The organism is Streptomyces sp. NPDC006208 (assembly GCF_040613775.1).
GTDB lineage: Bacteria > Actinomycetota > Actinomycetes > Streptomycetales > Streptomycetaceae > Streptomyces.
On the sequence record NZ_JBEXSW010000030.1, the window covers coordinates 1 to 114647 of the forward strand.

The 114647-nt window shown below is 70.1% G+C and carries 90 protein-coding genes, 1 tRNA gene and 1 pseudogene; 59 read left to right on the top strand and 33 right to left on the bottom strand.

The window, feature by feature from the left end:
• From ABZ208_RS23870 to ABZ208_RS23880, 3 genes are all read right to left on the bottom strand, one after another.
• The coding region (locus tag ABZ208_RS23870) for a hypothetical protein (RefSeq protein WP_356911488.1) at window positions 1-254 on the bottom strand (254 nt) is incomplete at its 3' end.
• 61 nt (window positions 255-315) lie between these two features.
• Window positions 316-1710 (bottom strand): MFS transporter, encoded by a 1395-nt coding sequence (locus tag ABZ208_RS23875; protein WP_356911489.1) that lies wholly within the window; start codon window positions 1708-1710, stop codon window positions 316-318.
• 498 nt (window positions 1711-2208) lie between these two features.
• Window positions 2209-2856: a GAP family protein gene (locus ABZ208_RS23880; RefSeq protein WP_356911490.1), complete on the bottom strand. Its 648-nt coding sequence runs from the start codon at window positions 2854-2856 to the stop codon at window positions 2209-2211.
• A gap of 468 nt (window positions 2857-3324) precedes the next feature.
• Here ABZ208_RS23880 and ABZ208_RS23885 point away from each other — a divergent pair, with 468 nt between their 5' ends.
• The 9 genes from ABZ208_RS23885 to ABZ208_RS23925 all read left to right on the top strand — a co-directional run bounded on the left by ABZ208_RS23885 (window position 3325) and on the right by ABZ208_RS23925 (window position 23579).
• Complete coding sequence (locus ABZ208_RS23885) at window positions 3325-4158, top strand: maleylpyruvate isomerase family mycothiol-dependent enzyme (protein WP_356911491.1); 834 nt, start codon at window positions 3325-3327, stop codon at window positions 4156-4158.
• 179 nt (window positions 4159-4337) lie between these two features.
• Window positions 4338-4814, top strand: coding sequence for a hypothetical protein (locus ABZ208_RS23890; RefSeq protein WP_356911492.1), 477 nt, complete (start codon window positions 4338-4340; stop codon window positions 4812-4814).
• A 164-nt stretch (window positions 4815-4978) separates the two neighbouring features.
• Window positions 4979-5485: a hypothetical protein gene (locus ABZ208_RS23895; RefSeq protein WP_356911493.1), complete on the top strand. Its 507-nt coding sequence runs from the start codon at window positions 4979-4981 to the stop codon at window positions 5483-5485.
• Between the two features lie 118 nt (window positions 5486-5603).
• Window positions 5604-6095 (top strand): cupin domain-containing protein, encoded by a 492-nt coding sequence (locus tag ABZ208_RS23900; protein WP_356911494.1) that lies wholly within the window; start codon window positions 5604-5606, stop codon window positions 6093-6095.
• A 437-nt stretch (window positions 6096-6532) separates the two neighbouring features.
• Window positions 6533-8410 (top strand): cellulase family glycosylhydrolase, encoded by a 1878-nt coding sequence (locus tag ABZ208_RS23905; protein ID WP_356911495.1) that lies wholly within the window; start codon window positions 6533-6535, stop codon window positions 8408-8410.
• Between the two features lie 585 nt (window positions 8411-8995).
• Window positions 8996-15280, top strand: a complete 6285-nt coding sequence (locus ABZ208_RS23910; RefSeq protein WP_356911496.1) for a protein kinase — start codon at window positions 8996-8998, stop codon at window positions 15278-15280.
• A gap of 43 nt (window positions 15281-15323) precedes the next feature.
• Window positions 15324-18254 carry a helicase-related protein gene (locus ABZ208_RS23915; protein WP_356911497.1) on the top strand — a complete coding sequence of 977 codons (2931 nt, stop codon included), beginning with the start codon at window positions 15324-15326 and terminating at the stop codon, window positions 18252-18254.
• Window positions 18254-22369: a DNA methyltransferase gene (locus ABZ208_RS23920; RefSeq protein WP_356911498.1), complete on the top strand. Its 4116-nt coding sequence runs from the start codon at window positions 18254-18256 to the stop codon at window positions 22367-22369. Before ABZ208_RS23915 ends, ABZ208_RS23920 begins: the two co-directional genes overlap by 1 nt.
• 67 nt (window positions 22370-22436) lie before the next feature.
• Complete coding sequence (locus ABZ208_RS23925) at window positions 22437-23579, top strand: EcsC family protein (protein WP_356911499.1); 1143 nt, start codon at window positions 22437-22439, stop codon at window positions 23577-23579.
• A gap of 52 nt (window positions 23580-23631) precedes the next feature.
• Here the strand turns inward: ABZ208_RS23925 and ABZ208_RS23930 are convergent, their stop codons facing one another.
• Window positions 23632-23817, bottom strand: coding sequence for a DUF397 domain-containing protein (locus ABZ208_RS23930; RefSeq protein ID WP_356911500.1), 186 nt, complete (start codon window positions 23815-23817; stop codon window positions 23632-23634).
• On the bottom strand, window positions 23814-24716 hold the full coding sequence (locus tag ABZ208_RS23935; RefSeq protein WP_356911501.1) for a helix-turn-helix transcriptional regulator: 903 nt from the start codon (window positions 24714-24716) through the stop codon (window positions 23814-23816). Before ABZ208_RS23935 ends, ABZ208_RS23930 begins: the two co-directional genes overlap by 4 nt.
• A gap of 169 nt (window positions 24717-24885) precedes the next feature.
• Between ABZ208_RS23935 and ABZ208_RS23940 the strand changes: the two genes are divergently transcribed.
• From ABZ208_RS23940 to ABZ208_RS23950, 3 genes are all read left to right on the top strand, one after another.
• Window positions 24886-25350, top strand: coding sequence for an ATP-binding protein (locus tag ABZ208_RS23940; RefSeq protein ID WP_356911502.1), 465 nt, complete (start codon window positions 24886-24888; stop codon window positions 25348-25350).
• 40 nt (window positions 25351-25390) lie between these two features.
• Entirely contained in the window at window positions 25391-26764 is a 1374-nt protein-coding gene (locus tag ABZ208_RS23945) for a hypothetical protein (protein WP_356911503.1), read from the top strand.
• A gap of 88 nt (window positions 26765-26852) precedes the next feature.
• A tRNA-Gln gene (locus tag ABZ208_RS23950) sits at window positions 26853-26925 on the top strand.
• 32 nt (window positions 26926-26957) lie between these two features.
• On the opposite strand, the gene ABZ208_RS23955 is transcribed toward ABZ208_RS23950, so the two are convergent.
• The 3 genes from ABZ208_RS23955 to ABZ208_RS23965 all read right to left on the bottom strand — a co-directional run bounded on the left by ABZ208_RS23955 (window position 26958) and on the right by ABZ208_RS23965 (window position 28214).
• Window positions 26958-27188 (bottom strand): hypothetical protein, encoded by a 231-nt coding sequence (locus ABZ208_RS23955; protein ID WP_356911504.1) that lies wholly within the window; start codon window positions 27186-27188, stop codon window positions 26958-26960.
• A 14-nt stretch (window positions 27189-27202) separates the two neighbouring features.
• Window positions 27203-27496: a hypothetical protein gene (locus ABZ208_RS23960; RefSeq protein WP_356911505.1), complete on the bottom strand. Its 294-nt coding sequence runs from the start codon at window positions 27494-27496 to the stop codon at window positions 27203-27205.
• A 112-nt stretch (window positions 27497-27608) separates the two neighbouring features.
• Window positions 27609-28214: a hypothetical protein gene (locus tag ABZ208_RS23965; protein WP_356911506.1), complete on the bottom strand. Its 606-nt coding sequence runs from the start codon at window positions 28212-28214 to the stop codon at window positions 27609-27611.
• Between the two features lie 199 nt (window positions 28215-28413).
• On the opposite strand from ABZ208_RS23965, the gene ABZ208_RS23970 reads away from it, so the two are divergent.
• The 4 genes from ABZ208_RS23970 to ABZ208_RS23985 are packed head-to-tail and all read left to right on the top strand — an operon-like array spanning window position 28414 to window position 33393.
• Window positions 28414-29208, top strand: coding sequence for a class I SAM-dependent methyltransferase (locus ABZ208_RS23970; protein WP_356911507.1), 795 nt, complete (start codon window positions 28414-28416; stop codon window positions 29206-29208).
• Window positions 29205-31856, top strand: a complete 2652-nt coding sequence (locus ABZ208_RS23975; RefSeq protein ID WP_356911508.1) for an SUMF1/EgtB/PvdO family nonheme iron enzyme — start codon at window positions 29205-29207, stop codon at window positions 31854-31856. The genes ABZ208_RS23970 and ABZ208_RS23975 overlap by 4 nt, the downstream gene beginning before the upstream one ends.
• A complete protein-coding gene (locus tag ABZ208_RS23980) occupies window positions 31853-32116 on the top strand; it encodes a hypothetical protein (RefSeq protein ID WP_356911509.1) in 264 nt (87 codons plus the stop codon). The genes ABZ208_RS23975 and ABZ208_RS23980 overlap by 4 nt, the downstream gene beginning before the upstream one ends.
• A complete protein-coding gene (locus ABZ208_RS23985) occupies window positions 32113-33393 on the top strand; it encodes a hypothetical protein (RefSeq protein WP_356911510.1) in 1281 nt (426 codons plus the stop codon). The genes ABZ208_RS23980 and ABZ208_RS23985 overlap by 4 nt, the downstream gene beginning before the upstream one ends.
• Window positions 33394-33483: 90 nt before the next feature.
• On the opposite strand, the gene ABZ208_RS23990 is transcribed toward ABZ208_RS23985, so the two are convergent.
• Window positions 33484-34059, bottom strand: coding sequence for a DUF4240 domain-containing protein (locus ABZ208_RS23990; RefSeq protein ID WP_356911511.1), 576 nt, complete (start codon window positions 34057-34059; stop codon window positions 33484-33486).
• Window positions 34060-34367: 308 nt separating this feature from the next.
• Here ABZ208_RS23990 and ABZ208_RS23995 point away from each other — a divergent pair, with 308 nt between their 5' ends.
• The 5 genes from ABZ208_RS23995 to ABZ208_RS24015 all read left to right on the top strand — a co-directional run bounded on the left by ABZ208_RS23995 (window position 34368) and on the right by ABZ208_RS24015 (window position 42597).
• A complete protein-coding gene (locus ABZ208_RS23995) occupies window positions 34368-36755 on the top strand; it encodes an AAA family ATPase (RefSeq protein ID WP_356911512.1) in 2388 nt (795 codons plus the stop codon).
• On the top strand, window positions 36752-37129 hold the full coding sequence (locus ABZ208_RS24000) for a hypothetical protein (protein WP_356911513.1): 378 nt from the start codon (window positions 36752-36754) through the stop codon (window positions 37127-37129). The genes ABZ208_RS23995 and ABZ208_RS24000 overlap by 4 nt, the downstream gene beginning before the upstream one ends.
• A 166-nt stretch (window positions 37130-37295) precedes the next feature.
• Window positions 37296-39212 carry a DUF4357 domain-containing protein gene (locus ABZ208_RS24005; protein WP_356911514.1) on the top strand — a complete coding sequence of 639 codons (1917 nt, stop codon included), beginning with the start codon at window positions 37296-37298 and terminating at the stop codon, window positions 39210-39212.
• Window positions 39209-40444 (top strand): restriction endonuclease, encoded by a 1236-nt coding sequence (locus ABZ208_RS24010; protein WP_356911515.1) that lies wholly within the window; start codon window positions 39209-39211, stop codon window positions 40442-40444. Before ABZ208_RS24005 ends, ABZ208_RS24010 begins: the two co-directional genes overlap by 4 nt.
• Before the next feature lie 11 nt (window positions 40445-40455).
• Entirely contained in the window at window positions 40456-42597 is a 2142-nt protein-coding gene (locus tag ABZ208_RS24015) for a UvrD-helicase domain-containing protein (protein WP_356911516.1), read from the top strand.
• A gap of 24 nt (window positions 42598-42621) precedes the next feature.
• Here the strand turns inward: ABZ208_RS24015 and ABZ208_RS24020 are convergent, their stop codons facing one another.
• Window positions 42622-44277, bottom strand: a complete 1656-nt coding sequence (locus tag ABZ208_RS24020) for an N-6 DNA methylase (protein ID WP_356911517.1) — start codon at window positions 44275-44277, stop codon at window positions 42622-42624.
• Between the two features lie 204 nt (window positions 44278-44481).
• On the opposite strand from ABZ208_RS24020, the gene ABZ208_RS24025 reads away from it, so the two are divergent.
• The 7 genes from ABZ208_RS24025 to ABZ208_RS24055 all read left to right on the top strand — a co-directional run bounded on the left by ABZ208_RS24025 (window position 44482) and on the right by ABZ208_RS24055 (window position 49641).
• Window positions 44482-44934 (top strand): hypothetical protein, encoded by a 453-nt coding sequence (locus tag ABZ208_RS24025; protein WP_356911518.1) that lies wholly within the window; start codon window positions 44482-44484, stop codon window positions 44932-44934.
• 519 nt (window positions 44935-45453) lie between these two features.
• A complete protein-coding gene (locus tag ABZ208_RS24030) occupies window positions 45454-45849 on the top strand; it encodes a WXG100 family type VII secretion target (RefSeq protein ID WP_356911519.1) in 396 nt (131 codons plus the stop codon).
• Between the two features lie 15 nt (window positions 45850-45864).
• The gene (locus ABZ208_RS24035; RefSeq protein WP_356911520.1) at window positions 45865-46170 is read left to right on the top strand and encodes a WXG100 family type VII secretion target; all 306 of its coding nucleotides are present in this window, start codon (window positions 45865-45867) and stop codon (window positions 46168-46170) included.
• Entirely contained in the window at window positions 46170-47876 is a 1707-nt protein-coding gene (locus ABZ208_RS24040; protein ID WP_356911521.1) for an RNase A-like domain-containing protein, read from the top strand. Before ABZ208_RS24035 ends, ABZ208_RS24040 begins: the two co-directional genes overlap by 1 nt.
• A gap of 11 nt (window positions 47877-47887) precedes the next feature.
• Window positions 47888-48460, top strand: coding sequence for a hypothetical protein (locus tag ABZ208_RS24045; protein WP_356911522.1), 573 nt, complete (start codon window positions 47888-47890; stop codon window positions 48458-48460).
• A gap of 178 nt (window positions 48461-48638) precedes the next feature.
• A complete protein-coding gene (locus ABZ208_RS24050; protein ID WP_356911523.1) occupies window positions 48639-48938 on the top strand; it encodes an RNase A-like domain-containing protein in 300 nt (99 codons plus the stop codon).
• Window positions 48939-48948: 10 nt separating this feature from the next.
• The gene (locus ABZ208_RS24055) at window positions 48949-49641 is read left to right on the top strand and encodes a contact-dependent growth inhibition system immunity protein (protein ID WP_356911524.1); all 693 of its coding nucleotides are present in this window, start codon (window positions 48949-48951) and stop codon (window positions 49639-49641) included.
• A 138-nt stretch (window positions 49642-49779) separates the two neighbouring features.
• On the opposite strand, the gene ABZ208_RS24060 is transcribed toward ABZ208_RS24055, so the two are convergent.
• Window positions 49780-50778 (bottom strand): hypothetical protein, encoded by a 999-nt coding sequence (locus tag ABZ208_RS24060; protein WP_356911525.1) that lies wholly within the window; start codon window positions 50776-50778, stop codon window positions 49780-49782.
• Between the two features lie 348 nt (window positions 50779-51126).
• Here ABZ208_RS24060 and ABZ208_RS24065 point away from each other — a divergent pair, with 348 nt between their 5' ends.
• Window positions 51127-51672 (top strand): hypothetical protein, encoded by a 546-nt coding sequence (locus ABZ208_RS24065; RefSeq protein ID WP_356911526.1) that lies wholly within the window; start codon window positions 51127-51129, stop codon window positions 51670-51672.
• 323 nt (window positions 51673-51995) lie between these two features.
• Window positions 51996-52679 carry a CPBP family intramembrane glutamic endopeptidase gene (locus ABZ208_RS24070; RefSeq protein WP_356911527.1) on the top strand — a complete coding sequence of 228 codons (684 nt, stop codon included), beginning with the start codon at window positions 51996-51998 and terminating at the stop codon, window positions 52677-52679.
• Between the two features lie 93 nt (window positions 52680-52772).
• Here ABZ208_RS24070 and ABZ208_RS24075 read toward each other — a convergent pair.
• Window positions 52773-52904: pseudogene (locus tag ABZ208_RS24075) on the bottom strand (IS5/IS1182 family transposase); the annotation flags it as partial.
• A gap of 246 nt (window positions 52905-53150) precedes the next feature.
• Here ABZ208_RS24075 and ABZ208_RS24080 point away from each other — a divergent pair.
• Together ABZ208_RS24080 and ABZ208_RS24085 are read left to right on the top strand one after the other, a co-directional pair.
• On the top strand, window positions 53151-56720 hold the full coding sequence (locus ABZ208_RS24080) for a SpoIIE family protein phosphatase (protein ID WP_356911528.1): 3570 nt from the start codon (window positions 53151-53153) through the stop codon (window positions 56718-56720).
• A gap of 256 nt (window positions 56721-56976) precedes the next feature.
• Window positions 56977-57798: a lipase family protein gene (locus ABZ208_RS24085; RefSeq protein ID WP_356911529.1), complete on the top strand. Its 822-nt coding sequence runs from the start codon at window positions 56977-56979 to the stop codon at window positions 57796-57798.
• Between the two features lie 5 nt (window positions 57799-57803).
• Here ABZ208_RS24085 and ABZ208_RS24090 read toward each other — a convergent pair whose 3' ends face one another.
• The 4 genes from ABZ208_RS24090 to ABZ208_RS24105 form a co-directional block, all read right to left on the bottom strand.
• The gene (locus ABZ208_RS24090) at window positions 57804-58349 is read right to left on the bottom strand and encodes a hypothetical protein (protein ID WP_328393897.1); all 546 of its coding nucleotides are present in this window, start codon (window positions 58347-58349) and stop codon (window positions 57804-57806) included.
• Between the two features lie 264 nt (window positions 58350-58613).
• A complete protein-coding gene (locus tag ABZ208_RS24095) occupies window positions 58614-59096 on the bottom strand; it encodes an NUDIX domain-containing protein (protein WP_356911530.1) in 483 nt (160 codons plus the stop codon).
• Between the two features lie 41 nt (window positions 59097-59137).
• Window positions 59138-59944 carry an N-formylglutamate amidohydrolase gene (locus ABZ208_RS24100; protein WP_356911531.1) on the bottom strand — a complete coding sequence of 269 codons (807 nt, stop codon included), beginning with the start codon at window positions 59942-59944 and terminating at the stop codon, window positions 59138-59140.
• 370 nt (window positions 59945-60314) lie between these two features.
• Window positions 60315-61217 carry a hypothetical protein gene (locus ABZ208_RS24105; protein ID WP_356911532.1) on the bottom strand — a complete coding sequence of 301 codons (903 nt, stop codon included), beginning with the start codon at window positions 61215-61217 and terminating at the stop codon, window positions 60315-60317.
• A gap of 309 nt (window positions 61218-61526) precedes the next feature.
• Here ABZ208_RS24105 and ABZ208_RS24110 point away from each other — a divergent pair, with 309 nt between their 5' ends.
• Window positions 61527-63071 carry a hypothetical protein gene (locus ABZ208_RS24110; protein ID WP_356911533.1) on the top strand — a complete coding sequence of 515 codons (1545 nt, stop codon included), beginning with the start codon at window positions 61527-61529 and terminating at the stop codon, window positions 63069-63071.
• Window positions 63072-63160: 89 nt separating this feature from the next.
• Here ABZ208_RS24110 and ABZ208_RS24115 read toward each other — a convergent pair whose 3' ends face one another.
• Complete coding sequence (locus ABZ208_RS24115; protein ID WP_356911534.1) at window positions 63161-64309, bottom strand: serine hydrolase domain-containing protein; 1149 nt, start codon at window positions 64307-64309, stop codon at window positions 63161-63163.
• Between the two features lie 213 nt (window positions 64310-64522).
• Between ABZ208_RS24115 and ABZ208_RS24120 the strand changes: the two genes are divergently transcribed.
• On the top strand, window positions 64523-64978 hold the full coding sequence (locus tag ABZ208_RS24120; protein WP_356911535.1) for a pyridoxamine 5'-phosphate oxidase family protein: 456 nt from the start codon (window positions 64523-64525) through the stop codon (window positions 64976-64978).
• Window positions 64979-65004: 26 nt separating this feature from the next.
• Here ABZ208_RS24120 and ABZ208_RS24125 read toward each other — a convergent pair whose 3' ends face one another.
• The gene (locus ABZ208_RS24125; protein ID WP_356911536.1) at window positions 65005-65841 is read right to left on the bottom strand and encodes a hypothetical protein; all 837 of its coding nucleotides are present in this window, start codon (window positions 65839-65841) and stop codon (window positions 65005-65007) included.
• Between the two features lie 524 nt (window positions 65842-66365).
• Here ABZ208_RS24125 and ABZ208_RS24130 point away from each other — a divergent pair.
• Window positions 66366-70295, top strand: coding sequence for a Pls/PosA family non-ribosomal peptide synthetase (locus ABZ208_RS24130; protein WP_356911537.1), 3930 nt, complete (start codon window positions 66366-66368; stop codon window positions 70293-70295).
• 77 nt (window positions 70296-70372) lie between these two features.
• Entirely contained in the window at window positions 70373-71803 is a 1431-nt protein-coding gene (locus ABZ208_RS24135) for a M1 family metallopeptidase (protein WP_356911538.1), read from the top strand.
• Window positions 71804-72009: 206 nt separating this feature from the next.
• Here the strand turns inward: ABZ208_RS24135 and ABZ208_RS24140 are convergent, their stop codons facing one another.
• Both ABZ208_RS24140 and ABZ208_RS24145 read right to left on the bottom strand, forming a co-directional pair.
• The gene (locus tag ABZ208_RS24140; RefSeq protein ID WP_356911539.1) at window positions 72010-73248 is read right to left on the bottom strand and encodes a cation:proton antiporter; all 1239 of its coding nucleotides are present in this window, start codon (window positions 73246-73248) and stop codon (window positions 72010-72012) included.
• A 3-nt stretch (window positions 73249-73251) separates the two neighbouring features.
• Window positions 73252-73722, bottom strand: coding sequence for a TrkA C-terminal domain-containing protein (locus ABZ208_RS24145; protein WP_356911541.1), 471 nt, complete (start codon window positions 73720-73722; stop codon window positions 73252-73254).
• Window positions 73723-74161: 439 nt separating this feature from the next.
• Between ABZ208_RS24145 and ABZ208_RS24150 the strand changes: the two genes are divergently transcribed.
• Complete coding sequence (locus tag ABZ208_RS24150) at window positions 74162-74974, top strand: SAM-dependent methyltransferase (RefSeq protein WP_356911542.1); 813 nt, start codon at window positions 74162-74164, stop codon at window positions 74972-74974.
• A gap of 57 nt (window positions 74975-75031) precedes the next feature.
• Here the strand turns inward: ABZ208_RS24150 and ABZ208_RS24155 are convergent, their stop codons facing one another.
• Both ABZ208_RS24155 and ABZ208_RS24160 read right to left on the bottom strand, forming a co-directional pair.
• Window positions 75032-75184: a hypothetical protein gene (locus ABZ208_RS24155; RefSeq protein WP_356911543.1), complete on the bottom strand. Its 153-nt coding sequence runs from the start codon at window positions 75182-75184 to the stop codon at window positions 75032-75034.
• A gap of 108 nt (window positions 75185-75292) precedes the next feature.
• Window positions 75293-75730, bottom strand: a complete 438-nt coding sequence (locus ABZ208_RS24160; protein WP_356911544.1) for an alpha/beta fold hydrolase — start codon at window positions 75728-75730, stop codon at window positions 75293-75295.
• A gap of 207 nt (window positions 75731-75937) precedes the next feature.
• Here ABZ208_RS24160 and ABZ208_RS24165 point away from each other — a divergent pair, with 207 nt between their 5' ends.
• From ABZ208_RS24165 to ABZ208_RS24180, 4 genes are all read left to right on the top strand, one after another.
• The gene (locus ABZ208_RS24165) at window positions 75938-76474 is read left to right on the top strand and encodes a hypothetical protein (RefSeq protein WP_356911545.1); all 537 of its coding nucleotides are present in this window, start codon (window positions 75938-75940) and stop codon (window positions 76472-76474) included.
• A 117-nt stretch (window positions 76475-76591) separates the two neighbouring features.
• The gene (locus tag ABZ208_RS24170; RefSeq protein ID WP_356911546.1) at window positions 76592-77497 is read left to right on the top strand and encodes a LysR family transcriptional regulator; all 906 of its coding nucleotides are present in this window, start codon (window positions 76592-76594) and stop codon (window positions 77495-77497) included.
• 87 nt (window positions 77498-77584) lie between these two features.
• Window positions 77585-78145: a cysteine dioxygenase family protein gene (locus ABZ208_RS24175; protein ID WP_356911547.1), complete on the top strand. Its 561-nt coding sequence runs from the start codon at window positions 77585-77587 to the stop codon at window positions 78143-78145.
• Complete coding sequence (locus ABZ208_RS24180) at window positions 78145-79191, top strand: putative sulfate exporter family transporter (protein WP_356911548.1); 1047 nt, start codon at window positions 78145-78147, stop codon at window positions 79189-79191. The genes ABZ208_RS24175 and ABZ208_RS24180 overlap by 1 nt, the downstream gene beginning before the upstream one ends.
• Before the next feature lie 7 nt (window positions 79192-79198).
• Here ABZ208_RS24180 and ABZ208_RS24185 read toward each other — a convergent pair whose 3' ends face one another.
• Complete coding sequence (locus ABZ208_RS24185) at window positions 79199-82096, bottom strand: LuxR C-terminal-related transcriptional regulator (RefSeq protein ID WP_356911549.1); 2898 nt, start codon at window positions 82094-82096, stop codon at window positions 79199-79201.
• A 282-nt stretch (window positions 82097-82378) separates the two neighbouring features.
• Between ABZ208_RS24185 and ABZ208_RS24190 the strand changes: the two genes are divergently transcribed.
• The gene (locus ABZ208_RS24190; protein ID WP_356911550.1) at window positions 82379-82915 is read left to right on the top strand and encodes an ATP-binding protein; all 537 of its coding nucleotides are present in this window, start codon (window positions 82379-82381) and stop codon (window positions 82913-82915) included.
• Window positions 82916-82966: 51 nt separating this feature from the next.
• Here ABZ208_RS24190 and xylB read toward each other — a convergent pair whose 3' ends face one another.
• A complete protein-coding gene (gene xylB, locus ABZ208_RS24195; protein WP_356911551.1) occupies window positions 82967-84445 on the bottom strand; it encodes a xylulokinase in 1479 nt (492 codons plus the stop codon).
• Window positions 84446-84613: 168 nt separating this feature from the next.
• On the opposite strand from xylB, the gene xylA reads away from it, so the two are divergent.
• Complete coding sequence (gene xylA, locus ABZ208_RS24200; RefSeq protein ID WP_356911552.1) at window positions 84614-85783, top strand: xylose isomerase; 1170 nt, start codon at window positions 84614-84616, stop codon at window positions 85781-85783.
• Window positions 85784-86228: 445 nt separating this feature from the next.
• Here the strand turns inward: xylA and ABZ208_RS24205 are convergent, their stop codons facing one another.
• From ABZ208_RS24205 to ABZ208_RS24215, 3 genes are all read right to left on the bottom strand, one after another.
• Window positions 86229-87485 carry an ROK family transcriptional regulator gene (locus ABZ208_RS24205; protein ID WP_356911553.1) on the bottom strand — a complete coding sequence of 419 codons (1257 nt, stop codon included), beginning with the start codon at window positions 87483-87485 and terminating at the stop codon, window positions 86229-86231.
• Between the two features lie 349 nt (window positions 87486-87834).
• Complete coding sequence (locus ABZ208_RS24210) at window positions 87835-88365, bottom strand: toxin-antitoxin system, toxin component (RefSeq protein ID WP_328405401.1); 531 nt, start codon at window positions 88363-88365, stop codon at window positions 87835-87837.
• A 79-nt stretch (window positions 88366-88444) separates the two neighbouring features.
• Complete coding sequence (locus ABZ208_RS24215; RefSeq protein ID WP_356911554.1) at window positions 88445-89083, bottom strand: helix-turn-helix transcriptional regulator; 639 nt, start codon at window positions 89081-89083, stop codon at window positions 88445-88447.
• Window positions 89084-89329: 246 nt separating this feature from the next.
• Here ABZ208_RS24215 and ABZ208_RS24220 point away from each other — a divergent pair, with 246 nt between their 5' ends.
• The gene (locus ABZ208_RS24220; RefSeq protein WP_356911555.1) at window positions 89330-90394 is read left to right on the top strand and encodes a helix-turn-helix domain-containing protein; all 1065 of its coding nucleotides are present in this window, start codon (window positions 89330-89332) and stop codon (window positions 90392-90394) included.
• Between the two features lie 240 nt (window positions 90395-90634).
• On the opposite strand, the gene ABZ208_RS24225 is transcribed toward ABZ208_RS24220, so the two are convergent.
• The 6 genes from ABZ208_RS24225 to ABZ208_RS24250 all read right to left on the bottom strand — a co-directional run bounded on the left by ABZ208_RS24225 (window position 90635) and on the right by ABZ208_RS24250 (window position 95764).
• The gene (locus tag ABZ208_RS24225) at window positions 90635-90892 is read right to left on the bottom strand and encodes a hypothetical protein (RefSeq protein ID WP_356911556.1); all 258 of its coding nucleotides are present in this window, start codon (window positions 90890-90892) and stop codon (window positions 90635-90637) included.
• Window positions 90892-91101: a hypothetical protein gene (locus ABZ208_RS24230; RefSeq protein ID WP_356911557.1), complete on the bottom strand. Its 210-nt coding sequence runs from the start codon at window positions 91099-91101 to the stop codon at window positions 90892-90894. The genes ABZ208_RS24225 and ABZ208_RS24230 overlap by 1 nt, the downstream gene beginning before the upstream one ends.
• 141 nt (window positions 91102-91242) lie before the next feature.
• Window positions 91243-92439, bottom strand: a complete 1197-nt coding sequence (locus ABZ208_RS24235; RefSeq protein WP_356911558.1) for an MAB_1171c family putative transporter — start codon at window positions 92437-92439, stop codon at window positions 91243-91245.
• Between the two features lie 18 nt (window positions 92440-92457).
• Window positions 92458-93912, bottom strand: a complete 1455-nt coding sequence (locus ABZ208_RS24240) for an FAD-dependent monooxygenase (RefSeq protein WP_356911559.1) — start codon at window positions 93910-93912, stop codon at window positions 92458-92460.
• Window positions 93909-95099 (bottom strand): MAB_1171c family putative transporter, encoded by a 1191-nt coding sequence (locus tag ABZ208_RS24245; RefSeq protein WP_356911560.1) that lies wholly within the window; start codon window positions 95097-95099, stop codon window positions 93909-93911. Before ABZ208_RS24245 ends, ABZ208_RS24240 begins: the two co-directional genes overlap by 4 nt.
• Before the next feature lie 65 nt (window positions 95100-95164).
• Window positions 95165-95764 (bottom strand): transcriptional regulator, encoded by a 600-nt coding sequence (locus ABZ208_RS24250; protein WP_356911561.1) that lies wholly within the window; start codon window positions 95762-95764, stop codon window positions 95165-95167.
• 289 nt (window positions 95765-96053) lie between these two features.
• Between ABZ208_RS24250 and ABZ208_RS24255 the strand changes: the two genes are divergently transcribed.
• The 15 genes from ABZ208_RS24255 to ABZ208_RS24325 all read left to right on the top strand — a co-directional run bounded on the left by ABZ208_RS24255 (window position 96054) and on the right by ABZ208_RS24325 (window position 114541).
• Window positions 96054-97874, top strand: coding sequence for a glycoside hydrolase family 15 protein (locus ABZ208_RS24255; RefSeq protein WP_356911562.1), 1821 nt, complete (start codon window positions 96054-96056; stop codon window positions 97872-97874).
• Window positions 97875-97974: 100 nt separating this feature from the next.
• Window positions 97975-98127 (top strand): hypothetical protein, encoded by a 153-nt coding sequence (locus ABZ208_RS24260; RefSeq protein ID WP_328393821.1) that lies wholly within the window; start codon window positions 97975-97977, stop codon window positions 98125-98127.
• A gap of 99 nt (window positions 98128-98226) precedes the next feature.
• Complete coding sequence (locus ABZ208_RS24265; protein ID WP_356911563.1) at window positions 98227-100080, top strand: fatty acyl-AMP ligase; 1854 nt, start codon at window positions 98227-98229, stop codon at window positions 100078-100080.
• A complete protein-coding gene (locus ABZ208_RS24270; protein ID WP_356911564.1) occupies window positions 100077-101906 on the top strand; it encodes an acyl-CoA dehydrogenase family protein in 1830 nt (609 codons plus the stop codon). Before ABZ208_RS24265 ends, ABZ208_RS24270 begins: the two co-directional genes overlap by 4 nt.
• Entirely contained in the window at window positions 101900-103636 is a 1737-nt protein-coding gene (locus tag ABZ208_RS24275; RefSeq protein ID WP_356911565.1) for an acyl-CoA dehydrogenase, read from the top strand. Before ABZ208_RS24270 ends, ABZ208_RS24275 begins: the two co-directional genes overlap by 7 nt.
• A gap of 28 nt (window positions 103637-103664) precedes the next feature.
• Window positions 103665-103988, top strand: a complete 324-nt coding sequence (locus tag ABZ208_RS24280) for an acyl carrier protein (RefSeq protein ID WP_356911566.1) — start codon at window positions 103665-103667, stop codon at window positions 103986-103988.
• A 2-nt stretch (window positions 103989-103990) separates the two neighbouring features.
• Window positions 103991-106954, top strand: coding sequence for a beta-ketoacyl synthase N-terminal-like domain-containing protein (locus tag ABZ208_RS24285; protein WP_356911567.1), 2964 nt, complete (start codon window positions 103991-103993; stop codon window positions 106952-106954).
• On the top strand, window positions 106951-108000 hold the full coding sequence (locus tag ABZ208_RS24290; protein ID WP_356911568.1) for a 3-oxoacyl-ACP synthase: 1050 nt from the start codon (window positions 106951-106953) through the stop codon (window positions 107998-108000). The genes ABZ208_RS24285 and ABZ208_RS24290 overlap by 4 nt, the downstream gene beginning before the upstream one ends.
• Window positions 107997-109940, top strand: coding sequence for an HAD-IIIC family phosphatase (locus ABZ208_RS24295; RefSeq protein WP_356911569.1), 1944 nt, complete (start codon window positions 107997-107999; stop codon window positions 109938-109940). Before ABZ208_RS24290 ends, ABZ208_RS24295 begins: the two co-directional genes overlap by 4 nt.
• Complete coding sequence (locus tag ABZ208_RS24300; protein WP_356911570.1) at window positions 109919-110146, top strand: acyl carrier protein; 228 nt, start codon at window positions 109919-109921, stop codon at window positions 110144-110146. Before ABZ208_RS24295 ends, ABZ208_RS24300 begins: the two co-directional genes overlap by 22 nt.
• Entirely contained in the window at window positions 110143-111033 is an 891-nt protein-coding gene (locus ABZ208_RS24305; protein ID WP_356911571.1) for a 2-oxo acid dehydrogenase subunit E2, read from the top strand. Before ABZ208_RS24300 ends, ABZ208_RS24305 begins: the two co-directional genes overlap by 4 nt.
• Complete coding sequence (locus ABZ208_RS24310; RefSeq protein WP_328393801.1) at window positions 110951-111796, top strand: 4'-phosphopantetheinyl transferase superfamily protein; 846 nt, start codon at window positions 110951-110953, stop codon at window positions 111794-111796. The genes ABZ208_RS24305 and ABZ208_RS24310 overlap by 83 nt, the downstream gene beginning before the upstream one ends.
• Window positions 111793-113043 carry an FAD-dependent monooxygenase gene (locus tag ABZ208_RS24315; protein WP_356911572.1) on the top strand — a complete coding sequence of 417 codons (1251 nt, stop codon included), beginning with the start codon at window positions 111793-111795 and terminating at the stop codon, window positions 113041-113043. Before ABZ208_RS24310 ends, ABZ208_RS24315 begins: the two co-directional genes overlap by 4 nt.
• Entirely contained in the window at window positions 113040-114173 is a 1134-nt protein-coding gene (locus ABZ208_RS24320) for an alpha/beta hydrolase (RefSeq protein ID WP_356911573.1), read from the top strand. Before ABZ208_RS24315 ends, ABZ208_RS24320 begins: the two co-directional genes overlap by 4 nt.
• A complete protein-coding gene (locus tag ABZ208_RS24325) occupies window positions 114170-114541 on the top strand; it encodes a DUF4260 family protein (protein WP_356911574.1) in 372 nt (123 codons plus the stop codon). The genes ABZ208_RS24320 and ABZ208_RS24325 overlap by 4 nt, the downstream gene beginning before the upstream one ends.
• The last annotated feature ends 106 nt before the right edge of the window (window positions 114542-114647 follow it).

Sequence of the window (114647 nt, forward strand, 5' to 3'; positions counted from 1 at the left end):
GTGCTTACGCCCGCCCGCGCATGGCTGCGTACGACGTCGAGCACATCAGGCTCGGCGATCAGCACGTCGGCGGCCCCGTGCAGCGCCTGCTGCTCCGAGGCCGAGCTCCGCTTCCCCCGCGCCGGCCCACGGCTTCCGTCGCCGTCCGTCCGTTGCCGCCGCGTCCGGGCCGGCGCCCGCTTCGGAACCGTCCGCTCGGGGATGCGTCCCGTGGCCCGCTGTGTCTGCGTTGTGAGGGTGCATACCAGGGTCACGTCCGCATCAGCCTCGGTTGCGCATTCGACCGGTGAGGCGCCCGACGTCAACCTGGTCATCTCACGGCGGGGTTACGCGCGGTGAGAGTGCTGTCGCTGCCTCACCGGTGAGGTCGTCGATGGAGCGGCCGGCCGGTTCGACGCGGAAGATGAGGGTGACGACGAAGGCCAGCGCACTGGTTCCTGCGATGCCGTACAGCAGCGCGCTCTCGCCGACGTCCGCCAGCAGCACGGGGAAGAAGAAGGTGCCCAGTGCGGCGCCGAGCTTGCCGCAGCCGGCCGCGAAGCCGTGGCCCGCGGCGCGCACGTCGGCGGGGAAGACTTCTGCGGGCAGGGCGAACGTCGTCGCGTTGGGGCCCATGTTCATGAGGACGTTGAACAGGGCAAAGCCGACGAAGACCAGGGCAAGGTGGGACGAGGCGCCACCGGAGAGCTGGTCGGACACGGCCAGCAGGCACAGTGCACCGGCCATCCCCGCAAACCCGGCGAGCTGGAGCGGGACGCGCCCCACACGGTCCACCAGCAGGATCGCCAGCAGGAACCCGATCACGAGGAAGACGTCCAGCGCGGCCGTGCCCTCGGTGGAGACGATGTCGTCGGCGATGAACGTGGCGTTCGTGCCGCCCAGCGCGAGACCGGCGAGCAGCGTGGGGGTGAAGATGCCCACGCCGTAGGTCGCGATGTCCATAAGGAACCAGGGGACGGCCGTGAAGACCGTACGCCGCACCAGCGGGCGCGAGAACAGTTGCGGCTGGATGAAGGCCCGAAGCCCCTCCGGCGGCGGTACATGGCGCTCACGGTCCGTCCGTGTCAGGCGAATCGGCTGCCCGGTCATCGCCTGCCCCACCTCGCATGCCTCCTGTTCATGGCCGTTGCGGGCGAGCCAGCGCGGACTCTCGGGCATCTTCCGCCGTAGCACGATGATCAGCAGGGCGGGCAGGGCACCGAATCCGAGCATGATGCGCCACGAATCGATGTCCGGCAGGAGGAGCAGGATCACCACGCCCACGGCCGCTCCCAGCAGAATGCCGGCCGCCTGCAGACTGAACGCACCGACCAGCCAGCGCCCGCGGTTGCGGGCGGGCAGAATCTCCGCCAGGTAGCTGGCCGCGATGGGATAGTCCAGCCCCACGGCCACACCGAGCAGCAGTCGGAACACGATCAGGGACCAGATGTCCCAGGCGCCTGCGCATGCCAGCGAGAAGATGACGAACAGCCACAGGTCGACCCGGAAGATCCGGCCGCGTCCGATCCGGTCGCCGAGGGGGCCCAGGAGGGCGGCGCCGAGGGCGGCTCCGATGATCGCCGCGGCCGAGAGCAGCCCCTGCGCGGCCGAACCTGCGCCGAATTCCTTGGCGATCAGCGGATTTGCCACACCGATGATGAAGAAGTCGAACCCGTCGAGCAGAATGCCGAGTCCGGCCAGCAGCCAGAACCTCACATGCAGACGTGACATCGACGCGTGGTCGAGCGCGGCACCGAGAGAATGTGGGCTGCCGGACGTTCCGTTGATGACAAAGGGCACTGTGAACGACCCCCAAGCCGGTCCGTGCGTTCGGCGCAGCAGGACGGCGACGCTGGGCCGGCACCGAGTCAAGGCCACGGGCTGGAGTGGATCAACATGCCACGCGGGGCGTCACCGTGCCTCCATCTCGTCGTACCGGAGGCGGCGGAGGCGACTGACACCAGGACCCGCATCGCCTACCGTCGCCCGCTGTCGGACGGTAGGCGATGCGTTCGGGCGCAGGCCGGCTCGTGGAGGGGCCGGGGCGGGAGCGGATCGGCCTCAGGTCGCAGCGTCGGCCTGCCGGATCCATCAACCCAGCAGGTGACCGTCCTGGGGTGTACCGCGGCTGCCTGCTCCTCGGATTCGCACCGGTGGTGGACGCAGTCGCGGACGGGCCGGAGGCGGACCGTGCGGGCAGGGACGACCGAGGGACGGGAGCACTGTCGCTCAGAGCCTGACGACTCCTTCGCAGAGCACGAGAACTCCGATGGCGGCGATCACCACGGCCATCACTCCGGCGGCCCGCTTCTCCAACCAGCGTCTGACCCTGCCCAGGGGGGCGAGGACCCGTTCGCCCAGCAGCACATGGAGCACGACGGGCAGGGCTACGGTGCTGGCGGCGCAGACGGTGAACACCGCGAAGGCCACCACGGCGTTCGTGGTCGGGGGCTCGGCCGCCCCGACCGCAAGGCCGGCGGCAGCGGAGAGAAGGAGAATCTTCGGGTTCGCCACCGACAGCAGCAGCCCGAGCCGGAACGCCCTGGACGGGCTCGCATCGGCGAGAAGCCGCATCCAGCCCGGCGCCGCCCTGCCGTGTCTGGTCAGCCATTGCCGGAGCCCGAAGAGGATCAGAAGCGACCCCAGCACGACTCTGGCCCAGGCGACCCAAGCGGGCCCCTCCGCGGGACGCTGGACGACGGAAGCCAGCACGGCGCACGCGCCCGCGGGCACGACGATCCCGATGACCCAGCCGGCCAGGAAGGCACTGCTGGCCGCTCGGGGGCGGGGGGTGAACTGCATGAAGAGAGCGGGGATAAGGGTGAACGGCGACACGGCGATCACCGCCGCGAAGAACACGACCTCACCGGACGCCACGGGTACCGCCTTCTGCCGCCTTTGTCATACGTGTGTGCACGAACCAGCCGCCTTGTCGTGCGTGTACCAGCCTGTGCCGGGTCGGGGGCTCCGGGCAGGGGCCCGGGCGATTCCCCCGAGGATGCCACACGGCTCGGTGGATCCGGCGGCGTCGACCGCCGTGGATTTCCTCGGGCTCCCCGGCGTGCGGAAAGCATTGGCACTGTGTCCGGTGACAACGTCACGATCACCGACGTCGCACACTTGTCGTGCCCCCTGACCTGGGGTCTTTTGCGTCTCGGGGTCACTGTGCGGAGCGGTTGCTTCCTTGCACGGCCACGCCTCGCCCCGTCGGTGGATGCTCCGCTCCGCCTGCCGGGATTTCGTCGCTGACACTCTTGTCACCAGCCCCGTGACCTGGTCTTGTGTACGCGGCAGCCGACGAAGGTCCGGCCGACGAGTTGCACGCGTTCCGCGTGGCCGAGGGTGATGGGGAGCAGCGTGGAATCAGTGACCGGCCAGGACGTACGAGGCACCCTGCCCGACGGACTCGCGGACGCGATACGCAACACCGCCGAGGACATCGCCGCGCTGCTGCGCGGGGTCGCCGACACAGGGGCGCCGGTACCCCGGTCGGAGTGGACCATCGGGGAGGCGGCGGCGCATCTGGCGCAGGCCAACGAGCTGATGGCCGACATCGCGGCCGGCAGCGAGCGCAGCCACGGCGACGGCACGCCGCAGAGCCTGGCCGAGGCCAATGAGCGCGCCCTCGCCGAGTTCGCGGAGCGCGGGGCCGAACCGCTGGCCGAGATGATCGTGGCGCAGGCGGAGGCGTACCTCACCGCGATGGACCAGCGCGCGGCAGACGGAACCGTGCACACCCCGCTGGGTGCGATGAGCCGGGTGGAGCTGGGCTCGTACCTGCTGACGCACATGCTCGGTCACGGCTACGACCTCGCACGCGCGGCGGGCCGCCCGCACATGATCGACGCCGCCCGCGTGGAGCTCACCCTGCCCTTCATGATCACGGCCATGCCCCGGGTGACGAACCCCGCCGCCACGGCCGGCCTGAACGCCCGCTACCGGGTCCGCATGCGGGGCGGCACCGGCTTCGGCGCCACGTTCACGGACGGTGCCGTCGTCGTGAGCAGCGAGGCCCCGAGCCGCCCCGACTGCACGATCCTGATCGAACCGGTCACGTTCCTGCTGATGGCACTGGGCCGCTGCGAGCAGTGGGGCGCGATCGCCCGGGGTCGGGTGCTGGCATGGGGGCGCAAGCCCTGGCTGGCTCCCCGGTTCCCGACGCTGTTCACGGCGCCGTGAACTGAACGGGTACGCAGCCGCCGGCGCTGGTCTGCACGTTCCTGGCCGCTGTGCCGAGCCAGGGCGCAGGCTGTCGACGGCATGCCCGAGCACGACCTCCCCCTTGTGCACGCCGTGCCCTTGGTTCCCGGCCGGACAGGGCAATCCCACTGCTTCGGATTCCTTGGCATGGTCGGCGCATGGATGGAACGCATGCGCACGGCGACGAGACGACCCTGACTCCGGCGGAGTACGAGGCAGTCCGCGCCGCTGTCGCCGACGGCGCGCGCGACTGGGCCGACGGCGAACCACCCACGCTCAACGCGCTGCTCAGGCAGTGGAGGGCCGTGGTGGAGGAGGTGGAAGAGGGCTACTCGTGGTGCGCGCCCGAGCTCAGCAACGACATCTGGTGTCGCAGCGCACTGGCCCGGGTCTGGACGCTCCTCCCTCCGCGCGTGCGGGAGATCCGGCGGCCGGAGCTCAGTGGCCTGGACGACCGGTTCCGCGCGGCCACCATTCCCTGGCCCGGCCGCGACGATGAGTCAGGCCGGTGGTGGACCTGGCGCGTTCCCCGGATCCTCGAAGCCGAGTACGACGACCGATGTGAAGGCGGCTGGCCACTCGGCTGGGACATGATGCCGTTCCCCAAGCCGGATTCCGTCACGGTCGTCGTCTGACCCCCGGCCCGCGGGGCCCGGAAGAGCTCTCAGCGACCGCGAGCCTGCCCGGTCGGCTCTCAACTGACGACGAGAGACCGGAAAACGCCGATGTCGGACGGTGACCGCCGACGCTGTGCACGGCGCCGTGAGTTCATCCGGGCTGCACTTGGCAGAATCCACCCATGTTCGATTTCGGCATCGCCGACTTCCGTCCGCAGTGGCTGAGCGGCCACAAGGCCGTCACGGCTGCCCACGCCGACCGGCTGCGTGGCCTCGTCGGCCGCACACTCACCCGCACCTGGCTGGTGTGGGACCTCACGGACGACGAGTGGTTCTGCGACTGTCCCGTGCTGCTGGACTTCGCCGGTGAACAGATCGAGATCAACCACTGGAAGTTCGATGATGTCTCGATCACCTGGAACGCGATCGATCCCCACGCGGCCGTCCGCCGGCCCGACTTCGAGCTGCAGTGGCGCGAGAACCCGCTCACCGAGCTGAGGCACTTGCAAGGGCAGACACTCGAGAGCGTCGAACTCCTCGAGCGGACCGGGAATGACATGGCTCAAGGAGCGGTCGATGTCAGCTTCGTCTTCCCCCAGGGGCGGGTCACTGTGTACAACGCCCTCGACGAGAACGGCCTGACGTTCGAGCCACCGGACGTGAGGCTACGGCGACACCCCCTCCGATGAGGCGCGGTCCTGCGGCGAGGTCACCGGCCACCTCAAGTGCTGTGACCCGGAAGGCTCACCGGCCTGGTGCGGGGGAATTACCCGCGTCGGCCGAGGACGGCTGGGCCACAATGCATCCATGACTGATCAGGTCCGAACCCATGTACGCCCGCTCCTTCGCCGCCCCCAGGACGGGGAACTCATCGACGTCGCCGGTGTCGAGCATTTTTTCCGGCTCACCGCCGAGCACACAGACGGGCACTTCGCCTTCGAGGAGTTCAGCCTCGCCCCCGGCACCATCGGTGCCAGGCCGCATGTGCACGAAGGTCACGACGAGTACTTCTACGTCCTCGAGGGCGAACTGACACTCCACACCGGAGACGGCGAGGTGACGGTCGGCCCCGGGCATCTGCTCGCCGCCACCCGCGGCACCCCGCACGGCTTCCGCAACGCGGGCGCGGTCCCCACACGCGCCCTGTGCCTCTACACTCCCGCCGGCTACGAAAACTACTTCCGCGACGTCCACGACGCCGTGAGCGCCGGTGCCAAGGCGACCGACGAGCTCCTGGCCGAATTCCGCAGCCGTTACCGCACCAGCTCCTATCAAACTGCCTCGGACATACCGCAGTAGCCTGTCGGCCGGGCTGTGAGCTCAGACATGCACCGGGCTCGCCGTGAGGCCGACCGACCGGCGGGCCGTGAGCGCCACCGGCGCGCTCACCGCCTGACGGCGCCCGTCGCGCACTCTTCGCCACCGTGATGGGGGATGCCCTCGTCACCGCCACCCAGAAAGGCGGACTCCGGGTACCGACGTCCAGCCCTGACAGCGGAATTCGACCGTCAGGCCGGGCTCGGCGCCGGTGACACCACGACCATGGCCGCTTTCCGCACCGCCAACTGCTGCGTGGTCTGCGGTCTTCCCTGTCCCCACCCCTCCGGTACCAATACCGCCACCCCTTCCCAGAGGCGGCGCGCGGGAGGCTGACCGCAGGCACACTGGCTTGATCACGTCAGGTGGTACCGAAGCGCACATTGACACCTGACGGTCAGTCAGTGAACGTGAGGCGCATGGCAAAGCTGCCCGTGCGACTGCTCGGTGTCCTCATCCTCGTGACCGCGTCGCTGGCTGCGTCTGCGGCGGGCGGGGGCTTGTCGTCCGCCGCCGAACCGCCGCCCGGCCGACTCTGGTTCGACGACCGGGCCGCGGCCTCGTTCACCGTCGAGGACGGCCGCTTCGTCGACGGTCTCGGCCGCGAAGTCGTCCTGCGCGGCTACAACGTCTCCGGCGAGACCAAACTCGAGGAGAACGGCGGCCTGCCCTTCGCATCCGTCGCCGACGCCGAGAAATCCGCGGCTGCGCTGCGCTCCCTCGGCGGCGGAAACGCCGCTCGCTTCCTTCTCTCCTGGGCCCATGCCGAACCCGAACGCGGCCAGACCGACCACGCCTACCTCGCCGCCGTCACGGCGCAGATGCGTGCCTTCCTTCGCGTGGGCATCCGCGTGTACCCCGACTTCCACCAGGACCTCTTCTCCCGGCACCTCTTCCACGAGGGAAGCTGGTACACGGGCGACGGGGCGCCCAAGTGGGTCGTCGAGGCGGGCGGTTACCCGCGGGAGTCGTGCGGGATCTGCTTCTTCTGGGGCCAGAACATCACCCAGAACCAGGCCGTGACGCGGGCGACACACGACTTCTGGCACAACAGGGGCGGCATCCAGGACGCCTTCCTGGCCACGGCCCAGACCACGATGGCGTATCTGGCCGAACACCTCACGCCCACAGAGTTCGCGGGGGTCGTCGGCTTCGACCCGTACAACGAACCGCACGCGGGGACGTACGACTCCGGCCAGAGCAGCCGCGCCTGGGAACGGGACCTGCTCTGGCCGTTCTACGAGAGGTTCCGCGCCCGGATGGACGCGGCCGGGTGGCACGACAAGCCCGCCTTCGTCGAGCCGAACCTCTTCTGGAACGCCAACCTCGACTTCCAGAAGCAGGAGGGCGGCCTCCTCGACGCCGGATCGGCCCTCGGCCCGCGCTATGTCTTCAACACCCACTTCTACGATCAGAAGGCCATCTCCGGCATCTTCATGTGGGGCAAGGCGAAGGACGGCCAGTACGCCCGTGACTTCGGTACGGTCCGCGACCGCGCGGCGGGCGCCGGGACGGCGGCGATCGTCAGCGAGTTCGGCCACCCCCTCACCGGCACGGTCTCCGACAAGGCGCCCACGGTCATGAAGGCCATGTACCAGGCCCTCGACTCCCGCCTTCCGGGCGCGAGTTGGTGGTCAAGCCCCCAGGACTCGGGACCCGTCCTGTCCGGCACCCAGTGGCAGTGGGACATCTACAACGGCCGCCACCACGAACTCATGAACGGCAACCCGGACAAGGTCCTTGAGGCAGGCGACGCCTGGAACGACGAGGATCTGTCCGCGGTCCGCCTCGACGACACGGGCACCCCGGCCCTCCGCCAGGACGCCCGCCTCCTGGACCGCCTCTACCCGAGCGCGACCGCGGGCCGCGTGCTGGCCTTCACCTACGAGGACCGCTCCCGCGACGGCTCGACCACCCTGACGTGGAACCCGGTCCCGGCCTCACTGCCGCACGTCCGCGAGCTGGTGGGTTCGGGTCAGTACGGGCTGCTGCTGTGGCGCTCGGACGGCTCGGCGGCCCCGACGGAACTGCACCTGCCGGCATCCTTCGCGCCGGAGCGGACGACGGTCGTCTCGGACCTGGGGGCGCTGCACGGGCTGCCGCAATATGAGCGCGGTACGCCTGTATCTGCCGCCACTGAGCGGGGCGGTACGGCGAGCCGCCGCCTGCTGCTCACTTCGTCCGCCTCGAGTGGCCTTCACTTCGCTCTGGTAACCAACGGCGCTACGGACCCCTCGTCGGACGCGCTTCAGTCGGCGCGTGCCGAACTGGCTGCGTGGGTCGCGAACGACGGCTGAGTCTTCCGGGCGCTCGCCCATGGATCGGGCTACAAGCCGCCGCAGATACCAGGCGACTGCATCGGCGGGGATTGTTCCGCTTGTGTGTCTCCCGTGTGTAGCCGTGCAACCTTGTTCACGTCTAGGGTGTCTTCTGTGGTTGAGGGATGAACAAGTGATGGTTCCAGCCGTGGTCCCAGCCGAGACAGCTCCGAGATCAGTCGCGCTCTTGCGCCGTCATCCAGTCCAAATTGCGCCGCTTCCGGTTCGAAGGCGACGCGCGGCACGACACCGTGGCTCGCGGCCCGTGGGAGGTTCCGGTACAGGACTGCGAGCGAGGCCCTGGTGCTCTTGTCCGTCCAACTTTCGTGCGGCGAGACGGTGGTGTGTGATGCCGGAGCACTATGGCCCGCCTGATAGGCGAATCCACGCCCAGTCCGTTGACGATGTAAACAGTCAACTCCATTGGCTAGAGGTGACCCTTCGTGTACGCTTCCGAAAGTCGAGTTGGCCTCCATGGCGACATGGGGAGGAGACTCAACTCGGCGGTGGGGACCGTGCGTTGCCTTGGTGGGGCTGCGCAGGAAGTGCGCAGGAGGGGTTCAAGTGCAACTGGGGACGGTCGCGGGGCGGTTTCGGCTTCAAGGGCCGATCGATTCCGGGAACATGGGAGAGGCTCACCGGGCCGAGGACCTTCAGGCTCCTGACGGCACCACCGACCGCCGGGTCGCGGTCAAGCTGATCCTGCGTCACCGGTCCGGCGCCATCGTCGATACACGCGCCGATGCCAAGGCCGTGGAGCGCTTTGCCCGCGAGGTGCGGATCATGCGCCGACTTGAGCACGCGAACCTCACGCGCATAGTCGACGGCGGAGTGGACGCCACCCAGGACGGCGGTCTGCCCTACCTGGCGATGGAGCTCCTCGACGGCGACACCCTCGGCGACCTCATTGACGAGGAGTCACAGCTCCCCATCTCCTGGGCTGCCGCCATCGTCGCCCAGATCGCGGACGGCTTGTCCCACGCGCACAGCGCCGGCGTCATCCACCGCGACCTCAAGCCGCGCAACGTCATGCTCACCCGCGGCGGCGTCGTCAAGGTCCTCGACTTCGGCATGGGCCGCATCGCCGACGACCCGGAGGACGCCCGCCTGACCAGCACCGGTGTGGCCGTCGGCACGGCCCGCTACATGGCACCGGAGCAGTTCAAGGCCGGCCAAGTCACACAGGCAGCGGACCTCTACGCGCTGGGCTGCGTGCTGTACGAGATGCTCACCGGCGTCCCGCCCTTCACCGGCGAAGGGGCTTACGAGCTCGCCGAGAAGCACGTCAATGAGGCGCCGACCCCCCTCCGGCTCATCCGTCAGGAAGTGCCGAAGGATCTGGCCCGGCTCGTCGACCGGCTCCTGGCCAAGGACCCGGCGAACCGCCCGGCCGACGCAGTCGCCGTCCGTGACGCCCTTCTGCCGCTGGCCGAGGCCGGCGGCGATGACGCAGCTCTCCCGACCTGGGCCGCCTTCGACCCCGTACGAGGCCTGGCGCAACTGCGCACCGCGCAGTCGGCCACACCTCAGGTCGCAGAGCCCAACTCCGTGAAGTCCACCGACGAGAGCCACCGCACGGCCGCGCCCGGCATGGACGTCTTCGGTGTCCACGGCACTCTCATCAAGGACTACCGCTCCTTCACCGAGGGTGGCACCGTCATCCGCGACGAGCGCATCAGGGCGTTCGTGGAGAACGACCTCGACAACAAGTCGCAGTGGCCGGACCCCTGGCTGTCGCTCAACCCCTTCTTCGCGGGCGGCGGTACGGTCCTGGAGCTCGCCGGCCAGAAGGTCCTGCACGACGAGTGCGCCCGGATCTTCCAGGCGAAGAAGACAGAGGGCGGCACGGTCCCCGACGGCCGCCCGCTGACCCTTCACCAGCACCAGCGCGAGGCGATCGAGGCAGCCCAGGCCGGTGCCTCCTACGTCCTGACCACCGGCACCGGCTCCGGCAAGTCGCTCTCGTACATCGTCCCGATCGTCGACAAGGTCCTCAAGGAACGTGACGCGGAGGGCCCCAAGGCCGCCAAGCGTGTGCGCGCCATCATCGTCTATCCGATGAACGCGCTGGCCAACAGCCAGCTCAAGGAGCTGGAGAAGTACCTTCGCGACGGCTACGGAGCCGGTCGCGAGCCCGTCACCTTCGCTCGCTACACCGGCCAGGAGAACGACGAGGCCCGTAAGGAGATCCGCGACAACCCGCCGGACATCCTCCTCACCAACTACGTGATGCTCGAACTGATGCTGACGCGTCCCGCGGACCGCGCCAGCCTCATCAAGATGGCTCGCGGCCTCGAATTCCTCGTCTTCGACGAGCTCCACACCTACCGCGGCCGTCAGGGCGCCGACGTCGCCCTGCTCATCCGCCGGGTCCGGGAGGCCTGTCATGCAGCCGACCTCCAGTGCATCGGCACCTCGGCCACCATGTCCACCGAGGGCGCTCTTGACGATCAGAAGAAGGTCGTCGCCGACGTCGCCACCACTCTCTTCGGCACCAAGGTCCATCCCCAGCACGTCATCGGGGAGACCCTGGTCCGCGCCACGGACGCGGCCCCGGACACCGTCTCCGCCGATCGCCTCAAGTCCGCCGCCGCCCCGCGCGCGTACGCGGACCTGGTCCGCGACCCACTCGCCCGATGGATCGAGACCCGCTTCGGCCTCGCCACCGACGAGGTGACGGGCCGCCTCATCCGCCAGCGGCCCGCGCAGATCGAGGTCGCCGCCCAGGAGCTCGCCGAGCAGTCGGGTGTCGACGTGGAGATCTGCGTCGCCGCGATACGCACCACTCTGGAAGCGGGCTCCGAGGCCCGGCACCCGGTCACCGAGCGCCCCCTGTTCGCCTTCCGCCTTCACCAGTTCCTGTCCAAGGGCGACACCGTGTACGTCACCCTGGAGGACAAGCCGGCCCGTCACCACACCCGCTCCTACCAGCTCGAACAGCCCGGCAGCGGCGGCAAGCTGCTGATGCCGCTCGCCTTCTGCCGCGAGTGCGGACAGGAGTACGTGACGGCCTGGCGCAACGAGAAGGACGGTGAGGTGCGCTACGAGGCGCGCCGTGACACCGCCGCCACCGGCGGCCGCCAGGGCGACGGCTACCTGTACATCGACCACGACCGGCCGTGGCCGTCCAACCCGCAGTACGCCGTCGACGACCGCCGCCTTCCCGAGTCCTGGCTGGAGCTGGACGACAAGGGGCAGGAGGTCGTCAAGAAGTCCTTCCGCGACCGGGTGCCCCGCCATGTCATCGTCGACCCGTTGGGCTACGAGGGGCGCGGCGCGCTGGAGGCGGCGTTCATTCCGTCACCGTTCCTGTTCTGCCTGCACTGCGCTGTGGCGTACGAGCAGACCCGCGGCAAGGACTTCGCGAAGCTGGCCACGCTCGACCAGGAGGGACGCTCCTCGGCGACCTCCCTCATATCCGCCTCCGTGGTCCGCTCGCTGAAGTCGGTGCCCGAGGAAGCCCTGGACAAGGAAGCGCGCAAGCTCCTCACCTTCGTCGACAACCGTCAGGACGCCTCGCTCCAGGCCGGTCACTTCAACGACTTCGTGCAGATCACACAGCTGCGCGGGGCCCTCTACCGAGCGGCCCTGGACGCCGGTGAGGACGGCCTCCACCACGAGGAACTCGCCTCCGCCGTCACGAACGCGATCGCCCTCGAACCCCTCGACTACACCGGCGAGAGCGACTTGCCGCCCTCGCTCGCCCGCAATGCGGCCAAGACCTTCCGCGACGTCATCGCCTTCCGGCTTTACCTGGACCTGGAACGCGGCTGGCGCATCACCATGCCCAACCTGGAGCAGACCGGACTCCTGGAGATCGACTACGAGGACCTGACCTGGCTCGCGGGCAAGGAGGACCGCTGGGCTGCCACCCACGAGAAGCTGCGCAACGCCGACCCCGCCCTGCGTGCCGAGGTCATGAAGGCCCTGCTCAACGAGATGCGGCGCGCCCTTGCCATCGACGTCTCCTACTTCCGGGACGACTTCGACTCGCTCCAGCGCGCGAGCGAGGAACGCCTCATCGACCCGTGGGTGCTGTCCGCATCCGACAAGCCGAGTGTCGGCACCGCGTACCCGCACCCCTCCCGCCCCGGCCTGGACCGCGCGAGCCTGTTCCTGTCGGCGCGCGGCAAGTTCGGCAAATATCTGCGTCGCACGGACAAGACGGCGTTCAACGAGCTCGACAACGACGACCTGCAGCTTGTCATCGAGGATCTGCTGAAGGTCCTCACCAAGGCCGGCCTGGTGAAGGAGGTCTCCGAGGCCCCGCAGCGTGCAGGCCGCTACCGCAGGCCGACGGGCCCTGCTGTGACCGGCTACCGGGTCGCCGCCCAATCCCTGATCTGGCGTGCGGGCAAGGGCGAGACGGGAGCCCACGACCCGCTGACGCGTACCTACCCGAGCGGCGACGGCCCGCGCGTCAACGACTTCTTCCGCAATCTGTACCAGGACGCGGCCGGAGAGCTGGCCGGAATGTTCGCCCGGGAGCACACCGCGCAGGTGGCCCCGGAGGAGCGCGAGAAGCGTGAGGACGCCTTCCGCAAGGCCGAGCTGAAGCTGCTCTACTGCTCGCCGACGATGGAGCTGGGCGTCGACATCTCCTCGCTCAACGCGGTGATGATGCGCAACGTCCCGCCCACGCCCGCCAACTACGCCCAGCGCAGCGGACGCGCGGGCCGTAGCGGCCAGCCCGCCCTGGTGACCACGTACTGCGCCACCGGTAACAGCCACGACCAGTACTACTTCCGCCGCTCCGAGCGCATGGTCGCCGGTGCCGTCGCACCCCCGCGCCTGGACCTCGCCAACGAGGACCTGGTCCTCTCCCACCTCCAGGGCATCTGGATCGCGGAGGCCGGCCTGAAGCTGGGCCGCGCGATACCCGAGGTTCTCGACGTCTCCCACCCGGAGACCGGCGAGCGGCCCCAGCCCGAGCTGAAGCTCCTGCCGGAGATCCTCGCCGCCTCCCTCGACGCCGAGGCGCAGCGCCGCACGGTCGACTCCGCGCTGCGGGTTCTCGCCCCGCTGCTGCCGAGGTTCGCCGAGACGACGTGGTGGTACGACGACTGGATCCAGGACCGGGTGAAGACCGTGCCCGAGCGGTTCGACCGGGCCTTCGACCGCTGGCGCGACCTGTTCACGGCCGCCCTCGACGACCAGTACATCCAGAACAAGCGCCGCCTCGACTACAGCCTGACCGAAGGCGACCGCAACCGCGCCAACGCGCGCCGCCGCGAGGCCGAGACCCAGCTGAACCTGCTGATGAACGAGAGCGCCGACAGCAAGTCGGTCCTCTCCGACTTCAACCCCTACCGCTACCTCGCCTCCGAAGGCTTCCTGCCCGGCTACTCGTTCCCCCGCCTGCCGCTCGCCGCGTACATCCCGACCGTCGGCCGCCGCCGCGGCGAGGGCGACTACCTCCAGCGCCCCCGCTTCCTCGCCATCCGCGAGTTCGGCCCCGGCGCGCTCATCTACCACGAGGGCGCCCGCTACCAGGTCACCCGCATCCAGCTCCCACCGGACGCCTCCGGCGATCTCGCCACCACCGAGGCCCGCCGCTGTGCCCACTGCGGCTACCACCACGACCCGAAGCAGCGCGCCGACCGCTGCGAGATGTGCAACGAGCCGCTGGGTTCGGCCACGTACGGGCTACTGCACCTGCACACCGTGTACACCACGCGCCGTGAGCGGATCTCCTCGGACGAGGAAGAACGCCGCCGTGCCGGCTACCGCCTGGAGACCTCGTACCGCTTCCAGGACCACGGCACCCGCAAGGGCCGTCAGGACGCCAAGGTGTCCAACGCGGCCGGCGAGCAGATCGCCGTGGTGGCCTACGGCGACTCGGCCACGGTCCGCATCACCAACACCGGCCGCGTACGGGCCAAGAAGGACGAGCCCGCCGGTTACTGGCTCGACCTCGCCGACGGCCGCTGGATGAACGACCGCGACGCCGCCGAAGCCTCCGGCGACTCCAGCGAGATGCCGGTCATCGACGCCGACGGCAACGAGCGTCGGCGCAAGAAGCGCGTTATCCCGTACGTCGAGGACCGCCGCAACATCCTCGTCGTCACGCTCGACGAGCCGCTGCCCGAGCCGATCGCCCTCTCGCTGATGTACGCGCTGGAACGCGGCATCGAGGCCGAGTTCGAGCTGGAGGACTCCGAGCTCAGCAGCGAACTCCTCCCGCCGGACGACGGCCCTCGGGACCGCATCCTGTTCACCGAGGCCGCCGAAGGCGGCGCGGGCGTGCTGCGCCGCCTCCAGTCGGAGAAGGACGCACTGGCGAAGGCGGCGCGCAAGGCACTCGAGATCTGCCACTTCGGCCCGGCCGGCGAGGACTGGGGCGGCGAAGAGCACCGGCCCGGCCGGGCCTGCGCCCGCGGCTGCTACGAGTGCCTGCTCACGTACGGCAACCAGCTCAACCACGCCCACATCGACCGGCACACCGTGCGGGAGCTCCTGCTGCGGATCGCCTCGGCGACGGCCGAACGGGAAGGGCGCGGCGAGTCCCGGACGGAGCAGTTCAAGCGGCTGCTCGTCGCGACGGACACGACCGAGCTCGAAGGCACCCTCATCACCTGGCTCAAGGAGCGCGGTCTGCGACTCCCCGACGAGGCGGGCACGTTCCTCACCGAGGCGAACGCCCTTCCCGACTACATCTACCGGCAGCCCGGCGTGAAGGTCGCCGTCTTCGTCGACGGCCCTGACACCGACCTCGACGCCACCCGCGACGAGGACGCCGAGGAACGGCTGCTCGACGCGGGCTGGCAACTCGTGCGCTTCCCGCACGGCGCCGACTGGGACGCGATCGCCACCGCCCACACCCACTACTTCGGCAACGCCGCGCTCTGACCTCCTACACCTCACTCCCTTACACGAGGACTTGACGACGTTCATGGCACTCACGTACTCCGCGGGATCCCTGGTGACGGCACGCGGCCGCGAATGGGTGGTGCTCCCCGAGAGCGCCCCCGACATGCTGGTGCTCCGCCCCCTCGGCGGCTCCGACGACGACATCGCCGCCGTCTTCCCCGCCTTCGAGGAGGTGCAGGGCGCCGAGTTCGCCGCGCCCGAACCCTCCGACCTCGGCGACCAGCGTGCGGCCGGTCTGCTGCGCACCGCCCTGCGCATCGGCTTCCGGTCGGGCGCCGGCCCCTTCCGCTCCCTCGCCGGCATCGCGGTCGAACCCCGCGCGTACCAGCTCGTCCCGCTGCTCATGGCACTGCGCCAGCAGACCGTACGCATCCTCATCTCCGACGACGTCGGCATCGGCAAGACCGTCGAAGCGGGCCTCATAGCCAGCGAACTGCTCGCCCAGGGCGAGGCCACCGGCCTCGCCGTCCTCTGCTCGCCCGCCCTCGCCGAACAGTGGCAGGCCGAGCTGCGCACCAAGTTCGGCATCGACGCCGAACTCGTCCTCGCCTCCACGGTGTCACGGCTCGAGCGCGGACTGGACCTGGGCCAGTCCCTCTTCGACAAGTACCCGCACGTCATCGTCTCCACGGACTTCATCAAGTCCACCCGTCACCGAGACGACTTCGTGCGCCACTGCCCCGACCTGGTGATCGTCGACGAAGCGCACTCCTGCGTCGCGGCCGACGACACCTCCGCGAACGCCCAGAATCAGCTGCGCTACGAGCTCCTCAAGCGCGTCTCGGCGGACATGTACCGCCACCTGATCCTCGTCACGGCAACGCCCCACTCCGGCAAGGAGTCCGCGTTCCGCAACCTGCTCGGCCTGGTCAAGCCGGAGCTGGCGAAGGTGAACCTCGACTCGGACGCCGGCCGTAAGCTCCTCGCGCAGCACTTCGTGGCGCGCAAGCGGGCCGACGTACGCCAGTACCTCACCAAGAGCGACGGGCTCAGCGATGACAGTCTCGCCGAGAAGACCGCGTTCCCCTCGGACCGCTACTTCAAGGACGAGACGTACAAGCTCGCCCCCGCCTACCGAGCCCTCCTCGACGATGCCATCGCCTACGCCAGCGAGCGCGTCCAGGCCGCCGACTCGCAGGGCAAGCGCGAAGCCCGCATCGCCTGGTGGTCCGCGATCGCGCTGCTGCGCTCCCTGGTCTCCTCGCCCCGCGCCGCAGCGCAGACCCTGCGCACCCGCTCTGCCGCCGCGGTCGCCGCGTCCGCGGAGGAGGCCGACCGGCTGGGCGCCCCGCTGACCAGTGACTCGGCGGACAGCGACGCGCTCGAGGGCATGGACGTGGCTCCCGGCGCCGAGACCGAGGAGCACGCGGGCACGCGGCTCGCCGAACTCGCGGAGCGCGCAGCCCAGCTCGAAGGACCCGAGCAGGATCTGAAGCTGAAGGCCGTCATCAAGCACCTCAAGGCGCTGCTCGCCGACGGCCACAACCCCATCGTGTTCTGCCGCTACATCCCGACCGCCGAATACCTCGCCGACCAGCTGGCGAACGACCCGGAGACGAAAAGGCGCGGCCCGCTCGGCGCGAAGACCGTCGTCAAGGCCGTCACCGGCACCCTCTCCCCGCAGCAGCGCATCCAGCGGATCGAGGAGCTGGCGACCGAGGCGGGCGAGGACGCCGCCGCCCGCCGCGTCCTCATCGCCACCGACTGCCTCTCCGAAGGCGTCAACCTCCAGCACCACTTCGACGCCGTCCTCCACTACGACCTCGCCTGGAACCCGACCCGTCACGACCAGCGCGAAGGCCGCGTCGACCGGTACGGACAGAAGAAGGACCAGGTCCGCGTCATCACCCTCTACGGCGACGACAACGGCATCGACGGTAAGGTCCTCGAAGTCCTCATCAAGAAGCACCGCCAGATCAAGAAGGACCTGGGCATCTCCGTCTCCGTACCCGACGAGATGTCCACGGGCGTCACGGACGCCATCGTCGAATGGCTGCTCCTGCGCGGCCGTGAGGGCGAGCAGCAGGCACTGTTCGGCTCGGACTCCTTCCAGCAGAGCTTCGCGGACCTTGAGAAGGACTGGAACTCGGCCGCCGAGCGGGAGAAGACGTCCCGCTCGCGGTTCGCCCAGCGCTCCATCCACCCCGAGGACGTCGCCCGCGAGGTCGCCTCCGTGCGCGAAGCGCTCGGCAGCGCGGGGGAGATCGCCACGTTCGTACGCGAGTCCCTGGCAGCGCTCGGAGGCGTGCTGCGCGAGTCGGGAGCGGACTTCACCGCGCAGGTGAGCGGCACGCCCGCCGGCCTGCGCGACGCGCTCGCCCCGGTCGTCGGCGCGGAGGTCATCGAGAAGGACCGCCCGATCCCGTTCCGCGCCGACCCGGCCGTTGCCCGCGGCGAAGCCGCCCTGGTCCGCACCGACCCGGTCGTCGGCGCCCTGGCCGGCCACGTCCTGAATGCGGCGCTGGACATCCAGTCCGACGGCGTACGCCCGGCCCGGCGCTGCGGCGTGATCACGACGGACGCGGTCGTCAAGCGCACGACGCTGCTGCTGGTGCGCTACCGCTTCCACCTGACGCTGCCGTCGCGGAGCGGCGAGAAGCAGCTCGTGGCGGAGGACGCCCGACTGCTGGCGTTCCGCGGTTCCCCGAAGAGCGCTGAGTGGCTGGCTCAGGAGGAGGCCGTCGCGCTGCTTGACGCGACCGCCACCGCCAACACCCACCCGCTTGCCGGGGAACAGACGATGACCCGCATTCTCGGCCAACTGCCCGCGATCACTGGCTACCTGGAGTCGTACGGCGACGAGCTCGCCGCCGGCCTCGACGAGTCCCACCGCCGCGTGCGCAAGGCCGCCGACGAGATCGTCCGAGGACTTCGCGTCACCGCCCAGAAGCCCGCCGACATCCTCGGCGCCTACGTCTACCTGCCCGCCGACGCGTCCGGAGAGGCTGCCTGATGTCTGCCACCACCCGCAACCAGGTCTTCTCCGCCGCCCACACGGTCGGCGCGCTGCTGCCCGTCGACATGCTCGTCCGCATCAGCGAGGGCAAGGACGTCCCCGGCTCCAAGCCCGCCGACTACGGCCTGCCCTCGTCCCTCTCGGTCCGGGACGAGGCCGAACGCAGCTGGGAGTACCTCAAGCCGCTCTGGCGCGACGTGCGCAAGCGCCTGCCGGAGGACGTGGGGAGCGGTGCGCCCGCGAGCGATCCGACCGGCATCGCAGGCAGCGACTGGCTCGCCCCGCTATGGCGCGAACTCGGCTTCGGCCGGCTCACGCCCATGGGGACGTCCGGCATCGCGGCCGACTCCGACCCCGACAAGACCTTCTCGGTCACCCACCGCTGGCGGCACGTGCTCATCCATCAGACCGCCTGGAACGCCGACCTCGACCGCCGGCCGGGCGGCGCGGGCACGGTCCCGCCGCAGTCCATGCTCCAGGAGTGCCTGAACCGCACGGAAGCCCACCTGTGGGGCGTCCTCACCAACGGCCGCCAGGTGCGGCTGCTCCGGGACTCCAGCGCCCTGGCGACCGCCTCGTACGTCGAGTTCGACCTCGAGGCGATCTTCGACGGCGAACTGTTCAGCGAGTTCGTGCTGCTGTACCGGCTGCTGCACGTCTCCCGCTTCGAGGTGGGGGAGGAGGCCCCGCCGTCCGGGTGCTGGCTGGAGAAGTGGCGCACCGAGGCCATCGCCTCTGGCACCCGTGCGCTGGACCAGCTCCGCAAGGGCGTCCAGACCGCGATCACGACGCTCGGCACGGGGTTCTTGAAGCACCCCGACAACCGCGAGCTGCGCGAGGCGCTGGACGTCAAGACCTTCCACTACGCGCTGCTGCGCATGGTCTACCGGCTGCTCTTCCTCTTCGTCGCTGAAGACCGGGACGTGCTACTGGCGCCGAACGCGGATGCTGCAGCCAAGGAGCGCTACGCCACGTACTTCTCGTCGACCCGGCTGCGCCGCCATGCCCAGCGGCGCCGGGGCACCGCGCACGGTGACCTGTACCAGGCGCTGCGCTTCGTCCTCTCGGGTCTTGGGAACGACGACGGCCGCCCGGAGCTTGGCCTGCCCGCCCTCGGCGGCATCTTCGACGAAACCGAAGCCGACAAGCTCCTGCACGGCCTCGCCCTGTCCAACGAGCCCCTGCTCCACGCCGTCCGCGCGCTCTCGAGTGTCCGCGACACCCACTCCCGGCGGAACCGCGTGGTCGACTACCGACACCTGGACGCCGAGGAACTCGGCTCTATCTATGAGTCCCTGCTGGAGCTCGTCCCCAAGCACAATGCCACCGAGCGCTCCTTCGAACTCGTTGAGTTGGCAGGCAATGCCCGCAAGACGACGGGTTCGTACTACACACCTTCCTCTCTGATCGACTGCCTGCTCGACTCCGCGCTTGACCCGGTGATTGATGATGCGGTGAAGCGCGGCGAGGTCCGGGCCACGCGGTCTGGCCAGCCGGACGCGCGTGAAGCCATCGTGGAGGAACTGCTCGGTCTAACGGTCTGCGACCCGGCCTGTGGGTCTGGCCACTTCCTGGTTGCGGCGGCACGTCGCATCGCTAAGCGGGTCGCCGCGGTGCGGGAGCAGAACCCCGAGCCGACGATCGACGCGGTACGGCATGCCCTGCACGAGGTGGTCGCGAAGTGCATCTACGGCGTGGACCTCAACCCGATGGCGGTCGAGCTCGCCAAGGTGTCGTTGTGGCTGGAGGCGCTGGAGCCGGGCAAGCCGCTGGGCTTCCTCGACGCGCACATCAAGCATGGGAACGCACTGCTGGGTGCGACGCCGGCGCTGCTGGCCGGGGGTATCCCCGACGATGCGTTTAGGCCGATCGAGGGCGACGACAACAAGATCGCGTCGGCTGTGAGGAGGCGGAACGCCCAGGAGCGCGGCGGGCAGCTCAGCTTCACCACTGAGGAGCGCATCTGGTTCTCCAACTCCTCGTTCGCAGCGAGCCTCCGTGACATCACAGCCGCCCCCTCCGACACCCTGAGCGACGTCCGCCTCCAGTCCAGCCGCTTCCGCGAACTGGAACAGTCGGCGGACTACCTCCACGCTCGCAACGTCGCCGACGCCTGGTGCGCCGCTTTCGTCTGGCCCAAGGGGCACGGCGTGGCGACCCCCGTCACACACGGCGTCTTCCGCGACCTCCAGAGCCCGAGCGGCGGGATACCAGCCTCCACGCAGGATGAGATCGTCCAGCTCGCCCACCAGTACACGTTCTTCCACTGGCACCTGGAGTTCCCCGAGGTCTTCTCCGTGTCCGAGTCGCGTGACGGCGTCCAGCCGAAGATGGGCTGGGCAGGAGGCTTCGACGCGGTAGTGGGAAACCCGCCGTGGGAGCGGGTCAAGCTCCAGGAACAGGAGTTCTTCGCCGAGCGCAGCCCGGAGATCGCCAACGCGAAGAACGCGGCCGCTCGCAAGCGTATGATCGCCGACCTAAGGGAGGATCCCGACGGACAGCCCATTTACAAGGAGTTCGAAGCAGCCAAGCGCCGCTCCGAAGGCGAAAGCCACCTCCTCCGCGTCAGCGGCCGCTACCCGCTCACCGGCCGCGGCGACATCAATACCTATGCCGTCTTCGCGGAGACCGACCGCGCCCTGACCGGCCCACGTGGATGCACGGGGGTCATCGTCCCGACGGGTATCGCGACGGATGCGACGACGCAGCACTTCTTCAAGGAATTGGTCACCGAGGGACAGCTGACTGCCCTCTACGACTTCGAGAACGAGGACAAGGTCTTTCCTGGCGTCCACAACCAGATGCGATTCTGCCTGCTTACGCTACGGGGAACCGGCGAACTGAGCGAGCCGGCACAGATGGTGTTCAAGGTGCGCCAAGCCGACCAGATTCCGGAGCGGCGGTACCGGCTGACAGCGGACGACATCCTCCGGATGAATCCCAACACGGGTACGTGTCCGGTCTTCAGCACCCGCCGCGATGCCGAGATCACGCTGGGCATCTACCGCCGGGTTCCAGTGCTCATTGACGAGTCACGCAAGGACGGCAACCCGTGGGGGGTGTCGTTCATGACCATGTTCCACATGGCGAACGACTCCCACCTGTTCCGCCCCGACGCGCAGAACGGGGAGACCTTCGAGGACCTCCTCAAGGACGGCTGGGGCCTGGAGGGCAACGTTCTGGTACGGGGGAACGAGCGCCTGCTGCCCCTGTATGAGGCCAAGATGCTCCACCACTACGACCATCGCTTCTCCACATACGAGGGCGCCACCGAGAAACAGCTCAACAAGGGCACGTTGCCGCGACTCACCGTGGAGCAGCATCAGGATGCCGCGGCTGTGCCGATGCCACGCTACTGGGTACCTGAGCAGGACGTGCCCACGGGCGAGTTCGACAAGGACGGCCAGGAGATCAAGCTGGCGGGTGTCCGGTCGCGGCTTGCTGCCAAGGGCTGGGATCAGGGCTGGCTCCTGGGGTGGCGGGACATTTGCCGGGCGGCCGACGTGCGCACCTCGATACCCGCGCTGCTTCCGCGCGCCGGTGTTGGTGACAAGTTCCTCATCATGCTGCCAGAGCGGGGCGGCCTCAGCGCTGCCGCTTTGGTAGCCATGCAATCCTCCGTGATCTTCGACTATGCGAGTCGTCAGAAGCTAGGCGGCACGAGCATGAAGTACTTCACCTGGAGGCAGCTTCCGACCCTGACCCCGGTTTCCCTTGAAGGACACATCAGCTTCATCGTTGAGCGAGTGCTTGAGCTGGTATACACCGCACAGGACATGAAGGGCTTCGCCCACAACCTCGGTGACACCGGCGCCCCCTTCCACTGGGCTCCAGACCGCCGAGCGACGATCCGAGCCGAGCTGGATGCCTTCTTCTTCCACCTGTACGGCGTGTCCCGCGACGACACGTCGTACATCCTCGACACGTTCAACGTCGTTCGCGACAACGACATGAAGGTGTACGGCGCCTACCGCACCAAAGACCTGATCCTCGCCGAGTACGACCGCATGACCGGCGCCGGCCTCACCCTCGACCACCCCCTCGTGGACGGCGAGAACTACACCTCCACCCTCACCCCGCCCCCGGGCCACGGCCCCCGCCACCCCGCCTGACAGCTCTCAACGACCCGACCTGACGAGTCACACACTCGTAAATCACCACCACACCCCAGGGGGGACCATGAGCAACCCGCAGTACCCGCAGCAGCCCAATCCTCTCCCCTCTGACTACGAGCTCGCGGCATGGCAGGCCATCCAGCAGTTCAAGGGCCGCCCACTGTCACGAGCCATGAGAAACGCTGGCGAGCAAGTGGCCAACGGCGTCGCAGAACTCGGCAAGCGTGCCACGAAGCAACTGGAGAACCACCCAAGGGCCAAGTCGGCGCTGTCCCGTGGACAGGAAATCGTCGCCAAGGGCGCTCACAAGGTCGGCGCCGGGGCGCGCGGAGCCGCCGACGCCCTGCCGGACTGGAGCGGCACTGCCGTTCAGTCCATACGGCAGACGGTTGGGCGGGCCTCGCGAGCGGGCCTCTCCTCCAAACGCGTGGTGGCGCTCCACAAGAAGCGCGGGCACGACGTCGCGTCGCTGCTCGACCTGCGCCGCCTCGACCTCGAGCAGATCGACGCTGTCCGTGGACGAGCGGCGAGCTGGTACTACCCGGCCGCCGCGGCGCTCTCGGGAGCGGGTGCGGGACTTGTGATCTCCGGAGGGCAGCTCGCCATCGCCGCCTCCGCCGGCGCCGCGGCAGCGCCTTCGGGAGGTGCGATCGCCGGCGCCTTTGTTGCCGATTCCGCAGCGGTCCTCGGACTCGCGTCCCGCGCCGTCGGGCAGGTCTCGCTGTTCTACGGCTACGACCCCGAAGAGCCTGCCGAGAAGCTCTTCGTGATGTCGGTCGTAAACGCCGGGACGGCGAGTTCGGCCACCGCGAAGAACGCCGCGATGGCCGACATCTCGCGGCTCACCCAGGCACTCTTCCGCGGCAAGACGTGGGAGGTCCTGAACGAGCGCGTTGTCGCCAAGGTCTCCCAGCAGTTCGCGAAGGCGTTCGGCTTTCGCCTCACCAAGAAGGGACTCGGCAAGGCCGTACCCGCATTCGGGATCGTCGTCGGAGGCACCCTCAACTGGACCACTCTGGAGGGGATCGTCGACGCTGCTGAGATGGCGTACCGGCGGCGGTTCCTCCTGGAGAAGTACCCGCATCTCGCTGACGATGAGTCATCCGGACCGTTTCCCGATGCCGACCCGGACGTCCCGGACGACGCCGACGAGGAGATCAGTCTGCTCGACGAGATAGTCGAGGCGGGTGGACCCGACCTCCACTGACCCGGTGTCCTGGCGGTGAACGTGATCACGCGACCGCCGGGACCCGTGCCCCTCAGGCCTCCGTCACGAACCCTACGAACCGCGACCAGCCCTGACGCCCGACGGCGAAGTGAGTCAGCGTCACGTCCTTGGAGTCCCGTACGCAGACGGCCTGTTCGGTGACGGCGACCTCGACGCAGTCGTCACCCTGGCTGCCGCTGTAGCTGGACTTGAACCAGGCCAGTTCCGTCGCACTCATAGTTCTCCTCGGAGTCGCTCCAACAGACCCCGCGAGTCCTTGGCGTTCAGGGCCTGCGAGCGCAGTGTGTCATAGCGCTGGTAAAGGAGGCTCACCTCTTTCGGGTCGGAGATCAGGCGGCCGTTCTGCTGCCCTTCGGAGTACGCGAGCCGCTGCCCCTTCGGGGTCTCCAGGAGCCGTACGGGGCCATCCAGGCAGGCGTGCAGGCCGGCCTCCAACGGCACGATCTGAAGCGTCACGTTGCGCGGCGCGCTCAGCTCCAGCACGTGGTCGAACATCTCCCGCATCTGCTCCACATCCCCGAACCGGCGCCGGAAGACGTGCTCCTCAACGATGAAGCTGAACGGCGTGGTCGGCCGCTCGGACAGCATCCGCTGCCGCTCCATCCGCCTGGCCATGAAGCTCTCCATCTGGTCGTCCGGCGCCACCGGAACGGTCCCCTCGAACACCGACCGCGCGTAGGCCTCCGACTGCAACAAGCCGGGGACCAGCCGGCACTCGTACGTACACAGACTCACCGCGACCCGCTCCAGCCGAGCCCACTGCCGGAACCAGACCGCCAGCCCCACGTCACCGCGCCCCCGCGTCACGAACTGAGACGACCTCCGCAACGCCCCGGTATTCCCCAGCAGCTCGTCCGCCCGCGCCACGAACGACTCGTCGGGCATCCGCCGCCCCAGCTCCACCGACTCCACGGTGTGCTTGGAGAAGCGCACCAGGTCTGCGAACTCGGCCCTGCTGTACCCCGCGTGCTCGCGCAGCGCCTGTGTGACGGCCCCGAAGGTCCGCAGGCTGTCTGAGGGGCCGGGCTCGCGATCGGACTCGCCCGCCGCCGCGCCGTCGTCGTCCTCACGGCCGTAGCCCTCGTCGCCGCTCTCGATGTCGATGCCGCTCGTCATCCGCGGCCACCTCCGGTTCTGTACACGCGCTGCCCATCGCCGCCACACTCGACGGCATCCAGGGTGACGAACAGGGACGCGTACTGTCCACGATATGTGCTCGTACGCTGACGTACCGTACGGGCCGCACTGCTGGAACCTGCCCACGCGCGCCCGCCACGGTGGACCCATGGACACGATCACACCCCAACCTTCGGCCACCGTGAGCACGTTCGCGCAGCGCCTGTCCTCCACTCGCCGCGGGGCACGCCTGGCCCGGCTCCTCGCCGTGGAACGCCTCACCGCCTGGCAGGTGTCACCCGGCGTAGCCGATCGCGCCGAGCAGATCGTCGCCGAACTCGCCGCCAAGGCCGCGCTACACGGCCGCGTTCGAGGACGTGACTTCCGGCTCACCCTCACCCTGGATGCCACGACCGGCGCCGGCGCCCTCCGCATCGCCGTCACCGACGCCCGTGGCGACCACCTGCCTCAGCTCTCGACGAACTTCGAGACAGCGGCGGACGGCGAGTCGGGCCGTGGCTTGGTGATTGTCGCCGCTCTTGCCGACCGCTGGGGCGTGGACCAGCGGTCGGAGCCGCCTTCGACAAAGACCGTGTGGGCGGAGCTGGATCTGCAACCCGGTGTGAGCGAATAACCAGTGGAGGTCTTCTGGGAGTGATGAAAGCCTGCGACGCATGCCGTCGCCCGCGGTCGAACGACTGCTTCGTGAATTGCACGCCTCTCTCAGCCTGCGCAAGCGTCCCGAGGATGTGGCTCACCTCATCCGCGACCTGTACGCCGCCGAGCACATCGACCTCGACCCTGCCACCGACTCAGCCCTCGCGAAGGCCGGCGAGCACTCGCTGCGCAATCAGTGGCACGGCTACACGTCCATGCTGGAGGACTTCGCGCGCCCCGTCGGCGCGCAGCGCCAGCTGGCACGAGCGGCAAGCCTGTTCACGAGCGTGCCCGAGATCCTGAACGACGCCGGTGATGATCCCGCTCAGATCGAGGCGGTCATCCGTCGGGTGGGTGAAGAGATCTACCGTGCTCTCGGGCAGAACGACTTCGGCATGGATCGGCTCGACCGAGCCGGGCGCGCCGACGCAGGGTTGGGCGACATGTCCAAGCGCCAGTACAACAAGCGCTTCCGACTGCTGCGCCGGATGGAGGCCAAGCTGTCGAGACTGGTCCACGAGCAGCGCCGTCGCGAGGTCACCATCACCGGCAAAGGAGCGTTCGCCCACGCCTTGCCGTACGAGGAGTTCGCCGCCGACACGGATACCGCCGCGTTCATCGCTTACGTCACCGCACGTGGCTACATGCGGAGCATCTTCACCAACGGCCGGCAGAGGCAGGTGTACGACGAGGTCGCCGACGCCCTGTTTCAGCGGCTGCGGGTGAACCCCGAACGGACGCGCTGGTATGCGATCGCGCATGCGCACCCCACGGCCGAGGTGCTCGAGAGGGTGTCCGACGAGGAGCTCACCCGGCTGCTGGTGCGTTGGAACCGCTTCCTGCGCGAGGTGGCCGAGCTGCTTGAGGACGCCTGGAATCGGCGTCCTCTGGAGCGCGACACGATGATCGTGCGCCGTGGCAACGACTCGTCCACGTGGAACCAGGCCGCACAGGCGTGGAACACGGCGCGGGTGCACTGGTTCGCGCTCCTGACCGAGCTCGGCGAGGAGGACGTCCTCGACCGGATCTGCCTCGGGAAGGTGCCCCGCCTGATGGCGGCTGACGTGGCGTACTGGCATCGCATGAGTGGTGGCGGGCTGCACCCGGACACCTACATCTGGGCGGAACTGCCGCTGCCTTGGGAAGTCCTCAGAGGCGAGAAGGGGTGCCCCCGCTCGCTGGTCGAGGCGGTCTGCGCCCGCCACGGCGTGGACGCCGCGGCCGATGGATGGACCCGACCGAGACGGGCCGCGGAGGCCGTCGCCTTCCGTCGCACGCCCGAGCTCGTGCACGGGGTCGCCGTCGCTGATCCCCTCATGGCCAGCGCACTCCGCTCGGCAGGGGTCTTCTCGGGGAAAGGCAAACACGCTGCCGCCCAGGAGTGGCTGTGAGTGCGCCGTGGCCACTCACCATTCCGCTCCGCGCGCCCTCACAAACCAGTTGACCAGGCGCGACGGCACCGGCCAGGATCAAGGTGGCGACGAGGAAGCTCTGCGGAGGAGCGCCCGGCTCTGATCCCGGGTGGACGCAGGTTCGAATCCTGCCCTCGTCGCCCTTGCGTTTGCCGGAGCCCCTCGTAGCCGGTTACCGGCCTGGTTCAACGACCTCGGCGCGGTACAGGACGGGCCGGTCCTGCACCTTAACCAGGAGCCCGGCGCTCGCGAGATCACGGAGTATCTGCCGGGTGTACTTCTCCTCGGGATCGTGCCCCGCATCGCGAAGTGCGGTCAGGGCACGCTGGGTGTCCCAGAGCCCGCGATACGTGCGGACTGCCGTCTGCAAGCTGGTGTGCTGGCTGGGGCGGGGTTCGCTCACGGGTGACGTCCTCACTACTCGGCGCTGTGCGCCTTCTTGCGGTGGTTGCGGATGCTCGCGGGCGCCCCGACGTAGTCGCACGACGGGCAGCGCTCCCAGACGCCGGCGGTAACCGCTCTCGCGGTGACGGAGTGGCCGGGACCGTAGCCGTGGTTGTGCAGCAACTGCGGCACGGAGGCACCGTACTCGGCCGCGAGCAGCGCTGCTTCGGCGATCTTGTCGTGTCCCGGCGCGAAGAAGCAGCCGGTTCCTGTGCCGCAGCCGCACCAGCACGTACCGGTTGCCGTCAGGTGGGGAAGGTTCGTCATACTCGTCCGTTCGGTCAGGGGCGCCGCGAGCGGCGCTCATGATGTCGACACGTCATCTGCGGCCGAGGAATGGGCTGCGTTTGCTGATCCGGCGTGGAGACGGATCCGGCTCTCAGGCGGTCTGTCGGGGCATCCACCCCACGTGGCGCAAGACCGGAAGTACCTTGAGATGGACGAACGCTTCGACGGGCGTCACGTGATCCTCGGCGGGGAAGAACACAGCGTGCTCGAAGGAGAGCTCATCCTGCGGATCGTCGAGGTCCACGACGGGCAGATCGGGGCGGTCGTCCCGTGGCTCCAGTGACACTCCTTCACGAGCGATGAGCTCCCGCAGCCTGTCGATGTCGTACTTCGCCGCGAGATCCGCCGTGGTGAATGTCTTCTTGATACGGGGACGCTCGCGATCCACCCAGGTCACCCAAGCCATGATGCGCAGCCGTCCCGCTCGGCCACCGGCGGTGATCCCGCTGCGCAGCCGGTTGTGCAGGTTGGACAACGCGGCGGGGATTTCGGGGACCACCACGGGCTTGTACAGGACGAGGTCCCGCTCGCCGTTGTGCCAACGGGTGTCGTGGACGGTGAGCGACGGGCGGCCCGGCAGGCGCAGTTCCCACTCCGTCGCGGTCCCGGTCGCAGGTATTCCACCGCAGGTGGTGCCCGACTTCGAGTGACGGGCCGTCCCGCGGCGCTCGAGCGTGAGTTCGTCCAGGAGCTGCATGATCTGGGCTCCACCTCCGTATCTGCTGGGGTATGCCCGTTGATGTGCGCCGGGCGGACAGAACGTACCGCTTGCGGTGTTCGCGCGACGGGCAAACGGTCAAAGCAACGGGCAGCGCCTTACGCGCTGTTGTCGGTCCGGCGCCCCGCGATAGCCTGTCCTGAACGGCACAACCGACCAGTGACGTGCGAGGGGGATCGTGGAGCGGCGCGATGTGCGGGGGCACTACGAGGAGCTCGCTGCCGAGTACGACGAGCATTGGGTGTACGGGCCGGACTACATCCCCTGGATGTCCGCCCGTATCGCCGAAGCGCTTCGGCTCACCGCCACCGACCGCATCGCCGACATTGGCTCCGGCACCGGCCTGTTCGCGCGTGAAGTCGCGGCCTCGCTCAAGCTCCGGCAGCCGATCCTGTGCGTCGACCCGTCCGAGGCCATGCTGCGCCAGATCGGTACGCCACCTCCTCCGGCGCTGCATCCGATCGTCGCTTCTGCCGAGGACATCGCCGAGGAGCGTATCTCGCTCCCGTACGAACAGCTCGACGCGATGTGGCTGAAAGAGTCGGTGCACCATCTGCCCGACCAGGCCCGCACGCTCCACGGGCTGGCCGCACGGCTGGCTCCCGGAGGCAGGCTGCTGGTGGTGATGCTGCCGGCCGCGATCCAGTACCCGCTGTTCGAAGCCGCCCTCGCCCGCTTCGAGGAGCTCCAGCCCGACCCGGCCGACATCGTGAGTCACCTGCGCGCGGCAGGGCTGGAGGCCGGCCTCACCCATGTCGAGCACGAGCTCCGTATCGACCGGGACAAGTACCTCGCCATGGTGCAGGCCCGGTACATGTCACTGCTGTCCACGTTCAGCGACAGCGAGATCGAGAAGGGGATCGAGGAGATGCGCGCCGCGCATCCGGAGCCGGTTCTCGTATTTCCTGACCGCTTCGCCTTCATCCTCGGAGAGCGCACAGCGGTCGGCGATCGGCAAGGTGGGGACGCGTGAGCACCGTGGTCGACGAACGGCTGCGGCGCCTGCGGACCGAGCTCGACGATCACTCGCGTATCGCCGACCACTTGGGTCTCGACCTTGAGCGCCCGTTACGTTCCCTCAATGACGGCTATCCTGAGAACGCCGTCGCCCTCGTCGGCAAGCTGACCGAGAAGCTGCTCAAGGAGCTATGGCGCCACCACAACATCGAGGGCGATCCGGCGACCAAGGCCCTGAACGATCTCGTGAAACGCTGCCGCCCGCACATCCGCAGCAGCACGGTGATGGATGCCCTCGAAGACATCCGCCGCCTCCGTAACCGGTCCGCGCACGACGGCTACGACATCAGCGACGAGGACGGTCTGCTGGTGGTACGCCGACTTGTCGACGTGCTGGTCTGGTTCACGAACACCGGGAGCGCCGCTCTCCTCGGTGGCGAGCCGGACATGGCGCCCGAGGTCGCCCGTCGCTGCGAGTTCCTGGCAGGCCTGTACGTCACTCTCGGCTACCGGCAGGCCAAGCGCTTCGTCCTCAGCCCCGACACCGTGTATCAGCTGTTCTGCCGCGAGTCGGGTATGCGGCTGGAATACGTCGAACTGATGCTCTCCCAGGACGCCGACGACCTGAGCACCGTGCTCGCCTCCAGCGGCGGTGAGTTGCTGCGCACCCGTCTGCCCAAGCTCACTCGGTTCGTCGTCCTGGAGGACGACAACGACAGCGCGTCGTCCAGCGCTCTCCACCAGCTGCTCGGGCAGGACCTCCGCATCGTCCCCTACGACGGCTTCGTCGACACGCTCGTCAATTTCGACGCCCACCTCGCTGCTGTCGCATCCGCTGCCGTACCGGCCGAACCTCGTGCGGCGATCAGCGCCGCCGCGCTGTCCACGGATCCACGCACCGGCGAGCCGGGGATGGCAGAGTTCGAGGACGCCGCGGGGTTGCTGACCCGCCTCGTCGGCGGTAGCGCGAACGTACTGGTCACCGGTCGTCCAGGAAGCGGCAAGAGCACGCTTCTCCGCTCACTGGCCGTCAGTGCAGAGACGCGCCGGTTCCGCTTCTACTTCGACCTCGGCCTCAAGCCCAAGGACGAACCCTTCTCCGAGTACGCCGCCCGGCTCCTTGCGCCGTCCATGGCATCGGACCGCTCACGCGCCTACGACCTCTTCCTCTATCTGATCCGCTCCGGCACCGCCCTGTGCGTGCTCGATGCTGTGGACGAAGGAGTCCCTGAGCCCAGTCCCTCGGGATTCCTCCACCTGTTCACAGACCTCGCGGCCGTGCTGTCAGCCGAGTCCGCGGTGGTCATGAGCTCCCGGGTGTCCTTCCTTGCCGACTCGCCCCAGGTCCGCCAACTCCTGGACAGCGGTGCCGGCCGCTCCGAACAGCTGGTCGAGCAGATGTACGCCAACGGAGTCGACCCGGCCAAGGTCCCGCACTTCCACCTCGTACGCCTCGCCGAACCGGACGCCACACCGCTTGAGAAGCGACTCACTGCGGAGCTCGAACTGCCACCCGGGCGGCCTTTCGCCGCCATCCTCGGCACCCACATCACGCGCACGGTCACCGCCCGTGGGCCGGCGGACATCGAGCAGCGGCTGCCTTCTGCCTTCGGACAGGCATTCCTCGCTGATCGGACCGTGTTCTCCGTCCTCGACCTCCACCGGGAGCTCGGCTCCGGCGCGTTCACAGACGGTCGTCTCGATGTCGAAGCCTGTGTACTCGCCTCTCTGTTGCGCCCCGCCGGGCCCGATCGCGTCGCCTTCGTGCACACGGCGTACCAGGAACTCCTGGCAGCGCGTTATCTGGCAGAGCCCGGAAACCGGGACCGGGCAGCGGGGACAGCTGGAGAAGCCTTCCTCACCGAGCAGGTTCGGGCCTTCCTTGCAGGTGTTCCCAGCGCTTCCGCAACCGACGACTGTGTGCTGCCCGCAGACACGTACCTGGTCGGGCCGGCGGAACGGCTGCTGCTCCGGCGCGTCCCCGGCCCCGTACGCTTCGACCGGCACGCAGTCACCGTCGCCCGCTACCGCCGCTTCCTCGAAGCGCTCAACTCTGACGGCACCTCGCCCTGGGACCACCTCGAGCAGCCGGCGAACGTGACTCACCAGCCGTGGACCGACCGGCTGCGGAAGCCCGACTACTATGCCGATCCCCGCTACGACTCGTACCCGGCGGTCTGTGTCAGCTGGTGGAGCGCGTACGCTTTCGCCGCCTTCGAAGGCAAGCGGCTGCCCACCTCTCTGGAGTGGGAAGCTGCGGCGCGCGGCACGGACGGCCGACTGTTCCCTTGGGGCGACGAGCCCGACGAGGCGCTCGTGAACTGTGCCGACGCGTGGGTCGGGCGTCCGGTCGTGACCTACCAGGCGTGGTATCGGGACTTCGCAGAAGACGCCATACGCAGGGCATGGGTGACGCCCGTCGACGAACGACCCGGCAACCGCTCCCCGTTCGGGATGGTCGACATGGTCGGCAACTGCTGGGAGTGGACGTCCACCAGCCTTGGCGACCCGGGTGAGGCCGTCATCTGTGGCGGCAGTTACGACAACCCGATGCGCGCGGTACAGGCGAGCAGCAAGGGCCTCTACCGGAAGCGAGGTGGAAGCAACGTCGTCGGCTTCCGTTGCGTGGAGGACATCGCGGGCACAGAGGAGACGGCGGCATGAGCGGCGAGCCACGCCACGGAACCATCGTCGACAGGCGACCGAGCGGCGGGGGAGTGAACGGTGCTGTCGGTTCCTACATCGTCCAGGACGACGAGGACCAGCGTTACTACGGCTTCGACTACCGACAGATCGTGACCGAAGGGTTTCGGACCATCCGCACCGGTGAACGGGTTCGCTTCCATGTGTCGGTGGAACGACCGGATCGGGCGGAGTTCGTCATCCGCCTCGACCAGCCCGACCCGTCCGAGTACTACCGATGACCAATGCCTCCCCCTCACTCGAAGTCGTCGCCGGCGCGCGCCAGGAACTGACCGTTGTCCTGCCCGTGCGGCTGCTGCGCACGCCCGACTGGGCCGAGGGTCCGTTCCCCTTCGAGCTGGGCAGTCGCCGTACCGATGCCGCAACCCGTGCGACCTATTTCGCGCCGGCCTCTGCCCGAGTCCTGTACGGGGCGCCTGGCCGGCCCCGCCGCTGGCACCGACCGCTGTCCATCAGCCACGACGGACTGCATCTCATCGGCATGGAGCTGCTCCGTACCGCCACGGCTCGTCATCCTGGTCACGCACTCGCGGTCCTCCACTTCAGCGTGGAGCGGCCACTACTCCCTGTGCTGCGCGCGATAGGCGGTCGGCGGACCGCTGACGCCCTGCCACTCACGGGACCGTTGGCGCCCCCCGGCCTGCTTGCCGGACTCGCCGAAGTGCGTGACGGGACCGAACCCTTCGCCATTGCGCGTCCATACACCGTCGCGTTCATGACCCCGGAAGCCGATCACGCTCCGGCGCTGCGTGCAGGGTTCGAAGGAGCGCTGCCCCCGACCGCCGACCGCTGGCTGTGGCAACTGGCCTCACGTTCTACACCGGCCGACTTCCCGCTGGCACCGGAAACTGCGACGGAGCAGCTCGGTTCCGTGGTCCGCATCTCGGCAGACTGGAGTGCCCTGGTTCTGCGGCAGGGCGCCGCCTTCCTCGGTCATCGTGCCGACGGAGGTGAGGGCGATTTCTTCGAGTTCGGCGCGTTGCACTCGCGCACCGTCTATCTCGACGCCTTGCTTCTCGGGTCAATCCAGCGGGACCACATCGATGAGCTCACCGACGAACTCTCGGAGGTCTTCGACTCCTCACGGCTGGCACGCCGGGTCGCGACACTGGAGAGGAACATCGCCCTCTTCCGCAGCACCTACTGGCGTCAGCATCTGACTGCGCACGGCCCGGCCAATGAACTGCTGCTCGCCTTCCAGAATCAGCACAGGCTGCCCGCGCGATTCGGCGAGATTCTCGCGGAGGCCGCGGACTACAGCCGGCTTGTACAGACCCAGGAGAGCCAGCAGATCAGCGGCGCGCTGGGCACGCTCACTATTCTGGGCCTACCTCTCGGGACCGCGCTGGGCATACTCCAGGTGCTCGGCGATGAGTCCCTGACGCATCTTCTGGTTGCCCTGGGGCTGTCTGTAGCCGCGACCGCCGGTGTGCTGACCACGCCATACGGACGACTGGTTCTGTCGTCGCTGCGGGGAAGCGGGAAGCCGCCGTCGTGAGCACAATGAGCTCGAGGCGATGTCCCGTACCCGACGGTGTGGGGTCCCTGCTGCGTATGGTGCCCGGAGACTCGTCAATGGCGACTACCTTCAGGCCGCACGTCCGCCGAGGTACAGCGCGGCCAGACGCGGCAACCGGGCGTACATTTCCTCGGCGTCATCGAAGTCGAAGTCTTCGCCCATGTCGTGGTCGCGCTCCTTGTTTTCGACCTTCGTTGCCCGGTAACCGGCCCAAGCTTCGTAGAAGTCCTCTCCATCGGCCGTGATGCGCTCGAAGGCCTCGCTCGCCGCATAGTTGACCTCTTCGTAGAACAGAGCCTCGTCCCGGTGCGACGATGCGGCTTCGACGACCGCCGGATGGTCGGCGAGTCGGTCCGGGCAGGCCGCTGCCCGCTCGTACCAATCACGCCCCAGCGAGATCAGCCCGGCGCGGAAGTCCATGAAGCTGTCGTCCGAGCAGCCGCCGCCGATGAGATAGGCCGCTGCCCATACGTCCCAGCGGTACACGGCGTGGTGTACATCGTCGAAGTGCTCCTGGTACTCGAGGATGTCCTGTTTCGGGCACGTGGCGAGCCGGTCCACCAGAGCCCCGTCGAAGGGCTGGCCCGCGCCGGCGGCGGCCGTTCTCGCGGATTCGATGACGTTCCAGAACTGATCGATGTGCATGCCGGGCACTCTGCCATGGGGGTACGACACCGCCCGCCTCACCCGCGGTCGGGACGGCCAAGCCAGTGTGCCGGCGATCGGGTTCCGTAGAGCCTGGCGCTCATTCTCCTCCCGGTTGTTGAAGCGGGTGATGCGACCTTCGCAGCCGTCGGACATTCAAGCGCCCGAAGTACACATGCTCGAACTGATCGAGTTATCAAAGTGTGTTGACGATGCTAACGGATCTGAGTCATGCTCAATCTGGCAACGATGCGGCGAGTCGCTCGCGTTGTCCTCACTTGCCGCGCCCACCACAAGGAGCACGCGCGATGTCCGACGAAGTCCGGCCCGTCCCAACCTCCCTGCGAGGACTGCTGCTCAGTCGTCTGCCTGATTCCGGCCTGACCTCTGAGGCACAGGATCTGCTCCGCGAGCTCCTGCCCGATGTTCAGGTGCGGAGCAGCGGCCGCGCCGGGCTGGTGTACCTCCGGTCCATCACGGCTACTGGATGGCGCGGCATCGGTCCTGCCGCAACCCTCGAACTGCGGCCCCAGCCCGGCCTGACGGTCGTCGCGGGCCGGAACGGATCCGGGAAGTCAAGCTTCGCGGAAGCCGCCGAGATGGCCCTGACGGGCGACAACTTCCGCTGGCAGGGACGTACCCAGATCTGGAGGCAGGGGTGGCGCAACCTGCACCATGGCGTGGGTCCGGAGATCTCGGTAGGGCTCACCTTCGACGACGGAAGTGACCCGGTCACCGTCCGCCGGTCCTGGCACGGCGATCAGCTGGCCGACTCACGAACGGTGGTGGAGGGGCCCGGCGCCTCCGTGACCGAGCTGCACGAAGTTGTCGACTCCGAAGAGCTGTCGCTCTACCGGCCGTTCCTGCCCTACAGTGAACTCGGAGCGATGATCAACGGGCCGCTCAGTGCATTGCACGACGCGCTCTCCGAAATTCTTGGTCTCGAACTGCTCAGCGACACCGACGCCAAGGCGCGGATCCTCGCCAAGTCCCTGACCGACATGGTCAAGGCGTCGACCGATCTCACGGCCTCCGTTGCCCAGGAACTGTCCGAGCAGAACGACCCACGTGCCGCCGAAGCCATAGCGGCACTCGATGGACGCCACCCCGACCTCGAGCGTGTGCGGGCGCTGCTCAAGGACGGTGCCGTCGCCGACGACATCGCGCTCGGCCGCCTGCGTCGACTGGCCGGTCTGGAGGCTCCCGATCGCCCGGCTGTGACGGCCGCCGTCACTCGTCTCCGTACGGCAGCTGCCGTGGCCGAGGATGCGCGATACAGCTCTGCCGAGGATGCGCGGAGACTGATCGGGCTGCTGGAAGGGGCGCTCGGACACCGTCGCCGTCACCCCGAGGATGCCGGCTGCCCTGTGTGCGGCGCAGCGGACCGCCTTGACCAGGCCTGGGCAGCGAGCGCCCGGGAGCAGGTCGAGCGGCTCCAGAACGAGGCCGCCGAAGCGCAGGCGGCGCATAAGGAGTTGAGCGCCGCCGTGCGGGACGTCCACGACGTGGTGCAGCCGGTCCCCGCCTGGCTCCAGGCCGATGAACCGTCGCTGGCTGCCCTCTGGCGTGACTGGGCCGCCTGCCGCGCGGTCGGGGACCCCCGGGAACTGGCGGACAGGGTCGAGCGGGCCGAAGCCGTTCTCGGGGACGCCTGCCTCCAGCTGCGCGAGGATGCCGCGCAGCGGCTCGCAGAGCAGGACGGACGCTGGCAGGCCGTGGCGGCACGCATCACCGAGTGGCTGCGGCACGCGGAGTCCGCCGAGTCCGCGCAGGCCCGTATCAAGCTGGTCAAGGCCGTTCGTGCGTGGCTCAGGAAGATCACGGACGAGCTGAGAGATACGCGGCTCAAGCCCTTCGCCGACCAGTCGCAGACCGTGTGGAACCTGCTGTGCGAGCGCAGCAGTGTGTCTCTCGGCTCGATCAGCCTTGCCGGGGCGGCGAATCAGCGCAGGGTCGTTCTCGACGTCGCGGTGGATGCCATCGACGCACCCGCGTTCGGCGTCATGAGCCAGGGCGAGCTGCACTCGCTGGCGCTCTCCCTGTTCATGCCGCGAGCCACTCACCGGTCCAGCCCATTCAACTTCCTGGTCATCGACGACCCGGTGCAGTCCATGGACCCCGAGAAGGTCGAGGGCCTGGCCAAGGTGCTCGACCTGTACGCCCGCGACCGGCAGGTCGTCGTCTTCACCCACGACACCCGGCTCGAGGAAGCCATCCGTCGTCTCGGTATCAGCGCCACTATCCAGCGGGTCTCCCGGCAGACCGACTCGGTGGTCCAGCTCGTGCCGGTCAGCGACCCGGTGAGTCAGGCGCTGGAAGAGGCGCGGGCCATCGCCCTGGACGGAAACCTGCCGCAGGACGTCGCGGACAGAGTGCTTCCCGCCATGTGCCGGGTGGCTCTGGAGGCGGCTTATCTGGATGCCGCCCGCAGCGCACTTCGCAAGTCCGGGTTCGGTCAGCGCGCTGCCGAGGAGAAGATCGCGAAGGCCGGGCCTCTTACCGGGCTTGCGGCACTTGCTCTCTCGGTGGAGCGCACCGCGGTTCTCGACGCCATCGCTCGCGACCACGGTCCCTGGGCGAAGGACTTGATCAGGCAGTGCAACGAAGCCTCCCATCGGGCACCCGTGCACGTCGGCGACCGCAAGGAACTGGTCCGGCTCACCGAGCGGCTGGCGAAGGCGGTGCAGGCACGATGACCCTCCCCACCAGCGGCCTCCTTGCCGCCGCCGATCGACTGCTCAGCTCGCCGCTGGATGTGACCCACACCCTCACTCCTGGTCTGCGTGCCCGTGCTTCCGCCGTCCTGCTCCGGCTGGCCCTGGAGGAGACCTTGGACGGTTTCTGGCACAGCATCAGCCCGAACATGACTCGTAACGGACGCACCAGAATGCTCAGTCTGCAGTGGTACGTCAGGCCGTCCGTCGCCCGGCAGTGGTACACCGTCTGGTCGTCCCTCAGTGCCGCATGCCACCACCACACCTACGAACTGCCGCCCACACCGGCTGAGGTACGGGCCTGGCACCAGGACGTGACCGAGCTGGTGAACCTTCTGCCTGTCGCCAGGCTGTGACCGCTCGGCCAGGCGGCCGCCTGCATCGTGGGTCGCCAGGCCAGGGCCCCCGCCACCGCCGACATCCGTGCCCGATGGGGCCGCACAGCCGCTGCCCGGCTGGTGGACTCCGCGGGTAGGGTCCCAGAGAAGAATCAGCCGCAGGACACAAGGCCGAGGAGTGCGTGTGAGCGAGGAGCACGGGGCACATCCCGAGCCAGTGGAGTACCCGGAGTTCCTGCTGCGTCTGCCGAGCGGCGGTCCCTCGGCCAGGGGGCGGCTTCTGGCGGAGAAGGGCACGAACGGGAGCCAGAAGTTCCTCGTACGGGCTCAGTCCCCGGCCCGACCCGACGTGGTCCCCTCGTTTCCCCTCCGCATGCCGTCGTCCCATCGCTTGCGGCAGCAGCTGATCGAGGAAGGGGCGATCCGCGAGTCCAAGACCTGGCCGGGCTGGCTGGAGACGGCCCGGGACATCGAGTGCAATTCACCGTCGGCCGCGGCCGAAATCCTGGTGGGGCGCAGCGCCAACGGATGGGTGGAGTGGAAGACCGCCGACGGGCACCCGCTCGCCGACTTTCTGAACCACGTGGGGTGGGGTCCCAATCGTGCATGGCTCGTACGGGGCTCCAACGTTTCCGGCCTCGATCTCGTCCAGCGGATGTGGCTTCCCGAGCAGCGCGTGTCACTCGCCGCGTCCAGGCTGCGTCCGGGGGTGGAGCAGGGCGTGACCAAGGATCAGCTGCGGTCCCTGATCGAGGAAGACTATGAGTCGGCGGCCACCTACAACCAGAAGCTGGAGCTGGTCGAGGCGCTGCATGCGTTCCTGTCCCGGATGAAGCCCGGCGACACCGTGTGCACCATCTCCGGCGGACGGCTGTACGTCGGAGAGGTCACAGGCTCCGCCGAGCAGACCGCGTCGGACGGCGGACGGTCCAACCTGCGCCGGCCCGTCGAGTGGCACGCCGAGGGATATCCCTACGACGAGCTCCCCGAGGAACTTCAGCAGAAGCTCTCCGTACAGCACGACATGGTGGACCTGACCGTCGTGAAGCCTCTGCTCGACGGTCTGGGTCTGTCCGACGCGGAACTCGCCGCGGAAGCCGAAGCAACGCTCGAAGGTGATGCAAGCGCGGAGATCGCAGCGATCACCGAACGCCGCCGGGAGCTCGAACTACCTGAGCCAGGCCCCGAACTGGCTGCCGACCTGCTCATACACGACGTGGCGTGGCTTCGTGAGCTGCGGGACCTGCTGTGGGACGAACGGCAGATTGTCCTGTACGGGCCGCCCGGCACCGGCAAGACCTTCCTGGCTCTCGAGCTCGCCACCTTCCTCGGCGGGGGCCCCGAGCAGGTCAAGCTCGTGCAGTTCCATCCCTCCTACTCCTATGAGGACTTCTTCGAGGGCTTCCGGCCCCGGGAGGACCCCAAGACCGGTGAGGTCGCCTTCCGGCTCACCGCAGGGCCGTTGCGCGAGCTGGCCGATCTGGCCTCCCGGGAGGGCAACCGTCACATACCGCATTTCCTGATCATCGACGAGATCAACCGAGCCAACCTGGCGAAGGTCTTCGGCGAGCTGTACTTCCTCCTCGAATACCGCAACAAGTCCGTACGCCTCACCTACTCCGGCGACGACTTCGCGCTCCCGCCGAACCTCTTCGTGATCGGCACCATGAACACCGCAGACCGGTCCATCGCCCTCGTCGACGCGGCGATGCGCCGGCGCTTCGCCTTCGTCGAACTCTCACCGCGCACGGAGCCGACCAGCGGACTGCTGCGCCGTTGGCTCGCGGAGAAGGAGCGGGACCCCGAGCCGGCCGACCTCCTCGACGCACTCAACTCACGTATCGAGGAACCCGACTTCCGCATCGGGCCCTCCTACCTGATGAAGGACGGCGTATACCGTGAGGGCGGCCTGGAGCGCACCTGGCGCACCAAGATCCTCCCGCTGCTGGAGGAACACCACTACGGAGACGGCATCGACGTCCAGGCCCGGTACGGTCTCACCACTCTCGGAAAGCTCGTGGCCGCCCGTCGAGAGCGGTTCGTCGTCCAGCCCGGCGATCTCGTGTGGAACGATCCGTCCGGCACCGACGACGCCTCGTGACCACCATCCAGCTCGTCGAGCATGCCCGGCCCGACGTGCATGCCCTCCCGGACGCAGTCGGGCGAGCCCTCGCCGCCTCCGGCATGGTGGACGCCGTCCCGGATCCGTATCTGCCCGGGCATTGGCGACTGCGTGCGGGCAGCAAGGTCGGGGCCGTCGCGTTCGATGTGCCCGGTACGGGCACCGTTACCCTGCGCATCACCCCGAAGGTGCCCATCGCCCGACTGTTCTTCCTCCTCGGCTACGCACTGTCCCCGCACACTGCCCCGTGCGACGAGAACGTCGACGTCGCCGAACACACCGAAGTGCTGCCCGCCTTCGCCGATGCCTTTGAACGGCAACTGGCGAGGGCCCTCGCGCAGGGGCTCGTCCAGGGCTACCGGACGACAGAGGAGAGTGCCGTCGTCGTACGCGGCCGCATTCGCGAGGCCGATCAGATACGGCGCCACTACAACGCCGCCCTGCCCGTCGAGATCGTGTACGACGAGTACACGACCGACATAGCAGAGAACCGCATCCTGCGCGCCGCCGTCGAACGCCTCCTGCGCCTGCCCGGGGTCCCCGGCGACGTGCGCCGCCGACTGGCACATCACCGTTCGCGGCTTGCCGATGTGACCTCGCTCGTACGCGGGCACGCTCTGCCGGTGTGGCGGCCCACTCGTCTCAATGCTCGCTGCCACGCGGTGCTCCGCCTCGCGGAGACGGTCCTGCGCGGAGCCTCGGCAGAACACAACGAGGGGCCGCTGCACATCGACGGCTTCGTCTTCGACATGAACAGGCTCTTCGAAGACTTCGTGTGCACTGCGCTGCGCGAGGCACTCGTCCCGCACGGCGGCTGCACCGAGCTGCAAGCCAGGGGCATCCATCTGGACCGGGACGACACCGTCAGGATGCGTCCCGACTTCGTCTGGTATGCAGACGAAGGCCGTCCGCGCGCCGTCGTCGACGCCAAGTACAAGGCCGAGAAGCGGGAAGGCTTCCCGGATGCCGACCTGTACCAGATGCTTGCCTACTGCACCGCGCTCGGCCTTCCCGACGGCCATCTCGTCTACGCGAAGGGCAACGCTCCGCACGCGGCACACCGGATCCGCAATGCCAGCATCACCATCCACCAGCACGCCCTGGATCTGGACCAGCCGCCCCGCGCGCTGCTCGCCGACGTACAGGACCTCGCGGAGCGGCTTGCCTCGGGGGAGACCCGTATGATCAACAGGCTGGCCCGATCGGAGTAAGGAGCCTCCCAGTGCCTCAGCTCGCCTTCGCGAACACCTTCTGGGAGAGCTTCGACGCCCTGGAGAAGCCGGTCAAAGCAGGCGTACGCAAGGCAATGGCCAAGTTCCAGCAGCTCACCGTCGCCGAACTTCACGCGGACAAGGGTCTCCACCTGGAGTCCGTCGACAAGGCACGCGACCCGCGTATGCGGACCATCCGCATCAACGACTTCTGGCGGGGCGTCGTCCTGGCACCTGACGACGGCAGCGACACCTTTTTGCTTCTGAACGTCGTTCCGCACGACGACGCCTACACCTGGGCCGCCAAGCGCCTCTACACGGTCAACACGGCCACCCGCGCGCTCGAGGTGCGCAATGTCGTCGCCATCGAGCAGCTCACGCCCGCGCTCGAGAAGGCGGCGAGCTCGGCTCCGAGTCTGCTTTTCGCCTCGTACTCGGACACTGTTCTTCGGGAGCTGGGCATCGATGACCAGGTCCTGAAAGCCGTACGAACCGTCATCGACCGGTCCCAGCTGGATGCCTTCGGGACACTGCTGCCCGAGGACCAGTTCGAGGTGCTGACGTTTCTCGCCGAGGGCTTCAAACCCGATGAGGTCTACCGGGACATCGTCGCGGTGCGGCGGCCGGTCCACGCGGCCCCCGAGCCGGCCGAGGATCTTGCTGCCGCCATCGCCAACACCAGCAGTCGTATCACCCTGATCACCGAGCCCGACGAACTCGCCGATATCCTGGAGAAGCCGTTCGCGGCCTGGCGGGTCTTCCTTCACCCGTCGCAGCGGCGGCTCGCGTATCGGGTCTCATACAACGGTCCCGCCCAGGTCTCCGGCGGACCCGGCACTGGCAAGACCGTCGTGGCTCTGCACCGGGTCAAGCACCTGCTGTCGCGTTCTCCCGATGCTCGAGTGCTGCTCACCACGTATACGAACGCTCTGGCTGCGGCCCTACGCGAGAACCTCGCCCTGCTCCTCGACGACGAAGCCCAGCTGTCCCGCGTGGAGGTGACCACTGTCAACTCCTACGCCCACCGCGTTGTGCGTGAACTGGGCGGGCGGACGCCCTCACCGATCGGGGACCAGGAAGAGCGACGGATCTGGCAGAAGGTGGGTAATCAGCTGGGCCTGGTGTGGACCGAGCAGTTCTTGGCGCAGGAATACCGGCATGTCGTCCTTGCCCAGGACCTGCGTTCGGCCGAGGACTACCTGGCCGCCACCCGGCGCGGCAGGGGGACTGCACTCGGCCCCCTGAAGCGGGCTCAGTTCTGGCGCGCGGTCGAGGCGTTCCAGACCGTGCTGCGTTCCAAAGGCGTCAGCACGCACCTCCAAGTGTGCGACGAAGCAGCCCGATTGCTGAACGCATCCGACCGCTCGGCGCTGGGCTACGCCCACGTGGTCGTGGACGAGGCGCAGGACCTTCACCCGGCCCAGTGGCGAGTGCTGAGGGCGGCCGTGCAGCCGGGACCCGACGATCTCTTCATCACGGGCGACCCGCACCAGCGGATCTACGACGCACACGTGTCGCTCACGTCTCTCGGCATATCCGTGACAGGCCGCTCCAACCGCCTGCGGATCAACTACCGCAGCACCGAAGAGATCCTGGTGTGGTCCACGGGCATCCTCGAGGACGTGCCGGTCGAGGACCTGGCCGGCGACGGCGGCGACAGTTTGGCCGGCTACCGCTCCCTCCTGCACGGCAGAACGCCGCACGTCGACGGACACACCTCAGAGCAGGCCGAGGTGACGGCACTGGTACAGCGCTTGCAGGGGTGGATCACACAGGGGATCCAGCCGGCGGAGATCGCTGTGTGCACCAGGTTCAATGTGCTGCTTGACAAGGTCCGGGACCGACTCGAGGCGGTAGGCGTGCCCACGGTCCGGGTGAAGGGCAATCCAGGCGCAGAGGCCGGCGGTGTGCGACTGGCGACCATGCACGCGATGAAGGGCCTGGAGTTCCGGTGCGTCGCCGTCGTCGGCGTCACGGCCGGTGCGATTCCGTTCGCACGTGAGATCACACCAGCCGAGGTGGACCGGACTCAGCACGAGTCAGACATGTTGCGCGAACGATGCGTGCTGTTTGTCGCATGCACCCGCGCGCGTGAGGCCCTCCATGTTTCGTGGAGCGGTGTCCGTAGCCCCTTCCTTCCCGTGGTGCCGTAACGATTCGCCCTGCTGGCCAGGTTCTCAGGCGCGATCGGATCGCGGCGGGGTGAGTGCTCCGCTGGTGAGCCCGTCACGAGCCAAGTTCGTGGCCTGCCCGCTGAGTTCCGTCAACTTCTTGACCCGCTGCTCAAATTCGGCGAGAGCGCGGAAAGCAGCTCCGTAGCGCCGTTGTCGGCTGATGGCCATCTGTGGGATGCGTGAACCGCGTGTGTCTGTGCGGAATGTGCCGCTGGTGCTGGTCGAGCGTTTGGTATTGGACGCGCTGCGCAAGAAGCCGTTCAGGTAGTCGGTGTCCAGTTGGTCACTCGTCGAGACGGCTGAGTCGTCAGACACTTCGATCAGTCCGGCGCGGGTGAGGTCAGCAAGGCTGACTGTGGCACCTTCGTGCAGGCTGCCCGGTGCGCCGGTGGTGAGGGCAGGCAACAGGTCCAGTAGCAGCGCGAGTTGCTCTCCGATCGCAGCCTGGATTGCTGCGTATTCGGCAGTGAAGTCGGTGTGCTTGGCTGAGATATGGGTGGCAGGTGTCAGATCGACAGTGTCACCGAGAAGGTCGATGCGTGGAATATCGGCGGTCTGGTCGGCTTCCGGCTCGAACGGCCCCTCGGGGGCGCTGCCGGTGAGATCTGTCATCCGAACGAAGTCAACTGTCGTGTCCCGACCGTCAGGACGTCTGAGTATCCAGAGCTGCACGGAAAGGGAGTGGGATGCGGCCAACCCTGGCGGGAGGGCCACGATCTGGGTGAGGAGACCCCGGCGTACGATCTCTGCTCGGATTCTTCGACCGGCCTTGCGGTAGGCGACGGATGCGGGCATCACCATGACCACTTGGCCGCCCGGGGCGGTGTGATGGTAGCAATGCTGGAGCCACGCCAGCTCGCTCTCGGCCCGGGAAGGTACGCCGAACTCCCAGCGCGGATCCAGGAGCAGATCCTCTCGTCCCCAGTCTGCGACCCCGGCAGGAGGCTCGCACACCACAAGATCCGCCTTGGTTTCTGGGTGCAGATCGCGGCGCAGGGAGTCCCCAGTGCTGATGGTGACGTCGCGGACCCCCGTCAGACTCGCGCGCAACTGAGCGTAGCGTGTGCTGGTGGCGTCGATGTCCTGACCGATCAGCGTGTGTGCCTGATCGTCAAAGGACAGCAGCAATGAGCCGATGCCGCACGCAGGATCAAAGATCGTCTCACTCTGCCGATCGGTGAAGTGGCGTATGGCTTTGACAAGTTGGGGCGAAGTGATCCCGTCAACACCCGCTCTGCCTGACGAAACGGCGTAGCGTGTGGCCAAGTTGCCAAGCAACTCTGCGGGCGAGTGGTCGGCAGTGAGCTCATCGACCAGAGCCTTGAGATTCGGTGCAGCCGTCTGATCGTGCGCGCCTGCGAGCACCTCGGCGACCATCGTGAGCCCCCGGATCATGTTGTCGCCGTGAAGGGTGCGCAATTGTTCCCACAGGCGTACTTCTGGCGACATCTCCTGACCCTTGCGCTGTTTGTCCAGCCAGGCTCGGGCCTCGTGCAGAGAGAAGAGGGGGCTACTGGTGCTCCCGGTTTTGGGAGACGGAAAGTCGTCATGCCGTCGGCGCCAGTTGGAAACGGCGGCTCGCGTGACCCCCGCGAGCCGGGCGATCTCGGCTGCGGTGACGAGGGTCTCAGTGGTGGTGGGGCGCTCGTCGTCCTTCATGCGGCCACGGTACACGGATGCTTCGATCTCCGACGATATGCGGTCCGTTGGCGATGTAAACGAACCTAGAGTGACGGCATGGCCACACGGCGGGCGGCAGCTCAGGGGACCGCTCATACCGGCAGATACTTGTGGCGCTCTAGCAGGTACCAGGCAGTGCTCGGTACGTTCATCAACCTCCGACCCGGCAAGGGCGCACCCCGGATGACACCCGAAGACGACGACCCGGTCACCTTCCTCTTCTACGCTCCGCAGAAGGCGCCACGAGCCTGGGCCTTGGACCTGTCGCGGCTGGGCCAAGCCATGCGCGAGGCATACACGGAAGTCCGCTACAAGATCCGTCAGGACGCCACACGGCATGGTGAGCCGTACCTCTCCTTCTGGGTGGCCACCGGCGACGGCGTCGAATGCGAAGGCACCGCCACGGCCCACGGGCGGGACTGCATCACACTCGTGGACGCCACCGCAGGCGACGCCGGACGCTTCCTCGCCTGGTTCCGGGACACATGCCTACCTTCCCCCGACCTCATTCGCTTCAGCAGCGGGTATGCGGTGGAGCGGGGTATCGATTCGGACTGGCGTCTGCCGGCCGAAGGAGATCAGGCCCGTGTCGCCGACGAGCTGCGGCATCACTTGACGGTCGTGGACGGGGCCTGATCCGGCCAAGCGCGACGGCAGGGCAGCAGCTCCGCCTGACCGCGGAGACATGCGCGAAGCGCGAGTCGCTGTGGCGTCGCCAGCCCTCCCGGGGGATCCCTCGAGCTGGGTACTCGGCACAACGGATACCCAGAGGAGCGGCTTACGCAATGGCGGCAGGTCCGCTCCCCGCGCCCGGCGGGAAGCACGCTGCCGCCAGCGGTTGGGATCTCGTCACGCCACGTCATCGGGCATGTGCACGTGGGGCGACCGCTTCGACCTTCTCAGCGCCGGGGGCACCCGGACGGGCGGCTGTCACGGTGCGGCGGCGAGCCCGCGGGTGGGAGGAGAGCGGGGTCGGCATACTCGGTGAGCTCCGAAGGCGGGTACGGACGCGCGGTGGCGGAGGTCAGAGACGCGCCACTTCTTCCCCTTCACCGTCTGACCGTCTGTAACGTGCCGATAGAGTTGGTCAAGACACCTGTTCAACACCGTTGTGTATCACCCGTGTTGATGTGCAAGAGACGAGGGGAGCAGTCCGTGGATGAATCCGACCTCCGGGCATCCAGTGACAAATTGACCGTCCTCGCCAATGACCTCGACGATATGCAGAATTACCTGAACAAACAGGTCAAGCGCATGGACGAGATTGTCGACGTGATCGAGGCCGGCTGGCGCGGTCCCGCGGCGAAGGTCTATCGGGCTCTCCACCGGGGGGTCGCGGAGGACGCCGTACGCCTCCGTGAGGTCATGAAGACGCTCGAACAGGCCGTGCGTCTGAGTCGGGACGGCTTCACTGAGCAGGAGTTGGACATCATGGACCGCTTCCGGCAGATCCAGAGCTCGGTCGATGTGGCAGCCGAGGCAAATGAACTCTCCACGTCGAACCCGGACGCCGCGGTGCCCGCTCCGCAGAGCCACATCGCCGGCTTGTGACATCAGGGGGGACACATGTCGTCGGACGACGACCACATAGCAGTCGACTTCGCGACGCTGCGGAGGCTCGCTGCCGATCTCGAGGACATCCTCAAGAAGCTCAACGAGAAACTGGACCTGCTCTATCCGCGAGTGGAGAAGGTCGTTCTCACCTGGGATGGTGAGGCGCGCCAGGCGTTTGTTGACGAGCTCGACAAATGGGATCTGTCCGCGCAGGATCTGGAAGCGGCCCAGGCCTGGCTGCACGAGATGGTGGTCAAGGGCCACGTCACCTACGCCTCCACGCACCAGGCCGTGTTGCGCGGCTGGGGGGCCGCTTGATGGCGGGAGCGCCGCCGTCCCCCGCGCAGAACGGGGGCTTCGACATCCAGCCCGTGCATGTCTACCACGCCTCAGACCTGGTCAAGGAGGGGCAGTACAAGCACTCCGAGCGGGGCTTCGCCCTGGTCGACGTACTGAACAAGTACAATCAGTCAGCCGGGACCGGCTGGGGCGCCGACAACTTCGCCGAGGCATACCAGCAGGTCGCCGCCAAGTTCTTGGAGGCCTGGGGCCGGGGCGTGGTCAGCGTCGGCGGCGCCGCCGTCGGACTCACGCTCACCGCCAACCACTACGTCTTGGCCGAATGGGAGGCCGGCGGCCGTAAGGGCCCGCAGCCGACGAGCCGCCCGGAGCCGGTCGTCATCAACAAGACGCCGCCCTACGGGCCGGTCAACCCCATCAAATGGACGGGCACTGGCGAGGACGTCGACTCGTGGTGGATCTCCGGCGTGCTCGGCGACTTCCCCGACTTCCTCGCGGACGTCATCCGGCCGGCCATCGAGCACGGCCTGCGCCTCGGCAAGGTCCACGAGATCACTCCGGGCATCAGGGACGACGAGGTCCGGGACATGGCCAAGGCGTGGCGGAAGATCGGCTCCGAGGCCGTGAAGTCCTCGGAGGAGTTCAACGACGCCATCGCCACGATCACCAACCCGAAGGACAGGGGCGAGTGGCAGGCGGCCATGCGGGCCTTCGGCCAGACCATCTGGGGCACCACGGCTTGGGGGCGGCAGCGCGGGGAGGACGGCCAGCGGAGCCAGACCGGCGGCCGCGAATGGCGAACCACCAAGGACCTCCCGCCGTCCGGTCGGCGGCCCATCATCGACGTGCTGAAGAAGACCGCGGACGCGGTCGCCGACATCCTGGAACACGTGTCCGACGTCGGGAAGAAGACCAGAGAGTTCACCACACAAGCGGCCATCAACGCCACGAAGGCCACGGCCAACGACCTGTTGCCGAGCTTCGATTGGAAGGAGATAACCAAGAGAGTGGTCGGCGGGGTCGTCGGCACAATCGTGCTCATCTTCCGGTCCCACATGGACAAGGAGGGCGTGGATGCGGTGGTCGAGGACTACCACCGTGAGTTCAATGAGGCGGCCGGCAAACTCCACGCCCTCCTCGCGGAGCTGGATCTGGCCATCCTCAGCGCTCCGACCTACCAGGCGGAGATCGCCCGGGCCCAGGGCTTCGGCGCGCGCTCGCTCAATGAGTTCAAGAAGCAGCACAGCTGGCAGCGCGGCGGCGAGAGCCCCTTCCCGTACATGTACTCGCTGGACCTCGCGACGAATGAGGGGCTCGGGGACGGGCACACCCTCGACAAGCACGTCGGCAAGACCGATGAACAGCTGATCCAGCGCCTCGAGGACGAGAAGACTGCAGGCGGCAAGGCAAAAGTTCTCGCCGCCTCGACCTTCGCCGACCTGGAGTCGGCGCAGAAGTACACCCAGTACTGCATCCGCCAGAAAACCTCGGAGATCCAGGACTGGCTGAAGAATCCGCCGCCGCAGCCGCCTTCGAAGGCTTTCACCGTGCCGTCTGTGCCGAACGAAGGCCCGCTCGCAGGACCGACCGTGACCGGACGTACCTCGCGCATCGTGAACGACCAGATCATGCCAGCCGAGGACTCCCACGGGGTGACCACGCGCCTCAGGTACGACGCCAGCCTCGACCCGCCCTTCGTCATCTACACCTCGGCGCCTGAATAATGGAGCGAGTGATGAACGATCTCAGCGCGGAGACCTGGTCGGACGCGCTCAGGCTGTACGAGCGCATCTGTACGTTCGTAGGCGTCGCTCCGCGCGAGCACGACGAGTGGTGGTTCGACGTCGCGGCGATCATGCGTCTCGAGACCCCGGACCCGCGGGGCTGGGAATCCATCGATCCTCACGAGGGGGAGGACGAGAGGCGGGACGATCCGCTGTTCCCCTGGCTGGGGCCCCCCTCGACACCCGAGGACGCCGAGGGCTTCCGAGCACGGGTGACGGAACTCCCGCGCTCCTCGGTGCGGTCGCTGATCGTCCTGCTCGGAGTTCTCGGCCTGGACGTGGCCAAGACTTGGAACTGGGACGAGCGCAGGCCGGACATGGAACGCCGCGCCGAAGTGATCATGTCGCGCTTCCCCGAAGATACCCGCTTCTATTCCAACATCGGCTGGAAGGGCGAACGTCCTGATTTCTACGAACAGCCCGTCACGGGTCTTGACCCGTTCAGCCACTACGGCTGGGACGCGGGTCTGATCGCCGTGAACGACGCTGAAGTCGCCTTGTTCTGGAACTTCCAGTCCATCTGACCCGCCCAGCTGAACCCAGAAAACAATGCCGAACCAGGGCCCTGACCGGGCCGCACACGGTGACCGGGCGGAGCTCGAAGGCAGCGGACGACTTCACCGCTGGCCCGGTTCAGGACGTCCGCGACGTGACCTCTGGACCTTCGAGTCCCTCTGACCCCAGCCGTATAAGGATTCCACCGTGCTCATCCGATCCGCCACCTATCCCGACCGGGAAACCGCCCAGTGGGCCGCCCAGGAGGTCGTCACCCGCAACGAGCAGGCCATCCACCGCTGGCTTGCCCAGGGCACCCGCCCTCGCCTCACCATCGAGGCCGCCTGGCCCTCGCGCCCTGAGCCGGTCGGCCGCGTCCTGCTCCAGGGCATGGCTCTCGCGGGACGCGGACCCGTGGATGTGCGGGCCGCCCGGGTGGTGCTCCGGCGTGAGTCGGCGAGTCCGCTCGGGTTCGTCGTGCACACCACGTTCCCGATCTACGTGTAGAGGCAGGCCCATGTCCATGAAGCCGCTGGAGTTCGACCGCCGTTACGGCGAACTCGACCAGGTGATCAGCGCATACGTCGGCCAGCCTGCCGACGACACCCCCGAACGCCCCGGCCAGGCCCTCACCGCCTATCTGCGCCAGACCTGGCACACCCGCCCGTGGGCCCTGTCGGTCGCGGAGCAGCAGCTCCGCACCTACGCCCAGAATCCCCCCGGCCGACTCCGTCTCCGCCTCGGCGAGTTCTACCCGGTGCCGGACATCGGCCTGCCCGAGGCCGAGATCCAGCAGTGGCTGGTCCTGCTCGCTGACCTCATCCGGCGCAGCATCGAGGAGGGCGAGGTCCCGCCCCCGGCGGCGCTGCCCGAGACGCACTGGGAGTGGCACGCCCGCTTCCCCGAGCTCGGCCAATTCCTCGGCGGCTGGTTCTCGCAGGACATGCCCGACGAATTCGCCGACCACGACGCCGCCGTACGCGACTACGGCAACACGGTTGACCGCACGCTCGTGGCCCGCCTCGTCGGCGAGCTGCACGAGCTGTTCGCTCTCGGTCTTGAGGAGCCCGATTACGCGCTCGCCGTATCCGAGTTGGGGATGGAGGTTGACCCGCCTACGTCCTACACGCCGGGTGCCTGGCTCGCGCTGGTGGCGGACCGCATCGGTGGGTTCCGGGCGGAGTACGGGCAACCAGATGCCGACGGCTGAGTGTGCGTTGGCTGATCTTGTTCTTTGACCTCAGTCCGAGTCGTACGGCGGAGACGGTTGGTTCCAGACGGCGTCAAACCGGCTGACGGTCATTCGGAGTTCGCTGATCGACTGCCGAAGGACCTCCGAAGCCGACCACTACCACACCAAGGCGGCCAGGTCCCAGGCGCGGATCACGCCGTCCACGCCCGCGCTCAGGGCGACTTCGCGGCCGCCGAGCATTGAGGTCCGCACTATCGTGACGCCGCCCCGATGGCCGGTCAGCGGGGCACCGACTCCCGCGCCCTCGGCCAGGTCCCAGATGCGTACGGTCGCGTCCGCACCCCCGGTTACCGCGAGGGGCCGGTTGCCGACCGTGGCGGTGTCCAGGGCGGAGACGCTGCCCTCGTGACCGACGATGGGATCGTAGATCGGCTCATCACCCTCATCCCCTGACAGTCCCCATACGTACACCTGTCCCGGATCCGCCGCCGCGACCACGATCGGACGATCGGCGAGCTGGGACACAGCGACCGCTTCGACACTGCCGTCATCCGGGTAAAAGGACGTCAGTTGCTCGTCCCGCGCCAGGTCCCACACACCCACGTCGCCACCGCCCGCCACGACCAGCGAGCGGCCGTTGACCCGTGCGGTGGCGACAGCGCAGATGCCGTGGATGTCGCTGTCCGGTAGCTCCGCCGGGGGCTCCCCTGCGGTCAGTCCCCACACCAGGACCCCGGCATCCGAACCCGTCACGAACCGCGGTGGTCCCTCCCCCTTCACGGTGGCCATGGACCCGACGTAAGGCTCGCCGTACCTTGCCCCCCGGAGCAGTTCGCCGCTCTCCAGATCCCAGAGGGCGGAGCCCTGTTCATGGCCACCAGCTGCCAGCAGCACCCGGCTGCCGGAAACGGCCGCGGCCAGCGAGTTCAGCTCGTTCTCGGCGTCGGGGTACTCGACGGCGAGCGGATCTTCAGCAAACGCGTATGCCAAGGGCCGCGGCTGCCACAGGTCCCGCTGAGGGTCCCAGGTCCACACGGCACCGTCGCGGTCGGCGCAGACCACCAGCGGACCGCCGCCCACCTCGACCACCGCAAGATCGGTGATCACGGACGAGGAAGGTATTTCGCTGCTCAGCAACACAGGCGCGTCAGACATGCGGCGAGCGTAATACCCAGCTCTGACACCGCAGTGGCATGAGGGTGATCATCGCTGGGTTACTCGCGACTGATGCAGAGGAAACCTCGGCTGCTTCTACGGACTCACCTTGCCACCACTGACATCTGACAAGGCGACAGGCACGGTCTCAGCTCCGTGGTCAGCCCCGGAGGGACTTCGAAAGCCGATCATTCAGTGAGGCCACGGGGGTCTGAGTACATCGTCTCGGAAGTCGAAGAGGGTTCCGCCGTGCGGCCGAGCACGCCGCTCAGTTGTCATCCTCCGGACCGTCCGGGTCAGGATTGCAGGGTGACGGAATGCGGTGAGCGGCGCGACAGGATGCGTCGTATGAGCATTCCCGTGATCACCGAAACCGCACATGGCACAACTCGACCGCCGCGATGGGCGGTCTGGGCGGCGCATCTCACCACGCTGGTTGTCCTGCCGAGCGGCCTATGGAGAATAGCTTTGGTCCTCGGATACCCGGCCGGCTACACCGACGAGGGCTTCTCGGACTTCGAGTCGCTTGGCGCCAAAGTCTGGATGCTGACGCTCAGTGTGGTCTGCGAACTCCTGGCCTTCCTGACGATCGGTCTGGTGCGGCCGTGGGGCGAGGTCGTGCCGCGCTGGATACCGCTGATCGGCGGGCGCGTCGTCCGTCCGATGGCCGCCGTCGTCCCGGCCGCACTCGGCGCGCTGGCACTGACCGTGCTGTGGGCCGACGTTGCCCGGTGGTGGACGTACCCGCACGATGACATGACTGACACCGGAGACCTCGCGGTCGGCATCCTGTACCAGCCGCTGCTCCTGTGGGGCCCTCTTCTCGCCGCCGTCACGGTCTCGTACTACCGCCGCCGTTCTTCCACGCGCAGTTGCGGCATCGATGCCAAGTGAGACCTGCCGTTGCGATGACCGACCAAGTTCGGTGACACAGGGGCGGGGTCTCATCGCCAGCGAGCACGAAGCCTCGACGGCCGGACCTGCATGCAACATTGGGCGAGATCGTCGTGGGGCGCGTCGGCGAGGACCCGTCGTAGGTCGTCAGCAGGCACGATCGCCGGCCCTCCCCGGAGTCGAGGGCACCGTCCAGCGCCGGCGCACGGTCTGGGCCCGTGGTCCACAACCCGGGCCGCGGCGGACACTACTTCCTTCGTATTCCGGCTGAGCGGCGCGTTGGGTGGGGCCGGGCGGGCGGGTTCGGACATCCTGCTGTGCCCATGGGGATGCTCCTCCTGGCCGTGGCCGTGCTCGCGGCCGCCAATGCGCTCGTCAACCACCTCGAGCCCGAGCTGTACGTGCCGGTCTGTATCACCGCGGCTGCCGCGCTCGTGCTGATCGCCCTGCTGTCCGGGCTCACTTTGGACGAGCTGGGGCTCGGCCGGGCTTCGGCACGGCGAGGTCTGCGGTGGGGGATCGTCCTGGCCGGGGCCGTTCTCGTGGTCTGTCTGGTGGCGCTGGCCGTGCCGTTCACCAGGGAGGCGTTCCAGGACGAGCGCGCCGCCGGTCTGTCGGCCGGGCAACTGGTGTTCCGTGCGCTGGTGAGGGTGCCGTTCGGGACGGTGCTGCTGGAGGAGATCGCGTTCCGCGGTGTCCTGTGGGCCATGATGCGGCGGCGATGGGGAACAGCATGGGCCACCACCGTCTCCTCGGCCCTCTTCGGACTGTGGCACAATCAGCCGTCCCGTGGCCTCACGAGCTCGAACGCCGCGGCCGGAGCGGTCTTCGGTACGGGCCCGACCGGAGTCGCACTGTCGGTGACCGCTGCGGTCGTCGGCACCGCGCTCGCGGGTGTGGTGTTCTGCGAGTTGAGACGCCGGTCGGGGAGCCTGATCCCACCGATGGCGCTGCACTGCGCCATCAACAGCGCGGGTTACGCGTGCGCGTGGGCGGCCCGATGGTGAGCGCGAGGCGGAGCCGGGTGCGGGCCCAGTCGACGAGTCGGCGTATCCGCCGTCGGCCCACACCAGGGTGACCCTGCGGTGGAGTTCGCGCGGCTGCTGCAGCAGCGGCATCGCGGCATCCCGGTCCTGGACGCTCGCGGCGGTGACCAGCACCACCAGCAGCAAGCCCAGGTAGTCCACGACCTGCCCTTTGCGGCCCGTCACCTTCTTCCCGCCGTCCCGGCCGACACCGTCGGCGCCGACGGTGCCGGCCGCCCACAGGGACTGCTGAGTCGACGATCGCCGCCGTCGGCGTGCGGCTGCAAGCGTAAACTTCTGAACAAATCACAATTTTGATTACTTTATCTTGCAATTCTGGCAGAACCGTCGGATCCGGCGTCCGATCTGCCCGGAAGGTCCGCAGCGAGTGTCCGTCGGCAGCCGTGGGAGGGCGCGGGCGGATCGCATAGGCGCCAGGAGGAAGATTTCTCGATGACCCGGCCCGATGACCCGCGCACCGCGGCGGCCCGGATGTTCGCCGAGGCCGGCGCGTTCGGCGAGCTTCTGGCGGGCATCGAGTGGGCGGCGACACCGCTCGGGCCCCCCGAGTCCTGGCCGGGGCCCCTGGTGGACACCCTGCGCCTCATGCTCACCTCTGAGCACGGGATGGCTCTGTACTGGGGCGCCGAATTCGCCACGCTGTACAACCTGGGCTCCACACCCATTGTCGGCGCCAAACACCCCTGGGCGCTCGGCAGGCCCTACAAGGATGTGTTCCCCGAGGTCTGGGTCCACCCCGTGAGCTCCCACTTCCACTATGTGACCGACACCCGCAAGCCACTGCTGATCCCCGATGAGCCGCTCATCATGGAGCGCCACGGCTTTCCGGAACAGTGCTACTTCGACTCCGCCTTCCAGCCCGTGCTGCTGGACGACGGCACCGCCGGCGGCGTGCTGCAGATCATCACCGAGACCACCGGCCGGGTACTCGGCGAGCGCCGGCTGCGCCTGCTGAGCGAGACCGGCGCCCGCACCGCCGGGCTGCCCACCCCGGGCGAGGTCGCCCGCGTCGTCGCGGAGGTGCTGGGCTCCTATCCCGAGGAGATCCCGTTCCTGGGCCTGTACCTGGCCTCCGAGCCGGGGATGCTGCGGCCGGCGGCCTCCGCCGGGCTCCGGCCGACGCCCGAGGCCTCGCTGAGTGCGGCCGACGGGTCGGAGGTCGCGGCCCGGCTGGCGCAGGTGGTCGCCGACGGTGCCCCTGCCACGCTGCCGGCCGCCGCGCTCACCGGCGGCAACACCGCCGGGCAGCACGCCGCTGCCCTCCGGCTCCCGGTCGAGCAGGCGCTGGCCCTGCCGCTGGAGTGTGCGGGCCAGGTGGAGGGTGTCCTGGTGGTGGGCGTCAACCCCTGCTTCCCGCCGGCCGGGGCCTACCGGGACTTCTTGGAGGTGCTCGCCGCCGCCGTGGCCGGGGCGCTGACGGCCGCGCTCGCCCACGACGAGCAGCGTCGGCGGGCGGAGGCGCTGGCCGAGCTGGACCGGGCCAAGACCACCTTCTTCGCCAACGTCAGCCACGAGTTCCGCACCCCGCTCACCCTGCTCCTGGGCCCGCTCCAGCAGGCCCTGGCCGACGAGGACCGGCCCGAGCGGCGCGAGCAGCTGGAGCTGGCCGAGCGCGGCGCCCTGCGCCTGCTGAAGCAGGTCAACACCCTCCTGGAAGTCGCCAGGGCCGAGGCCGGGCAGATGCGCCCGGCCCTCGAGCCGGTCGACCTCGCCGGTGCCACGGCCGAGCTGGCCGGGGTGTTCCGCTCCGCCTTCGAGGCGGCCGGGCTGACGCTGGAGGTGGACTGCCCGCCGCTGCCCAAGCCGGTCTCCCTGGACCGGGAGATGTGGGAGAAGATCATCCTCAACCTGCTCAGCAACGCCCTGAAGTTCACCTTCACCGGCGGCGCCCGGGTGCAGGTGGTCGCGGCCGACGACCGGGCCCGGCTGACCGTGACCGACACCGGCACCGGCATCCCCGCGGACGAGCTGCCGCGCCTGTTCGAGCGCTTCCACCGGGTCCGCGGCGCCCGCTCCCGCTCCCACGAGGGCAGCGGCCTCGGCCTGGTGCTGGTGAAGGACCTGGTGGAAGCGCACGGCGGCACCGTTGGCGTGGACAGCCGGCTCGGCCAGGGCACCAACGTCACCGTGGACCTCCCCCTCGCCGCCGCCCACCGGCCCCGCCCGGACCCGCCCGCGGCCGGCGTCGGATCCCCCGGGGAAACCCCCAGGGAAGGCGAAGGCGGCCGGCCCGGCCGCGCCGCGGCCTATGTGGACGAGGCGCTGGGCTGGCTGGCGGCCGACCCCGTCCCCGCCGCGGCCACCCCGGCCGCACGCACCCCGCCCGCCCCCGCGACCCACGACGCCCCCCACGGCCCCGGTCCGCACGAAACCGACCGCCCCCACCGGGCCCGTCTGCTGGTCGTCGACGACAACGCCGACATGCGCGCCTACCTCACCCAGCTCCTGCAGCCCGACTACGACGTGCTGCTCGCCGCCGACGGCCGGGCCGCCCTGGAGATGGCCCTGGCGCAGCCGGTGGAACTGGTGCTCAGCGACGTCATGATGCCCCGCATGGACGGCTTCGAGCTGGTCCGCGCGCTGCGCGCCGACCCGCGCACCGCCCGCCTGCCCATCGTCTTGCTCACCGCCCGCGCCGGCGAGGAGGAATCCGTGCAGGGCCGGCAGGCCGGCGCCGACGACTACCTGGCCAAACCCTTCTCCGCGCGCCAGCTGCTGGCACGCGTCCGCACCGGGTTGGAGCTGTCCCGGCTGCGCGAAGAGGTCCTGACCGAGACCCGCAACCAACTGGCCGTGCTGGCCTCCCTGGCCGACGCGGGCCTGCGGCTGTCCGCCACCCTCGACCCGGACCAGATACTGCAGACTGCCGGCCAGATCTTGCTGCCCGACTTCGCCGACCAGATCAGCATCCACCTCACCGCCGCGGCACCCGCCCCGGCGCAGTCGCCATCGGCATACATCGCCGGCACCCCCCTGCTTGCCCGCGAAGCCCTGGCCACCGCCGCCACCCACGCGATCAGCGGCACCGCTCCGGCCCCAGCCGGCCCGCACCCGGCGCCCGCCACCGTGCTGGCCCTGCCGCTGCACGCCCACGACCAGACACTGGGGGCCTTGGTACTGGTCCGGCGCACCGACTACTCCGCGGTCGAACACAAGTATCTGGAGAATCTCGCCCACCGCCTGGCCCTGGCCTACGACAACGCCACCCGGTACCACAACGAGCGCCGCCTCGCCCTGACCCTGCAGCGCGCCCTGCTGCCCCACCGCCTGCCCCAGGTGCCAGGGGTGCGCCTGGCCACCCACTACCGGGCCAGCAACCGCGGCGCCGAGGTGGGCGGCGACTGGTACGACGTGCTCGCACTGCCCGACGGTGCCGTGGGGCTGGCCATCGGCGACGTCATGGGCCACGACGTGGAAGCCGCCATCGTGATGGGCCAACTCCGCTCCGCGCTGCACAGCCTCGCGATGGAGGGCGCCGGCCCGGCCCAGGTGCTGGCCAGGCTGGACGCCTACCTGCAGTCGCTCGCCATCGAACGCTTCGCCACCTGCCTGTACGCGGTCTACAACCCACACCGCCACAGCCTGCGCTACGCCGCCAGCGGGCACCTGCCGCCCCTGCTGGTAGCCGCCGACACCGCCTACCTGGAGCTGCCCCCGGCGCTGCCGCTGGGACTGGGCAGTACCCCAGTCGACCGCGAGGTGGCGTTCCCGCCCGGCACCAGCCTGCTGCTGTACACCGACGGCCTGGTGGAAAACCGGGTGCTGTCCCTGGACAGCTGCCTGGAGGCCCTGTGCCAGAGCTGCGGCGCGCTGCCCGCCGCCGCCCGCACCGACCCCCAGCAGATCACCGAACGGGCCCTGGAGCTGCTGAACTCCCCCGACCGGGTCGACGACGACACCGCCCTGCTCGCCGCCACCGCCGAACCATCGTGTCGAACCGGCGACCCGCAGGCTGACGGAAGCGGCGTACAACCGACTGCCACTGCTCGTAGTCATGGCTGAGGAAGCTGCGGATTTGCTGATCCACTGCTGACGAACTGCCTTCATTGCTCATGGAGTCGCGGATCCTGGAGACGGTCAGGTGTACCGCGCTCCGATCGATGCAGACCGGTGCGGAGGATCGATACTTCCGGCCCGCGGCGCTGCCGTACGGGTGAAGACCACGCACGCCACCACCGTCCAGGTCGAGCCGACGCGGTACGACGGACGCCTGGTCGATGCGCGTTGGGCCATCGGCCGCGGTCCCGAAGGAGTAGTTGTGCCTGCACCGACGACGTTCGATCACAAGGTCCGGGAGTACAGCCTGCCGTTCGCGTACTGGATGGTGCGGGCCGCCGAGCTCGCCTACCAGGACGAGGCCCGGATCGAAGAGCGGGCGCGCGAGTGGGGGTTCGACCGGGTGCGTCATCACTGCACCCGCTTCACGCCGCCGTTCCCGCTCGAGGACACCCAGGCCTACACGATGGCCGGACGCGACATGATCGTCACCGGTTTCCGCGGTACGGAGCCGGTGCAGATCAAGGACTGGCTCTCCGACGCCACCACCCCGCCGTGGCCGGGTCCTGGCAGGACCGGGTACGTCCACTACGGCTTCGCCCAGGCGCTGGAGTCCGTCTTTCCCGGCGTGGAGAAGACGATCGCGGAGTTCCGTGACAACGGACAGAGTGTCTTCTTCACCGGGCACAGCCTCGGCGGTGCTCTCGCGATGCTCGCAGGCGCGCACCTGTTCATGGAGGACCCGCGGCTGCGGGCCGACGGCATCTACACCTTCGGGCAGCCCCGCACCTGCGACCGACTGCTCGCCGCGGCTCACAACAAGGCCTTCACGAAGCGGATGCACCGCTTCGTGAACAACAACGACATCGTGCCGCACCTCCCGACGGAGCCCGCCTTCCACCACGTCGACACCCTGCGCTACATCGACTCCGACGGGAGGCTGCGCGAGTCGATGCCACTCATCGGCGGGCCGGCGGACCGGGCCAAGGGGCTGACCGGTGACGTGCTCGCTCCTGCGGGCGACGGCATCAGGGACCACTTCATCCACGAGTACGTTGCCGCCTTGGAGAAGAACCAGTCCTGACGAGCTCATGCGGAGAGCTCGGCCCGCCATGGTCGCGGCCACTCTCCCGAGGGCGGAGGTCCCCCGGCGATACCAAGATCACGCCGTGCGTTCTCGTAGAAGGCATCGCGCGCCGCGCTGGCCAATTGATGCGCTCTGGTCCACGCTTCAGCGTCGATGTGGCCCTCACGCACGAGCAGTTCGATGGTCCAGACGGTTTCGTGCCATCTCCGCGCCGCCGTGATCGTGGCTGCGTCCCCGACCAACAGCACGGATTCCCACTCAGCCGCGCGGCAGGACTCCGCATCGGCAAGCAAAGGGAGGCCTTCGGCCGGCTCGAGCGGATCGGCAACATCCGAGAACCCCAGGGCCGCGCCGATGCGCTGGGCAGTGCGAAGTTGCGACTTCAGGACATTGGCGTAACGACCGTAGGTCTCGAAGCGCTTCTCGTCCCACCTCTCTTCGCGCTGCCGCCGCCACTTCCGGCGCTCGGTCAGGCTCTGAGCCGCATATGAACCCAGCGAACCGACTGCAACCCCGATCAGCGCCGGTAATTGCTCCAGAAGTGACATCGAGTCCCCCTCGTTCCCTTGACCACGCGCACACCTTTCCCCAACATCTCCTGGGAACCAGTACCCGTGAATCTGAGGCAACAGCCCACCCGGCGCGCTCTGTCCGCACTGTGTGCGGACAGAGCGCGCGGCGTCGCTGCCGGCGGAAGAGAGTTCATCTCGTGGTTCGCGGATCAATGGCTCAGGCGACACCGGCACCCGGACGACGGTTGCACGGCCGCTGAACTCTCCACAGATGCTCAGGGCGGTGAGCCGGTCGCTGGATCAGCCGGTCGTGCGGTAGGCGTGGAACGCCTCCGCCGGTAGGTCGAGTTCCGGGCGCCAACTGTCGAGGACCGCGGCTGACGGCGCGAACAGCGGTGCAGGGATGGCGCTGAGGGGGAACCACTGCCAGCGCACGATCTTGTCCGGCTCACGCACGACCGGTCCGCCCGACGCAGAGGCGACCAGCGCCGCGCCTGTGACCCGCGTGACGCCCCGTTCGCCGTCCACGAGCAGGGCGCCCATGCTGATGCTGTTGATGTCCGCCTGGATCCCTGTCTCCTCGCCGAGTTCCCGAGCGGCGGCCTGCTCGAAGGTCTCACCGGGGTCGACCTTGCCGCCCGGGAGCTCCCAGCTGCCGTTGTGGCCGAGACCGAGGAGAACATCCCCCACCTCGTCGAGGACGATGACGCCCACGCCCACGAGCCCGTTGGGTGTGGGGAACGCCCGTTCCGGGCGTTCGGCCGGTGCAGGGCCGCCGGTCATCGTGCACCTCCGTCGTTGTCGTGATGGCAGGTGCAATGCTTTCAGATCCCGGCGGGAGGCACGGCGTCGACCAGCTCGGCCAGCGCACTGCCGAGTGCGTCCAGTCCCGGACCGGCGGGGCCCCCTGGCTCCTGCATGTAGACGTCCCGCCGGATCTCCACCATCAGGGCGCTGACCCGCTGGTCCTCGGCGTAGTACCGCAGCGGCACATAGGTACCGGCGAACGGGCTGTTGATCCCGGTGCCGCCGAAGCCCGCGAATGCCTTCTCGGCATGAGCGAGCAGCTGGCCGGGGGTGTGGAAGTCGTCGGTGCCCAGGCAGATCGGCGGACGCGGTTCGTCACCGTGGAGCTCGTACGGCAGCGGCTCGGTGGGGTAGGAGTGGACGTCGATGATCACGGCACGCCCGACCGCCTCGATCCGGTCCTCCACCGCTGCGGTCATCGCTTCCGCGTACGGGTGGAAGTAGTCCTCGATGAGCGGCTCACCGTCGAAGTCGTCCGGGCGCAGTGACTCCTGGTGTGTGGTCCGCGTGTAGACAGCGCCCATGCCGACGGACAGCATTTCCTCGCGTTCGTCGGGGAAGCGCTCGGGGTCGACCACGAGGCGGGAGAGCTGGTTGACGAAACGCCAGGGGGTGCGGGCGGAGGTGATGGCGGCCGTGTGGGCGATCTCCGCGGTGTGGGCGTCGACGATGTGGTCGAGCTCCGACTCGAGTGCGGGGCCGTCCAGCACGATCCCGTCGCGGACGTGGGCCGGTATGGCTCGCGAAGAGTGCGGGACGTGCAGGATCACGGGGGAGTCGGAGGCACCGGGCAGAAGTCGGAAGGAGGGTGACGCGTCGTTCATGTGGGCTCCTTGCTGATGTGGGTCGTACTCGAAGAGGCAGGCGCGCCTCCCCGTCGAATGAGACGCCGGACGCCAGGCCACATCATGCGGCAAGCGGCCCCACTCCGTGGGGCCGTACATCTCCTTGTCGTGTGACGTGCCGTGTGGTGACCGCAGTTGCGTGTCGTGCTCGGCGAACGCAACAGCCAGGACCGGGCCGTCCACCGAGATGAGACGTGAGAAGGGGCCGGTGCGAAGGTCCGCCACAGGCGCGGTGAGCCGTCCGCGCAACACCTGCCGGCCGGCAGATCACAGCCGGATGACGGCAGTCGGGGTGACCGAGTCATGTCCGATGTTCGAAGAGCGGGCCGTGGACCGCGGTGCGGTGCCGTCACCGGTGCGGTCTGCGGTGGGCGCGTGTCAGTGGTGACCGCTCCCAGAGCAGGCGCACGCCGGTTGCGCGGGCGATGGCGGCCAGGTGTGGGCCCGTGTTGCCGATGTACCAGATCGGCCGGTCCGCGTGCGGCCATGCGTAGGCCGGGACACCGTCGTCCAGGAGGTCCGTCAGCCGCGGCTGGTCCAGCGACGCGGCCGAGAACTCGTAGAGCGCGGGCAGCCGTGGGGCGATCACGCCGTAGTCGAGCATGCGGGCGAGGCCGTGTTCGTCGAGGATGGTTTCCTCGATGGGCGTGGATACCGGGTATTCGGTCGGGAAGGACCGGCCGAGGTCGAGGTACATCTTGACGGTCCGGTGGCGCGGGTCGGCCATCACAGGACCGAGGGCGGCCAGTCGGCCGAGCGCGAGTCGTGGCCGCACGAGCATCGCGTGAGTGAACAGGATGCGGAGCAGTGCGACGTTCATCATGAATCGCTCCACCTGCGACTCGGCGGCGGCCAGACTCTCGTGCTGGAGGTAGCCTGCGACGATGCTGGCGTTGTGCGCGCGGTACCAGCGGCCGGGTTCGGGTGTGCGGATGAAGTCGAGCCAGAATTCGACGCTGCGGGCGCCGGCGGTGCCTGTGGCCCCGACGGACAGCAGATGGGCCTCGGTCTTGTCCCGCAGCAGCCGTTCGTTGACGGCGCGCCACCAAGGACTGCCCGGCGGGTCGGAGGTTTCCGGTGCGAGCACGCCACGGGCGAGTGACCAGCGCATGAAACTCAGCTCTGCATGGCCGTACTGGTGGCGGGGTCCCATGGCGAGCCGGTAGAACTCCTGCGCCAGCGCGTAGCGTCCGGCCGCCTCGTCCCGCACGCGCGCGACCCGTTGTTCCGCCCGTGAGGCTGCGTCAGCCACGGCTGCTCGATCGGATCGGCATCATGCGGCGACCTCGCGGATCTCAGGACCGGCGCTTTGCCAGGCTTGGTGCCGCCCTTGGTGCGGAACCCGGGTGCAGCGTATCGCGGAGCAGCTGAATTACGTGAGATTGCCCCGGGTCATTCAGGTTTGGCGAGCCGCTTCAGGGGGCCTGTGTCCTCGAAAGGCTGTTGACCGCGGATGATCAACAGGTCCACCGTGCACGGCATAGCGTTCACGCGAGTGTCCGCAGTTCGAACTGCGGGACATCTGTTGCCGGGCGCTCCGGACAGGAAGAGGGGACTGCTCGTGGCCAGGAGGGCACGGTTCGACCAGCGGGCGGTCGCGCTGGTCGAACTGCGGGGGAGCCGGATCGAGTACGAGATGTTCGAGGAGGCGCTGGCGGAGCGCGGCTGGCCGGTCCTCGAGAAGCGTGGAGGCGGAGCGTCCGAAGTCACCGCGCGCCGGATCTGGTACACGATCGAGGCCCGTTTTCCGGGCAGCGCCATCAATGCGGTCCGCGGAGCGCGCGAGCGCATAGAGGTCATCTCGGACGACCTTCAACTGGACCTCAACGTCGAAGTCGTGGACCTCGTGGTCCGCGACCCGGTGGATCGGCCCGACTGGTTCGTGTACGACCGTCCGGAGGTGCATCCGCACACCGTTCAGCTCCCCCGCGCGAGGCGCTGGGCGGAACGATGGCACGGGTGGCGCGCCAAGAACCTGGGAAGCCACGACACGGGCCGTCTGGTCACGGCGACCTCGACCTCGGCGGCGCAGCACCTCGCAACCAGGCCGCTGCCCGGGACGAGACCGCTGCCCCGCCGAACGGCCGTACGACGCCACGCGGGAACACCCCACCGAGTGCCGACCGACCTCGGGACGCGTCGGAACGCGGGCCGGCAGCTCATCTGGCTGCTGGCCCTCATGGTGGCGCTGGTCTGGGCAGGAGCCCGTATCGGTGACCGGTGGTCCCAAGGCCTCGGATCCTGGTGGGGATTCGGGCTGTTCGTCTGCGCGCTCGTCCCAGCAGGAGTCGTCGTTCTCCGGAAGGGCCTTCCCGAGCTTTCGCCGACGGCTGCCACCATCGCGGTGACCGCGATTGCCGCCTTCTGTGTCGGGGTCGGACTGAACGCGGCGCGGACAGCATCCGAGTCGGGGCAGGGCTCGCGCGTCATCACCTATCTGATCGCAGGGTATGTGGTCTTCAACGGGATCCGGCTGCTCGTCAGGCAGTGGACGTGGCAGCGCACCGCGCCGTGGCTGCTCCCCGCGCTCCTGCCGATCTTCTTCGGCCTCGTCCCCGCGGCGGGTCTCGGCCTGCACACCTTCTACCTGGACGCTTTCGGCCTCGACCTGGAGGACGTCGAGGTCCCGAAGGCGTATCAGATAGCCGTCTCGCTGAAGCTCATGGCATCCATGAGTCTCTGGCTGGTCGCGCTGTCACTTCTCGGGTACATGAAGCACTTCCATCGGTACATCAAGGACCGGTGGATGGGCACGACCGTCCTCGTCTTCGTGACCTTCCTCCTTCTGGTCATCGGTACGTTCGACGGAGGCGTCCTGCCGGCGGGTCGGGCCGGCGAGGAGGCGGTGGCCGCGGCGCAGGCAGGGCGCACGCCGCGCCCGTACTACGGTGTCGAGCCCGAGTGGGTATGCGCCCATCCCATCGGCGAGACTGCGGGAATACCCGTCGACGGGGGAGAGTTCGTCCCGTCCCGCCCTTACCTCAAGGTAGGGGACGCGAGCGGCACGGTCGTGCTGTGGGACGCCGGCCACCAGCAAGCCCTCAAGCTGCCCATGGGCAAGCTCCGAATCGTCCCGTCGGACAAGCGCCCGTCGTCGTGCGGGTAGACCTGCCTCGGTGCTCCCGCACCTCGCGGCACGGGAGTTGTGCGGAGGATACGTGTCCCCGGCGAGCCCGGGCGGGCCGGCACCCGGGCTCAGGCGCCTGCCGCGTACTGCCAGAAGTCCCGCATCACTGCCGGGAACGACGGCCCCGCCATCTCCACCTGGCTGAGCAGGACGGTGAGCGTGGCCGTGGACGGGGTGATGTACGCCGCCGTGCCCGTGCCGCCGACCCAGCCGTAGCGGCCCGGGACGTTCCACGGCTCGGTGGGCTCGACGTCGACCGAGCCGCCGAAGCCCCAGCCCATGCCCTCCAGGAACAGGCCGCTCTCCTCGCGCTGGGACGGGGTCAGGTGATTGGTGGTCATCAGTCGCACCGACCCGGGCGAGAGCAGTTGGCGGCCGGCTGCCGTTCCTTCGGCGAGCAGCATCCCGTAGAAGGCGCGGCAGTCGTCGGCGGTGGAGACCAGCCCGCCGGCACCGGACGGGAAGGCGGGGGGCTTGCTCCACTGGCCGTCGGGGGCGTCGACCAGTTGGAGGATGCCTTTCGGGTCGGTGCGGTAGTAGCTGGTGAAGCGGTCGAGCTTGTCGGCCGGTACGGCGAACGCGGTGTCGACCATGCCGAGGGGCTCGAACAGTCGCTCGGCCAGGAAGTCGGGCAGCGGGCGGCCCGTGACCCGGGCGATCAGGACGCCCTGGATGTCGGAGGCGATGTTGTACAGCCAGGCTTCCCCCGGCTGGTGCAGCAGCGGAATCCGGGACAGCGTCGCCATCCACTCGTCCGGCGCAGGGACGAGCTGCGGCTGCGGCGGTCCCTGCTTCAGCTCGCTGATCAGCGGCGCGAGGGCCGGTAGCGAGAAGTCGGAGGGGAATCCGTACCCGGCCTTGGAGCTGAGCAGGTCGGACACGGTGATCGGCCGGGTCGCCGGGACCACGTCGTCGATCGGGGCGAACGGTGCACGGACGACGTTCGGTGACGCCAGTTCCGGGAGCCACTGTCCCACCGGGTCGTCCGGCGCGATGCGGCCGTCCTCGATCAGCATCATGACGGCCGCGGCCACCATGGGCTTGGTGACCGAAGCGATGCGGAAGATCGAGTCCCTGGCCATCGGGGAGGTGCCGTCGACGTCGACAAAGCCCACGGGTTGCACTTCGATCCGATCGCCGCGGGCCACCAGGCCCACCGCTCCCGGCACCGATCCGCTGCTGACGTGCTGGTCCAGGGTGTCGTGCAGGTTGGTCATCGGTCCACCTTCTCGAGTGTGTGCTCGGAAGCAAGACTCCCGCCACGGCGCCGAGTCATCGGGGCAGATGCCACCGGATCCGCCCGATCAGCCGACCGCGGCTCACCGTTGCGGAGTGCCGCGGGCCTTTGTCAGGGGATGCTCGCCTTGGCCTCGTGGTGTGCGTCGGGCACCCTGATCGGGTCAACCTCAGCCGTCTTACAGGAGCAGACAGTGACACTCGACGCACCGCGCACCTTCGATGAACGCCGCAAGGACACGCTCGCGCGGTTCGAGTCCGATGTCGATGTCTGGGTCTCCACGGCGGACGGGACAGGCGTGCCGTGTCTCGTACCGCTGTCGTTCCTCTGGGACGGCGAGACCTTCCTGCTCTCCACCGCGCGGGCCAACCCCACCGCCCGCAACCTGCACGCGAACGGGCGGGTGCGGCTGGCCTTCGGCGCCACGCGGGACGTGGTCCTTGTCGAAGGCACCTCCACCACGGTGGAAACGGCAGCCCTCCGCCCCGGGGAGGCGGCGGAGTTCGCGGCCAGGACCGGCTTCGACCCGCGCGACATCCGGCCGCCCTACCCGTACTTCCGCATCACGCCCGTATGGATCCAGGCCTGGCGCGAGGTCAATGAGATCGCCGGGCGCGATCTCATGAAGGAGGGCCGCTGGCTCGGGTGAGGCGCCGACAGCCCGTGAGTCACCGGTCAGGAACGGCGCCACCAGCGGCGCGGGCGGGGCGCCGAGGCCGGGCCTTGGAACGCATCGCGGGCCGCCGCAGCCGCCTGCGGGTCGTCGTACTCGCGTGAGACGACCTCGATCCGACCGCTCACATGGTCGGCGCGCACCGTGTCCAGGCCCAGTGTTTCGAGCTTCCTGATCGTGTCTGCCTCGGTGACCGGATCCAGGACACGTACGCCGATGCTCGGATCGTCGCCGCCGAGCGTGATGTTCTCGGTGAAGAGGGTGCTCATCAAACGGTGTTGGAGATCCGCCGGGCTTCCTTGGGCGGATGCGATATGGAGCATCAGCTGCTCCGTCCCCGTGTCCATCCACCGTGCGTGCGCGATCCACACGGTCTGAATGCCCGGGAACTCCGACAACCGGTCGCGCAGCGCGTCGCGGAGGGACACGGCCAACGGATGCGTGGACCAGGTGAGCCGGATGCTCTGTTCGCCCTGTGTCCGCATGCCTCGCTGCTCGAGGGCGTGGGACAGCAGGGCGAGAGGAACCGTGGCCCAGCCGCTCGACGAGAACACGGTCAGCGTGTCGATCCTGGTCTGCCGCCCCATGTCGAGCAGCCGCAGTACATCGCACAGAACGGCGCCGGCCACCTGCGGCAGCCGTTGCCTGACGCAGTGCTCACTCACATGGCCGGGAATGGTCGGACCACTGCCGTCCGCGCCGATGAAGACCGCGGAGCCGTTGCCGTCCACCGGAACGAAGACACCGGAGTCGATGACCGCGCCCAACAGTGCCTCGGGCTCGGTCTCGGCGGCACCACGATCGAGGATGTCCGCCAGTATCGCGTTCTCATCGGTCACCGCCGGAGCATAGGCCAGGAGGGTGAACGGGCGTGTCTCCAGCCGCGGGTAACGGTTCCGCCGGTGGGATCCCAGCCCGTGACGCACGTGCTGACACCGCGGAGTCCTGCGCATCGTTGACGAGGTCGTGTGCCAACGTGGCGAGAACCCGGGCCGGTTCACCTGTGCCGCGCCGAGCAGGGTGCCGGTGACGCAGGCGACGGATGTGCCGCGGGGCGCGCCGGAGCGCAGCGCAGGGTGGCCCGGACATCGGTGCGGGACGCGGCTGTGCAGACGGTCCCAGGGGGCCGGACGGGCCGTGGCGTCCGGTGCGAGTCCGTCGGGGCTCAGGAGCCCTGCTGCGGGCGCTCTCCGGTGCCCGCCAATAGCGTCTCTTCCCGGCCAGGCGCAAGGCTTCAGCCTGGAAATCTTTGGCGCCGCACTACAATGGACCGGGTTGTTTGGCGCTGGACCGGAACAACCCCAGGCGTACCTGCGGGACCACCAGCGGCCCGGACGTTCCGGGAACGAGACGCGAGGACCCGATGGCAGCCACGCCGGAGAGCGGTGAGTTCGCCCTGCTCGAGGAAGAAACGCTCCAGGAGTTCAGCAAGGCGGCCCGCTTCCGTGCCGAGCCCGCCGCCCCGCCCCGCACGCTCGTCGACGTCTTCGAGGCCTCGGTACGGGAGTACCCCGACGAGCTCGCCCTGGACGACGGGACGCACCGGCTCACCTACCGTGCGCTGGCCGTCGAGGTCCAGGGCCTGCGACGCCGTCTCGCCGCCGCCGGCGTGGGGCTCGGCGACCGGGTCGGCGTCCGCGTTCCGTCGGGCACCAACGATCTGTACGTGGCCGTCCTCGCAGTCCTCGCCGCCGGTGCCGCCTATGTGCCCGTGGACGCCGAGGACCCGGACGAGCGGGCCGAGGTGGTCTTCACGGAGGCCGGGGTGCGGGCCGTGCTCGGAGCCGGGCAAAAGATCACCCGCACCGGCGTCACCGGTGCCGGGGCTCCCGCGGCGCGGCCCGGCCCTGAGCACGACGCGTGGATCATCTTCACCTCCGGCTCCACCGGCAAGCCCAAGGGCGTCGCCGTGAGCCATCGCAGCGCCGCCGCCTTCGTCGACGCCGAGGCCGCGCTCTTCCTCGCCGAGGAGCCGATCGCCCCGGGCGACCGGGTCATGGCCGGACTGTCCGTCGCTTTCGACGCCTCGTGCGAGGAGATGTGGCTGGCCTGGCGGTACGGTGCCTGTCTGGTGCCCGTCCCGCGCTCCCAGGTGCGCAGCGGCGCCGACCTCGGCCCCTGGCTGGTGGAACAGGAGATCACCGTGGTGTCCACGGTGCCGACCCTGGCCGCCCTGTGGGAGCCCGAGACGCTCGACGAGGTCCGGCTGCTGATCTTCGGCGGTGAGGCCTGCCCGCCCGAGCTGGTCCAGCGACTGGTCACCGAGGGCCGCGAGGTGTGGAACACCTACGGCCCCACCGAAGCCACCGTGGTCGCCTGTGCGTCGCTCCTCACCGGCGCCGAGCCGGTCAGGATCGGCCTGCCGCTGAACGGCTGGGAGCTGGCCGTGGTCGACGAGGCCGGGGAGCCGGTGCCGATGGGCGGCAGTGGCGAACTGGTGATCGGCGGCGTGGGCCTTGCCCGCTACCTCGACCCCGAGAAGGATGCCGAGAAGTACGCCCCGCTTCACACGCTCGGCTGGGAGCGCGCCTACCGCAGCGGAGACCTCGTCCGCGCGGAACCCGAGGGGCTGATCTTCCTCGGCCGCGGTGATGAGCAGATCAAGCTCGGCGGCCGCCGGATCGAGCTGGGTGAGGTGGACGCCGCCCTGCAGGCGCTGCCCGGCGTGGCGGGCGCGGCAGCGGCCGTACGCACGGCACGCAGCGGCAACCAACTGCTCGTCGGCTATCTGGTGACCCAGGAAGGCTGGAGCCACTCGTCGTCCGTCGAGAAGCTGCGTGCCGAGCTGCCCGCCGCCCTGGTGCCCCTGCTCGCCCCCGTCGACGATCTGCCGACCCGTACCTCCGGCAAGGTGGACCGCGACGCGCTGCCCTGGCCTCTCCCAGCTGCCGCTGGGAGAGGCCCCCAGTCCCATCTGGAGACCGGCGGCCCGGCCGAGCAGCTGTACGGGACCGAGGCCTGGCTCGCCGAGCAGTGGAGCGAGACCCTCGGCGTGAGCGTCATCGGTGCCGCCGACGACTTCTTCGCGATCGGCGGCAGCAGCCTTGCCGCCGCTCAGCTCGCCACCCGGCTGCGCGCCCGCTACCCGAGCGCCGCGGTACTCGACATCTATCAGCAGCCCACTCTGCGCAAGCTGGCCCGGCGGCTGGAGAAGTCCGTGCAGGACGACGGCCAGGCCCGTACGGTCGCGCCGGTTCCGCTGCGGGCCAAGATCGTGCAACTGCTCCTTCTGATCCCGCTGTTCACCGTGATCGGCCTGCGCTGGACCATCGCGCTGACGGCACTCGGAAATGTGCTGCACCGGTTCGGTCCCTACCCCTGGGCGCCGACCGCCTCATGGTGGCTGGTCGCCGCGGGTGCGGCCGTGTTCTTCAGCCCGCCGGGGCGCCTCGCGATGGCCGCCGGGGGCGCGCGCCTGCTGCTGCGCGGGGTGAAGGCCGGCCGCTACCCGCGCGGCGGGAACGTGCACCTGCGGTTGTGGACGGCCGAACGCCTGGCGGAGTACAGCGGCGCCACCTCACTCACCGGTTCCTGGCTGGAGCGCTATGCGCGGGCACTCGGCGCCAAGGTCGGCCCCGAGGTGGACCTGCACTCACTGCCGTCCGTGACCGGCATGCTCAAGCTCGGCCGGGGCTGCGCCGTCGAGTCGGAGGTGGACCTGTCCGGGCACTGGCTCGACGGGGACCGGCTCGAGATCGGCCCCGTCAAGGTCGGTGCCGGCGCGGTGGTCGGCACCCGCAGCATGCTCTTCCCGGGGGCGCGCGTGGGCAAGCGGGCCGAGGTGGCCCCAGGCTCCGCCGTGGTCGGGCAGATTCCCACCGGACAGCGGTGGGCCGGAGCACCCGCCGGCAAACTCGGCAAGGCCAAGCACGACTGGCCCAAGGAGCGCCCGCCGCGTTCGGTCCGCTGGCGCGTCATGTACGGGGCGACCGGTGTGAGCTTGACGGCCCTGCCCCTGCTCGCCGCACTGCCCGCTCTCCTGGTCGCGAGCCGGTTCGTCGGACCGGACGCCGCGCTCGGCGAAGCCCTGCGGGGAGCCCTGCTCGCGGTGGTTCCCGGGGCGCTGGCCTACGGTCTCGCGTACGCGCTGCTGCTGCTGATCGCGGTACGCCTGCTCAGCCTCGGACTGAGCACGGGCAACCATCCGACGCACAGCCGCGTCGGCTGGCAGACGTGGACGGTCATACAACTGATGGACCTGTCCCGGGACACGTTGTTCCCCCTGTATGCCGGGCTGATCACGCCGGTGTGGTTGCGGCTGCTCGGAATGAAGATCGGGCGGGGCGCGGAGGTGTCCACCGTCCTGGCGCTGCCGAGTCTCACCACCGTGGGCGAGGGGGCGTTCCTCGCCGACGACACCCTGACCGCGCCGTATGAGCTGGGCGGCGGCTGGGTGCGGATCGGGCACTCCGAGATCGGCCGCCGGGCCTTCCTCGGCAACTCCGGCATGACCGCGCCGGGCCGGCGTGTGCCGGAGGGAGGCCTGGTCGGGGTCCTGTCCGCCACTCCGAAGAAGGCCAAGAAGGGCAGCTCGTACCTGGGGCTGCCGCCGGTCCGGCTGCCGCGATCCGCCCAGGACGCGGACCAGAGCCGCACGTACGAACCGCCCGCGCGGCTGCTGTGGGGGCGCGGCCTGGTGGAGCTGTGCCGGCTCGTACCGGTGTTCTGCTCGGCTGCGCTGGCCGTGCTGACCGTGGCCGCACTCAGTGCGCTGAGCGCGGCCGGTGGTCCGGGGCTGTGGGGAGCGGCAGCGCTGTCCGGCGTGACGCTGTTCGCCGTGGGTGTGGCTGCGTGCGCCGTCGTGGTGGTGGCGAAGTGGCTGCTCGTGGGACGTCACCGGGCGGGGGAGCACCCGCTGTGGAGCGGTTTCGTGTGGCGCAATGAGCTGGCCGACACGTTCGTCGAGGTCCTGGCCGTGCCGTGGCTGGCCGGGTCGGTGCCCGGAACGCCGCTGCTCACGCTGTGGCTGCGCGGCCTCGGGGCCCGGATCGGCCGGGGTGTCTGGTGCGAGAGCTACTGGCTGCCGGAGATGGACCTTGTTTCGCTCGGCGATGCCGTCACGGTGAATCGTGGCTGCGTGCTGCAGACGCACCTCTTCCACGACCGGATCTTGAGGACGGATACTGTGGTTCTCCGCGAGGGCGCCACCTTGGGCCCGGGCGGGATCGTCCTGCCCGGAAGCACGGTCGGGGCCCGCAGCACGCTGGGTCCCGCCTCCCTCGTGATGGCCGGGGAATCCGTGCCTGCCGACTCCCGCTGGCTGGGTAACCCGATCGAGGCGTGGCGCTCCTAGGCGGGGCATCGCGTGTGGCGGGTGGCGGCGGCACACGAGCACGTTGTTCGAGCACAGGGCAGGGAGCGGACACAACAGTGAGCGGCCAGCAGACAGCGGCACCGGACCCGTACTTTCCGGCCAACGGCGACTCCCGCTACCGCGTGCACCGTTACGAACTCACGCTGGACTACCGTCCCGGACCCAACCGGCTGGCCGGGACGGCCAGGCTCAGCGCCATCGCCGGCCGTGCACCGCTCACGGAATTCCAGCTCAACCTGGCCGAGTTCAAAATAGGCCGCGTCCTGGTCAACGGGCGGTCGCCGCACTACACCCACCGGGGCGGCAAGCTGCGTGTCCGGCCGGCCAAGCCGGTCCCCGCGGGGGCCGCCTTCACCGTGGAGGTGCACTGGGCGGGCAACCCCAAGCCGGTGCGCAGCCCCTGGGGCGGCCTCGGCTGGGAGGAGCTGACCGACGGCGCGCTGGTGGCCAGCCAGCCGGTCGGCGCGCCGTCCTGGTACCCGTGCAACGACCGGCCCTCCGACAAGGCCTCGTACCAGATCTCGATCACCACGCCGTCCGCGTACACCGTGGTGGCCGGCGGGAGGCTGCTCACCCGGACCGCGAAGGCGAGCACGACGACCTGGGTGTACGAGCAGTCCGCGCCGACCTCCAGCTACCTGGTCGGCCTGTCCATCGGGAGGTATCAGACGGTGCTGCTCGGTGCCCCGGGACTCGAGGGTGTGCCGCAGGCCGCCCACCTTCCGGCGCACCTGCTGTCGCAGTTCTCGCGCGACTTCGCCCGGCAGCCCGCGATGATGCAGCTTTTCGAGGAGCTGTTCGGCCCGTATCCGTTCGGTGAGTACACGGTGGTGGTCGCCGACGAGGAACTGGACGTCCCTGTGGAAGCCCAGGGACTCTCGCTGTTCGGTGCCAACCATGTGGACGGCGCGCGCGGTTCGGAGCGCCTCATCGCCCACGAACTGGCGCACCAGTGGTTCGGCAACAGTGTGAGCATCGCCGACTGGCGTCACATCTGGCTGAACGAGGGGCTCGCGAAGTACGCCGAGTGGCTCTGGTCCGAGCATGCGGGCGGCCGCACGGCTCAGGAGCTGGCCGCCGGCGCACACCGGCAGCTGGCCTCGATGCCGCTGGATCTCAGGCTGTCCGACCCGGGCAGGAAGCTGATGTTCGACGACCGCCTGTACGAGCGCGGCGGTCTCGCGGTGCACGCGATCCGCTGTGCCCTGGGTGATGTCGCCTTCTTCCGCATGCTGCGCGACTGGGCCACCGTGCACCGGAACGGTGTCGTCACCACCGCCGCCTTCACCGCCCATGTCGCCCGCTACGCCGCCCAGCCGCTGGACGACCTGTTCTCGGCCTGGCTGCACGAGACGGCTCTCCCGCCGCTTCCCACTCCCGCAGCCACCGCTCAGGTCCCGTTTCCCGAGGTGCCGCGCGTACCGGCCCGGCCCGGGTACCCGCCCCGGAACGGCGGCTCCGCGGGCCCCGGCGGAAGCTCCGCGTAGGCGTTCGCCCCGAATCGGGCCCGACGTGGCAGTGGGCGACGCCCATGCGGCGGCGTTCGTCGTGCACGGCTGACACGCGCGCTCACGGTCGTGCGAGTGACCGGCTTGTCGGAGTCTGCGGCGGCCCTCGGCGGCGGGCCGCCTCTCCGACACGGGAGGACCTGGCCGGGGTCGCCGCGATGCCATCGCCTGTGGCCCGCCCGGTTCTAGAGCCCGCTTCCGTCCCCGTGTCCGTTCCGGCTCGCTGTCGGCGTGATCTCCTCGTGGCCCTCCAGCGCCGGTGACGCCCTCGCTCGCCGGCCCCGCAGCCGCGCGATCGCCGGTTCCGTCCAGCGGGCGGCGAGCGGGCCCAGGATCACCAGGATCAGTACGTACGCCGTCGCCAACGGGCCGATGCGGGGCTCGGTCACCACTGCCAGGCCCGCGATCACGATCGAGAACTCGCCGCGGGCGACCAGCGTGCCGCCCGCACGCCAGCGGCCGCGGGGACCGACAGCCGCGCGGCGGGCCGCGTACCAGCCGGTGGCGATCTTGGTGAGGGTGGTGGCGAGGGCGAGGAGCAGGGCCGGGACGAGGACCGTGGGGATGTCGGCCGGGCGCGTGCTGAGGCCGAAGAAGACGAAGAACACCGCCGCGAACAGGTCGCGCAGCGGAGCGAGCAGTCTGCGGGCGCCCTCCGCGACCTCGCCCGAGAGCGCGATGCCCACCAGGAAGGCGCCGACGGCCGCGGAGACCTGGAACTCCTGGGCCAGGCCCGAGACCAGGAGGGTCAGACCGAGGACGACCAGGAGCAGCAGCTCCGGATTGTCGGAGGAGACCGCGCGGCTGATCAGATGGCCGTGGCGCAGCGCCACGTACAGAACGATGCCGACCGTGCCGAGCGAGATCAGCAGGGCGATGCTCATGCCCGCCAGACCGAGGCCGGCGATCAGGGCGGTCAGGAGCGGGAGGTACAGGGCCATCGACAGGTCCTCGATGACCAGGATGCCGAGGATCACCGGTGTCTCACGGTTGCCGAGGCGGCCGAGGTCCGTGAGCACCTTGGCGACGACGCCCGAGGACGAGATCCAGGTGACGCCCGCCAGGGCGACCGTGGCTACGGGGCCCCAGCCCAGCAGAAGTCCGGCGGCGGCGCCGGGCGTGGCGTTGAGGACCAGGTCGACCACGCCGGAGGGGTACTGCGTGCGCAGGCTGCCGACCAGCTCGGACGCGCTGTACTCCAGACCCAGCATGAGCAGGAGAAGGATGACGCCGATCTCGGCACCGACCGCGATGAAGTCTCCGCTCGCGCTCAGAGGGAGGAGACCGCCCTTGCCGAAGGCGAGGCCGGCGAGGAGGTAGAGCGGGATCGGTGACAGCCCGATCAGGCCCGCGAAACGGCCCACCAGGCCCAGCACCAGGATGATCGCCCCCAGCTCGATCAGAAGCGTGGTCGTGTCGTGCATGGGTCAGCCTCCGGCGATGATCTCGGCGAGGGCGTCGACGCCTTCACGCGTACCGACCGCGACCAGGGTGTCGCCGGTCGCGAACCGGAAGTCGGGTCCGGGGGAGGGATGCGCACCGGTACGGCGCAGGACCGCCACGATCGAGGCCCCGGTACGGGTACGGGCCCGGGTGTCGCCCAGGAGGTGGCCGGAGTACGGGGAACGGGCCGAGACCGGGATGTGCTCGGTGACCAGGTCGATGCCGTCGGTGCGTACGGCGTCGGTGGGGGCCGCGTCGATCAGATGGGCCAGAGCGGTCGCCTCCTCGGACGTGAGGGGGACCGACAGGACGCAGGCGTCGGGGTCCTCCAGGCCGTAGAAGCCGAGGAAGCGGCGGCCGTCGTTGTGGATCACGACCGAGACGTGTCTGCCCGCCTCGGTGGCGAAGTCGTACTGGGTGCCGACTCCCGGCAGTGAGGTACGTCGGGTGGTCATGCTCGCCTCCCGGGAAAGGGAGTAGGCACAGGCGTGCGCCGCTTCAAGGTGATTTCGGTAATTTTACGGAGAGTGCGCGGGTCAGGCTCGGGGAGGCGGTGCACCGGGGGGCAGGGGCGTTGGATCGGCGTACGTATCGAGCCGGTCGCTGAGTTCGGTCAGCGCGGCCGCGGGCCCGGTGCGTCGACGGGCGGGCCCTCTCGGCGCCCGCGCCAAGGCGGGCCGAGGGAGCGGCCGCGCAGGCGCCGTCGGGCACGGTCCCGGGCGGCCGGTGGAGCCGCTGCGTGCGACGCCCGGATCGCCGCAGCCGCGGACTGCGCCTCACCGCTAACTCCCCATGTCAGGACGACAGTTACTTGCCGCTCCCGCGACCGCCTGGGAAGATCGCATGATCGCACAAGCCGGGAAGCCGGGCACCGACCACCCAGGGAGCCTCCTCATGACCGGGACCGAACCGGCCGCCACGCGCATCGACACCAGCAGGCCGCATCCGGCCCGCGTGTACGACTGGTTCCTCGGCGGCAAGGACAACTACCCGGTCGACGAGGAGCTCGGCCGGCACATCATGAGCATCGACAACCGGGCCAAGCACGTCGCCCGGACCAACCGCTGGTTCATGCACCGTGTGACGCGCTGGCTGGCGGACCAGGCCGGGGTGCGCCAGTACCTCGACATCGGCACCGGGATCCCGACCGAGCCCAATCTGCACCAGCTCGCCCAGGCCGTGGCCCCCGCATCCCGCATCGTCTACACCGACAACGACCCCATCGTGCTGACGCACGCCGAGGCGCTCCTGCGCAGCCACCCCGACGGCGTCACCGACTACATCCAGGCGGATGTGCGCGACCCCGACCGCATCCTCGACCAGGCCCGAAAGATCCTCGACTTCGAGCAGCCCATCGCCCTGTCACTCGTGGCGCTGCTGCACTTCGTCGGTGACGAGGACGGCCCGCTCGATCTGGTCGGCAGACTCGTGGACGCGCTGCCGTCCGGCAGCCACCTGGTGATCTCCCAGCTCACCGCCGACTTCGACCCGCTGGGCGTACAGCGCGGTGTGGAGATGTACGCGGCGGGCGGTGTCACCCTCGCCCCGCGCAGCCTCGACGCGTTCGGCCGCTTCTTCGAGGGGCTCGAGGTGGTCGAGCCCGGCATCGTCCAGCTGACGCAGTGGCACCCCGAGCTCGGTGTCGACGAGGTCCGCGACGGGGACGAGGCGGTCTCGCTGTACGGGGCGGTGGGCCGCAAGCCGTAGGGCATGGGGACCGTGCGACAGCCGTCCGCTGCCAGGAAACGCCGTCCGCCGCTGCGGTCACCCGGCCGCGTCGAGGAGGATCCGCGCCGGTTCGCCCGGCCGGGAGAACATCGGCCAGTGGCCGGTGTCCATCTCGACCAGCCGCCAGTGCCTGCTGGTCAGCGGCTCGGCCACGTCGTCGCTCGGCTCGGCGCGCCGTCGAGCAGGCACTTGATGTACGTCGCCGGAAGCTCGCCGAGCGGCCGCGACAGCACAGCCGGCTCGGCCAGAGAGGCGCCCGGGTGCGGCGTCGAGCCGCCCACGATCCGTGCGATCTGCTCATCGGTGAGGCCCTGGCCGTCGTGGTCGGCCGCGGTCAGCGGTGCCCAGGAGCCGCCGTTCCCGGTGATCGACGCCTCCAGCTTCGCCGGGCCCTCCCGCCAGCCGGAGACGAACGACTCGCCGTCGGTCGGGACATCGGAGTCGACGAAGACCACGCGGGCCGGCCGGTCGCCGATCCGCTCGGCGGCCTGACCGACCGGGATGGCCCGAGTAGCTGTGGCCGACCAGGACGGCCTCGCGCAGATCCAGGCGTTCGACCTCGTCGACGACGTCCTGGACGTGGGTCTGCTGCCCGGCCGGCACGCCCTGCTTCTCTGCGGGACCCGACAACGTCAGCGGGTGCGCGCCGTGGCCGGCCGCATGCAGCCGCGGCACCACCTCGTCCCACGCCCACGATCCGAGCCACGCACCTGCAACCAGTACGAATTCCGTCATGGCCGCAACGTGGCGGAGCGGTCCGACAACGCGCCGTGCCGTGTGCGGCGAGGGGCATCCCGGCTCGGCTGTGACGTACGTCCTGTTGAAGCTCAGGCCGCCGCCTTACTCTTGCCTGCCACGCGCACCCCGGACGCACGAGTGCTCGCGACCGGATCACGCACAGGTACCAGAGCCTTGGCGGGCACGTGCAAAGGACGGTCCACCATGTCCAGTGATCTCTCGCCGGTCATCGCTGCCTCCACCCGCTGGCTGCTGTCGGCGTTCCCGCCGTCAGCGGGCCCGCTGAACGACGCCCTGGCCGAAGCCCAGGCACGGCAGGCGGCCACCATCGCCGCCGCCCTGCGCTATCCCACCGAGCTGGACGCCGGCCTGGTGAACATGCTCGGCCCCGGCGGCTCCGGCCGGCTGGACGCCGTCACCGGCGCCGATGCCCACCCGCCGGCGGAAGCCGAATACGCCTGGCGCACCTGGGTGGACGAAACCGTCGTCAGCTGGGCGGCCTGCCTGCTGGCCGATGCCGATCTCGCCGCCGTGGCAGCAGCCTGTCTGGCCGCAACCCACCCTGGCGCGGACGGTGTGGGCGATGCGCGGCGGCTGACGATTCCCGGCCCTCGCGATCACCGTGCGGCGCCGCTGCTGCGCCATCCGGACCTTCTCGGCCCGATCGCGGACCTCCACCGCGAGTCACTGCTCGGCCTTCTCGAAAGGCACCCGGCCGGCAGCTCACCCGAGGGAACGTAACCACCAACGCCTGCACACCGGGGCCGTCGCGGCCGGCGCTCACGGCCGACCGACGCCCGGCCGGAAAGAAGGCGGTTCGCAGGCACCCCACCCCCAAATTCTGCTTATGATCCACGTGTGTTCGATTCCCGGCACATCAAAACGTTCCATGAAGTCGTCAGAACGGGCTCGTACTCGGCGGCTGCCCGCGCGCTCGGCTACACCCAGCCCGCGATCACCCAGCAGATGAAGGCTCTCGAACGGGACGTCGGTACGCCGCTGTTCATCCGGGCAGGCCGCGGGCTGCGGCTGAGCGAGGCGGGCGAGGCGCTGTCCCGTCACGCAGCGGCGATCCTCGGCAGCATGTCGGCGGCCGAGGAGCAGATCCACGCACTGACCCGGCTGCGTGCCGGCCGCGTACGGGTCTGCGCCTTCCCCAGCGCCAACACCATCCTCATACCCGAGACGATGGCCAGGCTCGCGGCCGGCCACCCGGGCATCCATGTCGATCTGCTCGGCGACAAGCCGCCGGAGTCGCTGCAGCGCCTGGTGCGCGGCGAGTGCGACATCACCCTCGCCTTCACCTATCCCGGCCTGCACGACCATGTCCCCGACGAGCTGGTGGAAATACCGCTCCTGGAGGACCAGTTGACCGTGCTGCTGCCCGCCGGCCACCCGCTGGCACGCCGCCGCGCGGTGCAGCTGACGGATCTCGCGCAGGAGCGCTGGATCGCCGGATGTCTGCGCTGCCGCACCAACCTCCTGCACGAGTGCGGCGAGCAGGGCTTCGCGCCGGACATCGTCTTCACGACCGACGACGGACTCGCCGTACAGGCCATGGTCGCGGCGGGCCTCGGCGTGGCCATGGTGCCCGCACTCGTACTGAGCTTCCTGTGCCATCCCCGGGTCAGCGGACGGCCGTTGCAGCCGGCCTCACGGCGCCAGATCTCCGCCTATGTCCTGCGTGAGCATCTGCGCATACCCGCGACCGCGCAGGTCCTGGCCGAGCTGAAGACCGTCGCGTCGCACAAGACCGGCTGCTGAAGCGCCGGTTCACTGATAAGCGTTTGTTGGGGAGTGCGAAGAAAGCCTCGTTGGACGTAATGGGACGGGCCGCTCGACCCTGCCCGTATGAACACTGCCGCAGCCACTCGAACCACGCACCGGCTGGACACGCTCATCGCGGACATCCGCGACGCCGTGGGGCGTGGACTGCCGCCGGACCCGACGGCGTATCTGGTCGGTGAATGCCTCGCACCCCACCTGGGCGCGGCCGATCTGCTCACCGCCGAGCAGTGCGAGAGCTACCCGGACCGCTACCGGCAGCACCTGCTGCACGCCGAACACGACGGCAGCTTCTCGGTCGTCGCCCTGGTCTGGCTGCCCGGCCAGGGCACCCCCGTGCACGACCATGTGTCCTGGTGCACGACGGGGGTTCACCAAGGAGCCGAGCACGAACGGCGCTACCGGCTGGTCCCTGCCACCGCCGCGGGCGCCCGGGCCCGCCTCGTCGCCACCGAGGACGTGGTCAACGCACGGGGCGACGTCTGCGGGTTCGCGCCTCCCGGGGACATCCACCGCGTCTGGAACGCCGGTACCGGCACCGCGATGTCCCTCCATGTGTACGGCGCCGACATCTCCCGCCTCGGCACCAGCGTCCGCCGCGTCTACGACCTGTCTCCCGACCGGTAATGGCTCTGCTCAGGGAACGGCCCGTCCGCACGGCCGCGGTGGGCCGGCCCGCCGCCCTGCCCGGGCTCGTGTGCGCCGCGCTCGGCGTCGCCGCCGCCTGGTCGGTGCACCTGCTCCTGCCGGACGTACCGATGCTCACCGCGGCCGTCGTGCTCGGCGTCGTGGCCGCCCATCTGCCCCGTGTGCGCGGCGTGGTGCGGGGAGCGGCGCGGCCCGGACTGTCGTACGCGGGGAAGCGGCTGATGCGCGCGGGCATCGTCCTGCTCGGGCTGAAGCTGGGCCTGGACGACATACGCGGCCTCGGCTGGGCGAGCGTCACGATGGTGCTCGGCGTCGTCACCGCCACCTTCCTCGGCACCTGGTGGCTGGGCCGCCGGATGGGGCTGCCCGGCGACCAGCCGCTGCTGATCGCCACCGGGTACTCGATCTGCGGGGCGTCCGCGATCGGAGCCGTGAGCGAGGCGGCCGACAGCGACGAGCGCGATGTGGCCACCTCCGTGGCGCTGGTGACCCTGTGCGGGACGCTCGCGATCGCCGTGCTGCCGCTCCTGCAGGGCACGCTGGGTCTCGACGACGCGTCGTTCGGGCGCTGGGTCGGGGCGAGCGTGCACGACGTCGGGCAGGTGGTGGCCACGGCGCAGACGGCCGGCCCCGCGGCGCTCGGCGAAGCGGTCCTGGTGAAGCTGATGCGGGTGGCACTGCTCGCCCCGCTCGTCGCGGCGGTGGCGCTGGCCGTGCGGCACCGGCGGCAGGCCGCCCGGACCGCACCCGCCGCCGGCACCCGGGTACCGCTCGTCCCGCTGTTCGTCGCCGGCTTTCTCGCCATGGTGGTGCTGCGCAGCACCGGACTGCTGCCCTCGGCCGCACTGGACCTGGCGCACACCGCCCAGGAACTTCTGCTGGCAGCCGCGCTGTTCGGGCTCGGCAGCGCCGTGGACCTGCGGTCGCTGACCCGCACCGGGGTTCGCGTCGCGGCGCTCGGGCTGTGCGCCTGGGTGGTCGTGGCAGGGGTGTCGTACGGGGGAGTGGTGCTCGTGACCGGCTGACCCCGGCTCACTCCTGGCGCTGGGCACGCGAGCGGGCGAGGCTCTGGCGGGACTGCGACTCCAGTTTGCGGCGGGCCCGCGCGACATGCTGTTCCACCGTGCGCGGCGACAGATGCAGGGTCGCCGCTATCTCACGGTTGGTGAGCCCGGTCGCGGCGAGATCGGCGACCTCCTGCTCGCGCGGCGACAACTGGTCGCCGTAACTGGGACGGCCTCGCGGACGCTGCTCGTCCACGGGCTGGTGCGCGCGCAGCTCGGCACGGATCCTGGCCGCGTCCCACACCGCGCCCAGATCACTCAACTGCTGCACGCAGGAGGCGAGATCGCCGACAGCGGAGGCGGAGTGCGCGTCGGTGGCGAGCGCGCAGCGGGCGGCGCCCTCCGTGGTCAGGATCGCGGCGTACGGGCGGGGCAGCCCGGCGTACACGGTGGACGCCCGGCGGAACAGCGGGCCCGCCGTCTCCGGTTCGCCGTCAGCCTCGGCCAGCAGCGCGCGGCACCAGTGCAGGGCCGCGGACGACGAGGGGGCCTGACGGCCCTCGAGCCCGGCGGCGAACTCGGCGACCATCTTCTGTGCCGTCTCCCGCCGCCCCGCGCGCAGCGTCGCCTCCACCGCCCAGGGCGCCAGCTCCGCCGCCCACACCCACACCCCCTTGTCCCGCAGCCGGTCCCACGACAGCGACGCCTCCGCGACGGCGCCCTCCACGTCGTCGCGGACCAGCGCGAGGCGGACCAGGGCGCCCGAGGCGGCGGCCGCATGGGGCACCGCCGAGCCCTCGGGTCCGATGGGACCCTCACCGGACAGCCAGCTGGTGGTCTGCGGCCACTCGCCGCGGGCCAGCGCCAGCAGCCCGAGCACGACACGGGCGTCGGCCGCGGGCCCGGGCATGGTGTCCGCCTCGGCCACAAAGGCCCGGGCGCGGGCGGGCAGGTTCGCCCAGTTGCCCTCGGCCCAGTCGAGCAGCAGCGCCGTGCCACGGGCGCCCTGCTCCACATAGGAGGCGCCGCTGCGGGTGGCCAGCTCCAGGCCCTCGGCGAGCAGCTCGCGGGCACGGCCGAGATGGCCGAGCCACAGGGCGCCGTCCGCCGCGTTGCACAGACCGCGTGCCACATGCTGCTGGTGGACCGGCAGGTCCGTGTCCTTGGGGAGTTGCTCCAGCACCTTCCAGGCGGCCGGGTCCCCGACGTACATCAGCGTTCCGGCGCTGTTGGCGGCCACCGCCGTACGGGCCTCGGCGTCGCCGCTCTCCTCTGCGGCCCTCTCGGCCCGGTGGAGCCAGTACACGTTCTGCTCCAGCGGGACCGCGGACAGCAGGGGCATCGCCAGGGCCGACATGGCACGGGCCGCAAGAACGGGGCGTTCCTGGAGCTCCTCCACCGCCTTCTGGAGCTCCAGCCAGCCCTGCATGCCCGCGACCGCCTGGTTGCACAGCAGCAGCCCCAGATCGAGGCGGATCTGGCCGCGCACGGCCGCCGGCAGCGACTGCTCGTCCAGGATCTGGCGCAGCACGGTCACCGTCTGGTCGGAACGCAGCCCCAGCACGGCGCTGTGCGCCAGCAGGGGAGCGAGGCGTGCGCGAGCGCTGATCGGGACGGTCGTGCGGGACAGCGTGTCCTCCAGGAGATCGATCGCCGCCTGGTGGTCGCCTGCCGCCTGGCACTGGAGCGCGGCGTGCTCCACGGCGCGCAGCCAGCCGCGTACCTGGCCGCCGTGTCTGCGGTGCCGGGCCAGCCGTACCCAGGGCACCGGCTGGCGGTGGGCGAGCGCCTCGGCGGCGTGGCGGTGCATCTGGCCGCGCAGCGGGCCGGGGACCTGTCTGTACACCGCCCGCGCCGCCATCGGGACGAAGAACCCGTACCGGCCCAGGTCGTCCTCAGTCAGCACGCCGGTGCGCAGCGCGGCCATGAGCGCGCGGGTGCCCTCGTCTCCGGACAGGCCCGCCACAGAGGTGAGCTCGGCGGCCTCCACCGGTTCGTCCAGCACGGCGGCCGCCCAGACGACGGGCCGCAGCCGCTCCTTGAGCGCCGCCGTGCGGCCGAGGGCCAGCTCTGCCAGGCGGGGCGGTACCCCGACGGCGTCCAGGTCCCGGACCGAGTACCGCTCCCGGTCCTCGGCCGACTCGCGCAGCAGCCGCACCAGGTCGGCGACCACCTGGGGTACGCCCCCGGAGCGCTCATGGATCCGGGCGATGAGCTCCGCCGGACAGCGCTCGGCGCCGAGTGCGTCCTCGACCGCCGCGCGCACCTGCTCCGCGCCGAGCGGGTCGAGGTGCAGCCGCAGCACGGAGAGAGCGGCGGGAAAGTGGACGGTGCGGCCCAGTACGAGGCCGGGCTCGCGCAGCTCCTCGGGCCGGTAGGTCAGGGCCACGGCGAGTCTGTCGGGCGGTCGCTCCAGTAGCCGGCGCAGCAGGTCGAGGGCGGGCCGGCCGGCGCGGTGGACGTCCTCGGCGACCAGCAGCACACGGTCCCCGCGGTCGTGCAGCGAGGCCAGCAGCTCCGGCAGCTCGGGCTGCGGGGGGACGTCGGCGGGTCCGCCCTCCCGGGGACGGACGGGGCCGGTCGCCTGGGAAGGCAAGGGTCCGGTCTCCCGGGGACGGGCGATGCCGGTCTCGGTGCCGGACGCGGAGGTGCCGGACGGGGAGGTGCCGGACGGGGAGGTGCCGGCGGCGCGCGAAGGGCGCTGCGTCAGCTTCGTACCGAAGGACGAGAACGAGACGATCACACTGCGGGCGGCCGAGCCCGAGGCGGTCGTGACACCGGCCGCGGTCTCCAGCAGTCGCGCCACCAGTCGGGACTTGCCCGTGCCCGCCGCCCCTTCGATCAGAAGCAGTGCCGGTCCGGTGGAGTCTCCGGCGAGGACACGCGTCAGCCAACGGTCCCCGGCCGAGTCACTGAGCGTGTCCACCTCTCACTCTCCTAGGTGTTTCTGGGGCATTTCGATTGTTTACGTATCCGTGTTTCAGTGTCCCTGATTGCGCCGAACGTGCAGCGCCACGAATGTGTAGCTGCCGCAGAAGATCTGCATGGCTGTCGACGGCCCGGTGAGACCTCCCGGCCGCTGGACCTACGTAAGGGAAGAACGCCCGCGCGAACAGGAGCCCAAGTGATCGCCATAGAACGTGCCTCGAGTCCGCCCCATCAACGTGCGGGGCCGACGTCAGCCCTGCGAGGTCTGGCTCATTGCGCCATGCCGGCCTCGCCGGAGGCCGCGCGAAAACTACGGCGCTTCGCCCGGGCCGTCGCACGTAGATGGCGCCTGGCGGAGCATCTCGATGAGGCCCTGTCCGTGATCGTCACCGAGCTGGTGACGAATGTCGTGATGCACAGCGGCAGCTCCTGGGTGTCCACGGTGATCAGCGTCCGTGGCGATGCCCTGACCGTCGAGGTCATGGACGGCGGCCGCTGGAAACATCGGGTGACCAGACGCAAGGAGCCGCTGGACTCGGACGTGGTGTGCGGCAGGGGCCTGCGCCTGGTCGAGGCGTACGCGGCACGCACCGTCGCGCGTCGGCTGGAAGCGGGCAGCATCGTCTGTGCGGAGATCACCCTGCGGGACGGCACACCGGCCCCGGACCAGCCGACGGTGAACACGCTGAGGATCGCCGACCAGCCGTCGGTCGGGCCGCCGCGCCACCCGTCGAGCGGGACGGCGCGCCACCCGTCGAAGGCGACACGGCACCAGCCGAAGGCGACGGACGGCAAGGGGTTCCTGCGGGACACCTAGCGCGGGCGCCCGGCAGCGGGTCCCGGCAGGGGGAAGTCCAGCGGGCGGCATCTATCGGGAGAGCAGTGCCGGTGCCGCCCGGTCCAGGACCGCCGAGACCCGGTCCCATGTCCCGATGTCCCGCTGCACCGGCGGCAGCTGCCTCGCCCCCTCCCGCTGCCATCCGGCGGCGAGCGCCACCGGGTCCTCCCCGGTCGCCGCACCCGCGGCCAGGGCCGCTGCACCGAGGGCCACCAGTTCGGTGCTCCGCGGGATCAGCAGCGGGCGGCCCGACAGGCGGCGGACCGTCTCCACCCAGTGGCGGCCCTCCGCGCCGCCGCCGACCAGCCGGAGCGGGCGGCCTGCCGTCTCGGGGGCGGCAGGATCCAGCCCGCAGGAGCGCAGAACCTCGTCGAGGGCGCGCAGCACCGTCACCACCGCGCCCTCGTAGGCCGCGCCCAGAATCTGGTGACGGGTCGTGGTGTGCCGCAGGCCGGTGACCATTCCGGAGGCGGCCGGCAGATCGGGGGTGCGCTCCCCGTCCAGGTACGGCAGCAGAACCACCTCACCGCCGGCCTCGGCGGCATCGCGGTCCAGGCCGAGCAGAGAAGCGACCTTGTCGACGGCGACCGTGCAGTTCAGGGTGCAGGCGAGCGGCAGATACGTGCCGTCCGTGGCCGCGAACCCGGCGAGCGCCGTGGACGCCGGGCGGGTACGGGTCGCGGCGAAGACCGTGCCGGAGGTGCCGAGGCTGAGGACGGGGTGATCGAGCAGCCCCGCGCCGCCGAGCCCCAGGCCCACCGCGGCAGCCATGTTGTCCCCGGTGCCCGCGGCGACCGCGATCCCGGCGGGCAGACCGAGCACGGCCGCGGCTCCGGGGGTCAGCGACCCGATACGGACTGCGCCCGTCGCGGCCACCGGCGGCAGCAGCGCCGCGTCCAGCCCGATCAGATCCAGGAGTTCGGGGTCGTACGCGCCGGTCGCCGTGGAGTACCAGCAGGTGCCCGAGGCGTCCCCGGGGTCGGTGACGGCGACGCCCGCGAGCCGTTCGGTGAGGAAGTCGTGGGGCAGCCGTACCGCGGCGGCCGACTTGGCGGCGGCCGGTTCGTTCTCCCGCAGCCACTGCCACTTCGCCGCCGTCATGGAGGCGACCGGCACCGATCCCGTACGCGCCGTCCAGGCAGCAGGGCCGCCGAGCGTCTCGGTGAGTGCGGCGGCCTGCGGGGCCGAGCGGGTGTCGTTCCACAGGAGCGCGGGGCGCAGCGGCGCGCCGGCGCGGTCGAGCACGACGAGGCCGTGCTGCTGCCCGGCGACCGCGATGCCGGCGATCGCGGACGGGGTGAGGCCCGACTCCCTGAGCCCTGCGGCGACCGCCTCGCCGAGGGCGCGCCACCAGTTCTCGGGGTCGCTCTCCCGTGCTCCGCCGGTGCCGCCGACCTGGTGCGGGGCCCTGCCGACGGCGAGGAGTTCGCCTGTCGCGACATCGGTGAAGGCCGCTTTGGTGGACTGCGTCGAGCTGTCCACCCCGATGACGACGGTCTGCGTCGGCATGGCGGCATCTCTCCTTCCGATTGACCCCGCTGAATTTGGCCGAGCGAAAAACAAATTACGCCATCCGGGCCGTGGGGGCCAGGTGCGGAGGGGTTCTGTCATATGGGCGTGGCGTGCATTATTAGTAAGGCGTCAGAACAAAACAACTGATCCAAGGCGGTCATGGCGATGGCGGAACGCTTCACACCCACCCCGGACGACAAGTTCAGCTTCGGTCTGTGGACCGTCGGCTGGCAGGGCAGGGACCCGTTCGGGGACGCGACCCGGCCCGCGTCGGACCCCGTCGAGTCCGTCCAACGGCTCGCCGCGCTCGGTGCCTACGGGGTGACGTTCCACGACGACGACCTGATCCCCTTCGGGGCGGGCGAAACCGAGCGTGAGGCGCACATCAAGCGCTTCCGGCAGGTTCTGGACGCCACCGGCCTGATCGTCCCCATGGCGACGACCAACCTCTTCACACACCCCGTCTTCAAGGACGGAGCCTTCACGGCGAACGACCGTGACGTGCGCCGGTACGCACTGCGCAAGACGATCCGCAACATCGACCTCGCGGCCGAGCTCGGGGCACGGACCTATGTCGCCTGGGGCGGCCGCGAGGGCGCCGAATCGGGAGCGGCGAAGGACGTGGGCGTCGCTCTCGAGCGTATGAAGGAGGCCTTCGACCTGCTGGGCGAGTACGTCACCGAGCAGGGCTACGACCTCCGGTTCGCCATCGAGCCCAAGCCCAACGAGCCCCGCGGCGACATCCTGCTGCCGACGGTCGGCCACGCCCTCGCCTTCATCGAGCGCCTCGAGCGGCCCGAGCTGTACGGAGTGAACCCGGAGGTCGGCCACGAGCAGATGGCCGGGCTGAACTTCACGCACTCCATCGCGCAGGCACTGTGGGCGGGCAAGCTGTTCCACATCGACCTCAACGGCCAGAACGGCATCAAGTACGACCAGGACCTGCGCTTCGGCGCGGGCGATCTGCGCTCGGCGTTCTGGCTGGTCGACCTGTTGGAGACGGCGGGCTACGACGGCCCGCGGCACTTCGACTTCAAGCCGCCGCGTACGGAGGACGCCGAAGGCGTGTGGGCGTCGGCGGCCGGCTGCATGCGCAACTACCTGATCCTGCGCGAGCGGGCGGCGGCCTTCCGTGCCGACCCGGAGGTCCAGGAGGCCCTGCGCGCGTCCCGCCTCGACGACCTCGCCCGCCCGACGGCACAGGACGGCCTGGCGGGGCTGCTCGGGGACGCGACCGCTTTCGAGGACTTCGACGCGGGGGCGGCGGCGGAGCGGGGCATGGCATTCGAGCGCCTGGACCAGCTGGCGCTGGACCACTTGCTCGGGGTGCGCTGATGTGACGGAGCGGCTGAGCCGGCCCGGCCGAAGGTGAGAGTCGGCCGGGTCATCTCCGCAGGCCGGTCGGACATCGGGCACGCGTCGAGCCCGCGAAGTTCTCCCGCCGGCAGGTCTCACCCGACCGCGGTGACACCGTCCCCGGACAGGAAACGGACAAGACACCGACCAGGCCGGGCAAGCAGGGGGCGTCCGGCACAGGTTGCTTGCACTGATCCCGCTGGTCCACATCGGCAAGCTCTGAGCAGCCCCGTCCTGTCGCAGGTCCTACGCTCGACGCAGCCGAGCCTCAGCTCGAACGGCGTCAGGCGTTTAGGGAACCGGGACCGGAAGCTCCGAGGTGCTGCTGAGCTCTGCAATCGGCCGGACGGGCCGGGCTGCAGCGCTCACTCACAGCTGAGACTCTGCCGGGCCTCCCAGGGGCGCGACCGCGCCCAGGAATCGGTCAGCCCGCGTGCTGCGCGTACGCCACCGGGTCCGCGAGGACGTCCTGGACCACCAGCGCCGCGGCGCCGCGGGCCGCGTCGGCGGCCGGGGAGGAGGGGCGGAGGCGGCCACTGCCGCCCGGCCAGAGGCCCGAGACCACCCGTTCCGCGAGCTCGGCGCCCACCGGTGGCGAGAGCCAGGGGAACAGAGGGGCGTAGATGCCGCCCAGCACCACCGCGTCCGGGTCGAAGAGATTCACCGCGCCCGACAGGACACGGCCGAGCATCAGGCCCGCCCGGGTCAGAGCCGTCACCGCGGCTGTCTCGCCCGCGCGGGCGCGCCGCTCCAGTTCCGCGACGCCCGCGGCGCCGGTCGGCTCCTCGATGCCCGCCGCCCGCAGCAGCGCCGACTGGCCCGCGTACTGCTCCAGGCAACCGCGGGAGCCGCAGCGGCAGCGGGGGCCGTCCGCGTCGGCCGGTACGTGGCCGATCTCGCCGGCGAACCCGTTTGCCCCGCGCAGCAGTTCGCCGCCCAGCACCAGCGCGCCACCGACGCCGATCTCACCGGTCAGATACAGGAAACTGCGCACCTCCCCGAGGCCCCCGAACCACAGCTCGGCCAGCGCCGCGAGGTTCGCCTCGTTCTCCGAGCGCACCGGCAGCTCGGGAAGCCCGGGCCGCAGCGCGTTCAGCGCTTCGGCGAACGGGGCCTCCGCCGCGACGTCGGTCCAGCCGAGGTTGGGGGCCTCGCGGACCGTGCCCGCCGCGATCAGCCCCGGCAGCGCCAGCGCCGCGCCCACCGGCCGCAGTCCCTGCTCCGCGGCCGAGGTCAGGGAGCGGGAAGCGAATTTCGCGGCGCGCCCCAGCACATGGGCGGACGGTGCGCCCCGGTTGTCCAGGTGCTCGACCAGCCGTACCCGGTCGGTGCCGGCCAGGTCCACCACGCACACCGCGACATAGTCGACGTTGATCTCGACGCCGACGCCCGCGACACCGGTACGGGCCACCTTCAGCACGGTGCCGGGCCGCCCGGCCTGGCCGCTGAACGTCTTGCCGGACTCGGTCAGAAAGCCGCTGTCCAGCAGCTGTTCGACGAGGGAGGAGACGGCGGCACGCGTCAGCCCGACCCGCGCGGAGACCCCGGCGCGGGTGATCTCGCCCTCGTCGCGGACCGCCCGCAGGACGAGGCTGAGATTGTGGCGCCGGACCGTCTCCCGGTCGGCCTTGGGTTCCAGCGGGGCCCGCCGCCCCATGTGGCCCGTGTGAATGCCGTTCATAACGTTGCCGAGCCTAAGTGATACCGGGGGGTACCCCGCACCAGGCGTCACATCTGGAACACGAGCGGACCGGCGTCTGCGCTCGTGCACCGGTGGACCGGCCGTGGCCCCGAGCGCCGACGTGGTCGGCACCGGCAGCTGCTCCCCGCGTCTGCGTGTGGCGGTGTTGCGCCCCGGCCCCGTACCCCTTGTGCCGGATCGCCGAGGACGGCCCCGGACAAGCGTCATCACGCCGTACGGTCACCGGGTGATGCTCGCCCGGTCGCGGCCGACATGGGCCGGGCGGGCCGGTGCCGGCCGATGGGCACCGGGATGTGCAGGGGTGGGGGAGCCGGTCGGCACCGCCGCCTCAGCCCTGTGGCCCCCGGTACCCCAGAGAAGCCTCGATACGTCCGGCGAGTCCGTCCCTGCGCACCGGGCCGCGGCCAGCCGAACCGGCAAGCCATGAGCGGCACTTGCTCCCGAGGAGAAGCCCGAAGGTCTCCGCCTCGTTCTCCTCCGCCTGGTCGAAGCGGGTCCGGGCGGCGACGCGGAGCACCGCGGCCTGCAGATCGGCCTCGTCCGACAGCAGTCGGGCGGCGACGGCCGCGCCCTCGACGTGATGGCTGCAGTGCCCGGCCTTCATGTGCCACAACTCATGGCCGAGAATGACCAGTTGATGGTCGGGCGCGGTGCGCTCCTCGATCACGATCAGGTCCTGGTCCGCCATGTCGAGCCACAGGCCGCTGGCAGTGCCGGGCGGAAACGTGGCCGTGCGGTAGCGGACGGGCCGCCCGCGGCGTTTGCTCATGCCGTCGCACAGCGCGGTGTAGAGAGCGGCGGGCTCGGCCGGGGCGGGCAGGTCGATGCCGGAGACCAGCTCGCCGCACAACCGGCGCATGTCTTTGCCTATGCTCACTGCTCTCCTCTCCCCGTCGGCACCTGTTGAGACACGTACGAATCCAAAGCCTGTCCGGAAATCAGGGCTGGTCTGTCGGCTTGACGCTCTCCAGGAGCATGTCGAGCCACTCGGTGACCTTGTCCCGGTGTTTGTCCGTAGGCAGTTGGGCCGCACGCCAGGCGATGCCGCGCACCCCATGGTCCTGCAACAGACGCTCCAGCGGGTCGCTTTCTCCCGCGAAGTCTTGAAGCAGACCCTGCTCGGTGCGCTGGAGGGCGGTGTTGAGCGCGTCGGTGTCATCGGCTGTCAGGAAGCCGGCGTGCACCTGGAAGAAGCGCTGGATGGCGTCGCAGTGCTCCATGGTCGGTCGGCGGTCGCCGTTGATCAGTGCCCCGGCCTGCTGCCGGGACATACCGGCACCGTCGGCGATCTCCTGCTGCGTGTAGCGGCGGCCGTTGGGCTTGAGCCGCGTTCTGCGAAGCAGGTCGAAACGCTGCAAGAACCGTGCCTGAAGGTCGGGTTCGCCTGCCGGCCGCCCTGCGAGCAGGGCGGCCACCACATCGGCCGGGACGCCCGAGGCATCGGAGAGCCGATGGACGTCGAAGACCTCGCCGTGGCTCAGGCCGAGCTTGTCCGCGAGTTCGGTGACCCGGGCAACCGATGCCGCCAGCAGGCCTGCGGCGGCCGTCGGACCCGGAACCGAGAAGCCGTCTGTCACCAGTAGGTCTCCTAGATCACACGAAGTAGCCCCGCACACAAGGGGCTGCCGGGAGATTAACCGCTTCGAGGGAATGCAGCCAGGTCTTGCCACAGCTGTGGCGCGATTCGCGCGTTCAACGGCGCAGAATGCCACGATAGTTGACATGACCTCGGTCGCGGTAGCAGGATCGCCACGCGGTATGAAGATCCAAACGGGGCTACCGCAGCGGGACTTCGAGAGCCTTCGAGAAGGGTGGCGTTCTCGATGACACATGAGGCAGGCGTCGAGCGGCCAGGTGTCCACGGACGTCTGGCGTGTGCCGGCACCACACGCGGCACGGCCCGGACCGGGCGGCTCGGCGACGTCCTCAGACGGCGCAGGGAGGAGTTGGGGCTGAGCCTGGAGGACGTGGCCGCCCGCCTCGACCTCAGCGCCTACACCTACGGCACCTGGGAACGCTCACCCGATCTGACCTGGTCCGACGAGATGGTGGGCGCCATGGTCGTGGCCCTTGAGATGGACGAGCGACTGGGTGCCGAGCTGATCCGGTTCGTCGCCGGCCGGGACAGGTCCGATGACTTCAGTGCGCCGGTCCGGCCCTCGGGGCCGGTGCCGCCCTCCTCGCCCGCACGCCGCCCCGTTCCCGCCCGGCCGGCCGCGCCGGTCCACCCGCCGGTGCCCGTACGGCCGCCCGTCCCTGCCTCGCCGACCGCTCCGGCGGACCCGGCCGACCCCGAGACCGGGGCCTATCTGCGCGACTATGCGGCCCTGATGGATGCCGTTCCGCTGCCGTCGATGCTGTTCGACCGGCATTGGGACGTGGCGCACGCCAACCCCGCTTTTGACGCCCTCTTCCGTGGCATCGGGCCGCACCCCACCGCCATGCCGCAGCAGAACTTCCTCCGGTTCGCGCTGTTCCACCCGGATGCTCCGGCGGTACTCGCCGAGCACGAGACGGGCTGGTGTCTGCCGCTGATGGCACAGTTGGCCTGTGCGCTCGAGCGCGACGGCGAGGACCGTACACTTCAGGCCATTCGTGACGAGATCGCCCAGGACCCGATCATGGACGCCGCCTATGCGTGCGGACTGCCGCACTGGGTACGGGCCGTGGGCGCCGCGGCCGTCGACCATGACGGAGCGGTGCGGCGTGTGAACCACCCCGACCCGAGGTGGGGCCGCACGGACTGCCGCATCGTCGACGAAACGCCGAAGACCCTTCAGGAGAAGGGGTTCACCCGGGTGACGCTGGTGCTGCGCGAGAACCCGGCCGTGGTGGCGCCGGGTGTGCGCCGCGGCAAGTCCCATCTGCGGGCGGTCTCCGGCGGGTAAGGCCCCTCTGGTGCCGGGGAGTTGACCTTTCGGGTCTGCAAGAGCCGATGCTGCGAGGCTGAGGGAGCACGCTGACCGGTGTGCGGCAGGTGCGCACTCCCGCGTTCCTGGCAGCTTCGACGACGCCGGGTGACCGGTGTCGTCACGGAGGACCGGGACAGCCGAAGGCGTCGCGCGCGGTCTGTTAGCTCCTCGTCGAGGCGGGCACGCAGGAACGCCACCAGATCAGCGGTCACGTGGTCAGCGTCCCTGCGGGCAGGACCGTGAGTGCTCCCAGTACTGGCGCACCTGTGCGCTCTCTTCGTCGTCACCGCCGGGCGCGCCGCACGTGCACTGCCCGGCGCGGGGGTCGATGAGGTTCGCGGCCTCGCGGTGCCCGGCCTCCCGCAGCTGGACGGCGAGTTGGTGGGCGTAGTCCTCGACGAGGAGCGCGGCACCCGTCCCGGTGTTGCCGGCGCCGTCGCGGCGCAGCTCCTGGATCAGTTTGGCGCGGGCCATCACGTGGTCGGCTCCCCGCCGGCCTGCCACGCCTCGACGTCGGGCCGGGCGGGGAGCCTGGCCCCAGGCCGGAGGGAGTACCAGGCGATGAAGTCGCGGACCAGCTCTGCACGCTCGGTGCCCATGCTCCGGGCGACAGCGTCGAACTCGTGCCACTCGTCTCCGATGCGGATCTGGCGGGGCGGGGTCTTGGGCACGCTGGGCGACATGCCCGCACCGTATCGACGTGTGGCTACCTCAGTCATCAGCACTCCTTCGGGTGTGGCTACGCTATCTGGGGCCGACCCCTTTCGGTGCAGCTGCACGCCAGGCTGCGGTGTGTGCATGCGCCGGTGACGGCCGTCGTGGTGTCACTCGTGGACGGCGCGCTCCGGCGCCGGTGAGTGCCACTCGGCGGCGACGAGATGGCTTCGCTGGACGGTGCGGGAAAGCAGGACCAGGCGGTCCGAGTCGACCGTGTAGGCGAGTTCGGGGCCCTCGGGAACGCCGTCCGGCGGTGGCACCTCTGAGGCCGTTCCCGCGTGCGTCCGGCACGCCGATGTGATCATGGCGGCCTCCGCGATCACATCGGCTGTTGTGGGGGGATGCCCCTGGGAGAGCGCCGTGGCCCGGACGCTGTCGCGCACCGCGCCGCTGAGGAACGGGGCGATGGTGAGCAGACCGTCGTGGATCGCCGCCTCGCGGTGGGTCAGGCGCAGGCCGATCGGCGACCACCACGCGATCTTCATCGTGGCGGACGCGGACTTCGTCGAGCCTTGCAGCTCCAGCCACAGCGGCCGCAGATGGCGGTACTTCAGGAAGGCGCGCCAGGCCGAGGAGGCCCGTTGTCCGACGAGCGGCAGGATGAACCCGATACCGACCATGAGGGCGGCCGCGGACGCCAGTGGCGGGGCGACGTACGTGCTCAAGTAGTCCCAGTCGCGGCCGCTCCACCGTGCGAAGACAGCGATGAACTTCGTCGTCAGGTAGCCGACATCCAGCGAGCCGCCGAGAACGATGAACCCCAGCCCCGTGCGCAGGGTTCCGTCGACCTCACGCAGCCAGCGCCGGCACAGGAACGTGAGGACCACACTGCCGACCGCGTGGGCGACCAGATACGTCATGATCATCTCGCGGATGAACGGTGTGGTCGCGTAGTACGTGTCCAGATCACGCAGACGCTCGACCGGAGCCTCGCCCAGCGTGAAGAGCGCCACGATGGTGACGCTCACGCACGCGTACGCGCAGATGCACACCATGGACGAGCGCCGCACCTGTTCCGGGGGCCCGCCGCGCCAGTTGATGATCAGCAGGATGCAGGATCCGCTGAAGGCCGACAGGACGCAGTACACCAGCGGCGCGGAGAAGTTCGTGACGCCGGTCAGGTCGTTGACCGCGGCGATCGTCGGCGGTGCTGCCAGGACCAGCACGGCGCACCCCACAAGGAGGAGCGCGCACACCGACCGCATCATGGGGTCGTGCCAGGTTCGCCGGAGGGAGGGCAGTTTGGTCATCAGTGCGGCGATCAGGACCACGGCGGGGACATAGAGGATGAGGCCGTCGTTCATGGACAGCTCCTCCCGCGGTCAGCGCGAGGAACTGTGCTGCGGCTCAGGGGCCTGGCCGTGCCGGCCGGCGGCCACAGCACGCTCCATCTCCGTCAGGGGCGGCCCGGAAAGCGGCTTCCTGCCCGGCCCTCGCATCGCGCCCACGACGACGTCCGGGTGCACCCATGACGTCACCGGCTCGGACATCGTGATGACGCCGAGGAAGGCGCGAGTGACCTGGGCCCGGCCGGTCGCCGCGCGGACCACGCGGTCGACATAGCGGTTGGCGAGCCCGGTCCCCGGGCGCGGCTGCTGTCCCTGGGCACCCGGATAGAGGATGTCCTGCGCGGTCGCGAGCTCCCAGGCGACCGCCGCGGGACGCGCGATGGCGCGCTGGATGCGCCGTGCCAGGGTCGGCGTACCGAGATCGTGGGTGCGAAGGATGTCGCGCAGGGCGACCAGACCCTGGGCAGCCACCGTCATGCCCTGGCCGTACAAGGGGTTGTACGTGGCCACGGCGTCGCCGATCACCACGAGTCCCTCCGGCCAACGGGACGCCTTCTCGAAGTAGTGCCGGCGGTTGACCGTGCTGCGGGTGACGGTGACCTTCTCCGACAGCGGTGCGGTCATGGAGATCAGTTCGCCGACGACCGGGTGCCGGACGGAGCGGGCGAAGGACTCGAACCGGTCGGGGTCACGGGAGGGCTCGCCACCCCGGGTGCCCGACAGCGTGACGAGCCAGCGACCGCCCTCCACGGGGACGATCGTGGCGGTCCGGCCGGGGACCGGATCGCTGGGGTCGGACTGGACATTGACGATGGGGAAGTCCTCGCTGCCCGCGGGAGCCCGGTAGAGGCGGCTGGCATACACCAGACCGGAGTCGACCTCGGCCTCCTTGATCTCGCCGACGCCGAGCGGGCGCAGCCACTCGGTGACGCGCGATCCGCGGCCGCTCGCGTCGACGACGAAGTCGGCCGCGAGCGTGAGGTCGTCACCGTCGGGTGTGCGCAGCCGCACCCCGCTCACCCGTCCGGCGGTGCCCTCGAACCCCCGCATCTCGTGCCGCTGCAGCAGGGTGACCGCGTCCAGCGCGAGGACGTGTTTTCGCACCACCCAGTCCAGCAGGTCACGGGTGCAGGCGATCATGTACTGCATTTCCGGCCAGCGTCTGAGCCAGCCCTGCGCGGTCATCGACACCAGTCCGGTGGGAAGCGGTATGCGCCGTGCCCCGGCGGCCAGCCAGCGCTCGGTGATGCCGGGTATGAGCTTCTCGAACGCGCGGGCGCCACCGGACCAGAGCACGTGGACATGGCGTGCCTGGGGGAGGGACTTACGCGGTTCGGGGAGCTCCGGCAGAGCATCGCGCTCGACGATGGTCACCTCGTCGGCGAAGTCCGCGAGAACCGCCGCAGCAAGCATGCCCGCCATGCCGCCGCCGATGACCACGGCTCGGCGGGGCTGGGTGCCTCTGGCAGGCTGGGACTGACGCGTCATCGCGGACTGCTTCCTGTAGGGGCCGCTTCCCGGCGGGCAGCGGCGACGAAAGGGGATCGGAGGGCTCGTGACAGCTTCACGAGCAGATCAGGGCTGTCCACCCGGGCCGCCGTGAGAGCGTCTGCCCCGGGCGAGGGTTCTTCGTGGGCGTCCCGCTCCGGTTCGGCCGATTTGGCGTCCACCGCGGCGGCCACCATGGCCGCGAGCGACACGATCTGCGCATGCTCGGCCGATTGCTCGCGCATGGCGCTGTGGGCGCGGAGCCGTACCTGGTCGTCGAAGTACGACTGGAGTCTGAGCAGTTCGTCGTGGATCGCGGTCTCACGCACCGTCAGACGCATGTCGGGAGCGGACCACCAGGGGATCCGCGGCAGCGGGGCGTGGTCGCCCGGCGTGGACTGCAGCTGCCGCCACAGGGCGCCCAGGCGCCAGTACGTGGTCCATGCCCGCAGCACGCCGCTGATCTGCGGACCGATCAGAGGAACAAGGAAGCCGACAGTGACAATGAGGCCTCCTGTCGCGGCGATCGGGGGAGCCACGTCCGTACTGAGGGCGTCCCAGTCCCTGCCGGTCCAGCGGGCGACGACCGCGGTGATCTTGGCGAAACCGAAGAGCAGGTTGAGGACGAAGCCCACCACGAGCACGACCAGGCCCACCCGCAGCCAGTCGCTGACCTCGCGGGCCCAGCGCAGGCACAGAGTGGTCGTCACGACGGCCGCCACCATGTGGACCGCGAGATAGGTGACGATCATCTCGCGGATGAACGGGGTACCGGCGTAGTAGGTGTCGAGGTCGCGCAGCCGCTCGACGGGAGCGTCGGCGAGGGCGAAGAAGACGGCCAGCAGGATGATCGCCACGGCGTAGAAGGCGATCCACCGGCGCGAACTGCGCCGGATCGTCTCCGGCGGGCCGCCTCGCCAGTTGACGATGAGCACGAGGCACGCGCAGGAGAATGCGCACATGATGCCGTAGACCAGTGGTCCCGAGAAGTTCGGGATGCCCGTGATCCGGTTGACGGCAATGATCGTGGGCGGCGCGGCGAAGAGGAAGCAGACCGCGGCGGTGAAGACAAGGAAGCCCACCGAACGCACCAGCGGATCGCGCCAACCCCGGTACAGGCCGGGCAGCTTGGCGATGAAGGCGATGCCGAGGGCGACGGCGGGAAAGTAGTAGTCACTGTTGCGCACGTGTCAGCCTTGCCCGTGTCCGAGTGCCGCTCGGGCCGGGGCGGCCGACCGGTGGTGGTTCATCGTCAGGCCTTCCCTTCGTGGCTGAGCAGCGTGTCGACGATGGCGGCAAGCGATGCCTGCACGACCATCTGATTCTGCGACGAGAGCCGCTCGGCGCGACAGGCGGTACGGCGGATGCCGTGCCTGTCGCTCACCGCGGCCCAGGGGGCCGTCCTGCACTCGAGTTCCTTCAGCACCTGCTGAAGGGCGTGCTGGAGGGCCGTGGTGTCCTCGGCGAGCAGAAATCCGTCGTGCACCTTGAAGAACCTCTGGATGCCGAGCAGATGCTCCACACCGGGCAGTCCCTCGCCCTTGGCGACGGCCGACAGCGACGGCCCGGAGGCGTTGAACGACTCGGCGATCTGTTTGAGGGAGTACGCCCGCTGGTCAGCCCTCAGACGGGTCCTGCGCAGCGCCTGGAAACGCGTGCTGACCCGGGCCTTGAGGTCCTCCTCCGCGACATCGTCGCCGTTCAGGAGAGCTTCCACGGTGCGCGGGGGAATGCCCGTGTCGTACGAAAGCCTGGCGACGTCGAGTACGTCGCCCTGGCGCAGTCCCGCGTCCCTGGCGAGCAAGGAGATGCGCTCCACGACGTCGGTGAGGGCGGCCACCGCTTCACTCACCGGTAAATCTCCTATGGTCAGGCGGGGTTGAGGACAATGACGTGATCGGAGCCTAACTGTTCGAAGTCCCCGACAGCCAGGGGGTGAAAAGAGAAGTTTCCCTGGGTCGCAAGAATGATTGACGGTCAGGTTCGCCGGTCACAGGGCGCAGCGTCGGCCTGCTGACGCACCCGGCGGGCCCGGTGAGACTCGAGGTGCCGCGCGTAACGTGCCGCAATCCGCCGCGTCTTGCGGGGGACACGGGGGTCCGCCCCCGGAAGACGGCTGCGACGGTGTTCCGGGAGTTCGTGTGGCTGCGCTCATCGAGGACTATGCACTGATCGGGGACATGCAGACGGCGGCCCTGGTCGCCAGGGACGGATCGGTCGACTGGTTCTGTCTGCCCCGCTTCGACTCACCCGCGGTCTTCGCCGGGCTGCTCGGGACCGAGGAGCACGGATTCTGGCGGCTCGCGCCCGCACAGGCGGCCACCGGTGACGGCGCCGCCGCCCGGCGACGGTACCGCGGGGACTCGCTCGTGCTGGAGTCGGAGTGGGACACCCCCGAAGGGACCGTACGGCTGACCGATTTCATGCCCCCCAGGGGTGCGGGGCGCGGTAGACCGGATGCCGCACCCGTTCTCGTACGTATGGTGGAGGGCGTCTCCGGCCGGGTCCGCATGAGTTCCGCACTGCGGATGCGCTTCAGCTACGGCCGCATCGTGCCCTGGGTGCAGCGGGAGCACGGGCCGGGCGGCCGGGACCGGCTGGTCGCCGTCGCCGGGCCCGACGCGCTGTGGCTGGACGCCGACGTGGACACCTACGGCAGCGATCTGACCACCCACTCCAGCTTCAGCGTCGGCGCCGGCGAACGGGTGGCGTTCACCCTCAGCTGGCAGCCCTCGCACGGGGAGCCGCCGACGCGGCCCGACGCAGCCCGCCTCCTCGCCGACACCGAGCGGTTCTGGGCCGGCTGGATCGCCCAGTGCAGCTACACCGGCCCCTGGCGCGAAGCCGTCGTCCGCTCCCTGATCACCCTCAAGGCGCTCACCTACGCCCCCACCGGCGGCATCGTCGCCGCCCCGACGACCTCCCTGCCCGAGGAGATCGGCGGTGTACGCAACTGGGACTACCGCTACGCCTGGCTGCGCGATGCCGCCATGACCCTGACCGCCCTGCTGCGCACCGGCTACCGCGAGGAGGCACGACGCTGGCGGGAATGGCTGCTGCGGGCCGTCGCCGGGGACGCCCAGAACCTCCAGATCATGTACGGCGTCGCGGGCGAGCGGGAGCTGCCCGAGGCGGAACTTCCCTGGCTCCCCGGCTACGAGAAGTCCGGCCCCGTCCGGATCGGCAACGGCGCCGCCGGCCAGCTCCAGCTCGATGTGTACGGCGAGGTCGTGGACGCACTCTGGCTCGGGCAGAGTGCGGGCCTCGCCCGCGACGACAGCACCCACATCCTGCAGATGAAGCTCATGAACCACCTCGAGTCCAACTGGAGCGAGCCGGACGAGGGCATCTGGGAGGTGCGCGGCCCGCGCCGCCACTTCGTGCACTCCAAGGTGATGGCCTGGGTCGCCGCCGATCGCACCGTACGCAGACTCGAGCGGCTGCCCCTGCACAGCCCCGTCGAGCGCTGGCGCGCGCTGCGTGACGAGATCCACCGTGACGTCTGTGCGCGCGGCTACGACCCCGAACGGGGCACCTTCACCCAGTACTACGGCTCCCGCGAACTCGACGCCTCGCTGCTCCTCATACCGCAGATGGGCTTCCTGCCGCCCGGCGACCCGCGGGTGGTCGGCACCATCGAGGCCGTCCAGCGCGAACTGTGTGACGACGGCTTCGTACGGCGCTACCCCGTGCCCGGCGACGGGTCGGACACGCTCGGCGGAGACGGGCTGCCCGGCGGCGAAGGGGTCTTTCTGGCCTGCTCGTTCTGGCTGGCGCACGATCTCGCGCTGATCGGCCGCAGGGCCGAGGCACGGCAGCTGTTCGAGCGGTTGCTGGCTCTGCGCACCGACCTCGGACTGCTGGCAGAGGAATGGGACACCCGGCGTGGCCGGCTCGTCGGGAATTTCCCGCAGGCATTCAGCCATGTACCCCTGATCGACACCGCATTGCGGCTGTCGTGACCGCAGGCCCAGAGGCTGCGGCTGGAGCGAGAGTCGAGAGCGTCGGCGCATTCTCGTGCGGCAGCGAGACATTCGCACATTCCGCGCGAAGGAGAAGTCCATGGCGTCACTGAGAGAGTTCCTCGTCGACAAGGTGCTGCGCCCGACCGGGCGCGCGCTGATCGCCTACGGGCTGTACTGGGTCTGGATCCCGGGCATCCGCACTGAGGAAATCATCAACAGCGACCTGTTCCCGAGAGCCGGCGACAGGTGAATTCCTCATCCTCTGCCACACAGGTCCAGCCGCCTTCAAGGCGGTCTTGAGACGGATTTCCGAAGCTCTGGCCATTAGTACGCGGCGCAGGGGGACATGATGGCTGCATACCGGAACTTCACCGAGCTCGCATGGGACAGAACCTGCCAACTCGCGGACAGGGAGGCCTATTTCTGCGTCGGTGCGGACGAGCACGGTGAACTTCGGTCCGATGTGCTCAGCTACGGAGAACTCGGCGACCGGGCCAGACGGCTGGCCTCCTGGCTCCAGGCCCACGGCTCGCACGGCCACCGCGTGCTCATCCTCCAGAGCGACGTACGGGAGTTCATGAGCAGCTTCCTGGGGTGCCTGTACGCCGGCGCGGTGGCCGTGCCCGCCCCGGTCCCCGTCGGCTCCCGGCAGAACATCGAACGCGTGGCGGGCATCGTCAAGGACGCGTCGGTCAGCTCCATCCTGACCGACGCGGCCACCGCATCGACGGTCTCCCAGCTGCTGGCCGGCATCGGCCATCCCGAGATCGCCTGCCTTGCGACCGACCGTGCGGGAGCCGGCGACCCGGACGCCTGGCAGGAGCCCGGCCTGCTTCCCGACGACGTCGCCTTCCTGCAGTACACCTCGGGCTCGGTGAGCGAGCCCAAGGGGGTCATGGTCACCCACCGCAACCTGCTGGCCAATCAGCGCGCCATCCAGCAGGCGATGCGCACGGGCTCCGACTCGCGGGTCGGCGGCTGGCTGCCGTTCCACCACGACATGGGGCTCGTCGGCCATCTGCTGCACCCCCTGTGGCTCGGCAGCTCCGGGGTGCTGATGCCGCCGATGACCTTTGTGAAGCGGCCGCTGCGATGGCTGCAGATGGTCGACCAGTACGGCATCACCACCGGCGGCGGCCCCAACCTCGCCTACGACCTGTGCCTGCGCCGCATCAAGGACGAACAGATCGAACAGCTCGACCTCTCCCGCTGGGAGACCGCGGTCAACGGCGCCGAGCCGGTGCGCGCCGAGACCATGGACGCCTTCGCCGAGCGGTTCGCGCCCGCCGGATTCCGCCGTGAAGCCTTCTACCCCTGCTACGGACTCGCCGAGTCCACGCTGCTGGTCAGCGGAGGCGAGCCCGGCGTGCGTGCCCGTACCCGGCAGGTGGACACCGCCGATCTCGAACGGAACCTGATGCGCAGCCCCGTCGGCGGCCGGCCGGCGCGCACCCTGGTGAGCTCGGGCCGCCCGCAGAACTGCGAGGTGGCCATCGTCGACCCCAGCACCTGCAGAAAGCTTCCGTCCGGCACGGTGGGCGAGGTGTGGCTGCGCGGCGACAGCGTCACCCGCGGCTACTGGAACCGCCCGCTGGAGAACGCCCACGCCTTCAGGGCCGTCACCGAGGACGGGGACGAGGGATATCTGCGTACGGGGGACATCGGCGCCATGGACGGCGACGAGCTCTACATCACCGGACGCATGAAGGACATCATGATCGTCGCGGGCCGCAATCTGTACCCGCAGGACATCGAGCGCAGCGTCCAGCGCGTCAGCGCCCTCTTCGGCTCCAGTGCCGCCTTCGCGGTCGAGTCCGACCGCGACCATGTCGTCGTCGTCCAGGAAGTGCGCACCGGCTCCGGCTTCGAGTGCGAACTGGCGTCCCTGTCCGCCGCCGTGATGAGCTGCGTCGCCAAGGAGTTCGAGGTGGCCGCCGAGAACGTCCTGCTGGTCCGTCCCGGCACCGTACGCCGCACCACGAGCGGCAAGCTCCAGCGCACCGCGATGCGCAAGCTGTTCCTCGACGGACGAATACAGCCGCTGCACGAGGTTCTGCACCCCGAGGTACGGGAACTGGTCTCGGCCGGAGCCGGAGCCGGAGCCGGAGCCGGAGCCGGAGCCGGAGCCGGAGCCCGGGCCGGAGCGGGAGCCGGAGCCGGAGCCGGAATCGCCCGCGGCGCCGACGACGGGGCGGGCGGATGACCGCGCTCACCCAACGGGCCGCAGCGGCAGGCATCCAGACACCCGGACTGCGCTGGCGCATCGCCGAGCACCTGGACGCGCGGCTCGGCGACCCGAGCGGCACCGGACCGCTGTCGTACGCCCGTACCGCCGCCGAGGACGCCGCCGAACAGTTCCCGGCCGACGCCTGCGCCCTGCTCGGTGAACTGGGCATCCAGCACTACTACGTACCCGCCGAGTACGGCGGCGCGCTCACCTGTTTCCCGCACCTCCTCGAAATCGTGCGTACCCTCGCCCGCCGCGACCTGACGTGCGCGGTCGCCCACGGCAAGACGTTCCTCGGCGCGGTGTGCGTCTGGGTCGCCGAGGACCGCGCCGGAGCGCGCCATCTGGCCTCGCTGGTATGCGCCGGAGAGCCGGTCTCCCTCGGCCTGACCGAACGCACCCACGGCAGCGACCTGATGGCCGGTGAGGTCGTCGCCGAAGCCGTCCCCGACGGCTATCGCATCAGCGGCGAGAAGTGGCTCATCAACAACGCCACCCGCGGCCGTTTGGTCTGCCTGCTCGCCCGCACCTCCGCCGAGGGCGGCCCCCGCGGCTTCAGCCTGCTCCTCGTCGACAAGCACGCCCTGCCCGAGGGCACCTTCCGCACGCTGCCCAAGGTGCCCACCCTCGGCATCCGCGGCGCCGACATCAGCGGCATCGCCTTCGACCGGGCGCCCGTCGGTGCCGGCTGCCTCGTCGGCAAGGAGGGCGAAGGCCCCGAGACCGTGCTCAAGGCCCTGCAGATCACCCGGTCGCTGTGCACCGCGCTCTCGCTCGGTGCCGCCGACCACGGACTGCGCCTCGCCCACGGCTTCGCCGCCGGACGCGAGCTGTACGGACGCCGCCTGATCGAGCTGCCCGCCGTACGCCGCACACTCGCCGAGACCTACGCCGACCTGCTGGCCATGGAGGCCCTCGGCACCGTCGCCGCCCGCTCCATCCACACCCTGCCCGCCGAGCTCAGCGTCACCTCGGCCGTCGCCAAGTACCTGGTGCCGACCGTCGTCGACGACATCCTGAGCCGGCTGCGGTCGGTACTCGGGGCGCGCTCCATCCTCACCGACCACCACGAGCACGGCCGGTTCCAGAAACTCGAGCGCGACCACCGGATCGTCGGCATCTTCGACGGCAACACCATGGTCAACCTCTATGCGCTCACCGCCCAGTTCCGCACCCTCTTCCGCTGCCACCCCGCCCGCGAACACGAAGCGGACACCCTCGCCGCCACCTTCTGCCACACCCGCGAGCTGCCCCGGCTGCGCCCGCACGAGCTGAGCCTGCTGGCGCGCCGCGGCAGCAGCGTGCTCGGCACCCTGCCCACCGGCGCCGAAGTGCTGAGCGCACAGGCCTCCCGCGAGCCCGAACTCTCCCGGGCGGCGGCTCTCGCCCGCACCCTGACCCGTGCCGCCGACCAACTTCACACGGGGATGAGGGCGGCGCGTCCCGTGCCCGGCGGCGCCCCGGTGGAGAGCTTCGACCTCGCCCGCGGCTACAGCATCTGCTTCGCGGCCGCCTGCTGCCTCGGCGTATGGCAGCACAACCGGCGCACGCTCCACGACGGTTCCACCGCGGGGCTGTGGAACTCCGGCCTGTGGCTGGAGGCCACCCTCGCCCGGCTGGTGGACCGGCTGGAGGACGCGGTGCCCGGCAGCACCGGACCACAGCCCCGCCGGCCCAGCGCCTACGACCCCGGTCTTCGGACGCTGTACGAAGCCATGCTCACCCGGCTGACCGCCCAGTACGAGGCGGGGGAGCTGTTCTCACTGCTGCCCGGCCGTATCGCAGAAGGACCGCCATGCTGACCACGAGCCAGGAAGAAGTCACCGTCCAGCAGCGCGTCGCCGAACTGGAGCGGCGCTTCGGCGACCCCGCCGACCCGGACAACCCACTCGGCCTCGACGTGCTGCTCGCCGCCGACGAGCGTGGGGAACTGCTCGCCGCCGCCGAGGAGGAACTCGCCGCCTTCGGTCTCAACGCCGAGTTCGTGCCCCGGCACCTCGGCGGACGACTGGACCGGATCGACACCCTCGGTCGGGTCCTGCGTGCCGTCTTCCGCAGGGACGCCAGCCTCGGGCTCGGCTACGGCGCCACCAGCTTCCTCGCCGCCGTCGCCGTATGGGCCGGCGGCACCCCGGAGCAGCAGCGGGAGGTCGCCGAACTGCTGCTGGGCGGCGGCAGGCTGGCCATCGCGTACCACGAACTCGCCCACGGCAACGACTTCGTGCGCAACGAGTTCCGCGCCGTACCCACCGACGACGGCTTCCTGCTGGAGGGCGAGAAGCACGTCATCAACAACGTCGTCCGGGCCGAGGCCCTGGTGCTGTTCAGCCGCACCGAGGAGAGCGCCGGAAGTCGCAGCCACTCCGTGCTGCTCGTCGACAAGTCCCGGCTGCCCACGGACCGTTACGGCTACCTTCCGCGCTACGAAACCGTGGGGGTACGCGGCTGCCAGAACGCGGGCGTGCGGTTCAGCGAGTGCCCACTGGACGGTGACGCGCTGGTCGGCAGACTCGGCGACGGCGTCGAACTGGCCCTGCGCTCCTTCCAGATCACCCGCAGCGTGCTGCCTTCCATGATCCTCGGCGGCGGCGACACCGCGCTGCGCACCGCCGTCGGTTTCGCCCTCGACCGCAAGCTCTACCACCGCTCGGTGCTGGAGATCCCGCACGCCCGCGCCACCGTCGTGGGCGCCTTCACCGACCTGCTGATCAGCGACTGCCTGGCGCTCGCCGCCACCCGGGCCGTCCATCTGCTGCCCGAGGCCACCAGCGTGTACGCGGCAGCCGTGAAGTATCTGCTCCCCAAACTGCTCACGGAGACCGCCTACGACCTGTCCATCGTGCTCGGAGCCAACTTCTACGTGCGCGAGGGGGCGTACGGAGCCTTCCAGAAGCATGTGCGGGACCTGCCGATGATCAGCCTCGGTCACGCGGGCACCGCCGCCTGCCAGGCCACGATCATCCCGCAGCTGCCGCGGCTCGCCCGCACCTCCTGGTTCACCGGCACGGCCGCGCCCGCGGGCCTGTTCCGGGTCCGCGACCCGCTGCCGCCGCTGGACACCGGCCGGCTGGTGCTGGTGGCGGGCAGCGACGCACTCGTCGGCTCACTCGAAGGCGCCGCAGCGCGTATCGCCGAAGAGCGCCGGGCCGGCGAGTACACCGGAGCGCTCACCGCCCTGGCCGCCGCCCTCGAGGACGAACTGCGCAGCCTCCAGGCCGAGTGCCGCGAGATGCCCCCCAAGGACCGCACGGTCCTCGCCAGCCCCAAGGCGTACGCGATCGCCGACCGCTACACGCTGCTGCTCGCCGGCGCGGCCTGCCTCGGCGTCTGGAGCCACCAGTCGCCCGAAGACGACGCCTTCCTCGCCTCGCCCGCCTGGCTCGCCGCCGCACTGACCCGGCTGGTCAAGCGGCTCGGCCATCCGCTGCCGAAGCTCCCCGACGGCTGGGACGACCGGCTGCTCGACGAGGTCCTGAACCGCTTCCACGAAGCCCGCAGCTACGACCTGTACGACACCCCGATCGCCGGCTGACCGCAGACCCGCTGCCAAGGAGCATCACATGGTGCATTCCACCGGACCGGACACCCCAGGCCCCCGCTCGGCCGAAGCCGTGGCCGGGTTCGACGAAGGCGACTTCCGGGGCTGGCTGATCAACCGGCTGGGCGAGTACCTGCAGCGCCCTGCCGAGGAGATCGCGCCGAACACCCCCTTCGCCGAGTACGGCATGGACTCGGTCGCGGCACTCAGTCTCTACGGTGACATCGAGGAGGAGTTCGGCCTCTTCCTCGAGCCGACAGTTACCTGGGACCACCCCACGGCCGAAGACCTCGCCCGTCACCTCGCCGAGGAGTTCGCCAAGGCCGGCGAGCGTCGGGGGGTGTGACCATGGGCCGTACTCCGGGCCCTGACCTGCACCCCGTCGCGGTGGTGGGCATGGACTGCAGATTCCCCGGCGCGTCCGGCCCCGGGGCCTACTGGGAGCTGCTGATGAGCGGGGCGCACGCCATCGGCGAACGCCCGGACTCCCGCGGCCCCTCCACCGTGCCCGGCGGCTTCCTCGCCGACGCCGACGCCTTCGACCGTTCCTTCTTCCAGGTGCCGCCCGCCGAGGCGGGCGCCATGGACCCCCAGCAGCGGCTGCTGCTGGAGTGCTCCTGGCGGGCCCTCGAGGACGCCGGAACCTCCCCGGCACGGCTGGCCGGGAGCCCGGTCGGCACCTACATCGGCTCCATGTCCGACGACTGGCTGCGCCTGAGCCTCGCGATGGGCGAGGTGACGCCGCGCACCGGCACCGGCAGCGGCCGGGCCATGCTCGCCAACCGCATCGCGTACCAGCTCGATCTGCGCGGCCCCAGCATCACTGTGGACACCGCCTGCTCCTCGTCCCTGGTCGCCCTGCATCTGGCCTGCGGTGCCCTGCGGGCGGGCGAATGCGACCTCGCGCTCGCCGGCGGCGTCAACATCGTGGCCGGGTCCGTACTCGACGAGATCTACGCCCAGGCGGGACTTGCCGCTCCCGACGGCCGCTGCAAGCCCTTCTCCGCCGCGGCGGACGGCATCGGCCGTGGCGAGGGCGTGGGCGTCGTGGCTCTGCGCCTGCTCGACGACGCCGTGCGCGACGGCGACCTTGTGCATGCCGTGATCCTCGCCAGCGCCGTCAACCAGGACGGCCGCAGCAACGGCATCATGGCCCCGCACCGCGCCTCCCAGCGCGAGGTGATCGCCACCGCCTGCCGCCGAGCCGGGGTGAGCCCGCGCGACATCCGGTTCGTCGAGGCCCACGGCACCGGCACACCGCTCGGCGACCAGATCGAAGTGCTGTCCCTGGGCGACGTGTTCCGCGACGATGCCGGCGAGCGCGCCTGGCCGCTGGCGATCGGCGCGGTCAAGGGCGCCATCGGGCACACCGAAGGCGCCGCCGGCATGGCCGGGCTGATCAAGACGGTGCTGGCGCTGCGGCACGGAGTCGTACCGCCCAGCGCGCCGCACGGCGCCGAGAACCCCCGGCTCGCCCTGGCCCGCCGCTCCATGGAGCTGATCCGCGAGCCGCTGGAGCTGCCGGCGGAAGGCTGCCGGGCCGGGGTCTCCAGCTTCGGCATGGGCGGCACCAACGCCCACGCGGTGCTGGCCACCGCGCCCCAGGACGCCTGTGCGGTGCCTGCCACCGCACCCAAGGGCGCCCCCGCCGGCGCTTCTGCGCCTGCCGCAGTCGCCCCGACACCCCGCGTCGGCGTGTTCACGCTGTCCGCCGACACCCCCACCGCGCTGCGCCGCAACCTGCGCGTCCAGGCCGACGACGTCGCCCGCCGCGACGGAGCCGAGCTGGCCCGGCTGTGCTGGACCAGCAACCGCTCCCGCGCAGCCCTGCCCTGCCGTTTCGCCACCGTCGCGGACAGCCCCGAGGAGCTGGCCGCCCGGCTGTTCGCCGGCGCCGAGCTGGAGACCGAGTACCCGCAGGCGGCCGAAGAGCCCGTCCTGGCCTTCGCGTTCACCGGACAGGGCTCCCAGTACCCGCGGATGACGGCGGGTCTGTACGAGCAGTCCACCGTCTACCGCACCTTCCTGGAAGAGGCGTCCAAGGCGCTCCAGCCGTACACCGTCACGCCCGTCCACGAACTGATACTCGCCGGCGACCCGGCGGTCCACCGCACCGGCACCACCCAGCCCGCGCTGTTCGCCGTCCAGTACGCCCTCGCCCGCACGCTCATGGAGCTCGGGGTGCGCCCGGCGGCGGTCGTCGGCCACAGCATCGGAGAGTTCGCCGCAGCCGTCCTCGCCGAGGCGCTGGACCTCGCGGACGCCGCCCGGCTGGTGGCCGTACGCGGCGCGTTCATGCAGCAACTGCCCGAAGGCGGCGGCATGCTGGCGACCCGCGCCAGGCCCGCCGAGGCCGCCGGCCTCGTCGAGGGTGAGCCGTCCGTCGGCATCGGCGCGCTCAACGGACCGGGAGCCACCGTGCTGTCCGGCGATCTCGAAGCGCTCGCCCGCATCCGGACGCGGCTGGAGGAGCGCGGCCTGGCCTGCACCCCGCTGCGGGTCTCGCACGCCTTCCACTCCCCGCTGATGGCCCCGATGCTGGACCGCTTCGAGCGGGTCGCGGCCCGCATACCCGCGGGCCGCCCCCGGCTGCCGTTCCACTCGACCGTACGCGGCAGGCCGCTCGCGGACGGGGAGGAACTGGACGCCGCCTACTGGACGGAGCACATCTCGGCCACGGTGCGCTTCGAGGACGCGATCACCTCGCTCGCCGCGTCCGCGTCCGCGTCCGCGCCCACGCACGTCGTCGAGATCGGCCCGAAGCCGGTGCTGAGCAATCTGATCCGCCGGATCGCCCCGGCCCGCGACATCCCCGCGCTCGCCGTCTGCCGGGGCGAGGACTCCGGCCTCCGGGAGATCGGCGACGTGCTCGCCCGGCTCCACAGGGACGGTCTCGACCCCGCGTGGGACACGTTCTATCCGGACGCCGAGAAGCGGGCGGTCCGCATGCCCGCCCATGTCTTCTCCACCCAGTGGCGGTCCTGGCAGACCCTGCCCGCGCAGGCCGCCGCCGCGGCGCGGCCCGCCGACGAGCGGGCCGGGGCCCCGTCGCCGGACCGCGTGCGCCAGGGCGTGCGGGAAGCCGTGGCGATCGTCAAGGGCGGCCGGCTGGAGGAGTACGACGACGCCCTGCGGTTCTACGACGACCTGGGCTTCGACTCGGTGATGCTGATGGAGCTCAAGTACCGGCTCGAGGTGCGGTTCCCGGAGGTCGGTGAGCTGTCCATGCCGGAGATGCTCGCGAGCCTCGTCAGCGTCGAGTCGCTGATCGGGTATCTCGGCGAGCAGCTGAACGCGGCGGTGGCGCGGTGAGCGACCGCGCGGGCCGCGGCGGGGCCGCCATCGCCGGCGTGGGCAGCGCCCTGCCCGGCGACCCCGTCGACAACATCACCCTCGGCGAGCGGCTGGGTGTCGCACCGGAGTGGATCGAGACGTTCATCGGCACCCGCACCCGGCACTTCAGCCTCGACCTGGCCGACGGCCGGCCCCGCTGGTCGCTGGAGGACCTGTGCGCCGAGGCTGCCGACCGGGCGCTCGCCGACGCCGGGGCCGATGCCGACGACGTGGCGTTCGTCGTCCTCGCCACCGCCACCCCCGATGCCCTCATGCCCACCACGGCCGCCATGGTCGCCGACCGGCTCGGCATCGACCAGGTGCCCGTCTACCAGCTGCAGTCGGGCTGCTCCGGGGCTGTCCAGGCGATGGCCTTCGCCTCGTCGCTGCTTGCCGCGGCCGAACGCGGCAGCAGGCCGGTGGGCCTCGTCGTCGGCGGGGACGTGTGCAGCAAGCACCTCGACCTGAAGCAGGACTTCCGGGCACTGCCCCCCGCCCAGCTCGTCAACTACGTCCTGTTCGGCGACGGCGCCGGAGCCCTTGCGCTCAGCCGGACGGCCGGCACCCACCGGGCCCGCCTGGTGCGCGCCGAGCACCGCATCGGCGGACTCGGCCGCGCGCCCGGCCAGCGCGTCGAATGGTTCGGCCAGGCCGACCGGCACAGCGACCGGCCCGCGGTCACCGAGGACTACAAGGCCGTGGAGAGACAGGTGCCCGTGCTCGCCCACGAGATGCTCCGGACGCTGTGCGACAGGGTCGCCTGGCCGGCCACCACCCTCGCCCATGTCCTGCCGCCCCAGCTCGGCGGCCGGATGACCGAGCGGATCACGAGGGGGCTGCGGCAGGGCCTCGAGTGGGAGGAGGTCTCCTGTGTCGCGGAAACCGGGAACAACGGGAACGCGCTCGCCTTCCTCCAGCTCGAACGGCTGCTACCGCGGCTGCGCGCAGGGGGACGGGCCGTCGGCATCGCGATCGAGTCCAGCAAATGGATCAAGGCCGGCTTCGCAGTGGAGGCGACACCATGAGCGGGCGAGCTGAGGCACAGCAGGACGTGCGGGCCCTGTACGACACCGGCTCACTCGCCGGAGCGTACCCCCGGCTGCCGGCACTGCTCGCCCGGCTCGACGACGACGGTCTCGACAGCGCGGGGCGGCTGCTCGCCCGGCTCGACCCTGCCGACGTGCTCGCCGCGCACCCGGACACGTCCGCCGTGCGCATCGCGGTCACCGGGCGCTCCACCACCGCGGGGCTGCTGCCCGCCCTCACCGTCCAGCTCGCCCGGCACGGACTGCTGCTGATCGGGCACACCGGCGGCAGCGGCAGCTATGTCCGGGACCTCGCCGACCCCGCGTCCGAGCTGTACGCACACCGGCCCGAGCTGACTCTGTGCGTCCTGGACCCGCTGACCGTGTGGGACCGGGTGCCGTCGCCCTGGCAGCCGTACGACGTGGCCCTGGAGGCCGAACGGCAGCGGCTGCTGCTCGCCGAACTCGCCGGTGCCCATGCCGCTCACGCCCCGGCCGGAGCCACCCTCGTCCTGAACACCGTCCCGCTGCTGCGCCGCTTCACCCACCAGCAGACCGGACTGCTGCAGCGCGCCGAACTGGGCGCGCTCTGGCGGGAGTTCAACGCCGATCTGCTGCGGATGGCCGACCCGGCCGCAGGCATCGCCGTACTCGACCTGGAGCCGCTCACAGCCGCCGGGGTACGTGCCGACGATCCGCGCCTCGGGGCATACGCGGACGCCCATTGCTCCGCCGCGCTGCTCGCCTCCTACGCCAGGGAGGCCGCACATCTCGCCCGCGCCCTGCGCGGCGACACCAAGAAGTGCCTGGTCCTGGACCTGGACGGCACCCTGTGGGACGGCATCCTGGCCGAGGACGGGCCAGAGGGGGTCCGCGGCGCGACCTCGCTGCGCGCGGGCGCGTTCGGCGCCTTCCGGCGTACCGTCGAACAGCTGGCCTCCCAAGGCGTGCTGCTTGCCGTCTGCAGCAAGAACGATCCGGAGCCCGTCGCCCGCGCGCTGGCCGCCCACCCTGACTGGCCGCTGAGCGCCGGCGACTTCGTGAGCATCGTCGCCGACTGGGGCTCCAAGGCCGAAGGCGTCGCACAGATCGCCGCCGGGCTCGGCATCGCACCCTCCGCCGTCGTCTTCGCCGACGACAGCCTCTTCGAGCGGGAGTCGGTACGGGCCACCGCACCTGGTGCCGCTGTCGTGGAGCTGGACGCGGAGCCCGCGCTGCACAGCGAACATCTGCTGGCCGACGGCTGGTTCGACGTCCCCTCCGTCACCGAGGAGGACCGCGGCCGCGCCGAGCGCTACCGGGAACGGCAGCGGCGCGAACGCCGGCAGGCGGGCGCGAAGGACTACGACAGCTTCCTGCGCGACCTCGGCATCGAGGTCGCCGTCGCTCCCGCCGAGAGCCACCAGATCGCCAGGATCGCCCAGTTGAGTCTGCGCACCAACCGCTTCAACCTCACCGGGGAGCGGCTGGGCGCCGCGCAGATCGAGCGTATGGCCGCCGGCCCGGACACCTTCGTGCTGGCGGTGCGCGCCGCCGACCGGTACGGCGACGACGGTATCGTCGGCGCGCTGTTCGGACACCGGGACGCGACAGGGCTGCACCTCGCCAACATGGTCATCAGCTGCCGGGTCCTCGGCCGCGGGATCGAGGACGCCGTGCTGGACGGGCTGCTGCACGCGGCCGTGGACGCCGGGCTGCCCGCCGTGCACGCAGAGTGGCGGCCGGCCGCCGCAAACGCGGCCGTGCGGGGCTTCTGCCCGGCGCACGGCTTCCGGGCCGTCGCCGTGGCCGGCAAGGAGGGCGACGGCGTCGGCTACCGCCACACGCTCGCGGACCTGCGGCCCGTACCGGCCCATGTGCGGCTGCGGCTGAGGCTGTCACCGACCGAACCCGTCCTCGAGTCGCAGGAGGTGGAGGAATGCACACCGTCGTCGATCTGATAACGCTCGCCAACGAGTATCTGGGCACCGACCTGGAGCCCGCGGACGCGGAACGCGACCTGGCCGAACTGGCCTGCTGGGACTCGGTGTACCTGCTGCGCCTGGTGACGCTGCTGGAGCGCGAGCTGGGCAGATCCGTCCCCGTCACCGACATGCTTGAAGCACGCACCCTCGGCGACATCTGGACCGCAGCGGTGGGCCCATGAGCGGCTTCGCGGGCGACCGGGCCCGGCGGCACACGCGCTACTTCCTGACCTGGACCCGGTCCGCCGCCCCCGTGCACCTGGGCGCCGACGTCGACATGACCCGGGTCGAGGAGCACCGGGCCGCCGAGCGTGCGGCGGGCCGGCGGCTGTCGGTCGTCAGCTTCCTGCTGTACGCAGCGGGACGGGTGCTCGCCACTCACCCCGAGGCCCGCAGGCTCGCCCGCGGTGGCCTGTGGCCGCGCACCGTGGCACTGCCCGGTGCGGCGGACGATGCGGCGCGTGGCGTGGCGGGTGGGGTGGCAGCCAAGCTCGCACTCGACCGCCGAGGGCCGGGCGGTGAGCGGGTGGTGCTCACCGCCGTACTGCCGCGCACGGACACGGCGACCCTGACCGAGATCCAGGAGACGGTCGACCGCTGCCGCCGCAGCGACCCGGCTGAGCTGCCCGGCGCGGCAGCCGTACGACTGCTCGACCGACTACCGCCTCCCATCGGCCAGTTGGCCTTCCGGCTCGGGGTCAGGGCCCCGGCGGCACGGGAGCGGCGGCTCGGCACCTTCGCGGTGAGCTCGCTCGGGCACCGCGCCGTCGACGTATTCCACTCCTACGGCGGCACGGCGGTCACCTTCTGCGTGGGACGGGTGACGGACCGAGCCGTGGTGCGCGACGGGCACCTCGCGGCAGCGCCGGTCATGCGCCTCGGGCTGACCTTCGATCACAGAGTGCTCGACGGAGCTGCCGCGGCGGACGTACTCGACGGAGTGGTGAAGCGGCTGGAGGACTGGCATGGTGATCTTTCCGGGACCCGTGGCGAACCCCGCGACGGAGCAGGGATTCGCCCGGCCCGTACGGGTGACCGGCCCCGAGGGCCCCTGGGAACAGGTCCGTGACGCGGTGCACGCGTACGGCAGCGTGGTCGTCCACGCCCAGCTCGACGACTGGCTGCCGGGCGACCTGGACGCGCCAGGACTGCGCCCGCTGCTGGGCCGCGACTACCCGCGCTTCGCCGCCATGACGCACCATCAGATACGGTCCCGCTTCGTGGCCTCCCGGCTGCTGCTCAAGCATGTCGCCTGCGCGGTGATCGAGGCGGCGCCGCACACCGTCGAGCTCGCTTACAAACCGGGCGGACGGCCCTATCTGCGCGGGCTCGACCAGATCGACATCAGCCTCAGCCATACCGAGACCCTGCTGCTGGTCGGACTGACCAGACGCGGCTGGATCGGCGTCGACGCCGAGCTGCGGGACCGGCCGATGCTCGGGCTCGGCACGGAGAACCAGGTCTGTACTCCGCACGAGCGCCAGGCGCTCGCGCAGATCGCCGACGAGCGCCGCAACGGGGCGCTGGTGCGGCTGTGGACGCTGAAGGAGGCCTACAGCAAGGCGATCGGCCAGGGCATGCGCTTCCGGTTCACCGAGTTCGGCTTCGGGCCGCAGGAGCGCAGGGTGCAGGTGCTCCGCCCCGACGGTTCACGCGGCACGGGCGACGAATGGACCTTCCACACCTGCCTGGTGGACCGCAAGTACACGGTGAGCGTGGCCCTGTTCGACGCCGGGTTCGGGGACACCAGCGACACCGCGGCCTCCACCATGCTCGACGCCGGGCTGATGGAGGCGCTGGGGGACCGTCCGACGGGGGAGGACACACCGTGACGATCAGCACCGATGTGTGCGTGGTGGGCGGCGGGCCGGGCGGCCGGGCGCTGGCCCTCGCCCTGGTCCGGCTCGGCCGCCGGGTGGTGCTGCTGGAGCAACGCACCGGCACGGCGCGCGCCTTCCGCGGCGAGTCCGTCTCGCCCGACGGCGTACGGCTGCTGGCGGGGCTCGGCGTCCTCGAGCGGGTGCGCGAGCACGCACACGAAGTGCACCGGCTGGAGATCACGGACGGCGGCGCACACGTGCTCGACGTGCGCTTCGACACCTTCCCGTACGCCTACCGTCATCCCGTCGAACTCGCCCAGCCGGTACTGCTGTCCGCACTGGCCGAGGCGGCGGCCGAACAGGGCGGCTGCACCGTGCTCGAACCCGCCTCCGCCGTCGAACTGCTGCTGGACGGCTCCATGGTGCGCGGGGTCCGCGCCAAAACCCCTGACGGAACGGTCGAGATACTGGCCGAGGTCACCGTCGGCGCCGACGGCCGCTACAGCTGCGTGCGCCGGCTGAGCGGCATCGGGCGCGGCGCGCGGCGCACCGAACTGGACCGCGACGTGGTGTGGATGAAGCTGCCGTTCCCGGCCGCCTGGGACCGGCGCGCGTACCGGGTGCGGATCAACTCCGGACGCCACGGGCTCTTCCTGCCCAGCACCGACGGCACGGTGCGCATCGGGCTCAACATCCCCAAGGGCGGACTGCGCGAGCTGCGTTCGGGCGGGCTGGACCGGCTGCACGCCCGGATCGCCGAGCTCGCGCCCGAGCTCGAGGCCGAGGCTGTCGCCTCGCTGCTCAGCTGGTCCGACACGGCACTGCTCGACATCTTCACCACCGAGGTACGGCGCTGGTCCGCGCCCGGTGTCGTGCTGATCGGCGACGCCGCGCACACGCTCTCGCCCATCCTCGGACAGGGCGTCAATCACGCGCTCGCCGATGCCGTCGCACTGGCGCCGCTGCTGGCCGGCGCGCTCGGCGGGCCGCGCAGTGCGCTCCCCGGCGCGCTGGCCGCCGCCGTCCTCTCCTTCCAGCAGGAGAGAGAGGGCGCGGTGCGGCGCTCCCGGGCGCTGCAGCTGCGCCAGGAACGGATGTTCAGCCTGTCCGCGCCACCCGCGGCAGCACTGCGCCGCGCCGTGTACCGCGCGGTGAACGCCAGCCCCGCGCTGCAGCGCCGGGTGCTCGCCCCCGCCTACTTCCCCGGACAGCGGCCCGGATCCGCGGCCAGGCACGTGCGGACGGAGCAGCGGACATGACCGGCGTCACCGGGGATCCGCTGCTCGCACAGCTGCGCCGCCATGTGCGCCTGCACGCCCGCGCCCAGGGGCTCGCGCCCGAGCACTGCAGGCGGCTGCTCGCCGGGATCTCCAGGACGGACGGCGAAGGGCCCGGCTCATGGCCCGTCGTGTGGAGCCGCGCGGGGGACGCGCTCGCGGGCCGCGGCCGGTACCTGGAGGCGGGCCGCCACTATGCGCTCGCCCGCTTTCCCTACGCGGGCCCCGGCGACGCCGTCCGGCACCTGGCCCAGGAGCGCTCCGTCGCCGCCTTCGACCGCTGGCGGCGCACCCAGCGGGGCATCGGGCGTCTTGAACTGCGGCTCGCCGAAGGGGAATTCGCCTGCTGGACGGCCGGCCTGCACCCGCGTGGCGGGCCGCGTCCGCTGGTACTCGTCATGGGCGGCATCGTCAGTGTCAAGGAGCAGTGGGCGCCGATCCTGGCCCGCGCCGACGCCCTCGGCGTGGCGTTCGCGGTCACCGAGCTGCCCGGCGTCGGCGAGAACACGCTGCGCTACGGTGCGGACAGCCACCGCATGATCAGCGCCGTTCTCGACGCGCTGGCCGACCGCGCGGACGTACGGCGCACCAGCGCTGTCGCCCTGAGCTTCGGCGGGCATCTGGCCCTGCGCGCCGCGCTGGGCGACGACCGTATCCGCGGGATCGCGACGGTGGGAGCGCCTGTGCACCACTTCTTCCTCGACCGCGACTGGCACCCGGGCGTCCCCGCCGTCACCGCGCACACGCTCGCCCACCTCATCGGCTGCCCACCGGCCGAAGTGTTCGACGCGGTTCGCCCCTGGGCGCTGACCGGGGACGAACTCGCCCGGCTGCGTGTCCCGGTGACCTACGCCGCGGCGCTCCGGGACGACATCGTGCCGCTGACGGAGACGGGTGCGCTCCTGAGCGATCCGCGTGCACCTCACCGGGTCCTGTTCCTCGACGACGAGCACGGTGCCCCGGCCGAACTCGCCCGCGTACGTGTGATGTTGCTCCGTGCCGCGCTGCGCGCGTCGGGCGCCCGTCCGGTGCGCCGCGCCGCCCTGGCAGCTGCGGACGGCGCCGGACGGCTGCGCGCGGCCGTCGGGCGGGCAGGACGGCTGGCGGTATGACGCGGGGCTGGACGTATCACGACCCCGCCGGGCGGGCGTTGAGCGGAGTCGTCGGCGTCGCGGCGCTGGTGGCGGGGACGCGGCTCGGCGGCCGGGGCAACAAGGTCCTGTGGACGGCAGCGGTGCTGCCGGACGTCGCGCTGCTCTACGCAATCGCCGCCGCCCCGGGCTTCGAACGCCTCCCGCGCTACGCGGTGCGCCCGTACAACATGCTGCACTCACCGGCGGTCCCGGCGGCGCTGCTGTCTCTCGCCGCGGTCTCCCGCAGCCGCACGGCAGCGGTCGCCGGCCTGGGCTGGCTCGCCCATATTGCCGTCGACCGCGCCTTCGGCTACGGCCCGCGGCGGCCGGACGGCCTGCGGTACTGAGGGGCGGTGGCGGCGCCACGCGCCATGACGCGGCGTCGCCCCCGGCCCCTCCGGCTTGTCGTCAGGCGGCGGACGATGGGTCCGGAAGGAGGATTCGAGTCGTCCG

Bases quoted from the DNA above. Each gene is read 5' to 3' on its own strand.
- ABZ208_RS24280 (WP_356911566.1), top strand. From the start codon at position 103,665: ATGGTGCATTCCACCGGACCGGACACCCCAGGCCCCCGCTCGGCCGAA.
- ABZ208_RS24300 (WP_356911570.1), top strand. From the start codon at position 109,919: ATGCACACCGTCGTCGATCTGATAACGCTCGCCAACGAGTATCTGGGC.
- ABZ208_RS24295 (WP_356911569.1), top strand. From the start codon at position 107,997: ATGAGCGGGCGAGCTGAGGCACAGCAGGACGTGCGGGCCCTGTACGAC.
- ABZ208_RS24000 (WP_356911513.1), top strand. From the start codon at position 36,752: ATGACCCTCCCCACCAGCGGCCTCCTTGCCGCCGCCGATCGACTGCTC.
- ABZ208_RS24115 (WP_356911534.1), bottom strand. From the start codon at position 64,309: ATGACCAACCTGCACGACACCCTGGACCAGCACGTCAGCAGCGGATCG.
- ABZ208_RS23960 (WP_356911505.1), bottom strand. From the start codon at position 27,496: ATGACGAACCTTCCCCACCTGACGGCAACCGGTACGTGCTGGTGCGGC.
- ABZ208_RS24265 (WP_356911563.1), top strand. From the start codon at position 98,227: ATGGCTGCATACCGGAACTTCACCGAGCTCGCATGGGACAGAACCTGC.
- ABZ208_RS23885 (WP_356911491.1), top strand. From the start codon at position 3,325: ATGGGGAGCAGCGTGGAATCAGTGACCGGCCAGGACGTACGAGGCACC.
- ABZ208_RS24240 (WP_356911559.1), bottom strand. From the start codon at position 93,912: ATGACGCGTCAGTCCCAGCCTGCCAGAGGCACCCAGCCCCGCCGAGCC.
- ABZ208_RS24180 (WP_356911548.1), top strand. From the start codon at position 78,145: ATGGCTCTGCTCAGGGAACGGCCCGTCCGCACGGCCGCGGTGGGCCGG.
- ABZ208_RS24285 (WP_356911567.1), top strand. From the start codon at position 103,991: ATGGGCCGTACTCCGGGCCCTGACCTGCACCCCGTCGCGGTGGTGGGC.
- ABZ208_RS24220 (WP_356911555.1), top strand. From the start codon at position 89,330: ATGACACATGAGGCAGGCGTCGAGCGGCCAGGTGTCCACGGACGTCTG.
- ABZ208_RS24150 (WP_356911542.1), top strand. From the start codon at position 74,162: ATGACCGGGACCGAACCGGCCGCCACGCGCATCGACACCAGCAGGCCG.
- ABZ208_RS23940 (WP_356911502.1), top strand. From the start codon at position 24,886: ATGGACACGATCACACCCCAACCTTCGGCCACCGTGAGCACGTTCGCG.
- ABZ208_RS24145 (WP_356911541.1), bottom strand. From the start codon at position 73,722: ATGACCACCCGACGTACCTCACTGCCGGGAGTCGGCACCCAGTACGAC.
- ABZ208_RS24210 (WP_328405401.1), bottom strand. From the start codon at position 88,365: ATGCGCCGGTTGTGCGGCGAGCTGGTCTCCGGCATCGACCTGCCCGCC.
- ABZ208_RS24045 (WP_356911522.1), top strand. From the start codon at position 47,888: ATGAACGATCTCAGCGCGGAGACCTGGTCGGACGCGCTCAGGCTGTAC.
- ABZ208_RS23965 (WP_356911506.1), bottom strand. From the start codon at position 28,214: ATGCAGCTCCTGGACGAACTCACGCTCGAGCGCCGCGGGACGGCCCGT.
- ABZ208_RS24070 (WP_356911527.1), top strand. From the start codon at position 51,996: ATGGGGATGCTCCTCCTGGCCGTGGCCGTGCTCGCGGCCGCCAATGCG.
- ABZ208_RS24225 (WP_356911556.1), bottom strand. From the start codon at position 90,892: ATGGCCCGCGCCAAACTGATCCAGGAGCTGCGCCGCGACGGCGCCGGC.
- ABZ208_RS24100 (WP_356911531.1), bottom strand. From the start codon at position 59,944: ATGAACGACGCGTCACCCTCCTTCCGACTTCTGCCCGGTGCCTCCGAC.
- ABZ208_RS24095 (WP_356911530.1), bottom strand. From the start codon at position 59,096: ATGACCGGCGGCCCTGCACCGGCCGAACGCCCGGAACGGGCGTTCCCC.
- ABZ208_RS23915 (WP_356911497.1), top strand. From the start codon at position 15,324: ATGGCACTCACGTACTCCGCGGGATCCCTGGTGACGGCACGCGGCCGC.
- xylB (WP_356911551.1), bottom strand. From the start codon at position 84,445: ATGCCGACGCAGACCGTCGTCATCGGGGTGGACAGCTCGACGCAGTCC.
- ABZ208_RS23995 (WP_356911512.1), top strand. From the start codon at position 34,368: ATGTCCGACGAAGTCCGGCCCGTCCCAACCTCCCTGCGAGGACTGCTG.
- ABZ208_RS24320 (WP_356911573.1), top strand. From the start codon at position 113,040: ATGACCGGCGTCACCGGGGATCCGCTGCTCGCACAGCTGCGCCGCCAT.
- ABZ208_RS24230 (WP_356911557.1), bottom strand. From the start codon at position 91,101: ATGTCGCCCAGCGTGCCCAAGACCCCGCCCCGCCAGATCCGCATCGGA.
- ABZ208_RS24090 (WP_328393897.1), bottom strand. From the start codon at position 58,349: ATGTCACTTCTGGAGCAATTACCGGCGCTGATCGGGGTTGCAGTCGGT.
- ABZ208_RS24060 (WP_356911525.1), bottom strand. From the start codon at position 50,778: ATGTCTGACGCGCCTGTGTTGCTGAGCAGCGAAATACCTTCCTCGTCC.
- ABZ208_RS24270 (WP_356911564.1), top strand. From the start codon at position 100,077: ATGACCGCGCTCACCCAACGGGCCGCAGCGGCAGGCATCCAGACACCC.
- ABZ208_RS24020 (WP_356911517.1), bottom strand. From the start codon at position 44,277: ATGAAGGACGACGAGCGCCCCACCACCACTGAGACCCTCGTCACCGCA.
- ABZ208_RS24165 (WP_356911545.1), top strand. From the start codon at position 75,938: ATGTCCAGTGATCTCTCGCCGGTCATCGCTGCCTCCACCCGCTGGCTG.
- ABZ208_RS23930 (WP_356911500.1), bottom strand. From the start codon at position 23,817: ATGAGTGCGACGGAACTGGCCTGGTTCAAGTCCAGCTACAGCGGCAGC.
- ABZ208_RS24065 (WP_356911526.1), top strand. From the start codon at position 51,127: ATGAGCATTCCCGTGATCACCGAAACCGCACATGGCACAACTCGACCG.
- ABZ208_RS24160 (WP_356911544.1), bottom strand. From the start codon at position 75,730: ATGACGGAATTCGTACTGGTTGCAGGTGCGTGGCTCGGATCGTGGGCG.
- ABZ208_RS24175 (WP_356911547.1), top strand. From the start codon at position 77,585: ATGAACACTGCCGCAGCCACTCGAACCACGCACCGGCTGGACACGCTC.
- ABZ208_RS23905 (WP_356911495.1), top strand. From the start codon at position 6,533: ATGGCAAAGCTGCCCGTGCGACTGCTCGGTGTCCTCATCCTCGTGACC.
- ABZ208_RS24140 (WP_356911539.1), bottom strand. From the start codon at position 73,248: ATGCACGACACGACCACGCTTCTGATCGAGCTGGGGGCGATCATCCTG.
- ABZ208_RS24260 (WP_328393821.1), top strand. From the start codon at position 97,975: ATGGCGTCACTGAGAGAGTTCCTCGTCGACAAGGTGCTGCGCCCGACC.
- ABZ208_RS23935 (WP_356911501.1), bottom strand. From the start codon at position 24,716: ATGACGAGCGGCATCGACATCGAGAGCGGCGACGAGGGCTACGGCCGT.
- ABZ208_RS23985 (WP_356911510.1), top strand. From the start codon at position 32,113: ATGACCAATGCCTCCCCCTCACTCGAAGTCGTCGCCGGCGCGCGCCAG.
- ABZ208_RS24275 (WP_356911565.1), top strand. From the start codon at position 101,900: ATGCTGACCACGAGCCAGGAAGAAGTCACCGTCCAGCAGCGCGTCGCC.
- ABZ208_RS23875 (WP_356911489.1), bottom strand. From the start codon at position 1,710: ATGTCACGTCTGCATGTGAGGTTCTGGCTGCTGGCCGGACTCGGCATT.
- ABZ208_RS23920 (WP_356911498.1), top strand. From the start codon at position 18,254: ATGTCTGCCACCACCCGCAACCAGGTCTTCTCCGCCGCCCACACGGTC.
- xylA (WP_356911552.1), top strand. From the start codon at position 84,614: ATGGCGGAACGCTTCACACCCACCCCGGACGACAAGTTCAGCTTCGGT.
- ABZ208_RS23980 (WP_356911509.1), top strand. From the start codon at position 31,853: ATGAGCGGCGAGCCACGCCACGGAACCATCGTCGACAGGCGACCGAGC.
- ABZ208_RS24130 (WP_356911537.1), top strand. From the start codon at position 66,366: ATGGCAGCCACGCCGGAGAGCGGTGAGTTCGCCCTGCTCGAGGAAGAA.
- ABZ208_RS24235 (WP_356911558.1), bottom strand. From the start codon at position 92,439: ATGAACGACGGCCTCATCCTCTATGTCCCCGCCGTGGTCCTGATCGCC.
- ABZ208_RS24205 (WP_356911553.1), bottom strand. From the start codon at position 87,485: ATGAACGGCATTCACACGGGCCACATGGGGCGGCGGGCCCCGCTGGAA.
- ABZ208_RS23900 (WP_356911494.1), top strand. From the start codon at position 5,604: ATGACTGATCAGGTCCGAACCCATGTACGCCCGCTCCTTCGCCGCCCC.
- ABZ208_RS24035 (WP_356911520.1), top strand. From the start codon at position 45,865: ATGTCGTCGGACGACGACCACATAGCAGTCGACTTCGCGACGCTGCGG.
- ABZ208_RS24325 (WP_356911574.1), top strand. From the start codon at position 114,170: ATGACGCGGGGCTGGACGTATCACGACCCCGCCGGGCGGGCGTTGAGC.
- ABZ208_RS24055 (WP_356911524.1), top strand. From the start codon at position 48,949: ATGTCCATGAAGCCGCTGGAGTTCGACCGCCGTTACGGCGAACTCGAC.
- ABZ208_RS24080 (WP_356911528.1), top strand. From the start codon at position 53,151: ATGACCCGGCCCGATGACCCGCGCACCGCGGCGGCCCGGATGTTCGCC.
- ABZ208_RS24040 (WP_356911521.1), top strand. From the start codon at position 46,170: ATGGCGGGAGCGCCGCCGTCCCCCGCGCAGAACGGGGGCTTCGACATC.
- ABZ208_RS23990 (WP_356911511.1), bottom strand. From the start codon at position 34,059: ATGCACATCGATCAGTTCTGGAACGTCATCGAATCCGCGAGAACGGCC.
- ABZ208_RS24025 (WP_356911518.1), top strand. From the start codon at position 44,482: ATGACACCCGAAGACGACGACCCGGTCACCTTCCTCTTCTACGCTCCG.
- ABZ208_RS23945 (WP_356911503.1), top strand. From the start codon at position 25,391: ATGCCGTCGCCCGCGGTCGAACGACTGCTTCGTGAATTGCACGCCTCT.
- ABZ208_RS23895 (WP_356911493.1), top strand. From the start codon at position 4,979: ATGTTCGATTTCGGCATCGCCGACTTCCGTCCGCAGTGGCTGAGCGGC.
- ABZ208_RS24190 (WP_356911550.1), top strand. From the start codon at position 82,379: ATGCCGGCCTCGCCGGAGGCCGCGCGAAAACTACGGCGCTTCGCCCGG.
- ABZ208_RS23925 (WP_356911499.1), top strand. From the start codon at position 22,437: ATGAGCAACCCGCAGTACCCGCAGCAGCCCAATCCTCTCCCCTCTGAC.
- ABZ208_RS23890 (WP_356911492.1), top strand. From the start codon at position 4,338: ATGGATGGAACGCATGCGCACGGCGACGAGACGACCCTGACTCCGGCG.
- ABZ208_RS24305 (WP_356911571.1), top strand. From the start codon at position 110,143: ATGAGCGGCTTCGCGGGCGACCGGGCCCGGCGGCACACGCGCTACTTC.